Genomic DNA, 115,343 nt, shown 5'->3' with positions numbered 1-115,343 from the left:
CCACATGTCACCCTTACCTATCGTTTTCCACATCTCTCTAAAGAAAGATCGTGGATGGTAACCTGAATTCAGTAAACGGTGATCTTGCCCTAATAACTCTTCACGTGTATATTTAGAAATTTTGCAAAAATGATCATTAACAAACGTAATTTTCCCAGTTCGGTCTGTAATTGCTACGATGATTGAACTATTCATTGCTGAAAAAATATCTTGTAATTCTTTCAGACTATAGTTAACTTGATTAATACTACTAGGCGTGATATTCATCATTTACATTCTCCGTTCATTAGAAGGGTTTGGTACTTTTGCTTTATAAAAAGCGGGGTATAAAGTTATGGGATATCGCCCTTTATTATGTAATTACATTATAGTATTAGAAAAGCAGTTAATTCAACCCAAATATTAAAGCGGTTAAATCTATATTTAAGTGATTTTTTTAGAACGGACTCAAAAACAAGGTCTTTTAACTCGTTTAATACACTTGTTTTGGAATATATTAAGTACTTTAGTCTATTTGTATGTTATGTTTAGCCTATTTATCTTTCAACCGAATAATTGTTACTTTTAGATACTTGAATAATTACTTCATTTATGATGAATATCTAAAATACCTTACTGTCATAACGAGGCAGTAAGGTATTTTATAAGCTAAGAGACTTCATATTCTATTGGACCTCCCAATGTTTTGGCTCGTTCATTGTAGGCATCAAGTTGCTCCTGAGATAAGTTCAACATATAATAGTGAAAATTGATGGGCTCCAAACCGTGTTTTTCACATACTTGTCGATAAAAATCATAGCCTTCGCGATATTTTGTCATCCTAATAACTTCCTTCCATTTGTGCAACTTCATAATAATAGTCTAATTGTTCTTGTGATAATTGATTTACATAATAATAGAAATTGATGTGTTCTAAATCAAATTGTTCACACTTCTTTCAAGCAATTTCGCCTTAGTGTAATTGATTCTGGATTTTGAATTGTGATCGCACAATTCATTCCTTTGAAAATCCGCGACATCACATCTTCAAAGGTGAATGTCTTCTACTGAATGAAGTTAAAATTTCGTATCCAATTTTATAATGAGACATTCGCATTATCCTCCACTTGTTATATAACAGATTAATTATTTTTTAATAATATATAACAGTTTCTTTACTATGTCAATGAATTATCTGATATTTCTTTCAAATAGTTGAAAGCCCAGTCCATTATAGTTAGTATGGCTGGGCTTTTCATAAAATATTCACGTCGGCGTCCGTTATAATCACATCCTTTAATATTAAACCTTTTAAATACCTAGTTGTTTTGCTTGCATATTATAAGCTGAAAGTTGCTGCTGTGATAACTGTAGCACATAATAGCGGAAAGAAATTGGCTCTAAACCATAACGCTCACACATCTCACAATAAAACTCATAACCATCACGATACTTTGACATTTGAATTCCTCCTAAAATTAAACTGTCTTATAACAGTTGTTATTATTTTTTATTAATATATAACAGATACTTCATTTCGTCAAGCTTTACAATTTAAAAATATCCTTGAAGTATTACTTTAATGAAATAACAAAAGCCATTGTTTTGAAAAAGATTGATCAAAACAATGGCTCCCTTTATTTCAAATATAATACTTCAGGAAAGTACCTCTACCTTTACTTTTAGTTTTATATCTACAGGAGGCTCTTCCTCTGTTACACGGTAAGTTATGACATAAGCTCCTTTTGGAAATCCTTTAAATAACTTTTCAAAACTTTCGTTGCCGTTTAAAATACCATTTGCAATTATTGCTTCTTTATCTACATTTTGAATTTTGTAGTAAAACCTTTTTGTTCCAGTATTGGTTGCGGATATTTTAAATGGAAAATCCCACTCATAAGTAAAATATGATTTACTTTCACCAAGCGGAGACGCTACTTCTTCATTAATTACAATAGCGCGAGAACTTCCTGTTGATATATCGTCAGTTTCCTTATTAGTGATATCTACGACAACAGGTTCATCTTCTTTCTCCTTATGTGTTGTGCTATCCGAGACAACAGGTTCATTTTTTACAGCCTCTGAAGTTGCATTTTTAGAGGGTACTTCTGTTTTAGATGAAAATGTATTACACCCTGTTAAGAGTATAATAGAAGTACATAGAATAACTAACTTATAAATTCTCATAACTTCTCCTAACTAAAAATAGTAAATAATGATAATTATACCATAAAACGAAAAAAAGAAGGAAAGGCTCTTTGTCCTTTCCTTCTTTTCTATGTCGCTATATCTCGAGCGTCAGCAACAACACGATGCAGGTCAGTTAGCCTGCCTTATTAGTGATAAAGCGATTACACTATGAATATTGCATTGTTAGCTCAATATGAAATGCTTATGTAGTTAATAGTTGTAATAACAACTTTCTGGTTTGTTCAAAGGTTTTATATTCCTGAAAGAAATCTTTATAGGCTTCAATTGTGTCTTCAAAAAAACGATATTGTTTATAGTAATCAAAGAAAGATTTATGTAACATCTCAATTTGATTTTCTGGGATGTTAGTTATGTTGTCTGCTAAAACATAGCTTAAAGTTCCAGCTATATTCATACAATAATCATTAAAATCAAACTTTAGTTCATTTTCTTCATCTGATAAAGTTAATAATTCTGCACGAAAATCTTGTTTCATTTTTTCCATATCTCTAGATGGAAATGGCTTTTCTAATTCGCTTTTAATTTCAGTAAGTTGTTTTAAAATACTTCCCATTTATTTCTCCCTTTTTAAGTATGGTATTTATCATGTTTTTACCTTTAACCAACCAGCCTGCACAAATAGTTCATTAAAACATTTAGTCTCATTGTATTATACTAAATGCTCATCTAAAGTTTTTAAAATTTTTGTTTTTTAATTCCAAAAAGCATACGGTGAGTCTGATTTTTCAAAAAAACACATTAAAAAAGCCCGATTTCTCAATATTTATATCGAGAAATTGGACAATTCACCATAAATTTTTCAATAAACGGAAGATCATTTTAGGGATAAATATTAAAATGTTCCAGATTATTTCTAAAGCGATTGAATTTTTAATCGCTCTTATTAATTCTTTAATATAATATCGAGCTTCGCTTTTTTTCATTCTTTGTATTAATTCTTTAATATAATTTCGAGGTTTGCTTTTTTTCATTCTTTGTATTTAGTCTCCGGGAAGTACATTAGTGCTCAACTTTTATGAATGCTTTGATTTCTTTTATTTGTTCAATATGTCGTTGTTCATGAATAGAAATTAGTTCTATCCATTGATCGAGAGGTAGATCGCCAAGAAAAGGATGTTTATAGGATTTTTCTGTTAATAAAGATGGATCGTCAATTGTATCGAGGAATGTTGTGAATTTTCCTCTCGATTCGTCAAGTAACTCAATAATTTGCTGAACTGTAAATAAGTCTTCAGCTGGAACAACAAATTCCGGTGCTGGGACTTTCTTTGTTCTATCTGCGATAATAAGAATATTTTTACGTTCCGCTTGCTTACTATCTTCTTGTTTTAATGCCCACGCAATCAGTCTTATAAAAGATGCCTCTGTTAAAGTTAAGTGATGGCAAACTTGGGCTATACTCCAACTGTTTGCATCAGGCTTAGCGTTGAATTGAGTATCACTTAATAATTTGATCTCCTCTACTAAATTGTTTCTTGTTTCACATAGTTGGTCATTAATTAATTGACTCATAAGCTACTCCCCTTATCAAACGATTTTTGATTCCTATTCTGTATATGTTCCATACCATGTAAAATATTCTATAGATGAAGTGATTTCCCTTTAATATTTTGAAAATTATCTTGCTCGAACAATATTGAATGGATTGTTTTCGAGTACATGTTGCAGCTCTTCATTTTCAATATGTGTATAGATTTGTGTTGTTGCCACACTTGAGTGACCCAATATGTGCTGAAGACTTCGAATATCCGCTCCTGATTTATACATCATTGTTGCGGATGTATGTCGTAGCTTATGTGGCGTCAGTCGTTCTTTTTGGAGTCCAGATTGTTGATTAATCCGTTTAACGATTTTTGCCACGGTTTGACGAGTAAATCGTGTTCCTTTTTGTGAGATGAATAGGGGCTCCTCTCCCTCACCTTTATATGTTGTCTTGCCGCTATTTTCATAGTCTGTAAGTGCCTGTACACAGCTATCATTCAAATAAACAGTCCGCTCTTTATTCCCTTTCCCAACAACTGTTAAGTAGCGCCCTTGTATGGATGACTTATTTAGCTGGCAAAGCTCTGTTACACGAATCCCTAAATTTAAGAAAAACATCATCATACAGTAGTTTCTCGGTGAAGCACGATTTGGCTGGATCCCATCGATAAATTGCGTCGCTTCCTCGATATTCATATAGATAGGTCTTTTCCGTCCGATTTTTGGAGTTTCTAATTCATCTGCCGGATTTTCCTCTATAAGACGACGTTTTCCTTTTAAGTATTTAAAAAATGACTTCAACGTTGCTACTTTACGCGCTCTTGCTGATGCAGAATTTCCACGCTGTACCTCGCAATATTCCATAAACAAATATAAATCTTCTAATGTCATCTCACGAATTTCTTCTATTGAAATAGTAGAAATATCTATTCTCGTTAAATTTGATAGTTCATGATCATTTTGAATGGCTATGTAAAAACGGAAGAATAATGTCAAATCATATTCGTATTCTTTTCTAGTACGTTGAGACTTCCCTTTAATCGTCGTTAAATAAACTAGGAAATCTCTCATTATTTTTGGTAGCTTAGGCTTTTCCATAAAATCACCTCTATTTGCTCTATTTTACCACGAAAAAACGTTCCCAAATATAAATTTGGGAACTTTATGGTGAAAAAAATGATATTTTTTAATAAACGAAACATACGTTCTATATTTAAGTAGCAAAAAAGATGATTCCCTTTTAGAAAGAAAATCACCTTTTTTTAAAAGTTTTCATTTTTTAGGCATAAACCGAGAAAAAAATGAATATTTAAATCTAGTGGACTAAATGAACTATGCAATGTGAGACGATTCGAAAAATGAAAAGATGGGTAACTATACATGTCGATTCCTCTCACAACACGCTTGGTATTATTTGGAATTTGTCAATTTTGGGCGCATTTTTTACCTATAAGGCAACGAAGCGGCCATTAAGCCAGGACAAAATCTGTTTACGAAATAAAGATGCTATACGTCCCATCTACTTGTTTGGCTAAAGACCAATTAGTTGATAGCATACGTTGAAGTTTCTCGATTGTTTCCTCATTACAAGTTAAATGTTGGATGCCTGCTTCTAATAATTGATAATCCTTACCTTCTTCTAATTGGAAGTGAAGATATAGTAGACGTTGAATGCCTGGCAAAGTTACATATTTAATACGGTAGTTACCATGCAAAGCGTCCAAAAATAATTGTTCCCCTTCTTGAAAAAGTGCCATTGTTTCGGAAAATTCATAGTTTGGTACTTTTTCCTGCCAAACTGATAAATCCCCTGTTTGCAATGTACGCACAATCTCCTCATTAGTAAAATCTAATTTCGAAAGCTTGTCTAGCTCATAAGCTTGCATTAAATTAATGGTTGTCATTTTTATATCTCCTTTAATATGTATTCATTTTTAGTGTAACACGTTTTCTCTACTACTTAAATTCGGAGGGCGATCCATATGATGAAGTTTTACGAATCTGGTTTGTTTTTTGATGAAATGTTAGATGGCAATCAACCGAAGCCTCATTATCGGTCTTTCCACCATAAGCTCAATGCATTCACAAAGGACCAATTAGAGGAAAAATATCAGCAAGCACAATCTAGTTTCCTTAAACAAGGCATTACATTTACCGTATATGGAGCACAAGGTGGAACAGAACGGACAATGCCCTTTGATTTTATACCTATTATTATTCCAAATGAACAGTGGCAAGAAATAGAAGCTGGGATGAAGCAACGTGTAAAAGCGTTAAATTGCTTTCTACATGATGTTTACCATGAACAATCTATTTTTCAAGATGGGCTTATTCCGAAAGAACTCGTTGAAAACAATCCGTATTATTATAAAGAAATGCTTGGTGTAAAAGTACCTATCGATAATCATATTTTTTTAGCTGGTATCGATTTGATTCGTGATGAAAATGGTGTTTATTACGTGTTAGAAGATAATTTACGCAATCCTTCAGGTATTTCCTATGTTTTTCAAAATCGATCTGTGATGAAGGAAGTGTATCCTGAATTTTTCTCTAAACATACGATCCAGTCACTCGACAAACAAATGACCTTTATGAAAAAGGCACTTCTTGCTCATAGACCGCCTTGTATGGAGCCAAATAGAGAACCTAAAGCTGTCCTTTTAACAGCTGGCATGTATAATTCGGCCTATTACGATCATGTTTTTTTAGCACAGCAGCTCAATATTCAGCTTGTTGAAGGCCATGATCTAGTGGTCCGAGATGATAAGGTGTACATGAAGACTATCTACGGTCTTGAACAAATCAATATTATTTATCGTCGAATTGATGATGATTTCCTAGATCCTGTTGTTTTTCGTGAAGATTCTTTACTCGGAGTTCCTCATATTATGGAGGCTTATAAAGCTGGAAATATTGCTATTTTAAATGCAGTTGGTAACGGTGTTGCTGATGATAAGGCGATGTATGCCTATGTACCTGATATGATTCGTTACTATTTGAATGAGGAACCTATTTTACGTAATGTGAAAACTTATCATCTTGCTGATCATCGACAGCTAGATTGGGTTCTTGAGCATATAAGAGAGCTTGTTATAAAAAATGTTAGTGCCTCTGGTGGCTATGATATGCTTATTGGTCCACATGCGAGTGATGAGGAAATCGCTATTTATAAAGAAAAAATTATGGAGAACCCACATCAATACATTGCACAACCAACGATTAGTCTATCTAGAGCACCAGCTTTCCAGGATGGAAGATTTTATCCTTGCCATGTCGATTTGCGTGTTTATGTGATGAAGGGTGAGGATATTTATGTGCTTCCTGGAGGTTTATCACGTGTAGCATTAAAAGAAGGATCTTTAGTCGTGAATTCTTCACAAGGTGGAGGAGCAAAAGATACGTGGATATTAAAGGAGGAATTACAATATGCTAAGTCGAGTAGCCGATGCACTATACTGGATGGCACGATATAGTGAACGATCACAATCGAATGCACATATATTACAAGTACAGCTGTTGAATATGTTGGAGCAATCTGGCAAAGAAAATGAATACATCGATCATTGGGAAGCGGTGTTGAATATTTGCGCCTCGAAGGAAGAATACTTGACCTTATATGAGTCGATTCGAGTTAATCCACTTATCGAATATCTACTCTTTTCTACTAATAACTGTAACGCTCTTCATGCTACTTTATGTGCCGTTAGAGAAAATGCACGTGTAACTCGAGATAGCATTCCCATTGAGCTTTGGGAATTGCAAAATGACTTTTATTTATCCTTACAGCAAGAACTAATGGAACGTGAAAGACCTATTCCACTTATCGTTCTTAACTCTTTTTTACAAAATGTTCGTAAAACTTCATTAACGGTAACTGGGCTTATCGAAGGCTCGATGGATCGAGATGTACCTTTTTATTTCATGCAAGTTGGGAAATGGTTGGAGCGTGCAGAAAAAACGATTCGTATGGCTTTAATTATACTGGAGCAACATAAGGAAATAGCCATCTCATTAGTAGAAGCGGACGGTTCGTTTTTACTTGATTTATCAGAGGCGACGGAGTCTTATTTACAAAAGCATCGCCAAACTAACTTACTATGTGTACTTCAATATTTATTACAAGATAAGCATTTCCCACGTTCAGTGATGTTTTGCTTACAAAAATTAGAGGAAGCATTTATTTGTTTAGAAAACGATCCGCTTTCAGCTAGATTTTTAGAGCTTCATGCTCCATTAGAAAATTTATTGTTTGCTATCATGAATATAGATGTTTGGAATAGTACTTTAGAAGAAACTATTTTATTCATGGAGGAAAAATTGTGTCAATGTATTGATTTAGGCAATACATTTTCAACAATATATCATTTATATGAACCCAGCGTACAACATTGAAAGGAATCAACGACAGCTCCCTATCAACAAGCAAGTCAGTAATTCAAAGGAAGCGGACACTATGAAATTCGAAATTCAACATACTAATATTTTTCAATATGAGTCTGAAGTCGATCAAAGCTTAAATACAATCCGCTTAAAGCCAAGAGGCGATGAGCGTCAGCGCTTATTATCCTATCGCATCGCCATTACACCTTCATCTTTAACGCGTGAGCATACAGATATATGGGGCAATACGGTTGGTACTTTTTATATACCAGAGCAGCATCAAGAACTTGAAATTCAAACGACCTCTATTGTCAGTATTCAACGTGCGCCATTTATTCATCGTATTCAATATTCACCAGAGATGCAGACGATTTTTCACTCGCAATTGTTTTATGAGCATTATTTGCCCTATTTAAAGTTTACACAATTTACGTATATGACGGAAAATCAGTTAGAGGAAGTATATCATGCCATTGGTCATGCTGAAAATCCTGTACTATTTTCATTAAATTTAATGCAATACTTATATTCGACTTTTGAATACGATCCGGATGCAACCGATGTGACGACAACGGCAAGTGAAGCCTTCGCCCTGAAGCGAGGTGTTTGTCAGGATTTCACACATGTCATGCTGGCGGTACTCAGAGCTAAAGGAATTCCAGCGCGCTATGTGAGCGGTTATTTATATGTGGATGAAAACTCCGCCTTGATTGGAGATATTGCAACTCATGCTTGGGTAGAAGTCATGATACCGGGAATCGGCTGGATTGGTCTAGATCCAACTAATAATGTTGAAGTATTAGAACATCACATTATTTTATGCATTGGCCGTGATTATTCCGATATAAGCCCTGTTGAAGGTGTTTATTCAGGTGGAAAGCATAATTTAACAGTTAAAGTGAGTGTCAAAGCATTGAATCATTTGTAACAAAAATGGGTACCGGTTTAAATTAAAACCCCTGATTCTTCTATCCTAAGCGGAAGAATCAGGGGTTTTGTTAAGAACTATTGTTTTGAAAATGAAAAATCTCAGTAATCCAACTGTTATTTACATATTTTCAACATTATTAAGTGTTATCAGACTTTTTATACAATACCCATTTCTTTTCCTATTTTCTTCAATTTATTGATAACTGTATTGAGCTGCTCCATTGTATGTGTTGCCATCACTGTAATCCGCAATCGGCTTGACCCTTTTGGCACAGTTGGTGGTCGAATCGCTGGAATAAAGACACCTTCATCCATAAGTTTCTCAGAAAATTGCACTGCTTCACGGGAATCTCCAATAAGAAGCGTTATAATTGGTGTTTCTCCCTCATTAACTACAAAACCGGATTTCTCCAATTTTAAACGTAAATACTTAGCATTATTCAGCAATTGTTGCCTTCGTTCGGGCTCATTTTGAATAATAGATATCCCTTCTCGCGCTGCTTCAATCGCACTTGGAGATAAACCTGTTTGGAAAATAAACGACCTAGCGTTATTTAATAAATAGTTCTTTGCAATTGCCGACGTCGCCACAAAACCACCCTCTGCACCAATCGCTTTACTCAATGTGCCTACTGTAAAATCAATCTCATCTTTCAATCCAAAATAATCAGCAGTACCACGACCAGCATTTCCTAAGACACCTGTCACATGCGCATCATCAATCATTATGTAAGCATTGTATTCCTTTGCTAGCGCAACTATTTCGGGAAGCGGAGCAATATCACCATCCATACTAAAGACGCCATCCGTCACGATTAACTTCTTTCCATCTCCACGTGATTGCTTCAATTTATGCTCTAAATCCACCATATCCGCATGTTCATATACAATAGTTTTTGCTTGACTAAGGCGACAACCATCTATAATACTCGCATGATTCCAAGCATCAGAAAATATAATATCCCCTGCCTTCATCACACTTGAAATCACGCCAATGTTCGCTAAATAACCACTGCTGAAAACAATGGCAGCTTCAGTTTTTTTAAAATCGGCAATTTCTGATTCAAGCTGTTCATGAATATCGAAATTTCCAGTTGTTAATCTCGAACCACCAGCTCCTGTACCGTATTTACTAATACCTTCAGATGCTTTCTTTTTCAATCGAGAATCTGTTGCAAGACCTAAATAGTTATTAGATGAAAAAAGCAAAAATTTCTTACCATTTATGATTACCTCGCTCTCATTGCCATTTGAAAACGAACGTAACTTCCTTGTCAATCCTTTCTCTTCTATTAATTGTAGCTCCCGTTGAAACCAATGATCCATTTTTTAATCCCTCCTAATGAGAACCGGTACGCTTTCTAAATAGTCTATATAAGATTCTAGTTCTACTTCATCGGACACAAAATAAACACGTCCCCCGCTTTCACAGCCCTCCCTTTTTAACGGTGTAATTCTGACATAACCAATGCCACGATTACTTACATATCCAGTCACGTAATCTGGATCATCAGACCAACATAATTCTGCAATTGTAAACGGAGAATTTGCCACTTTCGACGCCAGAGCCAACGCTTCACGTACACGCTCATTAAGGTCCCAAGTAGCATCTTGCCAATCGATTCGTGATACACGAACACCCTTTTGTCCTCGGTCGTCAAGCCGTAAGCCAGTTTTACTATTTAGGATGATTGCCCCACGGAGATTTTGATACCTACTAAGCTGATCAAAAGCAACATTCACTGCATGCTCCGAAACACCTAATGAGGTTAGTATTTTTCTTGCTTCACTATGGGCCTTGTCGATTGAAGCCGCCTCAACTGCCGTAATTTCTAAGGGAGGTATATACTGAATTTGATCAGGCGCTATTTTTTCAATGGTAATTTGAATAAAGTCAGCATCTCCACGTGAATGATTACTTGCTTTGTTCAATAACTGTTTTACAATTGGCTCTATCTGAGATTTACGACCTATCCGTTCACCACCGGATATATGCTTTTCGCCTAGTTCAGGATTTTTTTCAGCCGCACGCATTCGAATGCTATAACACGCTTTTAACATGATGATTACCTGCTACTTTCTTATTAATTGTATGTAACATTTTCGTTATGGGATAAACACTAACAGCTGTGATTATCATGCCTGGAATAGCCAAAACTAATAACGGTAAAAATGGAGTCCCTAACGTAAAAGCCAAACCAAATCGAGCAACCGTTGTTCCAATTGGGCCAGTCAAAACAAGTACCGGAATTGAAGTCCCAAATAAAACAATGAGTAGGCCTACAGTCAATCGGAAAATCAATGCGATCTCCACATTTAAGATTGAGTGTATACCTAGTAAAAATAAGATTAAACTTGCAATAATCCCCGCTAGAAAATATCGCTTAAACCCAAATACCGCTGCAATCGCAACTGCTATGGGTGCTGATAATTGAAATTCAGACCCAGGAATACCTGTTGGAATTTTAAACATACCTGTAACGATAATAAGACAAGCTAGCAATGAAATCTGAGCAAGATCATATGTAGAAAACTTTCGGACCATTTTATTCCTCCATGTTACTTTTTAAATTAACCTGAAATAACTTTATGTTATTTCCTCCTATTCTTAATTTGTGTTAACTTATATTTATATTAAGTTAACACAAATTAAGGTTGAAAAGTAGATAAAATGGTAGGATTTTTTATTAATTATGAAAATAGGTTTTGTTACTTATCAAATGTGTAAATAAAAACCCCTGATTTTTCTACGCTAAGCAGAAAAATCAGGGGTTTTATTAAAATCTATTGCTTTTTAATCTTCATATGAGAATGTATACAAGAAACATCTTCGTTCTTGTCACCTTATAAACTTACTTTGCGTTTATAAAGTAAACTAGATGATCAGTCCATTTGTCGTCCTCGAATATGAATCCTTTCCTCGTACATTCATACATCATTCCAACACTTTCTGCTAACTTTATAGATGCAATATTATCAAGGTTTATATGAGCTTCTATTCGATGATAATTTAATTTTTCAAACGCTAGATCTAAGGCAGCTTTTACTGCCTCTTTCCCATAACCTTTTCTCCAAAACTGGTTATGAATTGTATATCCGAACCTGGCCCATTGAAATTCTTCCCTCATAATTGTCGAAAAGTCTATAAAACCAATATGAGTATTATCTTCTTTTTTAAACACTCCAAATACATAGACTTTGTCATCTTCAGCCATTTGATGATGTTTAGTAACTAAATCACGAAACCATTCTTTCGTACAGATGCTCATATTTAGTTTACCTTGATCGTATTTATGTTGAGAAGGTAAACGATTTTCATATTGGGTTAGCCAAGAAGAATAATCACCTTCTTCAAGAAATCGAATCACTAATCTTTCTGTTTCAGTTCTTATTTTATTCAATCAAACACCTCATCTAGAATACTTTCTATTCTTCTATAGATTATTCGACATAAGGGAATTATTTCCTTCCTATTAAAATAGTATTTCCTAATTCAAATAGCATATGTCCTTTTATTTAGATTGATTAATTGTCCCTTTTATATATTCAGGTAGAATTAATGTCCCCTCCTTAAATTCTTTTAGTGAAAACATCATTGGTTCACAATTCCCACCAACTCCAAATATGATGCTCAAATCTTTTGGGGAATAGACAACTGTATGTAACGTCCCAAAGTACTCTTTATAATCTTTATAAAATATCGGAGAACTTTCATCATTAAAGTGACGATATGTACATATGGGTGATAAACTTTCCGATAATAAGGAACTCACATAGTCCTTCCTTTTTATCGATCCATGTACTTTTTTTCTGTTTTTCTCTCTCAATAGTTCTGACTCAAAGTGATTGGTACAAATAAGAGGATTTGTGAAATTTATGACCTGTTGTTGTGGAGAAGCTTCTACTATTACACTTTTTCCACTTTGATCTGTAATGGAGTAGTTGTAACAATATCCATGAGATATATTTGTGATGAATTTTAGCGCCTCTTCAATATTTGCACATTGTTCTAATAGCATTCTAACAATAGTCGTTGCAATAAAACCCTCTTCCTTATATTCATTATTCACAAAATGTAACCCTACAATGAGCCCCTTTTCATTCATCCCATCAAGTCTTCCAATTATTTGCTGACTAAAGCCTACGCTAGCATAGCCATCTGTAGGATTCGTCCATACAAGCCTCGCATCGTACATTTCCGGACTAAAATCATAGTTGCGTACATAATAGCCATCATTTACTAATGTAGTGCAACCCATTTGTGGAAATGCTACATCATAACCACTAAAAAGTTTAATAGTATTATTTATGTCCATAAGTAATCCTTCTGCCAAGCCGATCAGTTCTTGAAAAAGATTCGGTGAAACGTTCTTTATTATTTCCTTCGCCTTTTGTACATTTGAGTTAATATTCAGTTCCCCTAGCTCTTCCAATTGTTCTAAGGTCGGTAATGCCTTTAATTCTCCACCTTGTTCCAAGCCAAATTGATAATAATCTCCTCTCAATTCTACAATTCTAACGACTAACTCTTCATCGTTTTTATACATTTTTCGTTGCCCCCTCTTCCCAAATTGTGTGACCGGCAATAATAAATCGAGATAGTAAAGTCATTCCCTCGATGCCATTAGATTATGGAACCTGTAGTTCTTTCTTTCGATGAAATCCTGAATTTTCATCAACTTATTCAAAACATTATAGCGCCTTCATTCAATGCTACATCTTAAAGTTACTTTAAGGTCAAGAGGTAAATTTAAAAATAATTAGCTTGCTATGCATGCTCTCATCGCCACGAACAGATTACATCCATGCTGCTGGACGCACAAAAAAAGTATAGGCCATATTAGCCTATACTTTCATACCGTCGCAAGTTATCATAATCCTCTTCTAGAATTTGTCTTAATGCCATTTTTGTAATGGCACTATACCCCTCTTTTATTCCCCCAAACAAGTGCATGCAACTGTGGCAGTACTTTGACATTTCTTAATTCCTCATCCTTCATCACTCTATCAATCAGCGCATGATATTTATCTAATAAATGTGTAATTAATTGTGAATTGTCCGTCGTCGTGAGATCATCGTTACCGACTTGCAGATAAAAAGGAATCATTGGATAACGATGGTGAATTTGTTTAGCATACTCGTAATCCTCTTGATTAAAAACGACTATTTTAAGGGATACATGATGATTACTGTTTCGATTTTTAAGTTTTTCGAAGATTTCAGAGAGCACCGAATAATTTGTCGTCATACCAGAGCTAGGTGGCTTTGGGGAAATTGTCAACTCATCAATCTCATACATCCATTTTTGCCACCTACTTCCCTGTGTTTCCACCCCGACCTTTATGTCATTTTCTTTTAAAGTGGCAATGAGCCCCTCCAAATTTCGGATGAGTGCAGGGTTGCCTCCTGAAATCGTGACAAATGAAAAGCCGCTGCCTCCGAGACGTTTCAACTCAGACCAAATCTCTTCAGCTGTCATTTGGACAATAAGATGCTTTCCACTGCCATCCCACGTAAACGATGAATCACACCAAGAACAAGAATAATCACAGCCGGCAGTTCTCACAAACATTGTCTTTTGGCCAACTACCATTCCCTCACCTTGAATCGTCGGTCCAAAAATCTCGATAACAGGTATCTTACTCAACTTCCATCCACTCCCGTCTCGCTTCTGCATAACTAGTCGGAGTTTCGTATAGCCGAATAAACTCAACACGCGCACCGTCATATCTTTGTTCATCAAGCAAGGTCGCAGCCAGCTTTTCGTAAATCCAAACAACAATATTCTCTGCCGTCGTATTCATTGGTGGAAGCGTCTCATTTAAATAACGGTGATCCAAATGAATCTCTATTTTTTCTTTCCATATTCTTTTTATATCGCCAAAATCAATCATCAAACCTCGTTCATCTGTGTATCCACTCAGTCCTAATATTACGCGATACGTATGACCGTGCAGGTTTTTACATTTCCCTTCATAATTATGTAAATGATGAGCAGCATCGAAGGTAAATTCTTTACTTACGAGAACACGCTTTGCATGATAGTTCAATTGATTTCTTTGAATATCTACATCAAGTTTTTGGAGCTTATCGACGATTCTAAAATCTGACATGCCTTAAGACTCCTTCCTGTAGCTCAAATACTCATCAAGCCCTTTTTTTCGCAGTTTACATGCTGGGCATTCACCACAGCCATCTGCTATTACACCGTTATAGCAAGTCAACGTTTTTTCCCGAACAAATTCAAGTGCTCCAAACTGATCAGCAAGCTCCCATGTCTTTGCCTTATTCAGCCACATCAACGGTGTATCAATAACAAAGGAATCATCCATCGATAAATTTAACGTTACATTCAAGGATTTAATAAAAACATCTCGGCAATCCGGATATCCGCTAAAATCCGTTTCACAAACGCCAGTTACAATATGCTTAGCTCCTACTTGGCTCGCTAAAACGCCCGCAAATGAAAGGAAGAGAAGATTTCGACCAGGTACAAAAGTCGATGGAAGCTCACCATTTTCTCCGTCTTCTACCTTTATGTCTTGTCGTGTCAATGCATTTGGAGCAAGCTGGTTCAGGAGTGACATATCAAGAATGTGATGCTTGACACCGAGCTCTTCTGCTATCGCCTTCGCACATTCAATTTCAAGATGATGCCTTTGACCATAATTAAAAGTTACAGCTTCAACCTCTTGAAAACGTTCTTTTGCCCAAAACAAACAGGTTGTGCTGTCCTGACCTCCACTAAATACAACAATTGCTTTTTCCTGCTTCATGTGTAAAAACTCCCTTGTTCCAAGAAAACAGCACTAGAAAAAGTACTGCTTCTTCATAGTTTTTTTTAGAGGGTAGCTAAATACCTCTTTCTTGATTGAACTATTCAATACCGTAGTTATCGGTAATCAATTTTTACTGAATTAAAATATTGTGTACTGTGGTTACCCAATAATGTTAAATCCGACAGTCATTCTTCATGGCTTCGGCCAGACATAAAAAAACCTCCTTGTAAAATGTTTCCCAACACTTTTCAAGAGAGGCTTCACCAATCGTTCTAATAAAACATAAGCAAACACATAAAAAAAAGCCACGTCCGATATGGACATGGCATAATTATCATGTTTCCATAGTTTTTTATAGAGGGTATCAGCTATGAACCTCTCCCGTTCTAGTCCGGGCATTCTTTTCTCCAATATAATACAAAAAATAGTGCAAAACGTCAAATGGATTTTTTTTAAGGCTGTTTTCTAAAAGATTGTTGCTATTAAAACTTAAAGACAGATTAATTCTACAAAATGAGTAGAGAATGAAACTCTGTCTTTTGATTTTAATATATCGCTAACCGAATTTTAACTAAGTTAGTTTAAATAGGATTTCTCATAAATTCTTAAATATTCGTAATAAGTAGTGGATTAACTTATTTATTATTCTCTTTATTTTGTTCTTTAGTTTGCTGTAGCGTGCAAAGACACCATGTCTTTTGTATGATAAAATTTACACAAATTACATAACGATGTGATTTAATGGAAAATAATAAATTAGTTTGTAAGGCTTGTGGTAATGATTCCTTCGCACAAGTTGAATTAGGCGGATCTTATGCTTATGCAAATGTAAAACCAATTAGGATGGATAAGCTAAATATTACGGGTTCACCAATGATTTTGACTATTTGTAAGAATTGTGGAGAAATAGCTTCAATGAAAGTTAAGAAACTAGATAAGTTCAAATAGTATCTTATCGTTATACTTTAGGTCACTCCTGCAGAGTGACCCTTTATTAATTTCTTACCTCCGAATGACCTCGCCCTAATGAACAATTTCTTTCAGCTATTCATTCAACACGTTCTGAATTTAAATAGTCACTTTCATGTGCTAGAAAAAAAGTGTGTCAACAAACAAAAAACCGAACTATCCAATGAAACACTCATGAAGTGTTTTGGAATCGTTCGGTTTTTCTATTTATTTTTAGGTTGTAAATCTAGAGATTATTCGGCTTTATAAAGGAACCATTTAGTTCCGTCCCAGCCTCTTATTCATCACGATTAAGTGACTCCTTCACAAATGTAGGAAGTGCGAATGCGCCAACGTGTAAATCTGTATTGTAATATTTCGTTTTTAGACCAAATTTGTCCCAAGCATCTACTTGAATATCTTTAGTTGGATGTAATGCTTTTGAAGCAAATCCGAATAGCCAGTGTCCCGATGGGTATGTTGGCATATGGAATTGATATACGCTCGCGATTGGGAAAATACCTTTAATTTTTTTATGTGCTTTGCGCATGTTTTCTGCATACTCGGCAAAGTATGGAGATTCGTGTTGGTTAATTAAAATTCCTTTTTCATTTAATACACGGAAACATTCTTTATAGAAAGCTGTTGTAAATAAGCCTTCACCGACTGAAATTGGATCAGTAGAATCTACTAATATTAAATCGAATGATTGATCAGCTGCGTTTTGAACATAAGCTAAGCCATCATCAAAAATCATTTCCATACGAGGATCTTCTTCGACGCCAGCAGCTGTAATTGGAAGGTATTTTTGGCTCAAACGGAATACTAACTCATCGATTTCTACCATTACTACTTTTTCTACTGATTTGTAACGTAGTACTTCACGAGCAGTACCACCATCACCACCACCGATAATTAATACCTTTTTTATATCTGGGTTAGTAGCGAATGCTGGGTGTGTAATCATATCGTGATAAACGAACTCATCTTTTTCATTAACCATCATCAATCCGTCTAACGTGAAGAAAGTACCAAACTCTTCACTTTTATAAAAATCGATTTTTTGGAACGGAGATTGTTCACTATGAATCTCTTCGTTGTATCCGATTGAAAATTTACAGTTATCGCTCCATTGTTCTGTATACCATTTCATTAAATCACGTCCTCTAATACTTCTTGTTTCACTATAATTGTATCAATTTCTTGTTCTGCAAATTGGCGAATTTTATCTGCCATTCCACGTGGTACTTCAAATGATTCTGTTTTTTTCGCTTGCAGTTTTTGTTCTAAATATTCTGCTGCCTTCCATGGACTTACAGAGTCACCACATGTGTAAACATCTACAGAAGCAAATCCGTATTCTGGCCAAGTATGAATCGTTAAATGTGATTCAGCAATAATTACTGCACCCGAAACACCATATGGGTTGAAATGATGGAAGCAAGATTCTACAATTGTTGCCCCAGAATAGTCAGCAGCTTCATTCATAAACTGCTCGATTAATGCGTTTTGCTCGATAATTTCACTTGGGCAACCATAAAATTCAATTAATACGTGTCTTCCTAATGTTGATAATTCAATGCTCATTTATTTGTCTCCCTTACGACTGTAATATAATTTTCTTCTTTCGTTTCGAACAGAACATTCCCAAAATTAAGAAAATAGAAGTTATATAATTCTACTACTTCCTCTGAAATAACTTCACCAGGGATAATTAGTGGTATTCCCGGTGGATAAATCATTAATGAATCTGCACTAATTCGACCTACCGCATCATAAATTAAAATTGTTTCTGTTTCAGCATTACACGCCTGTTGCGGTGTCATTGCTAATTTATTTATTTGATTCGCTGTCACATAAGCTGACTGAATCGCTTCTTTTTTTCCGTAATTAAGTTCAATATCTTTTAACGCATGTACTAATTTACCGATTGTTTCATTCGTATCAACATGACTAATGACTGCCATTATGACATATCCTTCAGCAAGTTCTAATTGAATGCCATACTGCTGTTTCAATATTGTGTAAACTTCGAAACCAGTTAAACCGAGATCGTTCACACGAATAACAAGTTTCGTCCAATCATAGGCTTGATTGAAATTTTGTTGTACATAATCAGCTTTTAGCACTTCATAGCGTGAATTATTTTCAATTTCTTCAATTGCTGCATCAACAATTGACTTTAATTGGCTATAACGTTGTTGTCCATACACCGCTAATTCTCTTCGTGCTACATCTAAAGAACTCATTAATAAATAATTTGCACTCGTCGTTTGAAGCATATTTAATACTTTTTGCAAATGCTTCGAATCGATTCGTTTTTCTTGTAGTAATAGAAGCGAGCTTTGTGTTAATGAACCCCCAGTTTTATGCATACTGACCGTTACTGCATCTGCACCAGCACTAATCGCATCGTTTGCATCAGGTAAAAATGTTAAATGCGCTCCGTGTGCACTATCAACAATAACTGTTACATTTTGTTCATGTGCGAGCTTACAAATTTCTTGCAGTTGATTCATCGACCCAAAATATGTTGGATACGTTACAAGTAAAGCTTTCGCTTGTGGATTTTCTGCAAGTGCCGATTTTACATTTTCAACTGAAATTCCGTGTGCAATACCAAAATGTTGATCAACTTCAGGTTGAATAAATACTGGTTTTGCTCCGCTTAATATAATGCCGTTCATAACTGATTTATGGCAGTTACGAGGTACGATCAATGTATCACCTTGTTTACATGTCGCTAAAATCATCGCCAAAATTCCTACAGTAGTTCCATTTACTAAAAAGTAAGCGTAGTCGACATTAAATGCTTGTGCAGCTAATTGTTGAGCTTCTTTAATAACCGATTCCGGGTGACTTAATAAATCAAGCTCCTTCATCGAATTTACGTCCATTCTTAATGTCATTTCTCCAAGCGTCCATTTTAATGGGTTTTCATGTAGCCCCATTTTATGACCAGGTACATCAAACGGCGTAACATCTTGTTTAGTATAATTGACTAAAGCTTCAAATAATGGCATGCGGTCTTGAGTGGCAAAAAATTCCTCAGTAGCCACTCGATTTTGCACGCATTGCATTATTGTCCCATAGCAACTGTTAAAAGTTGCTCTAATTCTGAAACTTTGTCTGTTTTTTCCCAAGTTACGTTTACATCACTACGTCCAAAGTGACCATAAGCTGCAACTTGTTGATATTGTGGTTTACGTAGATTTAGCATGTTAATAATGCCATTTGGCGTTAAGTCGAATAATTGACGAATCGCTTTTAAAATTTCTTCTTTCGCTACTTTTTCTGTACCAAATGTTTCTAAAGCGATACTAATTGGTTCACTTACACCAATTGCATATGATAATTGGATTTCACATTTATCTGTCAAGCCTGCTGCAACAATATTTTTTGCAACGTATCGCGCTGCGTAAGCCGCAGAACGGTCAACTTTTGTACAGTCTTTACCAGAGAATGCGCCACCACCATGACGAGCTGCGCCGCCATAAGTATCAACAATAATCTTACGTCCTGTTAAACCTGCATCTCCGTGTGGTCCGCCTACTACGAAACGACCAGTAGGATTAATTAAAATTCGGAAGTCTTCATTCATACCAAATTGCTTCGCAACAGCTTTAATTACATTTTCTGTAACGTAATCAATGAATTCTACCTGGTCAAAATCATCATCATGTTGTATTGACATTAAAACAGTATCAATTTTAGGTTGCATACTATCCGTATAATCAATTGTTACTTGTGATTTCATATCAGGTCGAGCCCATTTGAATTGACCATTTTTACGTAACTCAGTTGCACGTTTTACAAGCATATGTGCCATTTCAATTGCTAAAGGCATATAGTTTTCAGTTTCATTAGTCGCAAAACCGAACATAATACCTTGGTCACCTGCACCAACTTCTTTTGTATCGCTAGAAGAATCAACACCCATTGCGATATCAGGAGACTGCGTGTGTACTAAAACTTGTACATTACAGTTATGACCATCAATACCGAACTTATCATCTGTGTATCCAATGCCGATTAGGGTATTACGGGCAATTTTTTCGATATCTAGTTCTGCTTTTGTAGTAATCTCTCCGCCAACAATTACTGTGTTTGTAGTTGTGAATACTTCACATGCCACACGTGATAGCGGATCTTGTGATAATGCTGCGTCTAATACTGCATCTGAGATTTGGTCTGCAATTTTATCTGGATGTCCTTCCGATACAGACTCCGATGTGAATAATACTTTTTCTGACAATTTTAACTACCCCTAACAAATTATAGATTTTTAGGGCATAAAAAAAAGCTCACCCAATTTTAAGGAAAGCTTCGAATACTATCAGCTGCTGTTCCTCTTATTGTTCACAAAAGTTAATTTTGTGCTCAGGTTCGGCCCACTGGATTCAGTTCATTATGAACTAAATTGTTTGGCCACCGTATCTTCGACCCCTCGTCTCAACGGTTATTAATAAGAGCTATATTATTATGCTGAGACTCATATTAAGTCATAAACTTTTGAGTGTCAATTTATTTTTTAATATTTTTTTATAATTAATCGCTATGAAAATTAATTCATTTACCCTTTTGAACCAAAAAATACTAAGTATAACATATTGCAAACAATTAATATTTATTATAAAAAATGAATAAAAATGCATATAGAGGTTTTTTATATTAACAATAGAAGGAACCCCTATTAAATTTGTAAATAGATGTGTCAAATTAACATATTGTAAGCAATAAAATTTTTAAATTACCAAAGAAAATATAGGTATTTTTAGTGTCATTTATTTCATAGAAATTATTTAAATTTCTATAATTCAGACTATTATTTTTGATCAATTGTTAACAGATCATGACGATTTTTTATTTCAAACAAGGTGTGTTGATTAGCTAAATTTCACCAATATTTATAAAACGACTAGGTGCTTTCCAATAAGGAAACTTCTTATCTTTAAAACCATCATGGCCATCCAAGTGATGGCATGAAAAATTCATTTGTCTAAGTGAAGGCATATTTAATGCTACTTCCCTCTTTTTGTTAATTATTTGATTTAAATAATTTGAATTTATATTGCGTTCTACTAGGTATTTTACTAGCTTGTTTGATAATCCTATTTATAAAAATTTGCACTTTTAGTTGACAGAAAATTCAGACTCATTATATAATTTTTGGTATTACCACTGTATTTAATTTGTATTACCACAAAGCAAAGGGGACGAGGATTTGAAGGAAAAGGAACGCTCCTCAGATAAAATTGAGAATGAATTAATTAGATCCATATTGACTGGTGTTTATTCTGTAGGAAGTACTTTGCCTCCTGAAAGAGAGCTTGCAAAAGAATTTGGTGTTGGTCGTCCAACTATTCGGGAGGTACTTCAACGTTTAGGAAGGGGTGGATGGATAACAGGGAGAAAAGGAATGCCTGCGGTTGTTAATGATTATTGGCGCAATGGAAATTTAACGACACTTGTTAATATTGTTGAGAATCAACATACCATAACAGATGAATTTATCATGTACTTATTAGAATTAAGAAGTTCTTTGGCTCCGACTTATATTCGTGATGCTGTCACGTTTAATCAACCAAAAGTGGTTGCTCTCCTTGCCAATCTAGAGCAGCTTGAAGATAGTGCAGAAAGCTATGCAGCATTTGATTGGGATTTGCAAAAAAGGTGTGCTGGCCTTGCAGTTAATCCAATCTTTCTACTCATTTTAAATAGCTTCGATTCTATTTATATAGATATGGCAAAAAGATATTTTTCTGTAAAAGAACATCGTGTGTTGTCCTTCGACTTTTACCACGGTTTATTAAAAGCTGCATTAAGAGGAGATGCAATGGAAGCGGAAAGGCTGTCTACCACAACAATGGCGAAAAGCTTAGCACTTTGGAACGATAGAAAAAAATAAAGAATACTGGAGGCGTGATAAATGAAATTGAAATATTTTAAAGAATATTTTTCTTATCCTGATATTTTAATCATGACCTGTCTATTCCTTATTAGTTTTGGATTTATGATTCTACATTTAACCTCTATCGGAATTTTTGGTGCTTTTATTCTTGGAATGATTATGTATTCCTTAGCTGAGTATGTTACGCACAGATTTCTTTTTCATCTGAAACCACCAAAGAATGCATTTTTGTTAAAAATGCTTAAACGCTTACATTATGACCACCATGCAAATCCAAATGAATTGCATTTACTATTTTTACCGTTATGGTATAGTGTGCCAAACATTGCCATTGCAGCAGCCATTTTTTATTTTCTTACATCTAGCTTAGTAATGACAAACGCATTTATTGCAGGTATCATGCTTTTTTTATTATTTTATGAGTGGAAGCATTATATCGCCCATCGTCCCCTTCAGCCAATATCTCCATGGGGTCGTTGGATGAAAAAGGTTCATTTATGGCATCATTTCAAAAATGAAAATTACTGGTATGGCGTTACGAACCCAGCCTATGATTTTCTTATGGGTACCTTTAAAAACCAAAAGGATGTTGACCAAAGTAAAACTGTTAAAAATCTAGAGAAACGTGGCGACTAGAAAATAGAATAATAAAAAATATGCCTTGTAGGTAAAATAATCGGTCCTATGCTGTCTTTATGATAAATCTTGCTCATTAGAAGAAATCTGTTACGTGAAGTATAAAATACCCTAGAGTATAGAGACAAATATTTATAGACTTCAAATAAACATAAAAAGCCACAACCCATTCATAAGGAGGTTTTGTAACCTAAAAAATCCAATCATTGTTTTTCAATGATTGGATTTAAACAACACTTATTTATGATACGGTCCTCCGTGAAATGTCTAAATGAGGTTAGTAAATTTCCATTTTATTTCTGTCTCCTTCAAATTTAAGAGTCCGTTCTAAGCTGTACTTCAATAAACATTTTTATTTATTGTTCAAGATGTTGAATATCTATTAAAACTACATTATAGAGCTCTATGAAGTTAAATCCATTCTTATGGAAAACTAAGAGCTGTCACAAAAGTCACTTTTATGACAGCCCTTTTCATTTTTACATGCATTATAAATGTAAATGTTTGTTATCTAGAAGAAACGATTATGTCCGTTGCTTCAATTTTGTTTCCAGCCTTATCTTTTGCCACAACAGTTAGACTAGTGCCAGATTTTTAGGCTTTAATCTTGACAGTGAATTTCCATATTGAATTTGCTTTTGCTTCCCCTAATAATGTTTCCTCGCTTTACTTTAAGTACAGGTATTCATTATCTATTTTAGTAATAAATGAAGATGCATTTTATTAATTATGCCTCGGCATTATTTCTTTCCCAAAATAAAATACCGCCGTCATCTGCAATTACAAAATAATTGCCACTAAATGAAAACCCATAGCAATACAAAAAACCTCTAAAATGCGAACACAATTTTTATTTGGGCCTTCGACCAAATAGTCCTCAAACGCAGGGTGATAAATTATATCTTCACATGGATTCTTTGTAAACAATCCTCGAATTTATTACTGACTGGCAGTATGCTCCCACCATATTTGCTTGCCAATTTAATCGATTTATCTTTTAAAACGTCGAAGCCTTCACAAATTAACAATGTTTCATCTAAAACAAAGTCACCTGTATAATCTCGGGATATTTTTTCTGCTCTTGCTAAATCTATAATTCCCCTACCATTACTTGATACGACAAGTAATAAATCGGATGATTCATCAAACCCGAAATATTCAAAACCACCAATACTAAAATGACCCTTAAAAGTCCATCCAACTGGACTTTTAGCAGAAGGTATTTGCTCTAATATGCTATATGTATTTTTTCTATGTTCCTCAAATGCCTTACTATTAAAGTAATCCATGATAACCTCCATATTGAAGTGTTAAAAAAAATACTAAAAAATTAATTTATAAAAACGTGCACAAATTTACTATTGTTATTTATATACGCTTAATCACAATCCAATACAGACGAAAAAACGATCTTTCTTTATTCAAAACGGTCCTGTCTTTCAGTCAGTACCCATTTTCGTACATAGCCCATTTTTTCCTGAATATTTTCTATTGTTTTTTCAGTTTGAAATGCCTTTTGCATGACGGTATACCGCAAATCCGTGGCTCTCACATTTGTGCCGATATCCTTTGATATCGTTTGGAAAATTCGCTCAATTGTTTTTGTAGAAATGGATTTAGATTGACTAGCCTCACTTACCCATACCCATTCTCCTAGTTTTTCTTCATGTAATTCTTCGGTTGCTTCTTTATAGTGCGTCAGCATATTCATTAAAATTGAAGTCAGCTTTATTTCTCTACGCCCATTTTGATTAGCAATGTAAATAATTGATGACTCAAACTGAATATGAGACCATTTCATACGTACAAGTTCTGCTGGTTTGCATCCTGTTTCCATAAGTAGTTGGACAATGCAGCCATTACGTCTTGCTAGCCAAGCATGCTCCATTGTTTTAGCGTATTGAAAATAAGTTGGCCAGACATTCGCAATTTGGATTAATTGCTTCTTTGTTAACAATGTCAAAGCCTCTTTTTGTCTCTTTTTAGGCTGTAAAATACCCTCATAATCAAAGGGATCTACCCATTCTCTTAAAAAGACAAAGTCTATAAAGCCCCGCAATGTTGCAATTTTATGATTAAACGTGTTGACATTTGCGTAACTCTCTTTTAAATAATTACTATATATAAATAACAATTCTTTTAAATGATGATCTACATTCAAGTAGTTGTTCTCATGAGCAAACGCTAAAAATTGCTGCCCATCTAGATTGTATTGTTTTTTCGTTGCGGCACTTTTCTTTAATGAGTTTAAAAGTAAAAAATAGCTGTTCCATGCTTCCACTAGAGTGACCATCTTACGACCTCCTTATTAAATGTGCGTGGTTTAATTAAGTTTACTATATTTTTGGGGCGTTAGTTACTAATTCATATATATATATTATAATGTCGGATAATCTGTAGTGTTTATACACGATCCCGCTTCCAGTGTTCAAATACTCCTTTAGCAGTGTCCCACATCTTTTGTTTTCTTACAATAGTAATTTTCCGTACTTTGTTGTAATACAATTTCTTTACTATGCCTCTATTCTTGTATAACTAGGCTGATTTACATGAAAATTCGTATAATTTAGTGTTTATGTCTGTTTGTGTTATATAATAAGAGGAACAACTATAACATGTAGGGGGCTTTTCAAGTATGCAAGTAAAAACAACTCGACTTGAAGCAGAAGACGCAAAAATTATTTATCAAGAAACAGCTGGGCTAGCAATTATTACGATCCATCGCCCACAGGCTAAAAACGCACTTACAGCAAATATGTGGGATCAATTAGCTAAAATTGCCTTACAAGTATTAGATAATCCGAAAAATAAAGTATTAATTTTACGCGGCTCTGGTGAAAATTTCACAGCCGGCTCAGATATTAAAGAATTCAACGCCATTTCTCTTGAAAAAGCCGAAGAAGCGTTTGTACATATGGAGAAAACGATTTCCACAATTGAGAGTTTACCAATTCCAACGATTGGCGTCATTAATGGTCCCGCAATGGGTGCTGGTTTAGAGCTTGCATTAGCCTGTGATATCCGCATCGGCTCTGAAAAAGCAAAGCTCGGCATCCCTGTCGGTAAATTAGGAATCACGTTAAATAACAAATTTGCTCAACGTTTAGTTCAATTAGTTGGCCCTTCTACAACAAAAGATTTAGTATTTACGGGTCGCATGTTTAAAGCTGAAGAAGCCTTTAAGCTTGGCATGCTGAATTATTTAGTAGCTGAAAAAGACTTAAATAAATACATGATTCGTATGGGTAAGCTTGTTGCAGGCATGTCACCTGAATCTTTACTAGCTGTGAAGCAATCTGTTCAAGAATGTGTGGACAGTGTACCTTCATTATGGCAAGGTTCAACACCGTTTGTCGGAAAGGATTTTGAAGAAGGTTGCCGTGCCTTTGTAGAAAAACGTCAGCCACAATTTATACGTCAGTCGAAATAGAAAACAGGTACTCCGCTCGCCCTCTTGCGAATGGAGTACCTGTTTTTTACGATTTTCGCTTTTGTACTACCGACTTAATTTGAAGATGAATCGCATCTAATTCATACCCAAAATGCTGGTGGAATTCCGCCTGTATCGATTTTTGTAATGCATACAATCGATCTGGTATGGAATAAGTAATAGGTATCTTTAACTGTAAAGTAATCGTTGCTTGCACTAAATCGCCTAACACGAATTGTACATGCTCAACTTTGTGAACGATATCTTGCTCTACACAGCAATACGTGAGTAGCTGCACATAAACATGCTTACCAATTTCAATATACTCTTGTTGAAAATCAGGACGAACAATCGTCGTCTCCCCTATTTTTTCACGCCTTGTAGAGAAAATCTCCTTCCCTTTTTGAACGAGTCGTTTAAAAAAGTTTTGCTCGACTTGTCGGTACGGGATTGGCATCACATGCTTCCCCTGCGTCTGTCGAATAAAGCGAGCTTTTGCTATTTCTTTTTGAGAACGTACATCCTCGACATAGTAATATGTATTGATTGGAGAAAGCTCAAGCTGACGAGCGATCGTTTTAGTCATTTTATCGGACGTACCAATTAGCAAAATCGACTGTACTTTATGTGTATTAAGTGCTTTTTTTACTTCATTACGATGTGTATCATCTGTAAAAATCGCTCGACGAACGGCTGTAATCGTATTTTTCTCAAACTTCGCGGAAATTCCAGCTACTTTCACACCATTTACAATAAGAAGACCATCATCAATAAGAGCCTCTACCCCGATTTTATGGGCGAAAACTAGTGCGCTTGTACTTTTCCCTGTTCCACTTGGACCACTCAAAGAATAAACATCCATGACTGACAGCTCCTTTCCATTTTATGATAGCAGAAACGTTCCACTTTTTCCGTCAAAATCATTGTTTCCAGTATTAGATCATATATGCCTCGGCATAATTGTTGCTGTCGCTTCGCTTTCGCACAGATAAACAATGCGTCCGGAATCGGCTTTGTGTTTAGGCCTGTACAATGCAGGTCAGTTAGCCATAATCGCATGGATGCGATGATTTTAGGCTAATATCCCCTATGCGCACCTATCCGATTCTGTGACATCCGCCGGAGGCTTTAGGCCGACACGATATCGGTCATTCAGGCGTTTTCACAGGAGGTGAAGTTCTTAACCTAAGTTCCTCTATTTCACAGGTGATTGCACACTCACTGAAAATGACTGAAAATTGTTTTCATTACATCATCTATCAAGATGGGAGACTACAGCTGAAAAAAGTTAATTTATTCCCGCTAGTCTATGCATGCATCTTCTCCATTATAGAAATATATTCTTTTTTCAGAATAACTTTCCCTTTATATGCTTTAGTATGATAAAATGTGAACTACTATTCTGTTATACAACTATAAGGAGTGTACTAGTTTGAAAATCGTACCATCTAAAAAAATGTCTTTATTCACACCAGCAATTTTCGGAGATTTAAAAAATCATGCTAAGCAACTGGAAGCAAAAGGCATGAAAATGATTGATTTAAGCTTAGGTAGTCCTGACCTTCCTCCTCATGCTAAAATTCGCGAGCATTTATCGTATAGAGCGGGCTTAGCAGAATCCTACGGCTATACATTAACAGGCACGCAACGTTTTTATGAAGCTGTTAGTCGCTACTATAAACGTCGTAGTAATGTAGATTTAGATCCCGCTTCTGAAATCATTCAAACGATCGGCTCTCAAGAAGGATTAGTGCATTTACCAATCGCCTTTTGTGATCCAGGAGATATCGTACTTTCTACAAACCCAGCTTACGTAGCCTATGATGCAGGAATTCATCTAGCAGGCGCAACACCTTACTATATGCCTCAAACAGCTGACAACGATTATTTACCAGACTTAGATGCTGTTCCTGAAGAGATTGCGCAAAAAGCAAAACTACTAATTTTAAACTTACCAGGTAATCCTGTGCCTGCAATGCCTTCAATCGCCTATTTTGAAAAAGTCATTGCCTTTGCGAAAAAATACAACATCATCGTTCTACATGATGCAGCATACTCTGAGTTCTACTTTACTGGTGATGGTCCAATCAGCTTCCTAGCCACTCCTGGCGCAAAAGAAGTTGGGATGGAAATTAACTCATTATCGAAAAGCTTTAGCCTTGCTGGTACACGTATCGCTTATATCGCGGGTAACGCTGAGATGATTTCGATTATAAAACAATTAAAATCAAATTTAGATTTCGGTATTTTCGAACCAATTCAAGATGCTGCAGTCGTAGCACTTGATAATGCCGAGGAAATTACAGCAGACCTACGCGCAACATTCTCAGAACGCCATAAAACATTAATGAATGGCTTACATACATTAGGATGGGATGCAGCGCCTTCTGAAGGTGGCATGTTCGTCTGGGCAAAATATCCGTACGATATTGACTGTACAGAACTAGCCTTTAAACTAATTGAACAAGCAGGAATCGTAACAGTTCCTGGTACAGTATTTGGCTCGGCTGGACAAGGCTATTTACGTTTAGCCTTAGTACAACCGAAAGAAATGTTGCAAGAAGCTGTTGATCGCTTAGCACAAGTACAACTAGCACCACAAAAATAATCATCTAATATAAAAACCCTTCTAACTTTAATGGTTGGAAGGGTTTTTATTGTTTATTATATAATCCTCAAGTATCGGTCTATCAGGAGGACTAATATTTTTAGGTAAATCATCTAAAGAGAAAAACTGTAGCATCGTTGCCTCAGCTTGATCATGAATAAGTTGGCCATTATTTACTTTACATTCAAATGCTGAAACAACGTTATAAACTTCATCACCATGCGGATATTGATAATAAAAATCTTGTCCAGAATACGTATTGATTAATATTAGATTTTTAGCTTTTAGTCCTGTTTCCTCCAATAATTCTCGATGCGCTACTTGCTCGAATGTTTCACCTAGCTCCATTGAACCCCCAATTAACCCCCAACACTCATTATCTATACGAAGCTGTAATAAAACCTGTTGATGATTATTATTAACCAATACACAAGTACCGCACTCCAACTACTTTGCGCAAATCTTTTATATATCCCATAAAGCACTCCTTTATTTTAAAACGCTCTTATTCGTTAAAATCGGCAGGAAAATCCACTAACACATAGTCTCCAGTCCACATTTGTGTCGTTACAATCAAATTTTCGCCATGTCTTTCAAAGAAGAGTCCACGGCCATCCTTTTCTTTGAAAACCCAACCGTTTTGATCAAGCATTTCTTTGATCATTTCATCAGCTGTGGATATATTTTCTCCCTTTAATACATACCATTCTTTGCCGTTTTCTTTCCGCAATTTAACCATTCGTGTTTCGGAATCATTTATTTTTTCTATAACTGTTTTTTTACTTATACTTTCTATTGGGAGTGGAGGAAGATAAAATTTATTGTAAAATACGAACGTTCCAACGAGTAAAATAATGAGCCCGATTGATACTATCACCTTTTGCATAAAACACTCTCTCCTTTTAATATAATATATTACCACTAATTTTCATTTTTTATTTCCATATATTACATTCTATTACACTAAGGCCTAAAGGGAGGTAATTTACTTAGTTAATCAGACGTCTAAGTTAGCAAACGAAATAATGAAGGGATGAGATTTTTTGAAGTATACTATTTTTGGGTGTCTAGTGGCTGCAATAATAGTCTTGAGTGGCTGTTCAACAATTCTAGAAAATGATATTTCAAATACAGAACAAGAACAATCGTATGTACCTATGGTAAATTTAAATGGAACAATTTATGCCTCTTATGACTTAACAAAATATGAAAAATATTCAACGGGAGAAGTATTTGGTGAAATAAAGAGAAGGGTACCATCCTCTGATATCGAAAAGGAGAATTTAACTTCCAATTATTACGATGAAGGAACAGTCATTTACAATGTCAAAGAGGATAACAAAATATTTCTAATCGAAGAGTCACCAGATATTTATTCCATTCTAGAAAAATTAGAGTAATGTTTAAATCATAGAAGTCCTTATAATTAAAATCATACCTTACGAAATAAGTACCCAATTGGACAGACACTTAAAAAAGTCGCTAATTTAGGGTACTTTTATTCATAATGAGCCTAACAATTAGATGGAGCTTATATTACTATTTCCGAAGCATTGGAAAATGCTTTCGAGTCGGAATCATTTATTTTTTCTATAACTGTTTTTTACTTATATTTTCTATCGGGAGTGGAGATAGAGTTTGTTGTAAAATACGAACGCTCCAACGAGTAAAATGATGAACCCGAACGATACAATCACCTTTTTCATAAAACACTCTCCCTTCAATATAATACATTACCAATTTTTCATTTAATTTTACATGCATTGTATTTTCGGAAAGCATACGCTACTTACTAAATGGCGTTTATTCAACAAGGATTTATGCTCTTTTTGTTGAATTTTATTTACTAAAGGGACAGGTTGTTAAGGAGGAGTAGTATGCGTTTTCTTTTTTTGCTAAGTGTTGTTATCTCAGGAATTGTAAGCATTGTCGGTTTTACACTCACTGCTATGGCTACTCCTTCATTCGACCCCACAGGTGAGAATTTTGTTGGAGGAAACGGAAACCCAGGCTTAATGTTTGTGATGTTTCCGATGTTAATTATTCTTTATTTTTTCTTTGCAATGATGTTTGTTTTTGAAAAGTTACATGAACGTTTTCCAGTGAAACGAAAACTATTTAAAGCCTGCTATTCGGGTGTGTTTGTGCTGGTATTTGGCATGTCGATTTATCGAATCGTGTCTTTTCGAAATGAAATCAACCCATATTTTGAATACGAAATATCCTATTTAAATCCTTTTTCTAATCATTTATTTTTTAACTTCTGGACGTTTATAGCTTGCCTTTGTATTTCAGGTTTTTGCTCATTTTATTTAAAGAAAAGAATGTGAAGAAATGTACTTAAACTCCCTTGAAAGAACGTAATAATCTTTCACTCTCTTTGGTGTACCGTTGGTTTTACACTACATGGATGGCTAACAGGTGCTTTCTCATTAATTATCTAATTAGACTACTCAAAATGATTAGTAATCCACCTTTTTTGATTCTCTGCAACCTATTGTTCTACCACAATTTTAATTATTGGCTAACTTTTCTTTAGAAACCCCCAGGTAAAACGTATATTTACTCGATTAAAATAAGATGTTACAAATTATCCACCACAAAAATAATCATATCAACAACAAAAACCCTTCTAACTTTACTGGTTGGAAGGGTTTTTGCTATCGTTCAATATGTTGTTTTTACTCATAACATATTGAAGTAAAACTACTTCAAATAAAAATGTGTTAACGTCTATTCATTATAATCCAAGCATTGGAAGATGCTTTCGAGTATGATAAGTTAGTGCTAATGCAATGCACTGTTTTACTTCATTTACTGGTATTTCATCATTTACAGCAAATACAATCGCTCGATTCCCTTCATAGTTGAATACATCTCTATAAACCTCTTTAAATGTATCAATTAGCTTCGTATTACAGTTAAAATACATGGCGTATTGATCTGGATTTGACTGTTTCCAACCTAGTCTAATTGTACTCCCTTTTTTTGTGATATAACTTGGTTCTCCCCATTTTAACGTTTCTTCCACATGATCTACGCTTTCTGTCTCTATTGCCGTATCCAAAATTAACTGACGAAGAATCAATAGTTTCGACTGAATGTGTTTAGGATACTGTTTGAATACTTCCTCCACCTTGGTATTTTCAATTGTACGCATATTCATCATTCCTTTTTTAAAAATAACAAACTAATCAATACTCAACCGTACGATTAATAATTTTCTAAAGGCAATTCAAATTGTCTACTACAACACGAAAGCTATTTTATCGAAATATAAATTTCTGCTTGTCCGTCCTCTGGATTAATATCCTTGCTATAATATTCAAAATCACCTGTGAATGCTCGGTTATTCCCTGGCTGCTGTGACCATTGCCAAATATCAGCCCAAGTACGCTGAATCATTTCTATAATTGGTCCACGTTTTGTAACGAATACAGCATATTTTGCAGCAGGAACAGTAAATGCTTTTATCATATCTAGATTCTGAAGTTGTAATTCTTCATTAATATGTACGCTTACCATTACTTCATAAAGTCCCGCATCTCCATCTTCATAGTTGAAGTAACAGCTATAATGACCATCCTCTTGAATATGAACTCCTAGCTTCTTACCAATATTTTGAGAGTGGAACTCTTCGAACAACTTACCAATTTTGCCATCTTGGCTTCGTTCTGCTTCATTTGTTGTAACGGCACTAATTCCAGCTAAGGTGAAGGAAGATAATACCTCAATTCGGCTAGGTTCAATTCGTTTCGTAGGTATGTTTTCTTTAGACGATACGTGATTCCATTCAGTCATATTTTTTTGTTCGTTTTGTTTCATCCTAAATCATTCTCCTTATTATAGAATAAAACCAGTATAAAACAATAAACCTGACAACTGATTGTCATGTTGCTATGTCATTTTTGTAAATGATCGCTATTTTTTCAGCACGACTAGCAATGATTTCCCGTAAATGTTGAGGTTCAAGCACCTCTACATGATGGCCCAAGCTAAGAATGAAACTATAGAGCCATTCATTTTTTGGATACGCCTTTTTTACTAGCCAACTGCCATCCTCATCTGGCAAAAGTTCTTCAATACCAAACCATTCTTCTGCTAAATGCCGAGCTTCATCTTGGAATCGAAAGACAACTTCTGGTACATCGGATGGCTTGAATTTACGCTGGCCTTCACCCTGTTTCTGAGTAGCGTGATCTCGACGAATGAAGTTTTTTTCACGATCTACTTCGAGCCCTTTCATTCTTTTTAGTTTAAAGAGGCGGAACTCTTTTTTCTCTAGACAATAAGCTTGTAGATACCATTGCCTTCCTTTGAGCATGAGCATATGTGGCTCTACTATTCGCTGGGAAACTTCACCATCTGCATTCGAATAGGTGAAGTACACTAATACACAGCTATCTATTGCTTCGTCTAATAGTTGTAGTTTCGGACGGAGTTTTTCAATACCATCCCAAGGAGAGTAATCGATTAGTACGCGATTTGTCTTATGTTGAAATTCTTCTTCATGTGCTGGTAGTACGACACTATTTATTTTTTCCACAAGGCGTTGGTGTTGCTCTTTGCCGTATGAAGTGGAAATACTGCGAAGAGCGGTAACGATAGTAGCAAGCTCGTCATTTGTTAGCAAATTTCGATCCAAACGGTGACCTTCTGCCAAACCAATGCCACCATTTGTTCCTTGATAGGTGACGATCGGGATGCCGGCTGCATTAATTGAATCAATATCTCGATATATAGTCCGAATGGATACCTCAAACTGCTCCGCCAGGTCCTTAGCCTGCACCTTTCGACGGTTCAGTAGAAGAATAATAATAGATAAGAGTCTTTCCAGTTTCAAAATATGTAACCTCCATTTGGATGTTAAGTAATTCTTAGAGAATACTTGATTAGATGATATTGATCGTTTAGTACAAGTGCAAGTTACACCACAAAAATTATCATATAACAACATAAACCCTTCTAACTTTAATGGTTTGAAGGGTTCTGTTGCGTATATTAATTTTTCATAATGAAAAGTTAAAGCCAAACATCATTTTCTGCTGTTTGCTCTGTTTGTTCTTGTCCAGTATTCACAACACCTTTAGGCTCTACAAGCATAATTTCACACTCGGATGCAGCGTAAGGCTTATGATCGACATTTCGTGGAACAACAAACATTTCCCCTTCCTTCAAAGTAACTTTTCCATCACGAAATTCAATGATTAAATTTCCTTCAATGACGATAAAAACTTCATCTGTATCTTCATGTTTCTGCCAAACAAAATCCCCTTGTACTTTGACTAGCTTAAATTGATAATCATTCATTCAGCAATAAGCTTTGGAGACCAGAGTTCTTGGAATATATCTAATTTCTCTTGTAAATTAATCGGTACGTAATTCATTCTCTGTTCCCTCCATCCTCTTTGCGACCCTAATATAAGGTTAACATATTGACACCACATAAGTGGAAGATTCTTATCGTTAATGCAAAGAAACAGCTACTGCACTTCCGCAGTAACTGTCTCTTCATTACACATCATATTTTTGATGCATCTCATCCGTATAACGATTATAACGCTGTTTATATAGTTTAAATAAATGGGTTACTAGCACTTTTAAAATGGCATAGCCCGGAATCCCTAAAATGACACCTGGTACGCCAAATAAAGAACCCGCCGTTAATAACACGAAAATAATTGTAATTGGATGGATACTCAGTGATTTACCCATAATTTGTGGAGAAATAAATTTCCCTTCAATGAGCTGTACGACCGTCCAGACAATGGCTAGCTTAATAAGCATGAATGGCGATGTAACAAGAGCGATAATGACCGCTGGCGTAATGGCGATAACAGGCCCTAAGTACGGAACCACGCTCGTAACCATAGCAAGGAAGCCAAGCAATAAGGCATATTTCATACCGATAATTAAAAAGCCAATAGTCACCATTGCACCTATGCACATGGACACTAAAATTTGTCCTTGAATATAGGAACTAATTTGCTTGTCCATGTCATGTAAGATTTCTGTTACTTCTTTACGCGTACGTGGCGGACAAACTTTTATAATAAAGCTCGGTAGTTTTTTACCATCTTTAAGTAAGTAAAATAAAATAAATGGCACTGTCACTAATGATAGAACAATCCCAGTTAACGCTGAAACGAATCCAGTAATTCCAGATGCTACGCCTTGCGCCAAATTCGCAGCCGTATCTTTTACCGTTTCCACCATATCTGTAGTAAAATTCTCTACCATTGAGTCATAATTTAAATTAACTTTATCTAAGTATTCGTTGAGACGTGCATTATTGAGAAACTCAGCAATATTTTGTGTAAATGCCATAAAATATCCTGGGAATTCCTGTGCTAAATTAGTAAACTGGTCTCGTAAAAACGGATAGACAAGTACTACTAATAACGTAATGATGCCAATCAGAATAATATATAGAAGAAAGATACCCCAAACCCTTGGGATCCGCCATCTTTCGAAAAGCCCCAATATTGGACGAAGTAAATAATACCCAATAATGGCTAATACCCCTGGCAGAATAACTACCTCAAATAAAACTTTTAGCGGGGTAAATATAAAGGAAACTTTTTGAAACATAAAAATTACGCACGCTAATAATAATAAAACAATCAGTGTAAAAAATAAGTTTTTACCACCGATAAAGCGAATAAACTTCGTTGAAAAGAAATTTGAACGCTCATCTGATCTGTCTTTTTCCATCTAATCACCCCAATACCAATCCTATATCCTTATTTTACAAGATGATGTTGGATTTTGCTAAAAATCACTCTAAAGGAATTCCTAAAAATTTACGTAAAAATTCTTTGTTTTTCTCTACATCCATAACAATTGAATCACCGACACCTCTAAAGCTTTGGAAATTATAACTACCTTCAATAGGAACTGTTGCTTTTTCTATATTGACTTTACCTTTCGACACCATTTTCAGCACTTGTTGAACTTCTTCTGCTGATGAATAGTCCGTCGTTATATATCCTTGCGCTGCTCCAACGAATTTTGGTAAGTTCAACATATTTTGAGGTGATAAAACTTCATTTTTTAAGGCTTCGATCACCTTTTGCTGACGTGCTACTCGACCGAAATCCCCTTCAGCATCGTGACGGAATCGAGCAAAGCCAAGTAATTCTTGACCGTTTAAGTTATGAACACCTTGTTTTAATGAAACCCCAATATTTTCGGACATATCTTTATCTACATCGATTTCAACACCATTTGGCGCTAAAATATCTACTAGTGATTCGAAATTTTTAAAATCTATAATGGCATAATGATGAATCGGTAGGCCAAACATATTGGTAATCGTATCTTTTAATAATTGAACACCGTCTAAATAGTACGCCGTGTTAAGCTTATAGGATTTATAACCAGGAATATCTGCATAAATATCTCGCATGAGCGACACGAGCTTCATATCATTTGTTTTCTTATTCCACGATAATACCATCATTGTATCTGTACGTGATTTTTCTTCACCACGAGTATCAATCCCTAATAATAAATAGTTTTCCACATCGCCATTTACTGTATCGCCCTTGAAATTCTCTTGGGCTACCTTTGTATCATTTGCCAATTTCAGTCCACTTCGATATTGCATAACGGAATAACCTGCAATCACGATGACAAACAGTAATAACAATGTGAAGAATGCTCGCCCTTTACGCAAACGCTTTTTTTGTGGGCGCTGCGAGCGTCTTGAATAATCTTGCTCTTCCATAACTGTTAACTCCTCTATTTTTTATAGTAATGTAACGATTCCATCGAAAGAAAGGTTCATTTTATAGTATGTTGCGAATCCTTTCAATAACTATTTAAAGGTTATTTTACACCCTTTTTGCCAGGAATGTACCAAATAATGCTATAATATTTTCACGACAGAAAGGATGATGATCATGATTGAGAAAGCTACGTTTGCTGGCGGTTGTTTTTGGTGTATGGTAAAGCCATTTGTTGAATGGGATGGTATACATAAGGTCACTTCTGGCTACATGGGTGGCCATATAGACAATCCTACTTATGAGGATGTCAAAAAAGGTACTTCTGGCCATTTAGAAGTAGTCGAAATTGAATTTGACCCTAGCGTTTTTAGTTATGAGCAGCTCCTTGAGATTTACTGGATGCAAATCGACCCTACAGATGCTTTTGGTCAATTCCATGACCGTGGTGAATCATATACGACAGCTATCTTTACTTATTCAGACGAACAAAAGCGCATTGCAGAAGCTTCCAAGGAAAAGCTAGCAAACAATGGTCGCTTCGATAAACCTATTGTAACCACAATTCGCGATGCTAAGCACTTCTACCCTGCAGAAGATTATCATCAGGATTTTTATAAAAAAGAGTCGGAGCATTATCAGAAAGACCGAGCGCTTTCTGGCCGTGATCAGTTCATCACTGAGCATTGGGAGAAATAATTTTTATGATATTTCATTTTGATTGACGTCCCTTTTTTACTCATGGCTTAGCCGTTTTCAAAATGGATTTTTCTTTTTTTGTTTACGTGTATAAAAAATAATGAACGGTCTATACTATTTAAGATTTCACTTTCAAATCCAATGACAAGGAGGGTTAACCCGATGAGTGGGGCTGACCGGTAACTCAGAAGGACCATCAAAGCTGAATGAAGCTAAAGCACAGTTTCTTAAAAATTTTAAGATCAATGCGGAAGCGAGGCAGTGTGTCATGGAGCACTATAAGTAAGTGAATCAAGCCCGGAATATTACTATTCCGGGTTATTTTTTGTTTTATCCCCTCTTTAATTATTCTTCACACGATAACGGCTAACTGACACCATGGTGTTGCTGGCGCTTCCGCTTTCGCGCAGACAAAAACATGTGTTGCTGGCGCTTCGCTTTATCACAGACAAAACATGGTGTTGCTGGCGCTTCGCTTTCGCGCAGACAAAAACATGGTGTTGCTGGCGCTTCGCTTTCACGCAGACAAAACATGGTGTTGCTGGCGCTTCGCTTTCGCACAGACAAAACATGGTGTTGCTGGCGCTTGCTTTCGCACAGACAAAAACATGGTGTTGCTGGCGCTTCGCTTAACATCTGAGGGCCTAAGGCGATTCAGGACGCATTTATGCCGGAAAAGTATAGCCGTTGGATTTTTTTCTTTTTAAAAACGTGTATAGAAAATAATGAACGGTCTATACTATTTAAGATTTCACTTTCAAATCCAATGACAAGGAGGGTTAACCCGATGAGTGGGATTGACCGGTAACTCAGAAGGACCATCAAAACTGAATGAAGCTAAAGCACAGTTGTCTTAAAAATTTAAGATCAATGCGGAAGCGAGGCAGTGTGTCATGGAGCACTATAAGTAAGTGAATCAAGCCCGGAATATTACTATTCCGGGTTTTTTTATTTTGGTACTGTAGCTTTGAAAATCTCCTCTTTAGTTATTCTTTGTGGTGATTTATTTAATGGATATTTATGACAAAATCGATGATGTGAAAAATTGTACTTCAACTATTCAAGCGGTATAGTTGAAGAAGGTACTAAACATAAATTCAAAAAATTTACAGTCAGACAGGAGCTAAATACGATGATTAAAGGTATCGGGGGAATATTTTGGAGAACTAACAATCTTGATGTTATCAAAAAATGGTACAGTGACGTGTTGAAGTTGGACATAGACAATTGGAATGGAACTGTGATTAAACCCGAATTAGGAAATGAGACGATCTTTTCATTCTTTAACGAAAATGACAGTTATTTTCCAATAGAACAACAAGTAATGTTAAATTTCCAAGTACATGATATAGACGAAACTATTAAGCATCTTGAACAAATTGGTGTACCTCTTGAAAAGGAAAAAGAGATTAGTGAATTTGGAAAGTTTATTTGGATTAAAGATCCTGAAGGTCGACTGATCGAGCTTTGGGAGAGATAGCGGTTTGTAATACTTTTTATATAAAAAGGAAGTGCCTAATTCTGTTGAATTAAGCACTTCCCTTTTTCCTTCTTAAACTGTTTTCAAAAAAGACTGCAGAGCCTCGTAGAAACGTTCGCCATATTTTTCGAATTTTACTTCACCAATACCGCTAACATGTCGTAAATCTTCTAGCGCATTCGGTTTTTTGTCACATAAATCACGTAATGTTTTATCAGAGAAAACAACAAATGGTGGCACCTTTTCCTCATCTGCAATCTCTTTACGTAATAATCGTAAATGCTCAAATAACGGATCATTGTCTACAAGCTTACGTACAGTAACAGCTTCTTTTCTCATGACTTGTTGATTCCCGAGTAAGACCTCTTTTCCTTCCTCTGATACATAAATGGTTGGAAACGTGCCATGTTTAACGGCAAGAACGCCCTCAGCAATTAAAAACTCAATAAAGGTTGAGACATCCTTTGAGGAATATTGCCCTTTTAATATGCCATAGGTAGATAGCCTTGCAAAGCCAAATTCAGTGACCTTTTGATTTTTGGAGCCTATTAACACTTGGGCCACCATTGTCTTACCGAATTTCTGCCCCATCCTTACGACACAGGCTAATACCTTTTGTGCATCTACCGTCACATCTTTCACTTCTCGTCCATCATTACAGTTACTACAACGACTACAAGGCATCCCTGGTACTTCGCCGAAATACGTTAAGATGGCATTTTGTAAACAGCCTTCTGTATGGCAATAATCCACCATCGTTTGCAGCTTTCCTAATTCCTGTGCAATCCGTGTTTCATCCTGCGTCTGTTCAATTAAAAAGCGCTGTGTTTGAACATCACCTGAAGCATACAGTAAAATACAAGCACTTGGTAAGCCGTCACGACCTGCACGTCCGGCTTCCTGATAATAGCTCTCCATATTGCGTGGCATTTGATAATGAATAACAAAGCGTACATTACTCTTATCAATACCCATGCCAAATGCATTGGTAGCTACCATAATGCGCGCTTCATCTTTTAAAAAGCGCTCTTGCTCTGACATACGCATGTCCTCTGATAATCCCGCATGGTATTTTGCAACAGCTTCGCCCGAACGACTTAACAGCTCATAGATCGCGTCTACAGCCTTTCGTGTAGCCGCATAAATTATGCCCGCTTCATTTTTATTTTTCATTAAATAATTTTTAATGTAGCGCTCTTTGTTTTCACCGATTAATACAGAGAATGCTAAATTGTCGCGTGAAAATCCTGTAATGACAGTTGATTGCTCGTCAATGTCTAATAATTGTCTAATATCATCACAAACAGCTGGTGTAGCTGTGGCAGTAAGTGCTAAGACAGTTGGTTTTTGCGGCCACAACGTAAATAATTTTTGGATTGCTCGGTAGCTTGGTCTAAAATCATGCCCCCACTGAGATATACAGTGTGCTTCATCCACGGCAATCAAAGGTACAGATAAATTCGATAATACTTGTAAAAAACTTGCACTTTCTAATCGCTCTGGTGCTATATAAAGAAGCTTTAAATAACCCGCACTAGCAAGCTGGATTGTTTCATTCACTTCTTGCACGGTTAAGGTACTATTAATATACGCCGCTGGAATATTCGCAGCACGTAATGCTTCTACCTGATCTTGCATCAAAGAAATCAAAGGGGAAATGACGACTGTAAGGCCATCTAGCATGAGCGCCGGAATTTGATAGCAAATTGATTTACCTCCGCCAGTTGGCATCACACAAAGACTTGATTGACCTCGTAATGTTTGTTCAATAATTGGTTCTTGTCCATTGCGAAATGAATCATAGCCAAAATGATGTTGTAGCATTTGTTTTGCTTGCTCCATCCAACTTTTCACTCCTCAGTTTTTAGACGAATAAGCTTATACTCGCCCTGTTCATTTTTATTTATTTCATATACCATCATAGAGTTTGCAAGTGCCTCTTGACCAGCAGAATTTGTTAGGACATATTCTGTTTTGGCACGAACAATAATATTTTGTCCTTCCATGGTGATATTTTTAATTGTCGTATCAGAAAAATATATTTGTGCTTTTTTGGAAGCGTAATAGGCAACCATATTATCCAGGGTGCTTTGTAAATCGTTTGACCCTACGAAAGATTTCATGACACTAGCATCTTGAACCTCAACAGCTGCTCTTAATTGCTTATGAAATGCATCTAAAAATAACTTTATTTCATCGGTATGAAAAGCAAAAATGTTCTTTCCATATTGATCAATTGCTTGCAGGACGGCTTCCTTATCACCCTGTTCTATATACGGATACAAGTTTTTGGCTTGAGTTAGTCTATTACTTGGCTTCATGCCACTTTCACACCATTCATCCAATAACATTACAATATCTTTAAATGGCAATATATACGGCTGTGATACACCGTTTTCCTTGCGTTTAAAATAGATGCCCACAAGTTTGCCATTCTCCGCTTCTAGAACCGGACTCCCTATACGTGTATTTTGATTTGCATCTATGTAATAAGCTGCTACACTGCCACTATATTTTTGAATAGTATGTGGTAAGCTATCGACATAAACAGCTAACTGATCTAATTCCCCATTATAAACGGTCGGTACCTTTACCGATACGTTATAGGAAACTTCTAAAATGGCTATATTATAAGCTGTCGATAAATAATGAACTTCGGCTTCCTTCAGTTTATCATTATTAAATTGTACAAGCGCAGTTGGCTTTGAAGCCACGAGCGCCCCATTTGTCACAATATAAAGTTTCCCATCCTCTTTTTTAACAATAATCCCTGCACCGATTCCGTTCTCCCCAACTACCTTTACTTCCGGAACAATTTTTTCTTGCTGCTTCGTCACAGCCTTTTCCGATTTCACATCGGTCTTTTTACTTTGAACTACCTCTGCCAATGTATCATTGCCACAGCCGGTTAAAAGTAAAGTTGTCGCTCCAAGAATGAGCATCTTTTTCCACATACGTTCACCAAAACTTTCTATCATTCGATTATGCCTTGACATAATTGCGTCCGGAGACTTTAACTTCTTTCAGTGGCCGTGCTGAACAATAACTTCAACCCTTATTCATCTCATCACCTATAGAAGTGACCTGAAAGTAAGTTAAACATCTTTCTATTCTATCATAAACAACGTTACGCTTCGTTTCAAGTTTACATAATAATATTATTATTTTATTTGTATTGTTAAAATAAAGCTCTCGTCTTATGTTCAATTCGTTCTACCTATAAAAAACGGCTCTTTATTATCTTTGCTATGGAAAATGACTTATCATTTGCGGTTAAAATGATATAAAAAAGAAAGCTTCCCTCTTCAATTATTGAGCTTGCTAAACATGTTGAGTTCGAGGCAACTGAAAAAGAAATTTATTTTTAATAGATCTTTTTAAAGGTATCTCGACGAGTGAACTGGAGACGATGTAGAGTGTCTTAAAGAAGTTATATCGTTTGGATGGTGATGTAAAGGTGGTTTTGAAGAAGACATTTAATTAGATATGGATGAAAACCAAAATGACGTTCAGTTGAAGATCTTATAAAAGATTGAAAGACGAAGAAATCATAATTAGGGAGAATGATCGATAAAATAAATGTTACTATTGAGGAATCTGTCTCATTAAATGGTGCAGATCATTATTTATTTCATTCTCGTACTAACTATGATAACCCGATATTACTTTATTTACATGGTAGTCCAGGTCCCCATCTAGAAAATGGCTGGCAAGCTCCCCTTAAAAGATTATGTATCATTTCTCGATTTGTTTACTGATGCATTATTACACCTCAATAATAATGAACATCGTAAACTAATTATTGGACGTATATTTATTGTTTCCAGGTAGTTTCTTGATTGTATTCCATGCTTCAATCGCTTCTTCACGACTTTTCCCTTGATTTTTTGGGTCAGAAAAAAAGTCACGGATGAATTGATTATATTCAAATTGGGGTGCAATGTTATTCTTATATGAAGGGTCTTTCTTCCGTTCTTCCTCCTTATTCCAAGCATCTACGACATCACGATATGTTTTTCCAACATTGTTTTTAAAATAGCTTTGGATATAGGTTGAAAAATGAAATTTAGGGAGTACTGTCTTAAAAAACGCCCTTACATTTTGACTACAACGATGATTTTCGGTAATGAGTGTATCAAGACTTAAGTCTACTTGCTGTTCTATTTTCTTCGCTTTTAATTTTCTGACAGGTTTCTTAATCTCTCCTGTCTGTAGAAATGTTTCAATCCTATTGGAAATCTCTATTTTAGAACCAGAAGCACTTATTCCGTTTTTTCTACAAAAAGTTTGCAATTCTTCCTTTAACCAATAAAAATCCTTAAAACTTTCTACACTTATATCTTTCGTAAGTTTAGGTCTCATTAATTATACCTCCATAATACTTATTCCACATTATAGAACGATAGTTCACATTTGGCAAAACCAAGCACGAAAACAGCATAAAAAACATGCGCGTACATTCGCGCATGTTTCCACATTATTTTTTCTTAAGAAAAATGATAGTAGCTATAATGCCTAGCATTAATGTGATAAAAATTGCATAGGTAAATGTATGGTTACCCGTCACATCATAGCAATAGCCAATCAGTATTGGGATAATGGCGCTTATCATGAAGCCGCCTGAAAGCACCATAGATGACCAGCTATTCGCTTCTTCGTCATTTCTTGCCTCATCCAATGGTAGCAATAAACCGATTGGAAATAAGCCGCTTAATACAATACCTATAATGAATACCGCAATCCATAACAAAGTCCCTGATCCTACCCATAGCAACACAAAGCCAATAATGCCAAAGACCCCTAAAGAGAAGAGCCAGCCGATTCGACTCGACCATTTTTCCATTAATATAGGGACCAAAATATTCCCAATCATTTGTACAATCGACATAAATGTTAGCATAGAGCTTGCGGCGCCAAGAGAGAAGCCTTTATCCTGTAACATCGGCGCTAACCAGGACATCATGGAGAAGAACAAAGATGTTTGTAAACCAAAGTAAATTAAAATGGTCCAAGCACGGACATTTTTCCACGGATTTCGTGCTACTTTTTCAGTAAATACAGCTGTCTCTGGTAGCTCTTGATTTTGTATAGTCAAGATCCATATACAAAGAGCAATAATAGCAAGTATTGCCCAAGAGCCAAGCGCGATCGTCCAGCTCTCATGAAAATGATTATAAAATGGTAATGTTAGTGCCGCACTCAATGTTGCCCCTGTTCCTATTCCAAATGAATAAATACCAACCACCGTAGTAAAACGGCTCGGGAATTTTTTCTTGCTATAGGCATTTAATATAGGTCCTATCAGTGCAATGGCAAATCCTGCCGCAAAGCTTGTTACTACAAGTAGTACATAACTTTCTTTTAAAAAGCGTAGGCCATTTGCTATTGTTAGGATGATTAGTAAGAGCGTAATAGCTGTTTTTGTTCCAAGTTTTCTTTGTAATGGGACTGCAAATGGTGCAAAGAGTCCCATACAAAACACCGGAATAGATGTTAAAAAGCTCATTTTCGTATTTGATATATGGAGTGATTCTAAAAGTACATTAAATAGTGGTCCTATTCCTGTGACTGCTGGGCGCATATTGAGCGCAACCAAGAAAATACAAACAACCACAAGTACCATGGAAACACGCCTTTGCTTTTTCTCCATACTTTCTAAAAACCTTCTCTCTAAATATACGGTTAAAAATTCAACGAAATTTGATAAGACCTTTGAATTCTCACTATACCCTTTTACCATTTTTTCTAGTAATGGTCAATTTCCATAGCTATTACTAGTTGCATGTTGTAGCGAGCACGATGTTGTAGACACACTAATCGTTCTTACATATTTTTAGGTGCGGCAATGCCTAATAGTGCTAACGACTCTTTTAACACAATGGATACACAAAGACAAAATGCTAATCTTGATTTTATTTGGCTGTCATTGACCAATACTTTATTTTGCGCATAATATTTATTAAATTGACGTGCTAATTGTAAAGCGTATTTAGCAATTTGTGATGGATCAGCTTGTTCAAAGGAGTTAGTAATTACTTTCGGAAACTGTTCGAGTAATAAAATAACAGGCCATGCTTGCTCACCTAATGCTTCGAGCGATACTGCATAACTTTGTGCATCTGCTTTTGCCAAAAGAGATACGATACGTGCATACGTATATTGAATATATGGCCCTGTTTCACCTTCAAAATTCATCATGTGCTCAATAGAAAACTCAATGTCATGAAGACGATCATTTTTTAAATCATTAAAAATGACCGCTCCTACACCAACCTGTCGTGCGATACTCTCTTTATGCATTAAATTTGGATTTTTTTCCTCGATATTTCGTTTCGCCGTAGCAATTGCCTCTGTTAGTACATCTGTTAATAGAACGATCTTTCCTTTACGTGTCGACATTTTTTTACCCTCTTTTAATATCATCCCAAAAGGCACATGCTGCAAGTCTTTTGCCCAATCATACCCCATCTTCTCAATGACCTTAAATAATTGGCTAAAATGAAGTGATTGTTCATGTCCTACAACATAAAATGATTTTTTAGGGTCATATTGCTGTTTACGATAAAAAGCAGCTGCTAAATCACGTGTAGCATAGAGCGTAGCACCATCAGTTTTGGTTATTAAGCATGGAGGCATATTGTCTATTTCAACGACATGAGCACCCTCGGATTTCACAAGCAGTTCTTTTTCTTCCAATTCCTTAACAACAGCAGCCATTTTGTCATTATAGAACGCTTCCCCAGCGAATGAATCAAAGTCAATTCCAAGCAATCCGTAAATGTTTTTGAATTCTTCGAGTGATGCATCTCTGAACCATTGCCAAAGAGCTAACGTCTTTTCATCCCCATCTTCTAATGCTTTAAATGCGGTACGTGCCTGTTCATTCAGTGAATCATCCTGCTCCGCTTCTTCATGGAATTTTATATAAATTTTTAGCAGTTCCTCTATTGGGGCAGCTTCAATCGTCTTTTGATCTCCCCATTTTTGATAAGCGACGATTAATTTACCAAATTGCGTTCCCCAGTCACCCAAATGATTAATGCGAATTGCTTTGTAGCCGTTTTTCTCGGCAATATTGGCCAAAGCATTACCGATCACTGTTGAACGTAAATGGCCCATAGAAAAAGGCTTCGCTATATTAGGTGAAGAAAAATCTAGCACTATATTCCCTTTTGACTCTTGTTGAGTCCCGTATAAATTTTTCTCTTTTACAATTTGACTAAGAACTTGTTGAGTAATCGTAGGCTGATGATAAAAAACATTGACATAACCACCTACTACTTGAACTTCTTGTATGCAATCGCAGCTTATATTATTTTTTATGTCTGACGCGATAGTGTGAGGGGACTTTCTTAATTTTTTGGCTAGCGTAAAGCACGGGAATGCCAAATCCCCTAAGTCCAATTTTTTTGGTTTCTCCAGTAAGTTTTGAACTTCAATAACGGACAGCTCATTATTTAATGCCTCAGCTATACTTTTTGCAATTTGTCTATTCATATTCATTCTCCTCTCTATACATAAATCCATTTTCTTGTAGACAAACAAAGCGTCCATATTTTGAATTGTGCACGGACGATTCATACTAAATGAAAATAAAAAAAGCCCTCGTCTCTAAAATAGAGACGAGAGCATAGTTATCCCGTGGTACCACTCTAGTTGCCATATAATATGACCACTTTCCATTGTTAACGAGGTGACTCCCCGATATTCTCTACTACAAATTTGAGAACCTTCTCCAAAGTGCGTTTCATTTATGGCTCCTGCATTAGGCTCACACCATCCCTAATTCGCTTTCCAGTTGCTCCATAAACTACTCTCTTCATCTCAGAATTTAACTGTAATTTCAAATTATATTACAGTAGTTCCTTTTTTTAGTCAACTGTCTTTTGATTTTTAAATAATTGAATCGATTCCAATGGTGTATTTTGGTAGTAGGCCAAATTACGCGTACATTAATACCGTATCTAAAAGGAAAAGGAACATTCCCCACTAATTAGTGGGAATGTTCCTTTTCTGCATAATGGATGACATCAGCCATTATGGCGTACAACTCTTTTAATTTTAATTCCTTGTTTTCAGTTAATCTTTTAGCTAATTTTTCACTGATAATCCCTTTTTCAATCAATACATTCCAGTTGTTATCACTTGACTTTCCTACTAATACTTCCGCCAAGTGTTCTGCGACTTCATCTCTTTTAATTGGGTTTTTTTCTTTTTTAGCTACTTTATAGATAACGACATCCAGCTTATCCCCAAGCTCGTTCATTTTCTCTGGACTAACACGTTGAACGCCCTCTTTTAGCATTTTCGCAAACTTAATCTTTGTTGCTGTATCTTCAACTTTTAAGTCATTCGAATAACCACCGACAACGAGACCGTAATTGATTAAAGTTTGAATAGATTTATCATACCATTCATTTTTATAAGGATAATCCATCTCAAAAGAATCTACAAAGGCTCCTTGTTTCTTCAAATTTTCTCGTAAAGTATTAATGAGTTTTTTGTCCTTGCTCATTGCTCTAAAGGTTACGTCTTCTTTAATGGCTATCGCTGCTGCTGCTCCCGCTGCTTCACCTGTCACCATACCCGTTGGAACGACACGTGCACTTCCAGCTGCAAGTGATGAATAACCTGCTGAACGACCTACAACAAGCAAGCCATCGATTTCTTTCGGCACTAAAGAACGGAAAGGAATTGCATATTGATTTGGAGCTGAAATAACATATCCATAATCATGAGGCGTTTGCGCTTGTACATCAACTGGATAAGCAGCTACGCCAATGCTATCCCAATGATCACTATTCTTCCAAACATCAGACATCGGTAATTGGTATTCTGCCCAAATATGTTTTGTTTCGCGGACGTATAGTTCCTCCGGATAACTCACAACTTCTGCATTTTCAAAGCCAGGAAACTTCTCATGTAAATATTTTAAAATATGTTCAGTCTCTTTCTTCCCTTTTTCAATTGCTTCCTGTTTAGAAAGTTCATTCAAACCATCGATTCCGAAAATTTGTAAAGCATTAATATAATATTCATCATCTACTTTTGCTAAATTCAAGCCTCGTAATCTCGTACCTTCTAGTACTGGCTTATAGTCATCATGAAGCTTTGTAAAGCCCCACATAACTGAATCATTTAGGTGAGCACCACCAAAAGTATTTGAATTTGCTTCTTTTTTCACCTTATCCCAATCAACATTTTTTAAATGTAGCATCAAGGTAACAGCCATTCTCTTATCCTTAATACCAATATCTTCTCCACCCATGAAAAATGGAACTTTTGACATTGTAGCAAAATCAGCATCTTGTGTAGCATCAATGAATGTCTTGCCTTTTACAGCATACGTACCATATTTATTTTTTAATTCCACTGATGTTAGCTGATTTGAATCAAGATTGGCATTAACGACTTCTGTTTGTACAGAAAGCGTTAAATTTGGTTCTTCATCGACAAGCTTTTTAAAGGCAGCCTTCGCATCTACAATTCCAAAGGCATCTTTCCCTCTAACTAGGTCGTGCCATTCTTTAAAAATACCCATACTGACTGGTCGTTTAGAGTCATTTCGAGGTATATCAAGGAAATTGAGCATTCCATACGTAAATAATCCGCCTAATTCTTCACGCTTTTCTACTAAAAGTGTTTTTGCACCATTACGAGCTGCTGATACTGCAGCAGCAACCCCTTCTGGCTCTCCACCAATGACAATTACATCATATTCTTCATTTATCGTTTTTTCCGGAATTGGCTTTTCATAGTTTTTCACAAGTTTTTTATGTGCCATTTCACTTCTAATATCTGTTATAAAATAATAACTTCCTATACCTAGTACAATTACTACTATTAATATGGCTGATCTTACCAAGCCCTTACCCATAACATACCTCCAATAGATAAAATTCCCATCTGTATCTCTTGTTTATAATCATGATCACCTTTTGAAAAAGTTGACATGACATATTTATATAGTTATTAACTGTTTTACATTTCAACGTGAGTTCGTAGCAAACCTAATAGGTCTTTACAGTCTAGGTACTTTTCAAAATAGTTTTTCACACAGTAGATAAAATCGAATCCACCTAAAATAACTTACCTTGGTGAGTTCAAGGGTTTTCATTTCCTATAACAAGTGGTGCCATTTTGGACGGCACGGCATGAAAGTATGATGAAATAATAGTCTTCTACTGACAGTTACCTATACTGATATTCGTAGTGGCAAATCATTGGGGTTGGAATAGCAGCAGAATATCAACTTTAAGAACTAACCAAATGCATTTAAAGCATAAGAAACAATAAATATGTATGTATAATCTAAAACAAAAAAAGATACATAATCATTCTAGCGATATTGTAACAATGAAGCAACTAGAACCTATTAAATTGTTGTAGGTCTTTATGATTGTTTTTTCATTTTCCGACAGAAATCTCCATTTCAAAGAATATAATGGGCGCAGCTAATGAGTAAAGTATACCTCCATCATGATGAAGCTTTTGATACAGAGTTAGTTATTATTGTCCGCTTTCCCACCAAATAAATCTAATTCCATTACTTCTGAATTCGCCAAATCTCCCACACTAATGTCAAGCCTGTATTTCTTGTGAAATAAATGCCTTCCTTAACATGGCGGAAGGCAAAAGACTTATTTTTTATTTTCTAAATAATTACAGAAAGGACAAAGATGATCTCTACTTATAAAAATAGCACTGTACATAAACGACCATGGAATATCATCGGTACATCTTTCACATTTATCATAATAAAAAGGTAATAAACCATTTTCTATAAAGACATGCCATTGTTCATCTGATAATCTTCCAGGTCCGTTTTTTATGGCAAGTATCGATATTTCCAGCACTTCACCATCGTAAAATCTATTTGTACTAATTAGTTTCTCCACATAAGAAATGAATTCAGATGGTTCACTTAATATTCTTTGTTTTAATTCTCTATGCATAAAAACCCCTCTAAATTAAAGAAATTGAAAAAGAACAAGTCTCATTTTTTCGAGTACCTGGAATAAATCTTTCATACTAAATACTTACGTTCAATAATTTTCATCAATGAGACACAACGATATGGATTTAATCATCAATTTATTAAAAAAGCATTTCTACATTATCGTCATTAGCCTAAAAGCTTAAATAAGCGTCATGTCCTCAATTACTAGATGTTCATGCATTATCAATCCTTTCTAACTCATCCGCCAATGTCTCATTATGCTTTGTGTTTGCTACCAATAGGAACAAATGTTAAAAGAATAAATACAAATTATAAACCCTTAAAAATGTATCTTTTATAATATATTTTTTTCATTCCATACCATTTCATTCAGATAAAAATTCACACCTAGTTAAGCTGTTAATGACCTGTTTAGTCTTACAATGTACTTCAAAGCTATTAATTGACGCTAAGACAGTCACTGAACTTCCTCAGGTAACACCTTGGATTGTTCAATAGTTTGTATTACTTCTTCTAAAATGTTTATAACTCTTTCAGCTTTTTCTTCAATGTATCGTAATACTTATTCCCTTGCGTAAATACTATATGGTATTTCAGGTATAATTTGTATAAAATGAAAAAATAGAGACACAAATTAACATATCCCTCAGTGTGTATGTAATTATCCGATTGTAATACTCATAACGTTTGTTTTATTTTTATTTGTCAAACCATCTATCGTCCATCCTCTGACTTTTAAATAAGCCCTTGTCTAACTTACCCAAAAAAGCTTACATATTTTTAAAAATTACATCCCTGATTCAAGATCATAATAAATTGGTAATTTTTCCGCGTATCTAATAAGTAGGAAGTGTTTAAAAAGCTATATAGAAATAGATTGCGAGGTATATATGAAAAAATCATTAAAAATTTCTTCTATTATTATTCTTGTTATTGTAGTCGTGTCTATAGTAGCTTTGCTATTATTTGGACGTAACAACCATAGTAATTTATCTGGAAGCTTTTCTGAAAAAATCTAGCAATATTTGATAAATGAAAAATTTCAGGGTACCGTCCTAATCGCAAAGGAAGATGAAGTGTTATTTACAAAAGGTTACGGATTGGCTGCCACTGATTTACCTAATAGCCCAAGCACGATCTATCAGATTGCTTCATTATCTAAAACATTCACGGCAGTAGCAGTCATGCAACTAGTAGAAAAAGAACTTCTCAACTTAGATCATCTAATTTCGCAATACTTTCCAGACTTTCCGAATGGAGAAACTATTACAATAAGTCATCTGCTAAGTCATAGCTCGGGAATTCCGGACTATCTAAAGGGAAATTTTGATTACAGTAAAGAATGGATTCCAATTGATATTGTAAATACCGTTAGTGATTCTGAATTAGAATTTACCCCAGGTACAAGCTTTAGTTATAGTAATACTGGTTATGTGATGTTAGGACTTATTATTGAAAAAGTCAGCGGACAGCCCTATGCAAATTATATAGAAGAACATATTTTTGAGCCGAGCAACATGATTAATTCTATGTTTACAGTTCCGGATGATTTACCCAAAGCGGAAGGACATATAGAGGGGAAAGTCGGACCATTAATGCATAATTCTGCTGCATATGCAGCTGGGGATATCATTTCTTCAGCTGAAGATTTAGAACTGTTTGATCGAGCCTTGCGTAATAATGAATTGATCAGCAAAAAATCTTTAGAGCTGATGGGTATGACCCATGCTAAAAAGTTTCCGAATCAATACGGATTTGGTTGGTATACACAAGATGTCATGGGGAAAAATGCTGTTGGGCATCCAGGAGGATATCCAAGTGGGTTCCGTCATTATGTAACACGGCTAAATGACGAAGAATTAACAGTGATCGTTCTTAGAATGAGATGACGGTGAATTCAAAAAAAATCAACCGTCACCTTATATCCATCGTTCTTCAGCAGCCAATTTGGATATGGGAAGAGAAACTTTAATGATAAAAGCCTTTTCTCAAGTTTGAATGAAATAAAGCCCCTTCTCACTAGAGAGCGCTTTATTTCATTAAACCTGTTCTTTACAATTGAGACGATTAAATACATAAAAAAGTATATGTATTCACTTTTTATTAACATTATCCCCACTCTTACCCCGCTCAAATATTTGACAACACATAACCAAACGTTGATTTAATAATGTTTATAGACTATGGTACATATTTCATGATATACTAGTGCCATTGTGAAAAAAGGAGGAACTTGCATGATTCAAGTAAGTAATGTAGGTCTTCGCTATGGCGATCGTAAACTATTTGAAGACGTAAATATAAAATTCACACCAGGGAACTGCTACGGTTTAATCGGTGCAAACGGTGCTGGTAAATCAACATTTTTAAAAATTCTTTCTGGTGAAATTGAAGCGCAAGAAGGACACGTATCAATGGGTAAGGACGAACGTTTATCAGTTCTTAAACAAAACCACTTTGAATACGATGAATTCAATGTATTAGATACAGTTGTTATGGGGAACAAACGTCTTTGGGAAGTAAAATCTGAAAAAGACGCTATCTACGCAAAAGAAGACTTTTCTGATGAGGATGGCATGCGTGCTGCTGAATTAGAAGGTGAATTCGCTGACCTAAATGGTTGGGAAGCTGACTCAGAAGCAGCAACATTATTAAACGGGTTAGGAATTGGCGACGAGCTTCACTATATGCTAATGGCTGACCTTGAAGGTTCTGACAAAGTCAAAGTATTATTAGCACAAGCTCTATTTGGTAAACCAGACGTTCTATTACTAGATGAGCCTACCAACCACCTTGACTTAAAAGCAATTCAATGGTTAGAAGAATTCTTAATTAACTTTGAAAATACGGTTATTGTTGTATCCCATGACCGTCACTTCTTAAATAAAGTGTGTACGCATATCGCGGATTTAGACTTCTCTAAAATCCAATTATATGTTGGTAACTATGACTTCTGGTATGAGTCTAGCCAATTAGCACAAAAAATGATGGCAGACCAAAACAAGAAGAAAGAAGAAAAGATTAAAGAGCTACAAGCATTCGTTGCTCGTTTCTCTGCGAATGCTTCGAAATCAAGCCAAGCGACTTCTCGTAAGAAAATGTTGGATAAAATCGAGCTTGACGACATTAAACCTTCTAGCCGTAAATATCCATTCATCAACTTCCAAACTGGACGTGAAATCGGTAACGATGTTTTAACAGTGGAAGGTCTTACAGCAAGTAATGAAGGCGAAACACTATTTAAAGATATTCGCTTTTCAATGAACAAAGAAGATAAAATCATTTTACTTGGTAATCCAATGGCAAAAACAGCTCTTCTTGATATTTTAACGGATGAAAGAAAAGCAGATGCTGGTACGTTCAAATGGGGCGTAACAACTTCTCAAAGTTACTTTGAAAATGATCACGATAAATACTTCGAAGGTTCAGAGAAATCATTAGTGGAATGGTTACGCCAATATTCTCCTGATGATGAAACAGAAAGCTTCTTACGTGGCTTCTTAGGTCGTATGTTATTCTCTGGTGAGGAAGTAAAAAAATCACCTTCTGTACTTTCAGGGGGAGAAAAAGTACGTTGTATGCTATCTAAAATGATGCTTGCTACAGCAAACGTTGTTTTACTAGATGAACCAACGAACCATCTTGATCTTGAATCTATTCAAGCACTAAATGAAGGACTTATGCGCTTCAAAGGTGCGATGCTGTTCACATCTCATGACCATCAGTTCATCCAAACAATTGCGAACCGTGTCATCGAAATCCGTGAAGACGGTACAATTTTAGATAAACTATTAACTTATGATGAATTCCTTGAGTGGAAAGATAGCCAAGGCTTAAGCTAATATTAAAAGGGTTCTCCTATTCAAAAAGGAGAACCCTGTTTTTTTATTGCTATAAAGCTTTCCTTGTAAAAATAATGTCCACGATTACTTTGTCGATGTTGTCATTGCCACTTCCACTTGAGTATCTGAAAGCTGTTCATTTTCTTGTACTTTCTCGATAGTTTCTTCATATTGAGTGATGATCCGTGTATCAGGCGAAAATACTGCAAGTAGCAATGATATTAGAAGCCCAGCTATCATCAAACCACCAAATAAATACGGTGAAGCCCCATACTCTGTTGCTAAAGAAGTCCATAGCATTGGTCCAAAACCGACGATTGCTGCTGCGATTTGATAGCCAAAGGATAGCCCCGTATAGCGAACATTCGCTGGGAATAATTCAGAGAAGAACGTACCTTGCGTCGCGAAAATGGCTGCCCATACGACACCAAGTAAAACGACTTGTAACATAAAGAAATAAGTTGAACTGACCGGAATCATAACGAAATAAGGAATAGCTAGCAATAACATTGTGATAAGGCCACCGATATAAATTTTCTTACGTCCTATAAAGTCTGAAAAATAACCAACTAGTGGAATTGTGACTATCATTGTTGCACAGCTTATTGTTAAAGCAAATAATGCGACATCCCTTGTGTAGCCAATATACGTCGTCGCATACACTAATATAAATGACATTAAAAATACATTAAAGAATCCGTCCCCTATTTTTAATCCAATAATGCGGAAAATGTCTTTTTTGTTATATTTAAATACTTGGACAATTGGTAGCTTAGCTAGTTCACCATTGTCTTTTTTGCGTTTAAATTCAGGTGTTTCTTCAATCCCGCTTCGAATCCATATCGCTAATACGATTAAAACTGCACTAAATAGAAATGGTAAACGCCATCCCCAGGCCATAAATTGTGCTTCAGTCGTTAATGAAGAAATAAGCGTAAAACTAAATGTCCCTAAAACTAAACCGATTGGAACACCAAGCTGCGGAATAGAGCCAAAAAAGCCACGCACACCTTTTGTAGCCGATTCGGTAGCTAGTAACACAGCACCTCCCCACTCACCCCCAAGTGCAATCCCTTGAATAAGTCGCAAAATGACTAAAAGCATTGGCGCGAGTAACCCCACTTGCGCATAAGTAGGTAATAAACCGATCAAAAAAGAACTACCGCCCATTCCAATTAACGTAAGCATAAGCGAGGCTTTCCTTCCGACACGATCACCCATATGTCCAAAAATTAAACTTCCAATTGGTCGTGCCGCATAGCCAGCTCCAAACGTAGCAAATGCAATTAAAATCGAAATTGCTGGATTAGTCGAAGGGAAAAATAGCGTTGTAAAAACTAATCCTGTTGCCGTTCCATACAAATAAAAATCGTACCATTCAATAATTGAGCCTGCTAAACTTGCTAATAATATTTTCACATTTTTCATATAGCCCCTGCTCTCTACAGTCAAATTTTTATATCATTCGCTTTAACTAAAAATAGCGTTACGTAAAACATGCTTTTGAATTTTGCCAACTGGTGTACGAGGGAAATCTGTCACAAATTCAATACGATCCGGCACTTTAAATTTTGCGAGACGTTCCCGACAATGTGCAATCAACGCCTCTTCACTAATAGCAACGCCAGTCTGTAAAATAACATAAGCTTTAATAGCTTCATCACGCATATCATCTGGTACACCGATGACTGCCGCTTCAAATACGAATGGATGCTCTGTTAATACACGCTCCACTTCATTGGCTGCCACATTTTCCCCTGAACGTTTAATCATATCCTTTATGCGATCAACAAAATAAAAATAGCCATCTTCATCTATTCTGGCGTTATCCCCAGTCAGTAGCCAGCTATCTTTAAACGTATCGTTTGTCGCTTGCTCGTTCTTAAAATAGCCTTTCATTAACGTTCTACCTGGTATCCCTTTAACGGCAATTTGACCAATCTCCCCTTGATTTACGGGAATCCCATGTTCATCGACAAGCTGAACCTCATAACCAATGCTTGGTCTACCAATACTCATATTTTTTCGTATTCCAAATAGAGGATTTATTAGTGGAATCCCGACAGTCTCGGTCAATCCATACAGTTGCAATAACCTCACATCAAATTGTTCTTCAAACTGTATTAATTGGTGTTCTGCTACTGACTGTGCAAAAAGAATAAGTCGTAGCGGGTTATCCAGCGCCTCTTTTTCATAATCTTTCGCTAGAATCATACGAATAGGTGCGGCAAATAATGAGCCGACCGTTCCACCTAATGCCTTTGCTTGTTTAAAATAACGCGAAGCACTAAATTTCTCCGTAACTGCAATGCCTGCTCCTACCATGATGGCAGACATCGTGGAGTAATATTGCGCATTCCCATGGAAAAGCGGTAGGACAATAAATGTTCGATCTTCAGGTGTTAAAGCGATTGAACGTGCCATTAACTCCCCTGTGTAAATATAATTAGCATGTGTCACTTGTACACCTTTTGGTTTGGATGTAGTCCCAGATGTATAAAGCAATGCCACAATATCTTCTGCGAAAACTGTTGGGAAATACACATTGTTATCGCTCTCATCTTTAATGAGCTCAGAGAAATATAAGACACCATCAGCGTTATCTAGTTGTCTCGTAACAATAATATTTTGTATAGTTGGTGTTTGAGACTGTATACTAACAAACTTTTCGATATAGTCCTCTTCCGTAATAATAAGAACAGCTTCGGAATGAGCAATAATATAAGACATCTCATCCGCCGGAGATAAAATATTAGTTGGCACCATGATGCCACCAATTTCAGCAAGAGCGAACCACGCTGTAAAAAACTCCATATTGTTCGGTAAATGCAACACAACATGATCCCCTTTTTTAATGCCCAGCTTAAGAAGTGCATTACTGAAGCACATAACTTCCTGATAAAAATCCCCATAACTTTTTTCGAAATAAATTCCGTTACGGTCCTCAAACCGAATAAAACTTTTTTCAGGCTGTTGCGCAACTCTCTCCCTTAAAACAGAACGTAATGTTCTATTTCCAATTAGATCCATGATCTACACCCCTTTTGAAATAGTTTCATAGACTATAGTCTGTATATTAATCGTCAAGGCAAATATTTGTCAATATTATTTCAAATAATTCTGAAAATAAGTTAATAACATAAACGAGTATTATGCTAAAGTTAAATAGCAAATCTAGTGGAAATGTGGTGATGTTGCAATGAAGATGACAAGAAAACAGCAGGCTCAAGAAACGAAGAAACATATATATTTAACAGCGCTTACATTATTCCAAACGAAAGGCTTTGATCAAGTAACGGTCGATGAAATTGTTCAGAAAAGCAACAGCTCAAAAGGAGCATTTTATGGTCATTTCTCTTCAAAGTACGATATTTTCCTAGAGAAGTTTAAAGAAATTGATCATTTTTATGAAGAATTTACGACTACACTGCCCGTAAGTCTTTCCTTCAAGGAAAAGGTAATCTCATTAATTGATGCACAAATGAAATATTTAAAAGATGATTTAGGAATGGATTTAATGCGGTCTGTTTACAAAAGTGGCTTAATTGAAAACGAAAGAAATTTCTTTTCTAATTCTGAACGCAAATTGTATAAAATCTTGCATTCATTTATACAAAAAGCAATTAAGGATGGCGAATTATCTGTACAAATAAATGTGCAGGAAACTGTGATTTACATTACTCGTTGTATGCGAGGTTCTTTATATGACTGGTTAGTTTTTGGAAAAGATTTTGATTTGTTACAAGAAAGTAAAGGCTTTATTGCAATATTTTTAGATGGTTTGCTATTAAATAAGGATCGTTAATAATTTGAAGCCAATAACCAATTCTACTTTAAACGAAAATAGGCACTTCCTATTTACAAATAAATTAGGATTGCCTATTTTCTCGTTATATGTAATTGTTTTTCATATTTACGAAAAATAAAAAAAAGACAGATACATTGAGTATCTGCCTAAAACGTCTACTTTTGCATTTCTTTCGTTGGTCCCATTATGCCTGGTACTGGTAAGCCTGCTTGACGTAGTAGCACCGTCATTTGTCCACGGTGATGTGTTTGATGATCGATTAGTACACGTAATAATGCACCTCTAGCAATTGGACCAGTGAAGCCTTTTACTTCTTCCAGCAAGTCCTCATTTGATAGCTTTGCCGCTTCCTCTTTCACACCATTTGCTAGTTTTTCGTAAGCAGCTACAATTTCAGCTGCTGTAGATGGAATTGGATCTTCTTGACGAATCATAGGCACCTGTAAACCTGCTAAATAACTGAAATAACCAGCAGCACCAACTAAATGCCACCCTAACCAGCCTAATGAACTGTGACCTGCTACAATGCTTTGCTCTAGCTTTTCATCTGTTACGGCTTTTAATACTTGAATAGTACCTTGTGCTGATGCTGACCACTCATTTAAAAAATCATCTACTTGTCGATACATTTAAATGCCCCCCATTTTCGTAAATTCATCTCTATCATATTAAATTAGAAACTCTCTTACAAGTTTCTAGTATCCAATTGACATAATATTATTATTTAAAATCAAATGCTCTTGTTGCTAACACATCCTTTTGTACAGTATACCGAGCATTATTTTTTGTGATCGGCTTAATGCGTCTAGCAAATAGATTACTCTTGTAAACTGGTTTTCATAATATTCGTATAACCTCTAGACTTCACGTATAATGAAAGAAAAGAACGGAAGACGTTCTATGTAAAATGGGAAATAACTTAAACTATTCAATCGCCCTAGACTTCTTTTAGATTAACACGCTCTAGAGGGTACAATGACCACAACGACATATTCTGTATAGAAGCCATGATGTTGACACGAATATGGAACGTTTTGCATTACACCTACCCTACAAAAATTGAATAAAAATTATTTCACAGGCGTCCTGCTTGGGCGCTTTTCATTTTGAGTAAGGAGGCCTTTTATGAGTGAAATACATAGATCAACAACAGATGAAGATTTGTCCGAAGAAGAATTGATTGAGCTTGTCCTCGCGGAACAGGAAAAAGCGTTAGCACAAGAACAAGAAGAACGCCTCAAAGGGAAAAAGCCCAAAAAACAAAGACCGATTGTCAAATGGATTGTCTGGAGTATGGCATTTGTGTTAATTTTGAATACATTTGCACTTATCTTTCATATTTACTCCATTCCAGCGATTGAATTTTTGAAAGTGTCTACTCGGTTATCAACACAAGAAGATATAAAAACATATAAAAAGGCTGTTGTAGAGATCTCTACAGGTTCTAGTAAAGGTACTGGTTTTGTGATTTCTTCAGATGGACTTATCGTAACCAATGCACACGTTGTAGATGATGCACAATCATTAATCGTTGTTTTCCCTGAGGAAGGATTAATGGGTGCCAAGATAGTGGAAAGTTACCCCGACGTAGATTTAGCATTATTGCAAGTAACTGGTGATGATCTACCTTCCCTTTCACTTGCTAAAAATCCGAGCTATAGCAAAAATGAGCATGTGTATTTCATTGGTAATCCACTAGCCTTTACGGGCATTGCAAATGAAGGTACATTACTGGAATCAACATACCTAGAGGATTGGCAGGAACCTGTTATGATGATGGATGCCCCTGTTTATCGAGGAAATAGTGGGAGTCCAGTCATAAATGCTGATGGCGAGGTTATCGGGATTGTCTTTGCAACGGCGAAAAAAGATCCATATGGCCGTGTCGGTTTGTTTATTCCGGTTGAGGTGTTACAGCGTATTTTAAGTAAATAATACCTATAGCTACAATTCGGTTGAAAACATAATTGTTTAATTCTTCAGAAGTAAAGCCGTCTAGTCCTTTTGTATAAAAATGACCTTCTAAATATAATGAAGGTCATTTTTTTGATTAATTTTAATTTCCTGTTTGAGAAATTTCACTAATAATATGACTAAGAGCTTCGTTTATCGGTGTAGCATGGCGACCAAGTAATCTTTCTAAATCGTTACTTTCAATCTCTAAACCACCTTCTCGAATACCTTTTTGCGTGTTTACGAGCATAGGAAGGTATGCTTCTGGTACACCTGCACCTTTCATAATATCGGCATAAGTAGCATCATCGACTTGTTGTACATGAACTTCTTTCCCTAATACATTTCCAAGAGCAGAAACTAATTCCTCTTGCGTCATTAGCTTCCCAGAAAGCTCATAAATTGTATTCCCGTGTCCTATCCCTATCAATACATTTGCTGCTGCCTCCGCTAAATCTTGTCGAAGTACCCAGCCTACTTTTCCTTTTCCTGCTGATGTAACCCAAGGTGCTCCTACCATCGCACCCTGTATGCTCCCAATTTCATTTTCAAAATACCAATTGTTTCGTAAAAATGAGTAAGGAATCCCTGTTTTAAAAATTGCTTCTTCTCTGGCTCTATGGGATAAAGCGAGGAAAAAATCACTTTCATTTGCATTTGTTACGCTAGTATAAGCAATAAATTTCACTTGAGCACGTTGAGCAGCAGTTACGGCATTCGTATGTTGTCTCATTATTGTTTCATAATCACCAAACGTAGATATTATTAAAACTCGATCAATTCCTGAAAAGGCAGAATCTAATGTTTCTGGTTGATCAAAATTTCCGTGTCGAACTTCTACTCCGAGAGCTCGCAATCCTTCTGCTTTCTCCGGATTTCGAACACTAACGGCCAACTCACTCGCCGGTATAGCTTTTAATAATGCTTCTACAACCTTTGATCCTAGTTTTCCCGTTGCTCCTGTAACTAATATTTTCATATTTTTCCCTCCAATTAGATTTTCATATTGAAAAATAAAATCTAGGTATATACTATATCTACAGTCACAATAATAAAAGTAGGCATTTTTTTATGACATAGTCACAAAAAAAGTACCTTAGGAGAGAGGGATACGACAACCAATGGCTCGATTTAATTTTGAAGGAGAACCTCCTACCGAAGAACAAGAGGAAGTATGTTCGTTGACACTTACTCAAAACGTAATCGCTGGAAGATGGAAAATTATAATTTTATGGTATCTAAGTAGGCGTACAAGAAGATTTAACGAACTTCAAAGGTTGTTACCAGGCATTTCAAAAGGGATATTGACAAGACAACTGAGAGAGTTGGAAGAAGACGGAATGGTTCACAGAGAAGTGTATAAACAAGTTCCTCCAAAAGTTGAATACTCACTAACAACACAAGGGAAAAGTTTTATTCCAGTATTGAACACTATGGAAGAATGGGGTAAAAAATATATGGAGAAAAAACAACAGGAAAAAAATTAGTCCTTACTAAATCCTTGATTTCACTGCATAAAAAGCCAACGTTTTGAATAAAGTTTATTCAAAACATTGGCTTTCCTTTAATTTCAAAAATTATTTTATAATAAAGATTGATTATTTTGATTCTTCTTATCCCGCAAAAGCCCCTGTTAGTTGGACAAGGAAAAGCAAAAAAATAATCAATTAATCTCACCTACATTGTAGGTTTTCCACTGTTCCCTGACTATTTCAGGGATTGAAGATATTTTTCTAATAAAGATAAAAAGAGGGCGATATCATCTTTACTAAGATCACCAATATTGGCCACCCTAAAAGAATTTAATTGATAAACTTTCCCAGGATATATCGTTATTCCGTTAGCATAAAAATAATCATGCATTTCTTTAAAATTATACTTTTCATTTTCGGGTTCTACTATTGCTGTAATAATTTTTGAATGGTGCTCGACAGGGACGAGATAACTTAAACCAAGTCTAGAGAGGCCTTCTACTAAAGTTTCCCAACATTTAGAATAACGTTCATATCTTTCTTTTATTCCTTCTGCTTTTAATTCTACAATTGCCTGTTTTAGCGCATAGATAGTTTGTACAGGCGGAGTAAAACGCATCTGACCTGTCTCGATGAAATGGTGATATTGAGAATAAAGATTTAAGTAATAATTTGTCGGCTTTTTTGTTTTTCCTTTTTCTAGTTCGCTTTTTTTAGCTATAACAAAAGAGACTCCTGCCATTCCTTGAAGGTTTTTATTGGAGCTAGCCGCCAAATAACTTATTTTCATTTTACTCATATTAATAGGAATTGCCGCAAACGAACTCATTGCATCTACCATCATATTAATCTCATTTTCTGCACAAATGGAGCCAATCGATTCTATATCGTTTAATAATCCCGTTGTAGTTTCATTATGCACAACAGCTAGATAAGATACTTTTCGAGGATTTTTTTGAATGAATGACTGTAACTGATCTAATTTAATAGGTTGATCGGGTGGACTTAAAAACTCAATCCAATCCAGCTGATAAGCTTCTGCAATTTCACACATTCTTTTTCCATAGGCTCCGTTATTAATGATTACTAAAACCCCATCAGTCATTACTGAACTCAAGATTGATTCTACAGCAGCAGTACCTGAACCACCGAATAACACGGTTGTATATTGATTCTCTTCTGAAACTAAACTAGTAAGTTCAGAAGTAACAAATTGCAATAATTGGCTGAAGTCATCTTCACGAGGGCAAATATCAGGTACCACTTGTGCGTATTTAACCGTATCTGTTGTAGTAGCAGGTCCGGGATTCAGTAATATATTTCTTTTAATTTTTTTCACGGTACTCCTCCCTTTAATTTTATTACACTTTTATACGCGGTTCGAATTATCCCTGTAGAGAAGTTCTTATAGGTAAGATCGGCCTGCTAATATTTATTTTCAGAACGATTATTTAAGAAATCTCTGTAAACGAGTTTTAACTTCACTTGGAGTAACTTTTGGACGTCCTAGATTTTGTTTAGATCCCTTTGAGATTTTTAAATAAATAAAAGTCAGCCCTTTTGCCATTTTCCATTCTTGAATACACTTTTCAAGTTCATGTAAACTATGGATATAGCATGACTTTTCATAACCGCAAGCTGCAGCAATATTGACAAAATCAACATTGTGAGAAACCGTATTTTGCCCTCCAGTTGAATCATGAACTTGATTATCTAGAAGAATGTGGAGCATATTTTCAGGTTGATAGTAGCCATTTGTAGATAAGCTTCCCATTCGCATAAGGAGGGAACCATCTCCATCAATAACAATTACATCTATATCTTTTCGTGTATAGGCTAAGCCTAAACCTAAAGAACCGACACAACCCATGGAACCAACCATATATAGATTATTATCAGAATCCTCGACCTCATATAGTTCCCTTCCTGTTTTACCAGTTGTGGCTATTAGTACTGTTTTCATATCTTTGAGTCCATTTATCACTTTTAAAGTGTCAAAACGGCTTGGCAGTGCATCTAAGTCAGTTTGTTCACTTTTTTCCTTATTTTTATGATTAAGACGTTGCTCTATCTTCAATTTCTCACTTTTAAAAGTTTCTTTTCTCACTACAAAAAAGAATGGTCGATTCGCTTCAATCCACTTGTTAGCCTCTTCAAGTTGTCTCTTTGCCTCACTATCATCAAAAGATAAGAATTGCCATTTTATTTGCATGAGATCTAATAGTTGTGTAGTAATTTGCCCCATTAATTCATGCTGGGGCTCATCATTCAACCCGGGCTCTCCACGGAGACTAACAAACCCAAGTATAGGTATTTGAAAGGGGTAGTTTAAGGAAGTCAATGGAGAAGTACAATTGGTTAGACCAGAGTTTTGCATTAAAACAACTGATTTCCTTCCCCCAAGGTATGCTCCTGAAGCAATAGCTACTGCATCACCTTCGTTGGCTGCAGCAATATATTCACACTCATTTATGGAATAGTTAATAAGATTCTTTAAAAATGAACATGGGACCCCACTGTAAAAGTTAAAACCAAGTTTTTTAAGCTCATTTCCAAATTCACTTGTATTTAACATACCATCACTCCGTTTCCGGTTTTGATTGATTATTAGTTGATGGCAAATATTTCTTCTCCGCTTTTTGAAGCTCCTCAGCATTTTGGAGTCTAAAAATCTCTTGTACACTTACAATCGATTTCTCTACTTGAATGAGACTCTCATCTTTTAGGATTTGTTTGGAGATGTTCTGCATAGCAGTGATCGATGCTCTTAAGTTATGGTTAGCCCAGATCGCAGTGCTTATTCCTACTTTTCTGAAATCATTTGTTGGAGTTGTATAATATTTTGTAGGCACAATAACCACTGGATGCCTTCTACCCCATTCCTTCATAAATGCTTCGATTTCTTTAAAATCTGACCTTTTACTATGCATAAGAATTGCATCAGCGCCTGCCTTTCTGTAGGCTTCCGCACGTTTAAGGGCTTCATCCAATCCCAAGCCTGCAATAAAAGCCTCGACTCTAGCTACAACCATAAAGTCTTCATCCTCTTGCGTATCTTTCATTGCTTTTATTTTCCCGCAAAATTCTTCAATCGATGCGAGAAGCTGTAATTCGCCATTAATAAATGAGTTCGTTTTCGGAAAAATTTTATCCTCGATACATACTCCAGCAATATTCAATTGTTCTAGTTTTCTAACTAACCGCCGAGCATTGTTAAAATTCCCATATCCTGTATCTCCATCCAATAGGATAGGAATTGTTGTCGTATCACTCATAAATTCAAGTATATCTAATATCTGCGTCCAAGAAGCTTCATTATTATCTCTTACACCCAATGATCCTGAAATTGATAGACCACTCGCCCAAACCCCTTTAAAACCGGCCTCCTCTACAACTTTTGCGGAAAGACCGTTATGGGCTTCCATTAAAAATTCGAGTTTATCTGAATATATTAATTCTTTTAATTTCTTCGTCTTTTTCAATATCTTCCATCTCCTTACTCGACATATCGTATTATCATATGACTAAAAGTAAAGATTAGCAGGGCAGATACATTAGAAACTAACGATTTTGAAATCAAAAAAGGAAGTTTGCGTTACTAAGTCACACCCACCCATGGAAGACAAATCTATTTACATACAATACAGTACCTTCATAAGAGGAGAGGACTACACTCTTAATACTAAAAAAATATCTTACTAAATGAGGTGCGTTTATTGAAAAATGGACTTGGGAAATGGGAACAATTCCTACTATTAAATAAAAATCCTTTAACAACTAACTGCATTCCAAAATCAACACTTTACAGTCTAGAAAACCTCATCTATTTTTTAGATAGGTATGAGTATGTTTATGTGAAACATACTAGCACCGGGCAAGGAAGAGCAATTTATAAAGTCTACAAAAGAAAAGATGGACACTATTGTTTTAATGGATTTAACATGCAAGGTAAAGAAATAAATAAGTGTGTGGCAGCAATTGAGGATTTCCATAAAATTCTACACCCATATGAGAAACACGATAAATTAAGCGGAATTTATATAATTCAGGAGGGGATCAAGAGTCTAACCCCTAATGAGGATGCTATTTCTATTCGTGTTCATGTTCAAAATCTAAAAGGAAAATGGATAATCGGTGGTATTTACGGAAGGATTGCATATGAAGATCATGGGATTGTGAATTCAAATCGTGGTTCTCAAGTAATACCGATTGATGAATTATTATCAGATTATATGATGATGGATAATACAAAGAAAAATAAAACAATAGCTTCTCTAAAAAAAATTTCAATTTTAGCATCTGAAGTAATAGCATCCCACTTTCCTTGTAGAGAATATGGCATTGATTTTGGAATAAATCCAAAAGGTAAACCAATATTATTTGAAGTAAATACAACGCCAAGCATAAGTAGTTTTGCCAAAATTGATAAGGAGATCTGGAAGAAAATTGTTGAGATTAGGAAGAAGCAAAATGAAGGCTAAGTTTGAAATGTAGTTATCATATTAGTCCCCAGCATATTTCTATTCTACATCGATAAATTACTTTCCCTATTATAATTATTGGAAAGAAGAAACTTAATTGCATTCATTACTTGTGAACGTTTGGAATTTACCTTTAAGAAGACGTCGTATCAGTCGCATGATGAAGCAACTCAGAATTCTATCAAATTACTCGATTTCCTATTACAAACCTCAAAAAAGCGTAGTAATGAAGCCATTGTCACCAATGTTTTATATCAATAATTCCAACAAGAAAAAGAATTATCTGTTTAAGTCAGTGATTTAACATATGTCCATGTCGGAAAAAATGGCACTATTTATGTTTATTCGACGATCTTTTCAACCGAGAACTGGTTGGTGCAAGTTCGGGCCCAAACAAAGACACAGTGCTTATGTAGATAGCATTGAGCAGTATTAAAGATAATTTTACCAACGTCCAATTAATTTACACAGACCTTGGTTCCGAACTTGATAATCAATTATTGTGGGATTTAAATAAAATTTTATAATAAATAGTCTACGAAGCTCGTTTACAATACGCCCTTTGTAATTGACGAACCTGAAGATAAGCTTGATTAAAGACTTTGATAACTAGCATAAAAAAGTTAAAAAATCAAAGACAAGTCATTGATGTGACCCATAATTCAACATTTGTTTCCAATGCAGATGCAGCGTAAATTATTTTATTAGAGTCAAATGGAGAAAATGGAACGATAAAAAATACGATATAGAGCTATTTGGCTTCCGATCACGTAAAATCTTTATAGCAATAATTTAAATGTGAATGTAGCATATCAGCATAAAATTGATTCTAATAACTCTTGATTTTTAGGATTATTCTTAGTTAACACTTTTACGGCATTCATCCATAAAATAACCTCTTCGGGATAATTTATACGAAGAGGTTATTTTTCGTCAAACTTAATTAATTTATTAAAAAACGACAATTATGTAACTTTAGAATATAGATTGATTAAAAATTTCTTTCAACCCTATTTATCAGTACTGTAAAAACTCCATGTTGAAAAAAGATTGATCAAAATGGAGTTAATCTTTCTAACTAAGTTTGAGATTTTTATTAAAAAGTTAGAGCAATTAAATGAGCCTAGTTTAATAATGGGTTATTTTATAACAGAGTGTTCCTAAAATTTCTTTTGCTATTTCATCTAGCTCTTCTGCGAGTTCATTTTGTGTGGGGGGATTTGGCCACCGCATCGCTTCGCTCCTGATGCTACGTCGCAAAACACGCTAATGCTCCATGTTGTATCTCCTGCTTTTGCTTCCTGCAAGTTCTATACTTGTTACCATTAATATTACAACATTTCTTTGACAATCATATATGTAGACAGCCCCTCCTCTTCTCTCTCAATTATAAAATGTTTTTTAGTTTACATAATAAAATTATAATATTTTTTAAAAAACGACGACCTAGCTCTATGTGTATTTTTACTCATTGGCTAAATCTATTTGAATACAAAAAAAGACATCCTATATCAATAGGATGCCTTAAGTTTAACGGAAGTAATTTTAATTTCTGAGAATTAAAGTTTAGTTACGTTAGCAGCTTGTGGTCCGCGGTTGCCATCTACAACTTCGAATTCCACTTTTTGACCTTCGTCAAGAGTTTTGAAACCTTCGCCACCGATAGCTGAGAAGTGTACGAATACGTCGTTTTCGCCTTCTACTTCGATGAATCCAAAACCTTTTTCTGAGTTAAACCATTTTACTGTACCTTGTTTCATTTAAGAAAACCTCCAAAAAAATAAAAGTGAACAATATGTAATTTCTTCAGCGAATGAAAAAATTCACATATTACAAAGAGTACCGTACTAACGCGATCACTTTTTGTAATATGTGAATTCATGTTTCCGGTGAAGCAATTAAATTGTTAACCTAAGTATAACCATCATTCATAATTTTGTCAAATAAAGAAAAATGTTTTTTTAAAAATGTCAAAATTTTATTTCTATGACTTAGATTTCAAAGCGATAATACCGTGATAAATTTGTACATCATCATCACAAGCTTCGCAAAAAGCACTTTCATCCTCTGACCAAAAAGCCCAATATCCCCCTTCTTTCGTTACTTCATTGTCATATACTGATCGGAAGTGTTGCAGTTTTCTTTGTAAAGCTGATTCAAATTGCTCTTCTGTTTCGAAGGTTTCATTTGTTTGTATAAAAGCCTCCCAGCCTTCAAACTTCCACCAAGGCTCATAATCAGCTTTCATGTAAATGATTGTATACATATTTGCCACATTCCCTGCTGTAATAAGATATTTTCATTTTAGCAAAGACATTTGAAATGTCTATTAAAACACACTTTAATATGCTATTATTACCTTATTATTCATAAATTTTGGAGGTATTTTTTTTATGTTTTCAAGTATTCGACCTAAGGCCGAACTCGATGAATTACTAAAGCGTGGTACAAATCTAAATGCAACGGGCCGTTTTAATAAAACACTAGCGTTTAACCATTTCAACTCTCAAGATGAAGAGAATTTAAAAACTCTTTATAAAAAATTAAATGATATCACGCCTTCAATGAACGCTATTTTTAATAACTATTTAAGTGAAATCTCTCTCTCCTCTGAGCTAACGATTAGTGAAGATTATATTAATCGATACTTAACTCAATTTTTCTTAGCTACTCGTGATGATGAATATGTAGATGAAACCGTTAAATTTTTCAATTTATTCAGAAAAAATCAATATGAACCTGGAAAGTTAATCGTCGTCTTCAATCAATTTGCATTTTATATTACTACATACATACTACATAATTTTGGTTTGAAACCTAATAAGGCATTTGAATACATGAAATCCTTCCAATCTGCAGTCAATGTTGATCAGGAATTGCTCGTTGAAGTTTTAACAGAACGTACAATTGAAAATGTAGTTGCTGAAATTTCTTCTTTAATGGATGTTAACGCAAAAATCATGTATATGAAAGATTTAGTATTTAGCTTAGATAAGCAAAATGAAGAAATTCAATCCTCTACCGCAGCAACTGAAGAGATTGCCGCTTCTATTAATGAGGTTGCACGAATGTCCTCACGCATTTCAGAAAAGACAACTGAATCTGTTGATCACGCTGTACAAGGAAAAAATGCCATTGAGCATGCCCTTTCTGAAATCTTTAAAACAGAAGAGACATTTACAACGATTGTAGAGTCCTTTTCAGAATTGCAAAAACGGGTAAATGATATTGAAAATGTTGTAACATTAATCAACCAAATTGCCGATCAGACAAATTTACTTGCTTTGAACGCTTCTATTGAGGCAGCACGAGCAGGTGAACATGGTAAAGGCTTCGCCGTAGTTGCACAGGAAGTTCGTAAGCTCGCTGAGGGCACAGTATCCGCGCTTAGTGAAGTATCTACAAATGTACATCATTTAAAGAGCTATTCAAATGATGTGTCAGTCTCAATTACGGAAACGACAGAGATTATAAAAGAAGCAACCGTTGAAGCTAAAGAATCGTTACCATTATTAAATGCGATTGTTAGTGCCATTGAAGGTATTAATCTGGATGTTACAAATACAGCGGCGATATCAGAGGAGCAAGCAGCAGCTATTGATGAAGTATCCGCAAGAATGATTGAAATTTCTAGTCTTCAAGATGATATTCGCGATTATAGCCATAACACATCTAGAGATATTCACGCATTAGGGAAAGAAATTAATCGATTCCGAAATCACATTATTGCGAATAATAATGTTCAGTTATCGTCTATAGCACTATTACAATTATCAAAAGCCGACCATATTTTATGGAAATGGCGAATTTATAATATGTTCCTCGGTCTTGAAAACGTCCAACCAAGTGATGTTTCATCGCATACAGATTGTCGTCTCGGTAAATGGTATACATCTGCTCGCTCAGTAGAACGTTTTGGGCACTTGCAGGATTATCGTGATTTAGACGCATATCATTTACATGTTCATGAATCAGCGAAGTTAGCAGCGGAAGCTTATAAGGTTGGAAATATCGAACAAGCTGAAGTTCATTTAAAAGAAGTAGATCAAGCTTCTAAACAGGTTCTCTATTATATTAATAACTTAATTGCCTATTTAGAACAAGAACGTGTTATGCACTAAGCACATAGGGGGTACCCTCCCCCTTCAATAGGAGGTGTAAGCTTGAATAAGCGAGCGCTAATTAAATTTTTCGGAGACGTTTATGGGACAGGCTACCGCTTTTTCATTAAACAAAAAGCGATTGAGCTAGGATTAAAAGGTTACTGTAAACTTAATGATCAAGAACAAATTGAGGTTGAAGTAGAAGGATCCAAAAAAGCGATAGATGAATTTTTAGTATTTGTTCAAAAGGGTGTTAGCCCTCAAGCAGATTCCAATTCATTTGCATTAGAGCTTTTTGATGATTTAAAAGGCTTTGCACGCATGGACTCAGACATTGTTTAATCTGCGCCAATGAATCAATCAGTGCCGTTGCTGGCGCCAAATTTAATATTTTAAAATTAGGATTGGGGATAATATCCCAGTCCTTTTTATTTTCCCCTTCCATAAAAACTATTGAAAATTTCTTATCTCCTTACTTTCTTAATAAATAAATTTCTAAAGTGGGTGCATACGCCACTTCCCTCTACTGATGCCCTAATGTATTGAAGCCCATTTTTAGCAGTTCTTTATGACTTTTCATAAATTTTCTTGATTCATCATAAAATAGAAAATATTTGAACGAAAAAGAGAGATAATGCAAAAACGGATTTCATGGATTATAACAGAAAGAACGGGGTGATTTACATGAAATTTATTCAAAAATTAAGTGTGATTGGACTGTCAGTATGTATATTGAGTATCGTTTTTTCATCTGCCAGCATGGCAACAAAAATCGTTACAGATGAGCACCTGAATTCAGTAAACGAAAAAAACAAAAATGAAATTCATAATTACAAAAACGACTCCGCTAAAATATTAGCACAAGAAACAAAAACGGTGCTCATCAAAACAACAAAAGAAGATAAATCATTATTAGAGAAAAAAACAAAAGAATTTGAAGAAAAAATGAAAATGGAACAAATAGCATTAATAGAAGAGGGATTGAAAAAAGCAACAACACTACAAGATGTAGAAAAGGTAAAAAGTGAAGCAGCTAACTTATTAAAAAAAGAAAAAGAAATGTTTAAAGAAGAAAGCAAAAACTATGTAAAAAAAGTGACTGATACGGAAAAAGTGAACTTAGCAATGATTTCAAGTTCATATAAAACGATTAATGATGACTTTTTCACCTTTAACAAACACAGATTTTATTACTATGATGTAGATAAAAATGAACTGCTTCCAAATAATAAAGTAAATACTACAGAAGAAGTAAGAGCATTTGAAAAAAAACATAAAGAAGATACTATTGTAAAAGATAATCCAATCAACACGTTAATACTGTTCATTCTCCTTGGATTGTTATGTATCATTCCTCTCATCATAAGCAATAGACAAAAAAACAAAGCTTAAGCTTTGTTTTTTTATTTGACCTTATTCGTTTTATTGGGATATTAACACGTCATTTAAATGATTGAGTCTCAAATTTTCGCAGCTATATGAAGGGATATCACCTTTAGGAGTGATTTCATTAAATTTATCCATTAAATGAGATGTTGCCTATTGGACAACTCTTAATTGATTATTTGTGCAGATATACTATAAACATTGTTATTACTTTCTAGACCAAATTGCTATTTCTATTACTTGTTGCATTTGCTGCTGCATGCTCTCATTCTTCTTTTTATTTATGTTTTATTTAGTCGCTACCGCATTTAAAAGTAATTGTTTGTTGTGATCAGACATTACACGCCATTCTTTAACCGTTACTTTCATTTGCTTCCACATCCTTTCAAATGTTTGCTTCCAAACACTGTATGCAATCGTAGGCGCATATAGGACACTTCCGCATTGATTTACTGTGGTAAATGGCGCTATTTCAACTATTACAAAAAAATTAGGTCTACTACTTCTTGATTGCGAAAGACTATCATGTTCTTTCTGTAAGTTATAGAATAGCACGGAACGCTCTCAATACTTTTAGTCCTTTACAATTTTTAGCTCAATAAGCAAAGTTAATTCGATCCATTTATCTGACTTTGCAGGCAAAATTAAAAGCCACACCTTGATAGATGTGACTTAGGATGTTATTCGTTTGGATTGATGCAAAGCTAATATTAACACCTTACATACTTGCGTTTGAAACCGATTCTTCCTCTATCCATTTCTTTTTGAATATTTTCGTAAGCATTTAAAAAACTTGTTTTTTTGTTGTCCCTTTTGAGTTCAACTACCCCTGTTTCCTTTGCGGTCTCGATCGCCTTTTCATGTAGTGGCAAATACGAAATCCCCACTGTGGATAGGAAATTATTCATAGCAGATTTTGTTCTTCCTGGTGCATCATGAATAGAATTTTTTACCATATCGAGCATATTGGAAATCTTGCTTTCGGAAAATTCATTGTCTTTGCGATTCCCTAAAAGCCAGCAATAGCAACTCCAACCCGCTGACATTTTTAGCTCGTCACCGCTTGCAATCCATTTATCAGCAACATCTTGGGCAATATCTGACTCTGATAATGTTACTGCCACTACATAATCAGATAGCATATAAAAATACGCTCCATCTATCCAACGATCAAAATCCGATTCAGTCATTGCTTTTGGGTCTGCAATAATGCCTGCAAAATACATTGCATCATAGTTACCTGTAGCATAAAGCTCTTCAGCTAATTGTTGATTTTTTTTTATTTTCTTTGCAATGGGTTTCATAGCACCTGTAGCAACACCAAAAAGAGGCTCATGCGCACCATTGGATATATACATTTTTTTAGTTCGTTCCTTACCGAGGGCTTCAAGCTCCTGCATAACAGTTTCGAAATCCATAGTTTTGTACTTCCCTTCTTATCACACTATACTCCTCAAGTATATATAGTGGCCTTTTTACGAATTAATTTACTAAGGTTCTGAAATTACTTTTTGAATCTGCTCATTAATATTATCCATACTCAGTCCTCCATGGTAACAAATCACAGATTCAATGTCGAGTTCTAGGTATTTCTTCAAAGAGTTTCGGGCTTCATTTATTTCAAGTGCAGTCGGTATATGAATTCCCCCAATTATTCCGTTTACACAGTACATCGAATCTCCAGCAATTAGTGTTTTACTTTCTTCCAAATACAAGCTGATATGGCCAGGAGTATGCCCTGGCGTATGAATAATGCGAATCCCACCGCAATACGGTAATTTTTGACCATCTTTCAAAATATCATCAACCTTGCCCTTTGGTAGATTCTTTAGGTGCCCATCCTTCAACAAAGTTAAATCCCCTTGAATATAAGGCTTATCCAATTCATGAGCATATACTTTAATAGTATTTCCATACTGCTGTAATATATCAGGAAGACTACCTATATGATCAATATCTTGATGCGTCAAAATGACAACTTTTAGCTTATCCAACGGCACTCCGACCTTTTCCATAGCCACGCGTAAATCTTCCATTTGTCCGGGGAATCCAGTATCTATTAAAACAGCCATTTCTTGATCCCATAAAAGAGTTGGATGAATAATATGTTCTTGAAATTCAATATGGAGCATTTCTACTCCCTTCGATATTTTCATAACTTTGGTCTCCTTCAAATTAGACTTTTTGATATTACAGTTGGATTTAGTTACAAAAAAAGTGAAGAAATGAACCTCTTTTGTATGTATACTGCTTATACTATTCGCGATCACAAAACTTACTAATACATACAATAATATTATCTTCAGCTACATGCCCAAAAGTTCCTGCCAATATGGACTAATACTGAACAAAATAATTTAACTTCCTTCAGTAAGTGATTTACTTAGCGAAAGTGAAGCGTTAGTCGGGCGTCAGCGATGTTAACAACACACGACTGAGTGACCAACATACGTTTGTCCAAAACCTCTAGCGGATGTCACTCATAAGGAGAATAGTATGAGAATCTTGTACAATTTGTTGACTCGTGCAAATAATAAATGCTTAGTCATTGTTAATTATTTATCTACTTACAATGAATTGGGAAAGTAAACTTCCACGCACATTGTCTTGCCAGTTTTCGCGGGTATCTGCTTTGCTTCCGCGGGTATTTGCCTTGCTTTCGCGGGTATTGCTTTGCTCCGCGGGTATTCGCTTCGCTTCCGCGCGTATTTAGATATCCGCGGAAAGAAGTTAAATCTTTTTCTAAGACAACCTATGATAGATATCTCACCCCCTATAAAAAAACTATACATATTATAAATTACAGAAAGGAGGGAATTATTATGTCTCAATCTTATGGTAATGGTGGATCTGGTTCTGGCTACGGTTCAGCATTTGCGCTACTTGTTGTTCTATTTATTCTCCTAATTATTATCGGTGCAGCGTTTTTGTATAATTCGTATTAACGTACCTGACATATATCATAGATATTTAATCCATAACATGACAATTATGAACTTCAAAGCCTCTAATGAATTTTATCTAAGGGTCACTACCCTTCGGTGGCCCTTTTAATGATGCAATAACATGCAAAATAAAAAGCCACTACTCGTTGTGAGTGTGGCGCCTTGCTGTCGGTCCAAAATTTGAGGAAATCTCCCTTCATGAGATTAGATATATCCAATGCTCTTTCCAGTTAGAAACTGTTGTTACTAGTCTAAGTCATTATGTAGTCTAGCTTCTTTATTATTGCACGCTAGTAATAACGTACTTCTTGAATCTATCTCCCTTTAGAATATGTAACAATCTATGAAGCATTATATAAACCTATTTCAAATTGGATGTGAACTTGATATCACTATTTTATTCAGTTATTGATGTCACAATGGTTTTATTGTTATTACAGTTTAGACTATTAGCTTTAAATTTTATACTCGTTGAAAGCAGCTGTAGCATATTTAATTCGTTCGCTAGCTTTTCTAATTCAACTAAACCTTCACTTTGCAAATTACTAACTTCCAACTCTAGTTGGCTTAATGATTTTTGTATTGACTCTATATTTTCCTTATATTTCTCTAAAATAATTTTAGTTTCCAATATCTCAACATTCTTGTTTGTGTTCTTTAGCATATGGCAGACTCCCTTTCTTCTACATGAAAGTATCTCAAGAATTGGATATAATTAACACTATTATAATGTTGTTTATCATATTAAACAATATTTATCTCTTTCAAATGGAATTAAAAAACTACATATAGTTAGAACTGACTATATGAAATATAAAGGACTATCTATAATCGACAAGACAATATAATAATTAATAGAAACGAAATTAGGCAGAACTGTTTAGGGAGATGGCGAATGAAAAAATTAATGATTGTTGGGATCATCATTATGTTGCTTGCACCATTTTGTACAGTACATATCAAAAAGCGTCTATATGAAAAAAGAATCGAAAACTATTTGATCGAAGATATGTCGTATCGGGAGAAAGCGATTCAATCTATTGAATGTAATTGGCACTTTGCAGGTCTTCCAAGTTATTGGGTGAATGTAATTTTTTCTGATGAAACAAATGTCGTCTATATTTATTTTGCTCATGATAAAGACCGTTTAGGGCAATTTGAGTACTATACAATAAATGGAACAACTCTTTCGCCAGAACAATTAAAGCATTTTAAGCCTTACGATTAAACTTAGCAAAGGCGCTTTTTCAAAAAGAAAAAAATAAAAAGATTGAAAACGACTGCTTCAATCTTTTTATTTCAAATGAAACTATTTAATTTAAATAACACCTATTGGAATGCAAATGGGGGCTTGATTAACAGGGCTTTCGATAATTTTTGAATTGAGCCCAAATACATGTTGAATCATTTCTTCTGTAAAAATATCATTAGGCGTTCCCTCTTGATATATTTCCCCATCCGCTATACTGATTAAATAATCTGCATAGCTCGCTGCTTGATTTAAGTCATGAAGAACCATTATTATAGTGTTTTTGTGCTTCTGATTTAATGCACGAAGTAATTCAAGTACTTCAATTTGATGTGCTAAATCTAAATATGTTGTTGGCTCATCAAGTAGTAATATATCTGTTTCTTGCGCTAATGCCATAGCAATCCAAGCACGCTGTCTCTGACCACCAGATAATGCATCTAATGTGCGATCTTTTAATAAATCCATTTTTGTAGCTTTTAATGCTTCTTCCACGACTGCCTTATCTTTATCTGAATGGCGTGCAAACAAGCTTTTGTGTGGGTGACGTCCGTATAGACATAATTCCTCTACTGTTAAATCTTCCAGTATTTCTGGTGACTGCGCTAAAAAGGCAAGTTGCTTTGCTACTTCTTTCGGAGAATATTGATGAATGTTTTTCCCATTTAGATAGACACTACCTTGTTTAGGCTTCATCAAACGACCTAAGGCATGAAGAATTGTCGATTTTCCACAACCGTTCGCCCCAATGATGATCGTTATTTTCCCTTTCGGAATGTTTAAATTGATTCCATCTATAATCGTATTTGTTTCATAAGTCAGTGTTAATTCTTTTGCTGATAGTTGTGTCATAAAAGTCGATTATCCTTTCACTTATTTTTTTCACGTCTAAGTAAATAAAGAAAATACGGCGCACCAATGAGAGCTGTAACGATTCCAGCTGGAATTTCTACTGGTGGCATGAGTCCTTTTCCTATCGTATCAGCCATTAATAAAAATAAGGCACCTAAAATAGCTGACATTGTTAAAAATCTACGTGCGTTTGTATCAACAAGCCTTTTAGAAAGATGTGGAACTACTAATCCTATGAAGCCTATTGATCCGACTACTGCTACAGAAGCACCTGTTAAAATTACGCTAACAGAAAGGAAACTATAACGTAATAATTGCACATTTTCACCTAGGCTTGCCGCCACCTTATCACCCAATCCTAAAATCTCTAATTTCCGAGCAAATAATAGCATGATCGGTAACAAAATAATGCAAGGGATTAAGAACAGTATTTCGTTCCAGCTACGTCCCCATAAACTCCCAGTAAGCCAAAGCAATGTAGTATTAACATTATCAGGGAATTTAACGATAAAAAATTGAATACCCGCTTGGCATATCGCGCTTAATGCTATTCCTATTAAAGCAAAGGAGTGCGTTTTTGCGCCTTGCTTATAAGCAAAAACTAATAGAATTGTTGCTACAGTGACCGCTCCTAAAAGTGCTGATATAGGCAACATGATTGTCAAAGCATTAGGTAGTAAAATCATAGAAGCAACTGCAAATAAGCTAGCTCCCTTTGTGACACCAACAACATCCGGAGAAGCTAGTGGATTCTTCAATATAATTTGTAAAATTGCTCCTGCAACTGCCAATGATGCTCCCACAATAATCGCAATAATCATACGAGGTAAACGATAGTTAAACAAAATAAAAGAATTATCACTAAAAATATCGATAGGTGATATTGATATAGATCCAATTCCTAAACTAATAAAAGAAAACGCGAGCAAAATAATTCCACAGATGCTAATCAGTAAATTAGGCTTTTTCTTTCTAATCATTGCTTTATAAGTCGCTCCTTCCTTACTAAATACAAGAAAAATGAAGCGCCTATCAGAGCAGTAACAATTCCCACCGGTGACTCATAAGGATATACGATAAAGTGAGATAAAATATCTGCATATAATAATAAAGTTGCTCCTAAAAGTGCCGAAAATGGGATGACCCGGCTATAATCCGGACCGACAAGTTTCCGTGTAATATGAGGCACAATTAGACCAATAAAACTAATTGGACCTGCCACTGCAACCGAAGAGCCGGCCAACATAATAACTAGTAACCCTCCAATTAGGCGAATCAATTGAACTCTTTCACCTAAACTGGACGCCATACTTTCTCCCAATGATAATATGGAAAATGAACGCGAGAGTAAAAAGGCAATTGCCAGTCCAATAATGATCCACGGCGATGCAACTTGTACATGTGTCCAATCTTTCCCATTCAGAGATCCAACAAGCCAATAGAGCACATCGGTTGCGCGTTCATTTAAAATAACGATAGCTTGTGTAATAGAAGAAAAGAAAAGATGAATCGCTGTTCCAGCAAGTGCTAGTTTGACATGTGTCATTTTCCTTCCAGAGGCGAATACATATACTGTTATTCCTCCAAGCAATGCACCAATAAACGCTGCATACACGGTCATTGATGGACTCAGTGTTGCAAATAGCAGTGTAGCAGATGCTACAGCTAATGAGGCACCCGCGTTGACACCAAAGATTTCTGGAGAAGCAAGTGCATTTCGTGTAATAGCTTGCATCAATGCGCCTGCTACTGCTAATGCAGCCCCTACCATCACCGTAAGTATTGTTCGAGGTAAGCGTAGCGTCTGAATAATCGTTGTTTCTCTTGACTGATCTATTTGAAAGATTGCATTAAAAATTGTATGGATGTTCATAATAGTCGAACCAACACTGAGGTGTAAAAATAAACCAATTAAAAGTAAAGATAGACTTATAAATGCAACGACCCATATATTCAATGTTCGTTTAGAACCCATTGTTTGTATCACACCTTTAACTGAAAACATATCTAAAAATAAGTAATGCGAGAATGTTGTATTATCAACATTCTCGCTTTTAGTAAAGAAATTAATCTTTTAATTGTTTAACAAGGTCATCACCAATTGCTTCAGATGAAATAACCCCACGATAACGAGTCCATAAATCGCGATCTACTACAAAAACTTTGTTTTCTTTCACAGCTTTCAAATTTTTCCAAAGAGGATTTGACTTCCAATCATCAATAACTAATTTACCTTCATTCTGCGCTAACACTAAAATATCAGGGTCGATTGTTGAAAGTTGCTCTAAGTTGATTTCCACATAAGCTTCATTACTTTTTGCAGCAATTTCAAAGCCTAAATTCTCTAAAAGTTCACCATCATAAGAAGAAGCCGTATGTCCTTGGAAAGAGGTATCACGGACAACTGCTGTTAAAATACTTTTTCCTTTTTCATCAGCTAATTCAGCTTTTAAAGCAGCCAATTTATTATCGTGCTCTTTGAGACGTTTCTCAGCTTCAGCCTCTTTATTTACAGCTTTCGCAATTGTTTTGAATGAATCAATATTTTCTGTATATGTTGACTCACGACTATTCAATTCAATCGTTGGCGCTATTTTTTGTAAGTCCTCATAAATGTTTTTATGACGTTGTACATCCGCAATGATTAAATCTGGTTGAAGTGAGCTAATAACTTCCAAGTTTGGCTGTTCACGAGTACCAACAGAAGTATAGTTTATTTTTTCGCCTACAAGCTTCTCAATCATGTCCGTTTTATTATCATCTGCAATACCAATCGGTGTAATATCAACACCTTGTAAAGCATCCACAAAAGAAAGTTCTAAAACAACTATCTTTTTAGCATTTGTCGGAACTTTTGTCGTCCCCATTTCATGTTTGATACTGATTGATTCTGTTACATCTTTTGCATCTTTATTTGACGCATCTTTTGAATTGCAACCTACTAATAAGAAAAGCATTGAAACAACCATTAGTAAGCCAATCGTTTTTTTGTTACATCTAAAAAACACTTGAAAGCCTCCATCAATTCATTTGATAACAATTATCATTCTCTTTTTATAACACCATATTCACTATGTGTAAATAGTTTTATATAAAAAATATTTTTTTACTTAATAAATCCCTTATTATCATTTTTTAACAAAATTTTATTATTTCTACTTTATTTTATAAGTTCGATCCTCATCTCTCACAAAAGATCAGCTATGAAACATTTCATTTAACACAAAATGACATTCAAACTACTGAGAATTCATTATGTTAAAATATGTACGTAAGTGGAGCAAGACAAACAATTTGCGAATTATATGAATAGCTACGATTTGATTATGCAATAATAAAAAATCTTTGATAGTTAAAGTTTTCAACCTCTCAATGAGTATCTGGAACTAGCGATGTCGATTATTGTTTGGCCCGACTTCGTTCCACTGTGCCTATTAAAAAGATAAGGAAATTCCCTTTTCCAAAGTAATATCATTGAGAAACTTTACAAATAGCTGTAAAATTTATGTAAGGTTTATTTTTTCATTGAAACTTTATGTCGATTATTTCGTATAAGAAGATAGACATATTTAAATGCTAGGAGGAAGAAACATGCTCAGTGTCGGACAGTTTTTCTCTAGACATACCGCTAGCCTCTTAATTTCTCTCACAACTGTTTCTATCGCAGCATTTGCGGCAACACCAGGATACTTACTTGGTAGTTTATTGTTCGCTGGAACATACGCGTCAAGTACGACGTTGTTGAAACATAGACAGAAAAAGAAATTCATACAATTAGCCGGTATAACAAAAGAAGAATACAAACATATTGAAACTCAACTTAAAGCAGCCAATAAAAACATTCAAACATTAAGTCAAAACTACTTACGTGTACGTTCTGTTTCTGCATTTAAGCAATTACTCGAAATGACACGTATTTCAAAAAATATCGTAAAAATTGTTAAAACAGATCCACGAAAATTTTATAATGTTGAACAGTTTTTTTATGCACATCTCCCATCCGCTGTTGAATTAACGGATAAATATACGATGTTATCAAGGCAGCCTGTGAAAGATAAGGAAATACAAATTACCTTATCTAAAACAAGAGAAACACTTACAGATTTAAATGATACGATTCAAATTGATTTAAAGGATGCGCTTTCTAACGACATCGACCATCTTCAAATGGAAATCGAATTTGCGAATCGTTCCAATATACGACGAAAAGAACAATTGGAGTGGCGAGGCGATGATAAGTGACGGCAAATGATCACGCATTTCAACTAAATACAATACAAGGTATTTCCCCTCTTGTGCAATCTTATTTAGAAACTACAAATAATGAGGCGATGGCGACGTATGAAACGCTATCGCCACTTGCACAAAGTCGTGCACTTTTATATGCTAGTCAGCTTGACCTAACTAACTTCGAATCAGTCCTGGCCTTAGGGCAAGATTCACAGCGATCACTTTCTCAATTTGCTGATCGAATGCTTGCACAAGTAAAACAGAAAGACGTCACAAAAATTGGCCAAATGTTAGACTCGTTAATGCATACATTAGACCGAGTGGACCCTAACGCATTAGAACCAAAAAAACAGTCCTTTTTTAAAAAAATGTTTGGTAAAATTGAGCCTACTGTTAAGCAAACATTAACGGAGTTTGAACGGACTAGTATCCAAGTAGAGCGAATTGGTGTTCAGCTTGAACGTGCACAGCTTCAAATGTTTAAAGATGTAGAAATGCTAGAAGAACTGTATGCACATAATAGAGGATACTTTGAAGAGTTAGCGACTGCCATTGCAGCTGGACAAATGAAGAAGCAGCAAGCCATTGAAGTTGAACTTCCAGAAAAAGTGACAAGTGTACAGGCATCAAAACAGCCACTAGCTGTCCAGCAGCTCAATGATTTTGCCGCTCAAATCGAACGTCTAGATCAACGTATTTATGACCTACAAGTTTCTCAGCAAGTTGCCTTACAAACTGCGCCACAAATACGCATGATCCAACAATCCAATCAAACACTAGCGGAAAAAATAGAATTTTCAATCGTTACCCTTATTCCACTTTGGAAAAATCAGTTAGCTATGATGTTGTCTATGCATATGGATCATCGCTACGCGCAGCTAGAGGAAAAATTATCTCGTGCAAATGATCGTTTTACGAGCCCTTCCTTTGCACAGCAAGTATCAAAATTCAAAGAAACACAGCATGAGCTGAAGTCAGCTATCCAAGATGTCTTCGCCCTTCATACAGCTACTGAGCAGGAAAAAGAGCATCTACAAGAAGTTGCTGAATTAAAAACCTTTAAGCATGGATGATTCCGTTTTATCAACAAAAAAGGGTGGCTCAGAAATCATCTGAACCACCCTTTGGTTTTCATTCAAACCTATTGAATGAAAATCCGGAATCAATTACGCCAAGGCGAAATTGATTTGCTTATTCAAAATAATCTTTATAGTAGCCACCAATATTACCAGTGTTATCGATAATAAAAACGAACTCTTCTGTTTCGTTTTTCACATCATATTGTTGCCCTACTGTTAATACGTTTGACACTAAATATTTTGATGCATTTGTATGCTTACAAGTAACTGTGCGTACTGTTGGAGCATCTTTCCATTTTAAATGTAACATAATCTCTCTACCTCTCTTTACTAGCACGAAGCTAATGTATACAGCTTATTTTATAATATTTTTGTACGCTTGTGGAGAAAAAAACCATAGATGACCATATTTTCTCCCTAACTATCCATTTTTTTAACCATATCAATTTCGTATTGATGTAATAGGTGCTGTCGCACAGATAAACAATGCGTCTGAGGACATGTCTTCATTCAGTAGATATTTCACTGTAGCTCTCATCCCAATACATGCAGAGTTGGGAGTCTAAATGAATGGAGAAAATTAATAAAAAATTTTACTTCGAGGTGTTAACATGAGCTTTGGTGGTGTACCGCAATGGTTTTTTATCCTGGCCGTTGCATTTGCAATTTGTTTTATTTTATACGCAGAATGGAATTCTAGAAAATAACTCAGTAAAAAATTAAAAATGTACATTACTAAATTCAATTTTAGTAGTGTACGTTTTTATTTTTATTATACGGACTGCAGTGAACAGGCTCATCAGTCGCCCTTGCCACTTTACTTCGATATTCTGTTTGGAGACTTGAAAGTTTAAGTTACAATGTTAGCATCACTGAACTTTTGCTTCCTAAAACCATTTCGTGATTTTCGTTTCAATAAAGTGCATAATAATTATAAAAAAGGCATTATCCTTTTCGAAAAAGAGTCCCCTTCAGCTTAAGAACAGCATATTACAGCCTTATCCATCTCTTTTTCATTTACTAAGACACTACCATTTTCATCAATAATGAAATCAACCCCGGCTTTAGAAAGCCTTTTTATCGCTGAATCAATAGTTTCTTGACTTTGTGTTGATGAATCAACCCATACGTTATAGCTTTTTTCTTGCGAACATCCAAGTAATAGAACACTAATTACGGTAAATAGAATACATAATTTTTTCAAAGTCCTACCCCCTTAACTGCCTAAAATTGACGCTATCAGTAGAAGAAAGTTCCTAGAGTTGACTGTACCGTTAAATTGGAGTGGCCCAGATTATATCTTAATCACAAATAAAAGCTGAACTAATTTAGTTCAGCTTAATTGTTACACATTATATATTGACTATTAATAAAATTCGTTTTGACTCACTTTTTTAGTTATTCATTACCAAACGCGTAAACTTTTTTATCTTAATGTCCGTTTTAAAAACGCTTTTGTCCGTTCATGCTGAGGGTTTACTAAAACCTGAGTTGGAGGGCCATCCTCTACAATAACACCTTTATCCATAAAGACTACACGATCGGCTACTTCTTTAGCAAATTCCATTTCATGTGTAACGATTAACATCGTATTTCCGGAATCCGCTAACTGACGCATTACCTTTAATACTTCTCCAACCATTTCTGGATCGAGAGCTGACGTCGGTTCATCAAACAGCATTACATCTGGGCTCATTGACAATGCTCGTGCAATCGCTACACGCTGTTTTTGACCGCCAGATAGTTGCCGAGGCTTCGCATTGACGTATTGATCCATACCAACAATTTGTAAATATTTTAGTGCCACTTCATCCGCTTCTGCCTTCGAACGCTTTAATACTTTCATTTGACCAACTGTGCAATTTTTTAGCACATTATGATTATTGAATAAGTTAAATTGCTGGAATACCATGCCTAAATGTGTTCGGTACTCTTGGATATTATGTTTATCGTCTAAAATGTTTTCATCTTTATAAAAAATTTGACCGCCACTTGGTGTTTCCAGTAAATTAATGCAGCGTAATAGTGTTGATTTACCAGATCCAGAAGAACCGATTAAGCAGACAACCTCACCCTTTTCTACTTGAAAATTTACATCCTTCAACACTTGGTTACGACCAAATGATTTACTTAAATGCTCTATTTTAATAACTGTCATTTGCTCATCCCCCCTATACTGCTTCTTTCTGTTGTTTTTTGTAGGCATCTGGTCCATCCAGTCGCTTTTCAATATACAGTAAAATTCTTGATGCTGTGAATGTCATGACGAAATATAGGATACATGCTATAAAGAAGGATTCGAAATAGCGGAAGTTATTACCCGCAATCGACTTTGTTTGGAAAAATAATTCTGTAACCCCAATAACGTTTAAAACTGCTGTATCTTTAATGTTCATAATTAATTGGTTACCTGTTGCCGGCAATATATTTCGGGCAACTTGTGGTAATACAACATGTAGCATGATTTGAACATGATTCATGCCAATAGCCGATGCAGCCTCGTACTGCCCTTGATCAATGGAAACAATTCCACCTCGTACGATTTCTGCCATATAAGCACCTGTATTTAGTGAAACAACTAAAATACCTGCCGTAATAAAGTGCATATCAATGCCAAATGCTATATCTAATCCGTAAAATACAACCATTGCTTGTACAATCATTGGTGTACCACGGAAGAATTCGACATAGCATGTTAGTAAAAAATTAATGAGCTTTAAGCTATAGAAATTTACACCTTTTTTACGAACCTTTATGGTATGCATAATTCCGATGAAAAATCCGATAAGTGCACCAATAATTGTACTACTAATTGAAATAAGTAATGTATAATAAGCACCTCGTAAAAACATTTGCCAGTTGTTCTCAACAATAGAAATAATCCAATCAAGACTCATGATGTACCTCCTAACAACGTCGTGTTGCTTTTTCGTTACTGTTGTCTCTTAGCTATCAACCACTTTCATTGGGCTTCTGTTTCTTTAATTTTATGAAACTATTAGCTAAGACATTATTATTTTTTTTGTGATTGTTATTAAATGAGATGTTATGGAATGCACGGGCTAATAGTTAGCCCGTGCATTCTTGTTATTGTGCTGCTGGTTGTTGGTGGATTGCTTCTTCCATAATTTTTTGACGATCATCTTCTGAAATACCTTTTAAGATTTCATTGATTTTTTCAAGCTCAGCATCACCTTTACGTAAACCAACTGCAATAGATGTATTAGAAACATCTGTATCAAAGCCTTTTTCAAACTTTACATATGTGAATTTATCATTTGCAGCAGCAGCGGAAATACCTTCTGGACGTTCTGCTACATAGCCGTCAATTTTTCCAGCTTCTACTGCTACACGCATTGCTGGGAAGCTATCCATTGCTGTTTGTTTTTTTACACCTTTGATTTGATCAATAACAGTGTAGTTAGATGTATTTAATTGTGAAGTGATTTTTGCACCTGAGAAATCTTGAATAGATGTTGCATTTTCATATTTACTACCTTTTTTAACAACCATTACAAAATCAGATGTATAGTAATTGTCAGTGAAGTCGATTGTCTGCTTGCGCTCTGCAGTAGGTGACATTCCTGCTATGATTGCATCTATTTTATTTGATTGTAGAGCTGGTACTAAGCCATCCCATTCCAATTTTACGATGACTAATTCTTTTCCTAAGCCTTCAGCTATTTTTTTCGCCATTTGTACATCATAACCGCCTGCATATTCTGCATTATCGGCAATTTTTACCGCGCCATTTGCATCACTTTGCTGCGTCCAGTTAAACGGAGCATAGCCCGCCTCCATCCCGATTCGGAATTGGCCGCTTTCTTCTTTCTTATCAGTACTTGCACTGCCATTACTAGACGATGTCGTCTCCTTCTTGTCACTAGCACCACAAGCTGCTAGCAAGATTGCTGTCATTACGGTCAACATTAATACTAACCATTTTCTTTTCATGTAACATTCCCCTTTTCTGTAAAAAATAAGACAACTGTACCAAAAAAGACCTAAGTACTGAACTTAGGTCTTACTTTTTTAACAGTTGCCCAAATCCTCACTAAAATTCCATCATTCCGAGATAGCACAACCTAGTAAACCTGGAAAATAATTCACTAGGACAGTCCTGCACTTATTCACTGCAGACCCAGCATAAAAGTACGAGCTCCTTTTATACTTCGGCGATAGTTCCTTCTCCATTGCGTCTTCGCTTGCTTATACTCAACAATGAACTAATAAATACCGCGCCTCTACCTCACAATAGGATAAATGTGAGGTTTGTATATTTAATTGATATTAAGATACTACTATAAAAACAACATTTTCGTCAAGACAATTTTATTACTTTTCTGATTAATTACAATATTAGGGTTTTTTAGCCTTTTAAAGACATATATACACTTTTGCAAAGTCGAAAATGATTTATTCGAATGTTTTGTCGAGAAAGTCCGTAAAATCGCCCATGCTCCATTGTACGTACTCCAACCAACTTATATACGTGGATACGCTTGTAACACACGCGACAAAGAACTGATTTTTCAGAAATCAAGCAAATAATTAATATTTAAATTATTTTATAGTACTTCAAAAGAAATTGTTGAACTGTAAAGATAACACCATTTGCACTATACGCATTTTTACTGTGAAGCTTTCACAAACGATCGGACAACTTTTCCGTTGATTCAGCTCTTCTTTCGGTCGCTTCGCTTGCTTTATCCGTCACTCCGACTCATTTATCCGTCGTTCTGACTCTTCTATCCGTCACTTTGGCTCTTTTATCCTTCCCTCCCACAAATGCTTCATAAAAAGCTAAAAAACCTTGCGAAACGATGTTCGCAAGGTTTTAAGAAACTCAGGAATTAAGAATTTAATAATAAATCTTCTGGGTTTTCAAGTAGTTCTTTAACAGTTTTAAGGAAGCCTACAGAATCTTTACCATCGATAATACGGTGGTCATAAGAAAGTGCCAAGTACATCATTGGGCGAATTTCTACTTCACCATTCACTTCAACTGGACGTTTTTTGATTGAGTGCATACCAAGGATACCAGCTTGTGTACCATTCATGATAGGTGTAGACATTAATGAACCGAATACACCACCATTTGTAATTGTGAATGAGCCACCTGAAAGATCTGCTAAACCTAATTTTTTGTCGCGTGCTTTTTTAGCTAGGTCTGCAATTGAATCTTCAATTTCAGCAAAGTTTTTGCGGTCAGCGTCACGTACTACTGGTACTACTAAACCTTCTTCTGTTGATACAGCTACACCGATATCAAAGAAGTTGTTTAAGTGAATTTCATCGCCTGAGATTTGTGCATTCACATATGGGTATTTTTTAAGTGCTGCAACTACAGCTTTTGTGAAGAATGACATGAAACCAAGTTTAGAGCCAGTTGACTCGAAGAATTGGTCTTTTTTACGAGAACGTAAAGCCATAACGTTTGTCATATCTACTTCGTTAAATGTTGTTAACATTGCTGTAGATTGTTTTACTTCAAGTAAGCGTTTTGCAATTGTTTGGCGACGACGGCTCATTTTTTCAATTGTCACACGTGATTCATCAACAGCTGCTACTGCTTTAGGTGCTGCTGGAGCTGCTTGTGGTGCTGCTACTGGAGCTGTACCATGAGCTGCAACGTCTTGTACACGTACACGGCCTTGTGGATCTACTGGAGATACAGCAGCAAGGTCAATACCTTTTTCACGAGCAAGTTTACGTGCTGCTGGAGACGCGATTACACGCTCACCAGAAGTTTCTACTACAACTGGAGCTGCTGCAACTGGAGCAGGTGCTGCTTGTGGTGCTGCCTCAACTGGAGCTGCTGCAACTGGAGCAGGTGCTGCACCTTCGCCAGCTTCTACAACTGCGATTACTTGACCTACAAGTACAGTATCGCCTTCTTCAGCTAAAATTTGAGTTAAAACTCCTGCTTCTTCAGAGATGATTTCAGCGTTTACTTTATCTGTTTCAAGTTCAACGATGAATTCACCCTTTTCAACGCGATCGCCCACTTTTTTTACCCACTGTGCGATACTACCTTCTGTAATCGATTCTGCTAATTCAGGGACTTTAATTTCAGCCACTTTCATTTCCTCCTTTAATTAACGTGCATTGGTGCACATCAATGGGCTACTGCCTAAGCAAGTAGCCCGGCTCTCAAAAATATTTAATATATGATTATTTAACCTTTACAGGCTCAGCAACTGCTTCTTCTACAAGTGCGGCTTGAGCTGCTTTATGAGAATCTGCATCACCTTCAGAAGTTGAGCTCATTGCAGGACGGCCTACATAACGTAGCTTTTTACCTTCTGAAAGGTCGTGTAATGTTTCTAATGCATAATTCCAAGAACCTTGGTTTTTAGGCTCTTCTTGTACCCAAACAATTTCTTTTACATTAGGATACTTAGCAATAATACCAGCAACTTGCTCTTTTGGGAATGGGTAAAGTTGTTCTACACGAGTAATGTGTAGGTGATCGAAGCCTTCACCGTCTTTAATACGGTCTGCGATGTCGATCATGACTTTACCTGAACCTAAAACAATGCGCTCTACAGCTTCTGGTTTTGAACCTAGGCCTGGTTGTTCAATTACTTCTTGGAATGAACCATTTGCTAATTGATCAGCATTTGCTGCAGCTAATGGGTGACGAAGTAAGTACTTAGGTGATACAACCACAAGTGGACGAACGCCTTCAGTACCTAATAATGCTGCTTGACGACGTAATAAGTGGTAGTAGTTACCTGCGTTTGAACAGTTTGCTACGAACCAGTTATTTTCAGCTGACATTTGTAAGTAACGTTCCATACGGCTTGAAGAGTGTTCTGGACCTTGACCTTCATAACCATGTGGTAAAAGAATTACTAAACCAGATTTTTGACCCCATTTAGCACGTGCACCTGAAATATAGTTATCGAACATAACTTGTGCCATGTTAGCAAAGTCACCAAATTGAGCTTCCCATACTGATAATACATGGTCGTTTTCTATATTGTAACCATATTCAAAGCCTACTACCCCAGCTTCTGTAAGTGGAGAGTTGTGTACTGAAAATGATGCATTTGCACCTGAAATATGGTGAAGTGGCGTGAATAAATTACCATTGTTTTTGTCATGTAACACTAGGTGACGTTGAGAGAACGTACCACGTTGTGCATCTTGACCTGTAAATCGTACTGGTGTGCCATCTTGAATAATTGTTGCATAAGCTAAAGTTTCTGCATGACCCCAGTCGATTTTTGCAGAAGCAAATGCATCACGGCGTTTTTCTAAAATTTTGCCAAGCTTTTTCTGTGGTTCAAAGTTTTCTTCAAACACTAAAAGCTCTTCATTTATTTTTTCTAAACGTTCCGCACCAACTGCTGTATCAATTTGTGGGAATTCTACTTTTAATTCTTCTGGCATTTCTAAATGTTTATGTTCATCTTTATCTGCCATTTCTCTTACATGATCATAAGCTGCTTGCATTTCTGCATAAATAGCTTTATCTAAAGCTGCTACTTCATCAGCAGAAACTACACCTTCAGCTGCTAATTGAGCACCGTATAAAGAACGGACAGGTTCATGTTTAGAAACTAATTTATACGTTTCAGGGTTTGTTACAGTTGGGTCATCCGTTTCATTATGACCATGACGACGGTAACCAAGAAGGTCAACGATAATATCTTTACCGAATTTTTGACGGTAGCTAGCTGCGAAACGACCAACTAAAACTACAGATTCAGGGCTATCTGCATTTACATGCACAACTGGTACTTCATAACCTTTTGCAGGGTCAGAAGAATATACAGATGAGCGAGAGTCTTGTAGTTCAGTTGTAAATCCAATCATGTTGTTAGCAATGATGTGGATTGTACCACCAGTAGTGAACCCTTCAGTTTTTGCAAAGTTTAATACTTCTGTTACGATCCCTTGACCTGGGAACGCAGCATCACCATGCACAAGAATTCCTAATCCTTTTGTGCGGTTATGAATAGCTTGCCCTGGTTTAGAAGTGTCATCTTGTGCAGCACGTGCAGTACCTAAAACAACAGGATTTCCTACTTCTAAGTGAGAAGGGTTGTAAGCAAGTTTAACATTCATACCAGATTCGCGGTTGTAAGAAGCACCCATGTGGTATTTTACATCACCAGTCCAGCCTTTAGTAATTTCAAGGCGACCATCTTCTGGCATAAATAATTCATTAGAAACATGTGCGAAATCAGAGAACATCATGTCATATGGTTTATTTAAAATGTGTGTTAACACATTTAAACGACCACGGTGGGCCATACCAATACGTACATTTTTAACGCTATTTGTTTCAGCTGTTTTCAAAATTTCATCGAATAGGACGATTTGAGTATCTAAACCTTCACCAGAGAAACGCTTTTGACCTACAAAAGTTTTATGAATAAACTTCTCGAAGTTTTCAACACGAGTTAAACGGTCTAATAAAGCTTTTTTCTCATCAGAAGCTAATGCTTGTTTAAATGAAGCTGTTTCAATTTGTGCTTGAATCCAATCACGTTCTTCAGTTGCTACTACGTGATTATATTCAAATGCTACTTTATCTGTATAAACAGATTTTAAGTAATCGATTGCATCCTTACCATTTTTCACGTTTGCTGGCACATCTTTGAAGAAGACAGCTGCAGGAATTTCAGCTAAATCTGCAGCGCTTAAGTTGAACGCGCTTTCTTCAATTTGAGCTGTTTGTAGTTCACGGTTTTTCAAAGGATAAATATCTGCCGCTAAATGACCGTTTGTACGGATTGCATCTGCTAATTTCACAGCTGCTAACACTTTCTTGTAATCGCCAGCAGGAGCTGCTGCATTACTAGCTACAGCTACTTCACCTTCTACTACTACTGGTGCACCAAATTGTTGGAATAATAATACTAACTCCGGTTCTACTTCTTCAGGAGACTGTAAGAATAAGTCGTATTGCTCCATCACATATCCTAGGTTAGGACCAGAAAAAGCTGACCATGGAGAACTTACAGTTGTAACGTTGTTCGACATGAAAAATGACCTCCAAATTTTGCCTTTCGGCAGTTCCATTAATTAAATTACAATTAATTATATAATAATTTTCCGTTCTTTTAAAGGATGTTTGACTTCTCATCCATTATTTAAAGAACGTTTTTTCCATCTCAATCTTACTACTCTTCACAAAAAATACAACTCTTTTTAGCAAATTAAGCAATTTTTTTCCCAAAGGATAGAATAATGAAATAAAGCGTGTATTTTTCTCAATTTTTCAAAGGGAATTTCATGAAGAAAACGGTTCCAACATTTTTCTCACTCTTGACTTCTACAGAGCCATTGTATTTTTCAAGTAACATTTTTGTAATACTAAGCCCTAAGCCTGTTCCTCCGATTTGACGATTCCTTGCCTCGTCGACCCGATAAAAGCGATCAAAAATGAATGGAATATTTTCTTTCGCTATTCCAATCCCATTATCTTCCACTTTTAACAATACTTCCTTCTCGGAAACAGCAAGTGAAATTTGAATTTCAGGAACTATTTCACAATAACGAATAGCATTTTCTATTATATTACGAACAATTTGGCTAAGTGCATTTTCTGTTATAAATATCCGCCCTATTTCCTCATTTTTCGACAGTGTTATTCGAGCTTTTGGGTGAAGGAGTCTCGTCTCTTCGATTACCGCTTCTATAACAGCTACTGCATCAGCCTCACTATCGATATCTTTTTCCTCACGACGAGCAAGTTCTAGTAATTCTTCGATCATTTTTCGCATTCGTGCAATTTCCGTTAGCGAAGTATTAATAGATTCCTCTAAAATTTCAGGATCGTCCTTCCCCCATCTTTTCAAAAGGGATAGATGCCCTTCAATTGCCTGAATAGGCGTTCGTAATTCGTGAGAGGCATCTGCAACAAATTGTTGCTGCTGTGCAAATGATATTTGCAATTCATTCATCATCGTATTGTACATTTTCAATAAATCACCTATCTCATCATGAGACGTGTAAGTTAGTTGAATCGGTTCATTAAATCCTTTATCCATAACGGTTTTCATCGATGAACGTAACGCCCGTAATGGTTTCATCAAATAATTTGCAAGATAAAAACCAATAGATGCTGATAACAATAATGCTCCTAAGCCCGCTATTAGCATTGTCGTCAATAAATAATGCATCAAAGACTGGAACTTCGATAAAGGATGAATCACCTGAATATATCCATGAAAGAAACCAAGTTGAATCGGTTCATTAATGACAATGACATCTTTTTTATCAATTGTCATATCAATAATTTCCCCCATTGAGGAAAGAGGTGCAGCCTGGGAAGTATTATTAATACGAAGAATCTGATCGCCATCTAAATTAAACATTCTAATCGTTTGATCACGATCGGCAATAGAATCTATAAGACCTTTATTTTGTTGAATTTCCTGAATGGTAAGATTAGGTCCTTGTGACTCTAAAAAATACACCAAATCATCGCTTGTCCGTTTGATTTTACTTGCCTCGTCATTTGATAGCCATGTATGAAGTGAAATATATACGACAATACATATAATAGTATAGCTAAAAAATATAACAGCACTAGAAGTTAGCATCCATTTTCTTTGTAATGACTGATTGACTAAATAATCTCTCCATTTTTTCATTCACGCATCACATACCCAACCCCACGAACGGTTTCAATATAGGCATTCGTATCACCCGGTAGTTTCGTTCGCAAATGCCGAATATATACATCTACGACATTTGTCTCTATATCCGTATCATACCCCCAAACGGAGGTTAAAATTAGCTCCCGTGTACAAACTTTGTTTTTATGTTCTATTAATAGTTTTAGTAGATCATATTCTGTTTTCGTTAAATCAAGCTTATTCCCTTGTACAAAAACTTCATATGCCGCGATATCCATTTCGATATCTCGAAAATGTAATGATTTCTCCATTTTTTCATCCGGTGTCACCCGACGTAAAATAGTACGAATTCTAGCTAATAGTTCTTCAATAGCGAATGGTTTTACTATGTAGTCATCTGCACCAGCATCTAAGCCAGCTACACGATCCATCACAGCATCTCGTGCCGTTAACAATATAATAGGTACTTTCGATTGCGTGCGTATTCGACGACAAATTTCAATTCCATTTATACCCGGAAGCATTACATCTAATAACAACACATCAAAATTATCAGATGAAGCTAGTTCAAGTCCTTCACGTCCATCAAAAGCGACTAATACATCATAGCCTTCATGTTTTAATTCTAGTTCTACAAAACGAGCGATATGCTTCTCATCTTCCACCAAAAGTATTTTTTTCGGCATTACATCACCTTCTATTCCAAATTAACGATAAGGTTTTTTCCTTAATCCGGTTATAGCATACCATCAAACAAAAAGTCTGTACCACAAGCAACTACTTGTAATACAGACTTTTTTTAAAATTCTAAGGAGAAATCATTGTATCCATGCGATAACGGCTAATTGACCAGCATCGCTAAAAACGCCAGTCATTACCGAAATGATCGACATTGAGTCGGCCCTTGTGTTGTTGCCGAGGCATAGTTGATTAAATGTCAGTAATATAGTGATTATTTTTCCCGATTTCCTTCGCTTTATATAAAGCTTGATCTGCTAATTCTAGCAATCCATTTAATGTTTGACCGTGATCCGGATAATAAGCGATACCAATGGACGCTGTTGGTGCAAAGTGATGTTTTTCAATCGTCCAACCTTTTTTCAGTTCATTACGAATGCGATTTATAATATCCATCATTTGAGTATGCCTCGTCTTACCATCCCTAGTTAAATCTGTTAAGACGACAACGAATTCATCACCACCCATTCGAATCACTAAATCGTGGTTACGTACCGCGGTGATTAATACTTGACCAAACTTTCGGATAAAATCATCCCCCGTGTCATGGCCATGCTGATCATTTACAGTCTTAAAGTCATCCCCATCGATATAGAGTATAGCTAAACACTCATTATGTTCTTTTGCCTCTGCCAATATTTTGGGGAACTCCTTGTTTAAAAAACGGCGATTTGGTAATTGTGTTAATGTATCGTGATAGGCTAAATATAATAGATCATTCTCTCGTTCCTTACGATGAGTAATCTCTCGAGATACCATCATAATTTGTGATACTTTTTCACGCTTTGGATCATGAACAACTGTTACGTTTCCTTCAGTCCAAACAGGCGTACCGTCCTTCGCCTTTAGTAGAAGCTCAAATTGTGTTTCTGTTAGACCCGAAAAATTATTTAGAAACGTTTGCCAAGCCTTCTTACTTTGTTCATCGACAATATTATTGTAAAACTGACCTTGTAATTCTACATTTTCGTAGCCTAAATACATCTCATAAGAAGGCGAGGCATAAATAATGATGCCATCTTCGTTAGTTATGACAATTAAATCATTTGTATTTTCTGTAATGAGACGGAATGTTCGTTCAATATTTTTCAATTCCGTTAACATTCTTTTCTTGTCCGTAATATTATAGTTAATGGATAAATATTGTTCTGTTTCGCCAAATTCATTTTTCAATGGAACTATAGTTGTCTCTACCCAGCAATCAGCATGGAATTTTGTACGATAGCATAACTCCCCTCTCCAAACACTCCCCGTCCTAAGTATTTGTACTAACTCTTCTGTATCGTTACGAGGCTCGATTAATTCTAAGGAAGATTGACCTATTAGCTCTTCTGCAATGAAGCCTGTTGCATTTAAAAATAAATCATTTACTTCTAAAATTTTTGCATTTCTATCTAGAACAGCAATGGAAGCTGCGGAATTGAGTGCAGCCTTAAACACCTCTAAACCATGAGATTTTGAGCGTAACTCTGCCTTTTGTTCGGTGAATTGTGTGAAATCCTGCATGATAAGAAAAATAGCAAAAGAGTTATCCCCCTGCATAACTGGGGATAGTGAAACTAAATACTTGCGCTCTTTTTTATCCAGTGTATGAAGCTTAATGAGTTTTTCGCCAATATTTTCGCCCATAGCTGCTTTTTGTAAATAGTTCTGTATATTTTCTACTTCATCTTTAGGAACAATCGGTAGATCAATGAATAGATGCTGTTTAACTGTTTCAGTATCTAATTCAAAGTCTTTTGTAAAGCTGGCATTCACTTCATAAATAGTCCCTTCAGCTGATAAGATGACTGTCGAAAAGAAGGCATGATCAAACATTGAACGCAGAAACAAAAACTTATCTTCGATGCTACGATCATAGAGAATCTCTTTAGTTATAGCTAAAATATAGTCTTCTTTATTATGTTTAAGCGGACGAACAGATGTCTCGTATTTACGAACCTCTGATTTATAATAGGCATAATCCACATAATCAACTTGACTACGCATTATAATCGCTTGATTGTAATTTTCTTGAATTGTAGTGAAACTACGACTTTGGGTAAGGGAAGAAAGCATTTTCCCATTCGCCTCTTGTGGAAACAAAGCTCTAGCTGCTTGATTTAAGCGAATATATTGATAATCGTCTCCCACTTTTTTCATTAAAAAGACAAAATCTTTTCCAAAAAATAATTCATTAAATAAGACTTCGCTTAAAAGATATTTCATGCTGCCACCCCATAAGTCGTTAATAGTAATATAGTTTTTGTTCATACAAAAAAATCAATACTACTATTATAACATAATTTAAAAGAACTACCCTTCTCGAATTGGAAAATTTATATCCTTTTTAGGGTAATTTTTGATATTTTACCTCTTTTAAAGAAATAAAATAATCCTAAAGAAACACTATTTTATTCAAAAATTGATATTATAGACTTAATACTCTACAAAATTATACATTAACAGTTTTTAACTATCTACCCGATTACCTATTTTTCAGAATTTTCAGTCACAAAAACTTATTTTTTGTTTTAGCGAGGAAAATGATTGCATAAAGCAGTGTGATTGTTATATTATATTAAAAAAACTAGCCTTTTTTCGGTATGGTCGAAAAATCAGTAAGACAGCGGGAGATTATGGTTATCATAGTTTGAACGTCTAGTTCTTTGGGTTTTAATTCCAGTACGAATTTTAGTTTTCTTCTTTATGTTTTAAAGGAATTGTTTTAACTACCCTAGTAAAGGAGGCGTTTCGTATGCTTAAACATCGAGACCTACATGAATGTACAGAGCTCTATGAGCTATTATCACACCCTTCTGTATTCCCTTTTGTCCGTCAAAAAGCCACATCCGCTGATGAATATTGGTTTATGACAAAACAACTGATTGAAGAAGAAGCGAAGGGACTCGCTATTTCAAGGACAATTACTGATGATTGGGGTCAACCGATCGGCACCATTAGCATTCATGATGTGGAGGATGGTGCAGGCTTTATAGGAACGTGGATTGGACTCCCTTATCAAGGTTTAGGTTATAACCAAAAAGCAAAAATGCTTTTTTTGAATGAACTATTTTTTGATTATAATTTCCATACGGTATTTCTCCGTATTCGAGTTGAAAATATAAAATCACAGCGTGCAGCCTTAAAGCTACCTTATGTTGTGAGCGCAAATGAAAGTCATCCAACATTATTAGCACAAGTTAACAGAGGCGAGGCGCAATTTAATTTATATAAAATCCCAAAAGACTTATTCTACCTTACAACTGCCAATCAAGTGGCGGAAGGCGAAGAACAAGCGATGTAATTTCATAAAGCGAAACTATAATCAGCGATGGTTTTCTGCAGCCTTCGCTGATCATTTGTCTTTACCAGTCTTTACTTTCGATAAAGATTAATTACTGCCCGTTCATCCCGGATAAAAATAAGCTATGTGCTCCGTCTTCATGACAGACACATAGCTTATTTTTAGCTTTGTTTCATTTTATTACTGTAATTGTGTTTTAATTAAAGGCTGTGATAACGAAAAACTACTTTTTATATTGTAAAATCAATTTCGCCATTTCTTCAGGGGTTTTCGGTCTTTGCGTTTTTTCCATCGTTGAAACCATTTCTGCTTTACGCTCTGTTAACACATGAACTGATTTTTTAAACGATTCCTTTGTTAACTCTTCCTCTTGCAACACTTCTGCATAGCCTTGTCTTTTAAATAAGTTGGCATTTAATATTTGGTCACCACGACTTTTTTGTGCAGATAACGGCACTAGCAACATCGGCTTGTGCAGTGCTAAAAATTCAAAAATCGAATTAGAACCCGCACGTGAGACGATAAAGTCTGCTGCGTGTAATAGCTCCGGCAATTCCGTTGTCACATATTCAAATTGTTTGTATCCAGACATCGATTCAAATGATTCGTCGTAGTTCCCTTTACCACACAAATGGATGATCTGAAACTGCTTCACAAGCTCTGGTAAATTTTGACGAAGTGCATCATTCAAGACAACTGAACCTAGACTGCCTCCCATCACAAGAAGAACAGGTTTTAATGTGGTAAAACCACAAAGAGCTAACCCTTTCGCTCGATCTCCCATAAATAACTCTTCGCGAATAATAGAGCCTGTGCATGTTGCCTTTTCTTTCGGCAGATGCTGTAATGTTTCCTCAAAAATCGTAAAGATGTGTGATGCAAATGGTAGCGCAATTTTATTGGCTAAGCCAGGTGTAACATCTGATTCATGAATGACTACGGGAACACCAGCAAATTTCGCAGCCATGACAACAGGGACAGAAACAAATCCGCCCTTTGAAAAAATGACTTGTGGTTTCACTTTTTTAATAATACGAAAAGCCTGCATCATTCCAGCAAGCACTTTAAATGGATCTGTAAAATTTTTCATCGAGAAATAACGGCGCAATTTCCCACTAGAAATACCGTAAAACGGAACATTAGGAAACGCCTCGCCTATTAATTCTTTCTCCATGCCTTGGTCTGAGCCAATATAATGGACATCATAACCTAGTTCTTGTAAAGACGGGAGTATCGCTTGATTAAGCGATACGTGACCAGCTGTCCCTCCACCGGTTAAAATGATTGTTTGTTGATTCACATTAATTCTCCTATTCCATCAATTATGCACCGGCATAATTGTTGCTGTCGCTTCGCTTTCGCACAGATACACTTTGCGTCAGAAATCGGCTTTGTGTTAACAAAGAACTCCTTTCCGATTTCGTGACATCCGCCGGAGGCTTTGGGCCAACACGATGTTGGTCACTCAGTCGTTGCCACAGGACGTGGCGTTCTTAGACTGAATTCCTTCTTTCAGTGGATGCTTGCACACACACTAATAAGTAACTTATCACCTATATAGGTGGTGACTGTCGCTGAAAGAAGTTAAAAGCCATTGTAGCCATACTACTTTTGTATACAGTCTTTTATTTTACTATATGCGAACGAAAAGATACAGATGAAGCTTTTAAATTCTTTCAGCCGGTGTCTAATCACTCGCTGAAAGAACGGAACTCAGTCTGATGGAATTATGCCGAGGCATAATTGATTTTTTCATCTTTACTCTATTTTAGTATGCTATACTATTTTAATTATGATAATAAAGGAAGATTATTCACTATGAATCAAACAACTACGTTAAAAGAAAAATATGCATTAATCTTAAAAATTATCGTACCTATTTTTGTATCGCAAGTAGCTATTTATCTTATTTCTTTCTTCGATATTTTAATGTCAAGTCGGTACGGTACCACCGATCTCGCTGGCGTGTCAATCGGCTCCTCTATTTGGATGCCTATTTACATAGGGCTATCTGGAATTCTCCTCGCGATCACACCTATTGTCTCACAGCTTGTTGGAGCTAAAAATGAGTTTGCAGCAAAAAGAGCTGTTCAGCAAGGAATCTATGTAGCCATCGTTCTTGCAGCACTTATTTTTATTTTATTAATAGTCGGTATAGATTGGATTCTTGGCAAGATGGATTTAGAAGCCTCTGTACATTCAATTGCTAAATCTTATATTCAATCGATGTGCGCTGGACTTATACCACTGTTTTTATTTTTTGTCATGCGCTGTTTTATCGATGCGCTTGGACAAACTCGCGTTACAATGATTATTACATTACTTACAACACCTATTAATATTGCGTTGAATTATATTTTTATTTTCGGCAAATTTGGAGCACCTGAGCTTGGCGGAATTGGCGCCGGCGTTGCAACAGCGATTACATACTGGCTTGTTTTCTTGATTACAGTTTGGATTATCGCTAAACGTAAGCCTTTTGAACGTTTCCAGCTATTTAATGACTGGCCAAAATTAGAATGGCTTCGTTGGAAGGAAATTTTAATCATTGGCGTGCCAATCGGAATATCCTTATTTGCAGAAACGAGTATTTTTTCTGCTGTCACAATGATGATGAGTAGCTTCAGTACAGAAATCATTGCAGCTCATCAAATTGCATTAAATTTCACTAGTTTGTTGTATATGGTACCGCTCAGCATTTCGATGGGTGTAACGATATTAGTTGGGTTTGAAATTGGTGCTGGACGTATGCGCGATGCTAGACTCTATAGCTATTTGTGTGTCGGGACCGCGATTTTATTTAGCTTTGTTTCAGCTTGTATCCTTTTTATCCTTCGCGAACCCGTTGCAAATATGTATACAACCGATGGAAAAGTGTTAGAGTACGCCGTTCATTTTTTAATTTTCGCAGCCATTTTCCAACTATCTGATGCTATCCAGGCGCCTGTACAAGGAGCTTTAAGAGGGTACAAAGATGTTACAGTAACCTTTATTATGGCCATCATTTCGTATTGGGTAATCGGCTTGCCTGTCGGCTATGTACTTGCCACTCATACAGACTTCGGGCCGTTTGGTTACTGGATTGGACTAGTAGCAGGTCTGACAGCAGGCGCGATTACTTTATTAATACGTTTATTACTTGTTCAAAAAAGATTTACAAATACGACCAAAATAACAATAGCAAACTAGACTTCGCTCTAGTTTGCTTTTTTTATTATTGAAGTAACAAACCTATGAGAGCCACCCATATCCCCTATTCTATGTATAATTAAAAATCCTCTATCTCCTAATACAATTCCTCGCGCTTCGCTTTCGCGCAAAAATCATCTGCTTGCCCCGAAGCCTCCAGAAAAACACCCGGCCAGAACAGTAATCACCCACTCTTTTGACCAAAGAGACACCCTTTAACTATTATGGCATCTTAATATCATTGACATAATGTTTTTTGACACCATGAAAAAGAAATTAAACACATTTCTAATTATATTGTGTTGAAAAACTAAATAATCTAGTAATCTTTGTGAATGCGGAATTTTAAAACGATACACACTATATGAAGAGGTTGATTGGAGTGGAGGCTGGGCGACTCCCCGGGGTTCAGCGTCACAGATGTGACCCTGCAGCGAGCAACGCGAGTGAAGCGGCTCATCGGACGCCCCCAGGAAAGCGCCCAGCCGGAACGGAAATCAACCCTCGTTTTGCCAAAGAACCATGCATTTTTGTCAAAAAAAAAGATGTCCACTAAGCCTATTACAACTTAGTGGACATCCTATTATTCAATGTAGCTATTCAATTTATACGATTACTTTTGGATAAATTGTTGAGTCCAGTAGTTACCTGTTTTCACATAGCCAACACCAATATGCGTAAATTTCTCATTTAAAATATTCGCACGGTGACCAGGTGAATTCATCCAACCTTGTACTACTTCTTGAGGTGAACGTTGACCTTGTGCAATATTTTCTCCTGCACTCTTATACGTAATACCTAAAGCTTTCATACGATCAAATGGTGAACCAAATGTAGGGCTTGTATGTGAAAAATAGTTTTTAGATTGCATATCTTGTGATTTTTCACGAGCAGCTGCCATCAATTTATCATCAGTTTTAAATGGTGCTAAACCAGCTTTTGTACGTTCAGCATTCGTTAATTTTACAACCTCTTGTTCAAAAGCATTCACATCTGAAGTAGATGTTGATGGTTTTGTTTGAGATGGTGCTGGTGTTGTATTATCTTTTTGAGTCGTTTGTGTATTGTTATTTGTTGTTTGATTATTTTCTGGTACTTGTACTTCTTTTGATGGTGCTTGTGTTTGTGGTTGTTTAACTACCCACTTATGATTTGACCACTGATTTGACCATTTATAAGAATAAACAACTTTATTACAGTCTGTAGTTGTGTTCCCCTCTGTAGTATTTTCTGCAGCGGAAGCCATTTGAATTGGAGCTGCTAATAAAAATGTTGCACAAATTGCAGTTAGTGTTTTTTTCATTTTTGCAATTCCTCCTTCTATGCAAACAATCGTAAAGTACGATTTTAATAAATTTCTTACCAGGATCTTCTAGCAACACCATCCAAGAAATAGATTCGCGTTAAATAGAGGGTTATTGGAATTAATTTTTAGCAGGTTTCACCAGCCTATGAAATACTTACGTTTTAAATAGGGTTGACACCTCTTAAAAACTATTAAGCATTTTCAATATTCAAATATATTTTCGTGCGCATTCACACAAAAAAACTGCCAAAATTTCTACTTTGAGAAAGACGAAACGAACAAAACTTTCGTCTGACAAGCAGGAATGGCAGATTTTGGATTTTGCTTTAACTAGTTTTAGCGTTTACTCAATACCAATGACGTTTAATCTACTTACATCTTCACCAATGATCACGAGTTTTGCGGGCATTTTTACGTACTCTGGAAGCCATTGGACCATGCCATATGCATATTGAAACAGCATAGGATTTTTTACACCTTCAATTGGCACGTATCCTTTCATTCGATACACAGTTTCAGGCAATGTACGTACCCAATCCTCAAATTGTTCTTGTGTAAAGTTAACGTCTTTAAATTCAACTAATCGTGAGCCTAGATGCATCGATGCTATAGGAGCTTTCACAATATCTTGTTTGTCCACCTGTACCGTTGCCTTTAAATCTTCTAATAAACGTAATGGCACGCGTCCATTTGTAGTTTGCAAAATAAAGGCATGTGGATTAAAGCCTTGCAGCTCATAAACAACTTGTGCCTGCTCAGCTTCTGTTAGTAAATCCGTTTTATTGGCCAGTAATAAATGTGCGTGACGGATTTGTTCCATAAATAAAGAGCGCACTTGCGGAGTTAATGTTTCTCGGTTCAACCACAGCTTTGAATCAGCAACTGTGACAATCCCTTTGACATTTAGCTTTTCTGCAAATAATGGTGAATAAACAGCGTCTAATGCTTCCACAGGATGTGCTGCACCTGTTGTTTCAATAATCAGGACATCAAAGTCACTATCTAATAGAAGAGATTGAATTTGCGCCTCTGTTTTTTCAGCGCCAGAGCAGCAAATACAGCCCTCTAGCATTTCCTTTAACGGAATATCCTTTTCCACAGCCTGTGAGTCAAATGGTAGCTTTCCAAGCTCATTCATAATGACAGCGGGTTTTAATTTTTTTTCCTTAAGTTGTCGAATAACATCAGTTAACATGGATGTTTTTCCACTACCTAAAAAACCACTAAATAAATATACGTCCTTCACCATTTTTCCTCCTATTAAAAAAGCTGTCGCTAGAGGCCTTAGAGACGCCTACTGCGACAGCTACTTTGTTAGTTTGTAGTTTACTCAGTTTTTGCTGGTGTACCAGTTAGCAGTTCTTTCGCTTTTAACAATTGAGGATCCTCTGCTTTTATTTTAGCGCGTAACGCATCCATTAAAGCATACGTTGTATCGCCAGTTAAAACACCAGTCTCTTCAAAACCATTTGCAGCTTGCAGTTTTTTCACTGCACTTTCTGTATTTTGCTCAAAAATACCGTCTGCATTTCCAGGCTCATATCCTAGAACTTCTAACATCTCTTGTGCCGCTTTTACAGAGTTAGATTGCACGCCCATTTTCATTTCCATAGCTGGATCTAAGTATGGTAATGAAGCATAAGGTGGGTATGACACTTTCACATCTGGAGCTATGCCTTTTTCGTTAATCCAGTTACCATTTGGTGTTAACCATTTTCCTGTTGTGAATTTAAGGTTAGAGCCATCTTTTAATGGTGCGACATTTTGCACTGTACCTTTACCAAATGATGTTTCTCCAACAATTTTAGCACCAACAGATTCTTTTAATGCACCAGCTAAAATTTCAGAAGCAGAAGCACTGCCGCTATCGACAAGTACTGTCACTGGAATATTGTATTTTTTACCAGAAACAGCTTTTGTAATTTTCGGCTCCTCATCTTTTTGTTGCACTTGTACAATCGCTTTACCTTCTGGAACGAATAAATTCGAAATCTCTACCGCTGCATCTAGGTAGCCGCCAGGATTTTGACGTAAATCTAATACGATGCCTTTTGCTTTACCTTCGTAATCTGCAAGAATCTTCTCAAATTCTTTTGCAGTATTTTCACTAAATGACGTGATTTGAATATGGGCAATGTCCCCTTCAAGCATTTCACCGTAAACCGTTTCAACCGGAATTTCGTCACGGACAATCGTCATATTAATAGGCTCAGCATTTGTTCCACGTTTCACGGTTAATTTTACAGGCGTTCCCTTTTCGCCGCGAATACGCGCAACTGCTTCAGAAGCACTAAATCCTTGCATGCTTTTTCCATCCACAGTTAAGATAATATCTTGTGGTAATAAGCCCGCTTTTTCAGCAGGTGAGTTTTTAATAGGTGACACAACAGTAATAAAACCGTTACGTTCTTGAATTTCCGCTCCAATTCCTTGGAAACTAGAAGACAGTCCAGACTGAAATTGTTCTGCTTCGTCCTTCACCATAAAATCAGAATACGGATCATCTAGTGCGTCGAACATGCCGTTAATAGCGCCGTCGACCACTTTTACATCATCGATATCTTTGTAATACTTGTTTTTAAGTAAATCATAGGCTTCATATAATTTTGTAAATTCTGCACGCCCACTCGGTACTTTCACTTCAACTACTTTCTTTTCACCGAATGTTAACGCAAAGATCGTTAAGCCTGCAGTAATAAGGATTGTAAAGAACATCAACATGATAAATTTAAACGGTTTCATTTGTACAAATCGTACTGCTGGTTTTATTTCAGCAGCGGATGTTTGTTCTGTCTGCTGTTCTACACTATCTTTTTTCTCTTCATCCATCTTGATTGTCACCACTCTCATATACACTAACTTGTTTCACACTATTACCATCTTAACAGGTTATAGAGAAGACGAAAAGAAAAAGACTGTCAAAACTTCATGACAAATCTTGTCCACATCAATCTTCCTAAAATCCATCACTTCTAATCACTTTATTATAAGCTATTTATTCTATGTAGCCTTTGTAAAAAGTAAAGATGCCTCAGAAGTACTTTCTAAAGACACTCCAGTTATCTGCTAAGTTGTAGGTATATAATGGTACTGATTTTCTATTTTACTCATTTCCTCGTGGCAGTCAACTAATATCCTCATAGAATATTAGAAATTACATGTCCACTTATGCATGTTCCTATCATTTGCGCTGTTATTATTACGTAAGTTCTCTTAATTTTTTTATCACCGAATGTATTGTTAACCTATGAAATGTAAGAAGCTGGCCCTTAAAAATGACAGAAAAAATACCATACGGGGTTGGCGCCAGTTCCATCAACGCTTCTCTACCCCTGAGATCAATAAGTTCCACTGGTATATTCAATGTATTTGCACCAGCTATAATATTTTCTGTTGCAATTTCGACATACGGACATTGGAATGAACGTAATATCGTCAAATTGTTAAATTTTTTTAATCTCTCCTCCCAATCAGTCGGAAAATATGGTTGTTCGGATTCACTGCTCAAAGGGTAGACAAGTAATTCAAAATCATATGGTGCCGCATCAATAAGTTGAAAATCGTTTTTCAAAAAAATATCTTTGCTTGGCGACCAAGACGTTGTTGAATTCGTAATAACAACAACTCCTTTTTTTTCAAGTTTTTTTGCATCTTCTATACATTTATTAATTAATCGAGCACCGTATCCTTTTCCAACTTCACTTACCCATAAACAATGGATGACTAAATAACCATCAGCATGAACCACTCTAGATGAATTTTCTGCTTCTGTATATTCAATAAACCCTACTTGTTTTTTATTGGCGATTACTTGCACATATTTCAAGCCTTCTTCAAATCGATTATTCAGCCATTTATTCTTATTTATATAGCCATTTGATTTCTTCTTGCTTCTAAGACAATAGCTCCCAATTCCCTCTAAAAGCTCAGCATTCATTTCCACCAATTCAACCTTGCCCAATGCCAATCACCCCCTAATCATCATGGTAATTATACCCTTTTTATTCAGGTGTTTAAAGTACGCATTAGAACATAAAAATCAGGCTAATTTGCATTTTAGCCTGATTTCGACAAAGGGAAGAAAATTAATATGTTTATGTGTCTTACATAGGACTACTCATTGTCGATATTTCATACAAATGATAAATGAGGAATGATTTGAACTATTTAAGGAGGGTTTAATAATGGATAGGAATAAGAATACATTTAAAAATCAATCAACTGATTCACTGGATATTTTTGCTGCTAAACTTACCTATATCGGATCATCTATTTCTACATTAGGTGATGGCATTCAGGCAGTTGCAGCAGGTCTTGCCTTAGAAGCATTACAAAATTCCAAAAATGACAATTCAAATGATCAGGCAAAACAAAATGCAAACATGAAAGAACAAATTGATTATTTAATTTCTGAGTTACAGCAAATAAAAAAAATTTTAAAATAACATATTGCTTCAAACATTCCGGATACTTATTTGTTTGTGCTTTTTTTACCCTGCTCGTCGAGTAATTCAGAAACTGTGACAAATCGATATCCCTGACTGTCAAGTTCTGCTAATATTTTTTCCATCGCTTTCACAGTTTGATGACGATTGCCGCCTCCATCATGAAAAAGAACGATATTACCTTCTTTAACACCATTTAACACAGTATTCACAATTCTATTCGTTCCTGGACTTTTCCAATCTAATGTATCTAAATGCCATGACCACATAACCACTTTATATCCTTCTTTAGCAATCGCTTCAATCATTGCATCTGAATACTGACCTTCAACAGGTCGGAACAAAGTTGGTTTAGTTCCAGTGATGTTCTGAATAGTGTCATCTGTTTGTTTTATCTCCTTAAGTAAATTCGGGACATTTGTCCTTAAGGGATGCGTAAATGTATGGTTAGCTAGTTCATGGCCTTCCTTATACATTCTTGATATCACTTCAGGATTTTTTTGTGCATTTTGGCCAACAATAAAAAAAGTTGCTTTCGCATTGTATTTTGATAATACATCTAAAATCTCAGATGTGTACTTTCGATGTGGCCCATCATCAAAGGTTAGAGCAACAATTTTTTCGTCCGTTTTGATTTCCCAAACAATTTGTCCCGCTTCTTCATAATACTTTCTTCCTTTATTTTCATATGTTGCTGCGCCAACTTTTAGATAAAAAAAGGAGACCGTTAAAAGACAAACAGGTATTAAAAACCACAATTTTTTCAATTCTTCACTTCCTCAACTAAAAATATTTAGACTTATTATTTGAGGAATGATAAAAAAAATGCTCTTTTTAATTTTTTTGTTGGTGTATATCTTAAGCTAAAACAGATTGAAGTTAGAGGTTGTCTTTTGGGTTTGTCAAATACATTTTTAGACAACTAATTTGCGCCAAATTGTTAAAAAGCTAACGCTGTCATCAATTATGCCCCGATATTATTGCACCCGTTAATCGGCTTTGTGTTTAGTCCTGTAGATATTTTTCACGCGAAAGTGTAGCGCTAACGGCAGCAACGTGTTTTTGTCTCTGTGCGAAACCGAGTTGTTGTTGTTGCTGTCGCACAGATAAAACCATATTGTTGCTGTCGCTTCGCTTTCGCACAGATAAATTGCCACAGTGCGTGGCGTTCTTACACAGAGTTCCTTTATTTCAGTCCGCTAATAAAATCTGTTTTTTTATATGATGTTCCATATGTTCTAGGTAGTCTTGGATAAGCCACTGTAGGGTCATGAGTTCATTACTTCCAATATCACATTGGAGGGCTAGCTTTTCATTGGGGATTTTTTTAATAACATTTATTATTTTTTTATTTAAGCTCACCCATAAATCTAATATTTCATCAATCTGTAGCTCTTGATATCCTTGGATTTTTACCCATTCAACTTGATTATATGGAGTTAGTACAAAGGGTTCCTTTTCGTATTGTATTTTAATGAACCTTTGTAGATTATTGATGGCAGAGTCACATAAATGGCCTAATACCTCTTTTTTCGACCACTTTTGAGGCGCTGGTCGTTGCGAAATCTCTAATTCAGACATTTGCCGGAACTCTATCGGCACTTTATTTATCCAACCATTCAATTGATCAATAATATTTTGCATAATTCCCACCCCTACTTATAAAAGCTTAAATAATAATCGATTAATTTAATGACTTCGTATATCTTTTTATATTCTTTTTCTATTTTATAAGAAATAAACAATACAGCTACATTAAAACTTAATACTGCGAGAGCAACTATTTGGACAAATGAGATACCAATCATGAGTTTTGTATTAATGGCAGAGGCAATAATAGTAATTAACGATAATAGCACACCACATAATGTAATAAAAATCGGCTTTGATCTAATAATTTCATTTGCTTGTAATTTCAAAACATCTAGAAGATATTGAATTTCTTTCAATGTATACTTTTGATCAAAAATCACGAAATAAGACATATAAACATCGTTTGCTATATTTTCATTTAGAATATTTTTATGGATTTTTTTCACTAATCGATCACAAAAATCTTTATCTAAAGCTTTTTTAGGTATGAATAGTTCCTCTTTATTTTCAAAAACATTTGTGCCGGGATGCTTCAAACCCCTCATCCTCTCATACTGGTTTACCAGATTTAATGACCTTATTTAAAATAGAAAACATGTTTATAGTCACCCAAATCTTTCAGATAATTAAAGTATATGAAGGGACAGAAAGGTTGTATGTTATTTTCGACAAAACTTTATTGAAGTTTATTATCTACGAAGTACATTCTAGAAAATGTAAAGAAATACATATAAAAAACCACTTCTTTTACAACGAAGTGGTCGAGACGAGCTAATTGAACTTTATCTTGCTTGATCATCATAATAGGCTTCATTTGCAGCCTTTTTATTCGTACCTCTGAGATAAGCAAAAACTATATCTGGACGTTTCAGTAACATCCAGTCGCCATAATGGTCAAATCGTCTACAAGAAGTTATCATCCCATTTTTAATTGTTCCGTATTTTTTTCCGTTCTTCTTGCCCCATACTTTTAAACGCTTAGCAAAATCAGCATCCTCTGCCATTAGCATATTCTCATTAAAACCGTTTACTTCCTGAAAGTCTTTTTTATAGCACCAAAAGATTCCCACAGAGATAACTCCGTACTTGAAAAGTAAAGGAACAATTAGCACCATGCTAGAAACAACGATACCTAAGGACATTCTTTCAAAATTACCATTCACGCCTCCTCCAATGTATTGATTAGATGCTAAATGCTTTTCAACTTCAGATAATAAATGTTCTGTCATTCGAGTATCAGCATCAATTGTAATCAGAATTTCGCCTTTTGCTAAAGTAGCCCCAGCATTTCTAATTTTGGCTAGGTTTTTATCGCTATTTTCCAATGTCACGCAATTGTAGGACTGTGCAATTTCTTTCGTTTTATCTGTACAACGATTTAGCACTACGATAACTTCAACTTGATCTTTATAAGGTTGTGCAGACTTTGCAATTGACTCTAAACACTCACCGATATATTTTTCTTCATTATGAGCAGGTATGATAACAGAAAATTTCACATTTTCATCAGGAACATCTTTTATAAATGGTGTACTTAACGACATATAAAATCTCCCCTTCATAATTAGTTCTCATTATTTTAATTTAAGTATACATTCATCCCTTTCCCTTAACTATTATATTTTTGGATTTTTATGTCTATTTTGTAGCTAAATGAATTTAATTCTTCTTTAGATACGACATGTGATGATTAATTCTTTTGTTTTATTTTATTCTTCCAACAAAAGAACAGGCTTCTCTTTTGCAAACCTTGTTTCTCTGAAATTGTTAAATCGCGCCACTTAGCCATATTTCTATAGAAAGGCCGACTACCTCGATCAGTGATTTTGGCTTGTTGTAATTAACAAACTAATTGTTAGATAGTTGGATGTTGTGCTAGTCATTAGAGCTTCTCTTTTTGATCTGCTTGAGATGAAAATTGCAGGTATATTTGTGAGGATGATCAATTGCATGATTAAAATGACTATATAAAGAGCTAATGGATAGTTCATGTAACCATCTGCATTTAGAAGTCATTCATTTACTATATTATTCAACATAATTTTAAATACCCTTTTGACACAGCACACAAAAAAAGTACTGCAATGATTTTTGCAGTACTCTTTAATCGAATTAACTTAGCTTCCGAATGCGAAAATAAGCTCTGTTTCACAAGCTATTTCTCCGTCAACCGTTGCAACCCCACGTCCTTTACCAATGGCACCCTTTAAGCGTGTAATTTCCACTTCAAGACGCAGTTGATCACCAGGTTTCACTTGTTTTTTAAAGCGACAGTTATCAATACCTGCCAGTAATCCAAGTCTGCCTTGGTTCCCTTCTTTTGTAAGCATAATAATAGCGCTTACTTGCGCTAATGCTTCAACAATTAATACACCTGGCATTACCGGGTAATTAGGAAAATGTCCATTAAAGAACTCTTCATTTATCGTGACGTTTTTAATGGCTACTGCTCTCTTCCCCTCTTCTAATTCTAATACTCTATCCACTAACAAAAAAGGATAACGATGTAGTAAAACCTCTTGTATTTGTTGAATATCTAGCATCAAAAAACCTCCAATAATTTTATCACCTAATTCTAGCATTAATTATTAGTAGTTGGTACTATTTTTTGTTTGAATTTCTAAATAAAAGCCACATCCTAATTAGATGTGACTGTACTATTTTGTATTAGTAGTCTTCTTTATTGAGTGGCCAAATAGAGGCAGGGACATTTTCATATGGGAAGTTCCTCAAATAATTTGAGGCTGCTCCTCGTGCATCCGCATAAATAATATCTCCCACTATTGGTTCGAATGCAGCTCTCACGTTAATAAAATTGTGTATTTGTTATAACATACACTTACTTCACTATAATTCAATAATATATAACACTATACAAATATCACTGAATTATTTTCCGATTTTTACGAATAATTAGTTCGCTTCTATTTTAGTATTTCTTTATCGACAGTTATATAGAAGATAGCATATAATATTTTTTGCATTCATTAAGTTAATCTTATTATTGTGTTACTTGAATGTTTAGTTTATTAGAATAGGATGGGTTAACATGTTATCTTTTATCGCAATAGTTCTTCTCTTATTTTTAATTCCTGGCCCTGCTGTTATCATTACCATTACGCAAACGCTGAAAGGTGGTAAAAAGAACGGTATTTTCACTGCATTAGGCATTGGATTAGGTGACTTAGTCCATACGTTAGCAGCTGTCTTAGGGTTATCTGCCATTTTAATGAAATCTGCCACTGCGTTCGAAGTAGTGAAATATATTGGTGTAGCCTATCTTGTTTATTTAGGTATTCAAATGCTACTAACAAAACCACAAAAAATAGAAAAACCAACTGTTGAACAAAGCCCGGCAAGTACTTCGTTCCGACAAGGTTTTTTAGCGGAAATTTTAAATCCAAAAACCGCTTTATTTTTCTTAGCGTTTTTACCACAGTTTGTTCAACATAATGGCCAATCCATCACTGTACAATTATTGATTTTAGGCATTACTTTTGTTGTGATGAGCGCTTTGTATACTATTTTGTTAGCTATTATTACAAGCTTTATTGGTGAAAAAATCTTTACGAAAACAACAAACAATGGTTCACGTTGGCTTGAAAAGGCTGTTGGTTTCGTTTATATAGGACTAGGCGTTAAATTAGCACTTCAAACTCAAAGTAGATAATAGTTTCTTAGGGAGAATACGATTAAAAACGTGTTCTCTCTTTTTTATTTCTTTAAAGAGGAATTTGGGTAATTTTATCTAATATTATAATTAAAAAAGAGATAAGGAGAATTTAAATGAATCTCATCGGACGCCCCCTGGAAGCTTTGCTCTGTGCGAAAGCGAAGCGCGACAGCAACAAATGTTTTATCTGTGCGAAAGTGAAGCGGCAGCAACAAATGTTTTATCTGTGCGAAAGCGAAGCGACAGCAACAACTAAGCGCCCAGCCGAAACGGAAATCATCCCCTCATTTTGCTGAAGAAGTATGACTTTATTTAATTTGTCACCTTCATTCTCTTTTTTCGATAATTACGATTCAAGTACAAATCCCATTTCAATCCTTACTTCCCTTTTTTCAATATCTTTATTGGAGTAACTTATTAGGTCACATCCAATTAAGTGAAATCCATGTTTTCTGTAAAACTGTATAGCAGGATAATTAGACGTTTGTGTTTCTAAAACGATCGCCCTCACCTCAATTTCTGCTGCTCGCTTTTTGACTAAAGCCATGAGCTTACTTCCAATGCCTTGCTGTTGATAGGTTGGATCTATATGAATATCATTAATTCTTAACACATGATGCCACTTCTCTTGATTAATACTAACAATTCCCGCTTCTTCTCCATTAAACTCAACAATATAACATTCCATATCCTCTATATGATCCTCAAAAATTTCTCCTTCCAAATACTTGTGAAATGGCGTGTCGAAATGTTTTAACGTAAAATCAACTGACCAGCCATTTTCTTGTTCTTTAAAGGAAACATCATAAAAATTATTGGAGCTGTATTGATAGATAATTTTTTTGCCTTGTGGGAAATTTTCTTTATATATCCTTTTTATTTGTATCAAGTTGAATCACCCTTTTCACTTATTCTTATAATAGAAAAAACTCTTTAATATAATTGTATTCAAACATTTAACCAGCCTTACGAATGCGATGTTAATGGAAATAACGGTCGTTCTGTCCCGAAATTTATCATCGGCCGAATAAACAATACATCGTCCTCGGTTTCAATTACTTCAGACTCTAGATTAGGACAATCAGGAATAAAGTGAAAAATAATTCTTTTTATATCCGATGTAGTAATGTAGCTTAAAACTTCTATTACATCAATCTTACTGCGACTAACAACATCAAAAAGATGTAATTCCTCACCCTCTTTTTCGAATATTACTATAACGTCTTCGTCTTGGATAAAATAAATTGAATTAGGAAATGCAATAAGAAAATAGAACATAAGTAAACTTTCATTATCTTTCACATCTAAAACCGACGACAATGGAATTCTTTCCTTCGCATACAATTTCAATAAAGATACATCGTTGCTATTTTCAGCATTTAATTTTCGGATCGTGGTGTTTGATTTTTTCTGTAAACGATCAGCATTTAAGAAATATCTACTTTCTTGTACTCGTGAAAACCCAAATTTCGGATAGAAATCTAAGACTGTTTCATTCGCAAATAAATAGATGAAATCGTATTGTTTCTCATATTTATCAATAATGTCATTCATTAATTTCCTTGCTAAACCTTTATGACGATAATCCGGATGCGTCATTACTGTACCAACTTGTATGACTTTATAATCCTTACCGTTTACAACTACAGTCATTTTACTTATTGATGCATTTGCAATTACCTTTTCTCCATCGATATATGAATAACAACTATACTGATCGTTCCAGCAACCTTTTTCATACCATTGGCTAAAATCTAATCCAAAAACTAGCTTTGCTAATTCATTAAAACTTTCTCTATATTTTTGATTGTCCTTGTAATCATATACTAATTGATAATTTGTCATATTTACGCCTCATTTCTCTATTTTATTAGCTCAAAGTAAGTAATTGAGACATTACCATTTTGCACACCCCCCATAAAGACAAAAAAAAACTATAAGAAGAAATCCTTCTCATAGTCAAATTTAAATTCAATATAAATTAATACTCCTCAGTGTAATTGTGGCTGTCACTTCGCTGGGCTTTAGCTTCTGTACAAAAAATACTCGTTCGGATTTTGCCTTGACCCTGCTAGAGGCTTATAGGAGATATTAAAAATATATGATTTGAATAGATATGATGACTTCTAATCGCTATTGTGCAAATGGGCGAACTGAAAAGAATTAAGGTATACACCTTAATATGCGTTATTGCACTATAAAATTATTTAAAATTTTATTAGCCATTAATAAGTTTCATCATAAATAATCAAAACCCCGTTTCACCATATATTTAACATAACTATACATTTTTCTGGATACTTTTGTAAAGAATAATATTAGCTTTCATTTTTTATGTAAAAGCTTATAGACCTTTACAGTGTCTATAAGCCAGATAGTGCATTATTTATTGTTTTGGTGTATTTGCGGTAAGTGGATTACTGTTTGCAACTAATTGTACCGGTGTCGTGCCTTCCTGAGAAGACGATGTCATTTGTTGTACATTGTCTGACATCCCATAGCGTTTCACTACGCCAAAAATAGCTGCGGCACCTAAAAGTCCCCATGCAAAAAATCTCACTGTTGATAGCCTCCTTTATCATTCTGATTATTTTTAAACAGCTTTAGTATTGGAAATCCTCTGCGGTTTATACGGTGTTAACTATTTGAGTTTTTTATTCATTTTACTGATTATTTTCAAAAATCACAAAATATGGTAAAGTAAAATAATGTAAATTCGTATAGAGGTAGAACATGAATATTAAAGTTGCAACATTAGATAATATTCCGCAAATAGAAATATTATATGAAGAACTGTTTTTAGAGATGTCAAAACTACAACCAAAGTACATAGCTCCAGCAAAACAGGATGTGGAGTTTCTTACAAACACAATTTCAGAAGAAAAATCGGATATTTTTGTTGCTGAAATAGATAACAATATTGCCGGCTTTTTACTAATTCAAGAATTAACTACTCCTCCTTATTCTTGTATCGTCCAGCATAATTATGCATATATTATGGATGTAATTGTTGGAGGTCAATATCAAAGTAAAGGCATTGGTTCAGAATTGCTACGAGAGGCAAAAAAATGGGTAGAAGAACGTAAATTAGATCATTTAGAGCTAAGTGTCTTAGCAGAAAATAGTGGTGCTCTTGCCTTGTATGAAAGACATGGATTTAAAGAAGCGAGCCTTATTATGTGCTTAGAACTTTAAAAATAAATCGATATTAGAGCCTGCATTAAAAGTAGCAGGCTCTTTAGAAATGTTAACATTCGACCTATGTTATTTTACAACCATTTATTAGTACAAATCTCCATTGTTTTTTATAGAAGCAAGTGTCTTTTCAAATAACTTGGGTTGAATCTCAGGATATGTTAGGTATATTGGTAGACTGCTAAAAAGAATTCTCTTTCACAATCTCCGGATTCACATTATATGTGTACCCATCATCTGCTACTTTCCCTTTTGTATTCACAGGGTTTACTGTAACGGAAGATGTAGTTCCATATTTTGCTTCATACTTACCAGATCCTATTAAATTAATTGTTTCCCCATCTGAATTAGGAGAAATATTTTTTAAATTCTCTTGTGAAACCACCCTTGCAATTTCATTCAATTTCATATTTTCCATATATGCGTTAAAATCTATATTAGGGTATTGAGGATTAGTATAAAATGGACTAGCCGTCACCGTACCTGACGCATTTGCCAAAAGTTTTACATCCCCGTTCATTTTAGCCGTATTTAATATTACAATGACTTCAACAGATGAATGTGCAGGAACTCGAATATTTTGCGGACTAACTATATACGTATACGATTCACTATTTTCATAACTTGATGTATTAGAAAAATTGTATTCCGTTGACATTTCAACTCCAGTTTCTCCAACAAAAGGTATATTGAATTTAGCAGAGGCTTTTACTCCAAATAAAAATCCATGTGTAGTCGAGCTAGTAACCGTATTCGAAAGGGTTTTAGTAAAGCTTTGCGTCGTTAAAACTTGTTCCACATTCGTGTTATTTGTTAAAGTTTCTCTTCCTACATATACATTTTCTGAACTTGTAATGACAGGTGGGCCATCAGCTTGAACTGAAAATTGATTGAAATTTAGATTATTGTAAATTATTTTCGGATCTTTATCCTCTCGATACGTACCTTGTATCTTGTCAGGATAATATTTATTCAAGTTTTTCACAAAATGATTTACTAAGTTTTCAATTGGTACCTTTGCATCTTCTATTTCATTTTTTGTTTGCATTGCATAAATTTTTTCGCCATTGTTTTGTGTAGCGCTTACAGAAATTGGTGATGTCATCGCAAACGAAGTACCTATAGAAGTAATGGCTATCAATGCTAAAGTCTTATTTTTCAGTTTTTTCATAATATTCCTCCTTTTCCATCAATTTATCATATGACACATCTTGACACAAATCTACAAAAAATCTACCTATAATAATACATTTCAGGTGAATTTACTATATATAATCACTTCTTTTTCTCTTTTAACACATCAAAATCACAATTATTTATTATATTAATAACCAACTTTAATAAAACTATTTAAATTAAATTTCATATTTTAACAGTTGTACATCGCCTAATCGGTTCGGGACTTACACCCTATAGTTCATACGCATGTCGGGCGCACATTAAAACCAGGTACTCATATGAAAATTATGAGTCCTGTTTATTTTGTTGAGAAATTCCTCTATTCACGTTTTACATCTTTACACAGAAAGCTGTTTCTATTGTCAGTTGACGCTTTCTTAGCATTTTTAAATTGAATTAGAAAAACACATTACGTATTACAATACAAAACAATTTAAGGCAAAGTTAAAAGCTTTCCGGAACCCCCTGCATAATAGGGAATTTTCAAAATGCACAAAAAATCGCTATGTACCTATTGGAACATAGCGATTTTCGTACGTGGGGAATATTTCATCAGCTATTAGTAGTGTAGTTTTTTCTC

The 115,343-nt window shown here is 35.5% G+C and carries 107 protein-coding genes, 2 pseudogenes, 2 riboswitches and 1 other annotated feature (1 of these 112 running past the window's edge); of the genes and pseudogenes, 31 read left to right on the top strand and 78 right to left on the bottom strand.

Annotated features, from left to right (window positions below; translation table 11 throughout):
• The 8 genes from B1B04_RS15445 to B1B04_RS15405 form a co-directional block, all read right to left on the bottom strand.
• A protein-coding gene (locus tag B1B04_RS15445; protein WP_079562332.1) for a putative bifunctional diguanylate cyclase/phosphodiesterase crosses the window boundary here: on the bottom strand, window positions 1-270 show its start. It extends 1,431 nt beyond the left edge of the window; only the first 270 of its 1,701 coding nucleotides appear in the window; the start codon lies at window positions 268-270; its stop codon lies off the left edge, out of view.
• 378 nt (window positions 271-648) lie between these two features.
• The gene (locus B1B04_RS15440; protein WP_079562331.1) at window positions 649-819 is read right to left on the bottom strand and encodes a transcriptional regulator; all 171 of its coding nucleotides are present in this window, start codon (window positions 817-819) and stop codon (window positions 649-651) included.
• Window positions 820-1,290: 471 nt separating this feature from the next.
• Complete coding sequence (locus B1B04_RS15435; protein ID WP_004230023.1) at window positions 1,291-1,440, bottom strand: hypothetical protein; 150 nt, start codon at window positions 1,438-1,440, stop codon at window positions 1,291-1,293.
• A 195-nt stretch (window positions 1,441-1,635) separates the two neighbouring features.
• A complete protein-coding gene (locus B1B04_RS15430) occupies window positions 1,636-2,166 on the bottom strand; it encodes a hypothetical protein (protein ID WP_079562330.1) in 531 nt (176 codons plus the stop codon).
• 205 nt (window positions 2,167-2,371) lie between these two features.
• A complete protein-coding gene (locus B1B04_RS15425) occupies window positions 2,372-2,743 on the bottom strand; it encodes a YxiJ family protein (protein WP_079562329.1) in 372 nt (123 codons plus the stop codon).
• Window positions 2,744-3,189: 446 nt separating this feature from the next.
• On the bottom strand, window positions 3,190-3,702 hold the full coding sequence (locus B1B04_RS15415; protein WP_079562327.1) for a DinB family protein: 513 nt from the start codon (window positions 3,700-3,702) through the stop codon (window positions 3,190-3,192).
• A 105-nt stretch (window positions 3,703-3,807) separates the two neighbouring features.
• Window positions 3,808-4,770: a tyrosine recombinase XerC gene (locus B1B04_RS15410; RefSeq protein WP_079562326.1), complete on the bottom strand. Its 963-nt coding sequence runs from the start codon at window positions 4,768-4,770 to the stop codon at window positions 3,808-3,810.
• Between the two features lie 392 nt (window positions 4,771-5,162).
• The gene (locus B1B04_RS15405) at window positions 5,163-5,576 is read right to left on the bottom strand and encodes a hypothetical protein (RefSeq protein WP_079562325.1); all 414 of its coding nucleotides are present in this window, start codon (window positions 5,574-5,576) and stop codon (window positions 5,163-5,165) included.
• A gap of 78 nt (window positions 5,577-5,654) precedes the next feature.
• Here B1B04_RS15405 and B1B04_RS15400 point away from each other — a divergent pair, with 78 nt between their 5' ends.
• The 3 genes from B1B04_RS15400 to B1B04_RS15390 all read left to right on the top strand — a co-directional run bounded on the left by B1B04_RS15400 (window position 5,655) and on the right by B1B04_RS15390 (window position 8,980).
• Window positions 5,655-7,145, top strand: a complete 1,491-nt coding sequence (locus tag B1B04_RS15400) for a circularly permuted type 2 ATP-grasp protein (protein ID WP_079562324.1) — start codon at window positions 5,655-5,657, stop codon at window positions 7,143-7,145.
• On the top strand, window positions 7,099-8,064 hold the full coding sequence (locus tag B1B04_RS15395; RefSeq protein WP_079562323.1) for an alpha-E domain-containing protein: 966 nt from the start codon (window positions 7,099-7,101) through the stop codon (window positions 8,062-8,064). Before B1B04_RS15400 ends, B1B04_RS15395 begins: the two co-directional genes overlap by 47 nt.
• Window positions 8,065-8,125: 61 nt before the next feature.
• Window positions 8,126-8,980 (top strand): transglutaminase family protein, encoded by an 855-nt coding sequence (locus B1B04_RS15390; RefSeq protein ID WP_079562322.1) that lies wholly within the window; start codon window positions 8,126-8,128, stop codon window positions 8,978-8,980.
• A gap of 158 nt (window positions 8,981-9,138) precedes the next feature.
• Here B1B04_RS15390 and bioF read toward each other — a convergent pair whose 3' ends face one another.
• The 8 genes from bioF to queC all read right to left on the bottom strand — a co-directional run bounded on the left by bioF (window position 9,139) and on the right by queC (window position 15,759).
• Window positions 9,139-10,308, bottom strand: a complete 1,170-nt coding sequence (bioF, locus tag B1B04_RS15385) for an 8-amino-7-oxononanoate synthase (RefSeq protein ID WP_079562321.1) — start codon at window positions 10,306-10,308, stop codon at window positions 9,139-9,141.
• Between the two features lie 3 nt (window positions 10,309-10,311).
• Complete coding sequence (bioW, locus tag B1B04_RS15380) at window positions 10,312-11,043, bottom strand: 6-carboxyhexanoate--CoA ligase (protein ID WP_079562320.1); 732 nt, start codon at window positions 11,041-11,043, stop codon at window positions 10,312-10,314.
• Window positions 11,024-11,527: a hypothetical protein gene (locus tag B1B04_RS15375; protein ID WP_079562319.1), complete on the bottom strand. Its 504-nt coding sequence runs from the start codon at window positions 11,525-11,527 to the stop codon at window positions 11,024-11,026. The genes bioW and B1B04_RS15375 overlap by 20 nt, the downstream gene beginning before the upstream one ends.
• A gap of 307 nt (window positions 11,528-11,834) precedes the next feature.
• Window positions 11,835-12,383, bottom strand: a complete 549-nt coding sequence (locus tag B1B04_RS15370) for a GNAT family N-acetyltransferase (RefSeq protein ID WP_079562318.1) — start codon at window positions 12,381-12,383, stop codon at window positions 11,835-11,837.
• 111 nt (window positions 12,384-12,494) lie between these two features.
• Entirely contained in the window at window positions 12,495-13,529 is a 1,035-nt protein-coding gene (locus B1B04_RS15365) for a C45 family autoproteolytic acyltransferase/hydrolase (RefSeq protein WP_079562317.1), read from the bottom strand.
• A gap of 372 nt (window positions 13,530-13,901) precedes the next feature.
• Window positions 13,902-14,630, bottom strand: a complete 729-nt coding sequence (queE, locus tag B1B04_RS15360; RefSeq protein ID WP_079562316.1) for a 7-carboxy-7-deazaguanine synthase QueE — start codon at window positions 14,628-14,630, stop codon at window positions 13,902-13,904.
• On the bottom strand, window positions 14,623-15,096 hold the full coding sequence (gene queD / locus B1B04_RS15355; RefSeq protein ID WP_079562315.1) for a 6-carboxytetrahydropterin synthase QueD: 474 nt from the start codon (window positions 15,094-15,096) through the stop codon (window positions 14,623-14,625). The genes queE and queD overlap by 8 nt, the downstream gene beginning before the upstream one ends.
• 3 nt (window positions 15,097-15,099) lie before the next feature.
• Entirely contained in the window at window positions 15,100-15,759 is a 660-nt protein-coding gene (gene queC / locus B1B04_RS15350; RefSeq protein ID WP_079562314.1) for a 7-cyano-7-deazaguanine synthase QueC, read from the bottom strand.
• 341 nt (window positions 15,760-16,100) lie between these two features.
• Window positions 16,101-16,147: riboswitch (PreQ1 riboswitch) on the bottom strand.
• 356 nt (window positions 16,148-16,503) lie between these two features.
• Here queC and B1B04_RS15345 point away from each other — a divergent pair.
• Window positions 16,504-16,710, top strand: a complete 207-nt coding sequence (locus tag B1B04_RS15345) for a hypothetical protein (RefSeq protein ID WP_079562313.1) — start codon at window positions 16,504-16,506, stop codon at window positions 16,708-16,710.
• A 298-nt stretch (window positions 16,711-17,008) separates the two neighbouring features.
• Here B1B04_RS15345 and speE read toward each other — a convergent pair whose 3' ends face one another.
• Genes speE through metK form a run of 4 tightly spaced genes read right to left on the bottom strand, consistent with a single transcriptional unit; the run spans window position 17,009 to window position 20,965 of the window.
• Window positions 17,009-17,863, bottom strand: a complete 855-nt coding sequence (speE, locus tag B1B04_RS15340; RefSeq protein WP_079562312.1) for a polyamine aminopropyltransferase — start codon at window positions 17,861-17,863, stop codon at window positions 17,009-17,011.
• Complete coding sequence (gene speD / locus B1B04_RS15335) at window positions 17,863-18,297, bottom strand: adenosylmethionine decarboxylase (protein ID WP_079562311.1); 435 nt, start codon at window positions 18,295-18,297, stop codon at window positions 17,863-17,865. Before speD ends, speE begins: the two co-directional genes overlap by 1 nt.
• Window positions 18,294-19,790 carry an aminotransferase class I/II-fold pyridoxal phosphate-dependent enzyme gene (locus B1B04_RS15330; RefSeq protein WP_079562310.1) on the bottom strand — a complete coding sequence of 499 codons (1,497 nt, stop codon included), beginning with the start codon at window positions 19,788-19,790 and terminating at the stop codon, window positions 18,294-18,296. Before B1B04_RS15330 ends, speD begins: the two co-directional genes overlap by 4 nt.
• Window positions 19,790-20,965 (bottom strand): methionine adenosyltransferase, encoded by a 1,176-nt coding sequence (gene metK / locus B1B04_RS15325; RefSeq protein ID WP_079562309.1) that lies wholly within the window; start codon window positions 20,963-20,965, stop codon window positions 19,790-19,792. The genes B1B04_RS15330 and metK overlap by 1 nt, the downstream gene beginning before the upstream one ends.
• Window positions 20,966-21,934: 969 nt before the next feature.
• Between metK and B1B04_RS15320 the strand changes: the two genes are divergently transcribed.
• A complete protein-coding gene (locus B1B04_RS15320; RefSeq protein ID WP_079562308.1) occupies window positions 21,935-22,618 on the top strand; it encodes a GntR family transcriptional regulator in 684 nt (227 codons plus the stop codon).
• A gap of 21 nt (window positions 22,619-22,639) precedes the next feature.
• Entirely contained in the window at window positions 22,640-23,257 is a 618-nt protein-coding gene (locus tag B1B04_RS15315; protein ID WP_079562307.1) for a sterol desaturase family protein, read from the top strand.
• An 896-nt stretch (window positions 23,258-24,153) separates the two neighbouring features.
• Here B1B04_RS15315 and B1B04_RS15310 read toward each other — a convergent pair.
• Window positions 24,154-24,546, bottom strand: a complete 393-nt coding sequence (locus B1B04_RS15310) for a hypothetical protein (RefSeq protein ID WP_079562306.1) — start codon at window positions 24,544-24,546, stop codon at window positions 24,154-24,156.
• 128 nt (window positions 24,547-24,674) lie between these two features.
• Window positions 24,675-25,550, bottom strand: a complete 876-nt coding sequence (locus B1B04_RS15305; protein ID WP_079562305.1) for a tyrosine-type recombinase/integrase — start codon at window positions 25,548-25,550, stop codon at window positions 24,675-24,677.
• A gap of 342 nt (window positions 25,551-25,892) precedes the next feature.
• On the opposite strand from B1B04_RS15305, the gene B1B04_RS15300 reads away from it, so the two are divergent.
• Complete coding sequence (locus B1B04_RS15300; protein ID WP_079562304.1) at window positions 25,893-26,687, top strand: enoyl-CoA hydratase/isomerase family protein; 795 nt, start codon at window positions 25,893-25,895, stop codon at window positions 26,685-26,687.
• Window positions 26,688-26,733: 46 nt separating this feature from the next.
• Here the strand turns inward: B1B04_RS15300 and B1B04_RS15295 are convergent, their stop codons facing one another.
• Complete coding sequence (locus B1B04_RS15295) at window positions 26,734-27,549, bottom strand: hypothetical protein (RefSeq protein WP_079562303.1); 816 nt, start codon at window positions 27,547-27,549, stop codon at window positions 26,734-26,736.
• A gap of 570 nt (window positions 27,550-28,119) precedes the next feature.
• On the opposite strand from B1B04_RS15295, the gene B1B04_RS15290 reads away from it, so the two are divergent.
• The gene (locus B1B04_RS15290; protein WP_079562302.1) at window positions 28,120-29,295 is read left to right on the top strand and encodes an aminotransferase class I/II-fold pyridoxal phosphate-dependent enzyme; all 1,176 of its coding nucleotides are present in this window, start codon (window positions 28,120-28,122) and stop codon (window positions 29,293-29,295) included.
• Between the two features lie 27 nt (window positions 29,296-29,322).
• On the opposite strand, the pseudogene B1B04_RS15285 reads toward B1B04_RS15290, so the two are convergent.
• Window positions 29,323-29,773, bottom strand: a pseudogene (locus B1B04_RS15285) (NUDIX hydrolase).
• 27 nt (window positions 29,774-29,800) lie between these two features.
• Window positions 29,801-30,181: a hypothetical protein gene (locus B1B04_RS15280; RefSeq protein WP_079562301.1), complete on the bottom strand. Its 381-nt coding sequence runs from the start codon at window positions 30,179-30,181 to the stop codon at window positions 29,801-29,803.
• Between the two features lie 157 nt (window positions 30,182-30,338).
• Between B1B04_RS15280 and B1B04_RS15275 the strand changes: the two genes are divergently transcribed.
• Together B1B04_RS15275 and B1B04_RS15270 are read left to right on the top strand one after the other, a co-directional pair.
• Complete coding sequence (locus B1B04_RS15275; RefSeq protein ID WP_079562300.1) at window positions 30,339-30,695, top strand: hypothetical protein; 357 nt, start codon at window positions 30,339-30,341, stop codon at window positions 30,693-30,695.
• 477 nt (window positions 30,696-31,172) lie between these two features.
• Window positions 31,173-31,625 carry a hypothetical protein gene (locus B1B04_RS15270; RefSeq protein ID WP_079562299.1) on the top strand — a complete coding sequence of 151 codons (453 nt, stop codon included), beginning with the start codon at window positions 31,173-31,175 and terminating at the stop codon, window positions 31,623-31,625.
• A 410-nt stretch (window positions 31,626-32,035) separates the two neighbouring features.
• Here B1B04_RS15270 and B1B04_RS15265 read toward each other — a convergent pair whose 3' ends face one another.
• From B1B04_RS15265 to B1B04_RS15240, 6 genes and pseudogenes are all read right to left on the bottom strand, one after another.
• Window positions 32,036-32,455, bottom strand: a complete 420-nt coding sequence (locus tag B1B04_RS15265; RefSeq protein WP_205756645.1) for a DUF1801 domain-containing protein — start codon at window positions 32,453-32,455, stop codon at window positions 32,036-32,038.
• Between the two features lie 101 nt (window positions 32,456-32,556).
• Complete coding sequence (locus B1B04_RS15260; RefSeq protein ID WP_079562297.1) at window positions 32,557-33,120, bottom strand: GyrI-like domain-containing protein; 564 nt, start codon at window positions 33,118-33,120, stop codon at window positions 32,557-32,559.
• Window positions 33,121-33,184: 64 nt separating this feature from the next.
• Window positions 33,185-34,138 (bottom strand): helix-turn-helix transcriptional regulator, encoded by a 954-nt coding sequence (locus B1B04_RS15255; protein WP_079562296.1) that lies wholly within the window; start codon window positions 34,136-34,138, stop codon window positions 33,185-33,187.
• Window positions 34,139-34,317: 179 nt separating this feature from the next.
• A pseudogene (locus tag B1B04_RS15250) lies at window positions 34,318-34,682 on the bottom strand (cupin domain-containing protein).
• A gap of 127 nt (window positions 34,683-34,809) precedes the next feature.
• Window positions 34,810-36,009 (bottom strand): AI-2E family transporter, encoded by a 1,200-nt coding sequence (locus B1B04_RS15245; protein WP_079562295.1) that lies wholly within the window; start codon window positions 36,007-36,009, stop codon window positions 34,810-34,812.
• A gap of 64 nt (window positions 36,010-36,073) precedes the next feature.
• Entirely contained in the window at window positions 36,074-37,024 is a 951-nt protein-coding gene (locus B1B04_RS15240; RefSeq protein ID WP_079562294.1) for an LCP family protein, read from the bottom strand.
• Between the two features lie 175 nt (window positions 37,025-37,199).
• Here B1B04_RS15240 and msrA point away from each other — a divergent pair, with 175 nt between their 5' ends.
• The gene (gene msrA, locus B1B04_RS15235) at window positions 37,200-37,721 is read left to right on the top strand and encodes a peptide-methionine (S)-S-oxide reductase MsrA (RefSeq protein ID WP_079562293.1); all 522 of its coding nucleotides are present in this window, start codon (window positions 37,200-37,202) and stop codon (window positions 37,719-37,721) included.
• Window positions 37,722-38,853: 1,132 nt separating this feature from the next.
• Window positions 38,854-39,201: a VOC family protein gene (locus B1B04_RS15230; RefSeq protein WP_079562292.1), complete on the top strand. Its 348-nt coding sequence runs from the start codon at window positions 38,854-38,856 to the stop codon at window positions 39,199-39,201.
• A gap of 72 nt (window positions 39,202-39,273) precedes the next feature.
• Here the strand turns inward: B1B04_RS15230 and recQ are convergent, their stop codons facing one another.
• The 7 genes from recQ to B1B04_RS15195 all read right to left on the bottom strand — a co-directional run bounded on the left by recQ (window position 39,274) and on the right by B1B04_RS15195 (window position 50,156).
• Window positions 39,274-41,043, bottom strand: coding sequence for a DNA helicase RecQ (recQ, locus tag B1B04_RS15225; protein WP_079562291.1), 1,770 nt, complete (start codon window positions 41,041-41,043; stop codon window positions 39,274-39,276).
• A gap of 8 nt (window positions 41,044-41,051) precedes the next feature.
• The gene (locus B1B04_RS15220; RefSeq protein ID WP_240518310.1) at window positions 41,052-42,197 is read right to left on the bottom strand and encodes a TcaA NTF2-like domain-containing protein; all 1,146 of its coding nucleotides are present in this window, start codon (window positions 42,195-42,197) and stop codon (window positions 41,052-41,054) included.
• Window positions 42,198-42,996: 799 nt separating this feature from the next.
• Window positions 42,997-43,563, bottom strand: a complete 567-nt coding sequence (locus tag B1B04_RS15215) for a DUF6434 domain-containing protein (protein ID WP_079562289.1) — start codon at window positions 43,561-43,563, stop codon at window positions 42,997-42,999.
• A 115-nt stretch (window positions 43,564-43,678) separates the two neighbouring features.
• Window positions 43,679-44,851, bottom strand: a complete 1,173-nt coding sequence (locus B1B04_RS15210; protein ID WP_079562288.1) for an MFS transporter — start codon at window positions 44,849-44,851, stop codon at window positions 43,679-43,681.
• A 173-nt stretch (window positions 44,852-45,024) separates the two neighbouring features.
• Complete coding sequence (gene argS / locus B1B04_RS15205; protein WP_079562287.1) at window positions 45,025-46,698, bottom strand: arginine--tRNA ligase; 1,674 nt, start codon at window positions 46,696-46,698, stop codon at window positions 45,025-45,027.
• A 118-nt stretch (window positions 46,699-46,816) separates the two neighbouring features.
• Window positions 46,817-47,036 (bottom strand) — a binding site (T-box leader).
• Window positions 47,037-47,194: 158 nt separating this feature from the next.
• On the bottom strand, window positions 47,195-49,078 hold the full coding sequence (locus tag B1B04_RS15200) for an FAD-dependent oxidoreductase (protein ID WP_079562286.1): 1,884 nt from the start codon (window positions 49,076-49,078) through the stop codon (window positions 47,195-47,197).
• 763 nt (window positions 49,079-49,841) lie between these two features.
• Complete coding sequence (locus B1B04_RS15195; protein ID WP_079562285.1) at window positions 49,842-50,156, bottom strand: hypothetical protein; 315 nt, start codon at window positions 50,154-50,156, stop codon at window positions 49,842-49,844.
• A 1,081-nt stretch (window positions 50,157-51,237) separates the two neighbouring features.
• Here B1B04_RS15195 and B1B04_RS15190 point away from each other — a divergent pair.
• Window positions 51,238-52,050, top strand: coding sequence for a serine hydrolase domain-containing protein (locus B1B04_RS15190; protein WP_240518309.1), 813 nt, complete (start codon window positions 51,238-51,240; stop codon window positions 52,048-52,050).
• Between the two features lie 348 nt (window positions 52,051-52,398).
• Window positions 52,399-54,003 carry an ABC-F family ATP-binding cassette domain-containing protein gene (locus B1B04_RS15185; protein WP_079562284.1) on the top strand — a complete coding sequence of 535 codons (1,605 nt, stop codon included), beginning with the start codon at window positions 52,399-52,401 and terminating at the stop codon, window positions 54,001-54,003.
• 84 nt (window positions 54,004-54,087) lie between these two features.
• On the opposite strand, the gene B1B04_RS15180 is transcribed toward B1B04_RS15185, so the two are convergent.
• Together B1B04_RS15180 and B1B04_RS15175 are read right to left on the bottom strand one after the other, a co-directional pair.
• Window positions 54,088-55,431 carry an MFS transporter gene (locus B1B04_RS15180; RefSeq protein ID WP_079562283.1) on the bottom strand — a complete coding sequence of 448 codons (1,344 nt, stop codon included), beginning with the start codon at window positions 55,429-55,431 and terminating at the stop codon, window positions 54,088-54,090.
• A 42-nt stretch (window positions 55,432-55,473) separates the two neighbouring features.
• Window positions 55,474-57,033: an AMP-binding protein gene (locus B1B04_RS15175; RefSeq protein WP_079562282.1), complete on the bottom strand. Its 1,560-nt coding sequence runs from the start codon at window positions 57,031-57,033 to the stop codon at window positions 55,474-55,476.
• Window positions 57,034-57,202: 169 nt separating this feature from the next.
• Here B1B04_RS15175 and B1B04_RS15170 point away from each other — a divergent pair, with 169 nt between their 5' ends.
• Window positions 57,203-57,808, top strand: coding sequence for a TetR/AcrR family transcriptional regulator (locus tag B1B04_RS15170; protein WP_079562281.1), 606 nt, complete (start codon window positions 57,203-57,205; stop codon window positions 57,806-57,808).
• Between the two features lie 158 nt (window positions 57,809-57,966).
• Here the strand turns inward: B1B04_RS15170 and B1B04_RS15165 are convergent, their stop codons facing one another.
• Window positions 57,967-58,440 carry a DinB family protein gene (locus B1B04_RS15165; protein ID WP_079562280.1) on the bottom strand — a complete coding sequence of 158 codons (474 nt, stop codon included), beginning with the start codon at window positions 58,438-58,440 and terminating at the stop codon, window positions 57,967-57,969.
• Between the two features lie 496 nt (window positions 58,441-58,936).
• Between B1B04_RS15165 and B1B04_RS15160 the strand changes: the two genes are divergently transcribed.
• A complete protein-coding gene (locus B1B04_RS15160; protein ID WP_079562279.1) occupies window positions 58,937-59,746 on the top strand; it encodes a S1C family serine protease in 810 nt (269 codons plus the stop codon).
• 121 nt (window positions 59,747-59,867) lie between these two features.
• Here B1B04_RS15160 and B1B04_RS15155 read toward each other — a convergent pair whose 3' ends face one another.
• A complete protein-coding gene (locus B1B04_RS15155) occupies window positions 59,868-60,743 on the bottom strand; it encodes an SDR family oxidoreductase (RefSeq protein WP_079562278.1) in 876 nt (291 codons plus the stop codon).
• A gap of 142 nt (window positions 60,744-60,885) precedes the next feature.
• Between B1B04_RS15155 and B1B04_RS15150 the strand changes: the two genes are divergently transcribed.
• Window positions 60,886-61,251 (top strand): winged helix-turn-helix transcriptional regulator, encoded by a 366-nt coding sequence (locus B1B04_RS15150; RefSeq protein WP_079562277.1) that lies wholly within the window; start codon window positions 60,886-60,888, stop codon window positions 61,249-61,251.
• Window positions 61,252-61,471: 220 nt separating this feature from the next.
• On the opposite strand, the gene B1B04_RS15145 is transcribed toward B1B04_RS15150, so the two are convergent.
• The 3 genes from B1B04_RS15145 to aepX all read right to left on the bottom strand — a co-directional run bounded on the left by B1B04_RS15145 (window position 61,472) and on the right by aepX (window position 64,718).
• The gene (locus B1B04_RS15145; RefSeq protein ID WP_139376978.1) at window positions 61,472-62,575 is read right to left on the bottom strand and encodes a 2-aminoethylphosphonate aminotransferase; all 1,104 of its coding nucleotides are present in this window, start codon (window positions 62,573-62,575) and stop codon (window positions 61,472-61,474) included.
• A gap of 108 nt (window positions 62,576-62,683) precedes the next feature.
• Window positions 62,684-63,811: a phosphonopyruvate decarboxylase gene (gene aepY / locus B1B04_RS15140; RefSeq protein WP_079562276.1), complete on the bottom strand. Its 1,128-nt coding sequence runs from the start codon at window positions 63,809-63,811 to the stop codon at window positions 62,684-62,686.
• Between the two features lie 4 nt (window positions 63,812-63,815).
• Window positions 63,816-64,718, bottom strand: coding sequence for a phosphoenolpyruvate mutase (gene aepX / locus B1B04_RS15135; protein WP_079562275.1), 903 nt, complete (start codon window positions 64,716-64,718; stop codon window positions 63,816-63,818).
• Window positions 64,719-64,952: 234 nt separating this feature from the next.
• On the opposite strand from aepX, the gene B1B04_RS15130 reads away from it, so the two are divergent.
• Window positions 64,953-65,717, top strand: coding sequence for a YheC/YheD family protein (locus B1B04_RS15130; protein ID WP_170938993.1), 765 nt, complete (start codon window positions 64,953-64,955; stop codon window positions 65,715-65,717).
• Window positions 65,718-67,276: 1,559 nt separating this feature from the next.
• Here the strand turns inward: B1B04_RS15130 and B1B04_RS15125 are convergent.
• Complete coding sequence (locus B1B04_RS15125) at window positions 67,277-67,477, bottom strand: cold-shock protein (protein ID WP_049665398.1); 201 nt, start codon at window positions 67,475-67,477, stop codon at window positions 67,277-67,279.
• A 224-nt stretch (window positions 67,478-67,701) separates the two neighbouring features.
• Complete coding sequence (locus B1B04_RS15120; RefSeq protein ID WP_079562273.1) at window positions 67,702-67,983, bottom strand: DUF1033 family protein; 282 nt, start codon at window positions 67,981-67,983, stop codon at window positions 67,702-67,704.
• 127 nt (window positions 67,984-68,110) lie between these two features.
• Here B1B04_RS15120 and B1B04_RS15115 point away from each other — a divergent pair, with 127 nt between their 5' ends.
• From B1B04_RS15115 to B1B04_RS15105, 3 genes are all read left to right on the top strand, one after another.
• Window positions 68,111-69,838, top strand: a complete 1,728-nt coding sequence (locus tag B1B04_RS15115; RefSeq protein ID WP_079562272.1) for a globin-coupled sensor protein — start codon at window positions 68,111-68,113, stop codon at window positions 69,836-69,838.
• Between the two features lie 42 nt (window positions 69,839-69,880).
• The gene (locus tag B1B04_RS15110; RefSeq protein WP_079562271.1) at window positions 69,881-70,162 is read left to right on the top strand and encodes an acylphosphatase; all 282 of its coding nucleotides are present in this window, start codon (window positions 69,881-69,883) and stop codon (window positions 70,160-70,162) included.
• A gap of 342 nt (window positions 70,163-70,504) precedes the next feature.
• Window positions 70,505-71,212, top strand: coding sequence for a hypothetical protein (locus B1B04_RS15105; RefSeq protein WP_079562270.1), 708 nt, complete (start codon window positions 70,505-70,507; stop codon window positions 71,210-71,212).
• Between the two features lie 704 nt (window positions 71,213-71,916).
• Here B1B04_RS15105 and B1B04_RS15095 read toward each other — a convergent pair.
• Together B1B04_RS15095 and B1B04_RS15090 are read right to left on the bottom strand one after the other, a co-directional pair.
• A complete protein-coding gene (locus B1B04_RS15095; protein WP_079562268.1) occupies window positions 71,917-72,624 on the bottom strand; it encodes a DNA alkylation repair protein in 708 nt (235 codons plus the stop codon).
• A 72-nt stretch (window positions 72,625-72,696) separates the two neighbouring features.
• Entirely contained in the window at window positions 72,697-73,362 is a 666-nt protein-coding gene (locus tag B1B04_RS15090; RefSeq protein WP_079562267.1) for an MBL fold metallo-hydrolase, read from the bottom strand.
• 666 nt (window positions 73,363-74,028) lie between these two features.
• Here B1B04_RS15090 and B1B04_RS15085 point away from each other — a divergent pair.
• Window positions 74,029-74,151 carry a YjcZ family sporulation protein gene (locus tag B1B04_RS15085; RefSeq protein ID WP_079562266.1) on the top strand — a complete coding sequence of 41 codons (123 nt, stop codon included), beginning with the start codon at window positions 74,029-74,031 and terminating at the stop codon, window positions 74,149-74,151.
• Window positions 74,152-74,548: 397 nt separating this feature from the next.
• Here the strand turns inward: B1B04_RS15085 and B1B04_RS15080 are convergent, their stop codons facing one another.
• Window positions 74,549-74,815, bottom strand: coding sequence for a hypothetical protein (locus B1B04_RS15080; RefSeq protein WP_079562265.1), 267 nt, complete (start codon window positions 74,813-74,815; stop codon window positions 74,549-74,551).
• A 231-nt stretch (window positions 74,816-75,046) separates the two neighbouring features.
• On the opposite strand from B1B04_RS15080, the gene B1B04_RS15075 reads away from it, so the two are divergent.
• Window positions 75,047-75,379, top strand: a complete 333-nt coding sequence (locus B1B04_RS15075; RefSeq protein WP_079562264.1) for a DUF3139 domain-containing protein — start codon at window positions 75,047-75,049, stop codon at window positions 75,377-75,379.
• A gap of 90 nt (window positions 75,380-75,469) precedes the next feature.
• Here the strand turns inward: B1B04_RS15075 and B1B04_RS15070 are convergent, their stop codons facing one another.
• From B1B04_RS15070 to B1B04_RS15055, 4 genes are all read right to left on the bottom strand, one after another.
• Window positions 75,470-76,252, bottom strand: coding sequence for an ABC transporter ATP-binding protein (locus tag B1B04_RS15070; protein WP_079562263.1), 783 nt, complete (start codon window positions 76,250-76,252; stop codon window positions 75,470-75,472).
• 17 nt (window positions 76,253-76,269) lie between these two features.
• The gene (locus B1B04_RS15065; protein WP_079562262.1) at window positions 76,270-77,232 is read right to left on the bottom strand and encodes a FecCD family ABC transporter permease; all 963 of its coding nucleotides are present in this window, start codon (window positions 77,230-77,232) and stop codon (window positions 76,270-76,272) included.
• Complete coding sequence (locus tag B1B04_RS15060) at window positions 77,229-78,236, bottom strand: FecCD family ABC transporter permease (RefSeq protein WP_427484087.1); 1,008 nt, start codon at window positions 78,234-78,236, stop codon at window positions 77,229-77,231. The genes B1B04_RS15065 and B1B04_RS15060 overlap by 4 nt, the downstream gene beginning before the upstream one ends.
• Before the next feature lie 82 nt (window positions 78,237-78,318).
• Window positions 78,319-79,221 carry an ABC transporter substrate-binding protein gene (locus tag B1B04_RS15055; RefSeq protein WP_079562345.1) on the bottom strand — a complete coding sequence of 301 codons (903 nt, stop codon included), beginning with the start codon at window positions 79,219-79,221 and terminating at the stop codon, window positions 78,319-78,321.
• A 622-nt stretch (window positions 79,222-79,843) separates the two neighbouring features.
• Here B1B04_RS15055 and B1B04_RS15050 point away from each other — a divergent pair.
• Window positions 79,844-80,494, top strand: coding sequence for a 5-bromo-4-chloroindolyl phosphate hydrolysis family protein (locus B1B04_RS15050; protein ID WP_079562260.1), 651 nt, complete (start codon window positions 79,844-79,846; stop codon window positions 80,492-80,494).
• A complete protein-coding gene (locus B1B04_RS15045) occupies window positions 80,491-81,555 on the top strand; it encodes a toxic anion resistance protein (protein ID WP_079562259.1) in 1,065 nt (354 codons plus the stop codon). The genes B1B04_RS15050 and B1B04_RS15045 overlap by 4 nt, the downstream gene beginning before the upstream one ends.
• 118 nt (window positions 81,556-81,673) lie before the next feature.
• On the opposite strand, the gene B1B04_RS15040 is transcribed toward B1B04_RS15045, so the two are convergent.
• From B1B04_RS15040 to B1B04_RS14995, 10 genes are all read right to left on the bottom strand, one after another.
• Entirely contained in the window at window positions 81,674-81,871 is a 198-nt protein-coding gene (locus B1B04_RS15040; RefSeq protein WP_079562258.1) for a DUF6501 family protein, read from the bottom strand.
• 666 nt (window positions 81,872-82,537) lie between these two features.
• Window positions 82,538-82,765, bottom strand: a complete 228-nt coding sequence (locus B1B04_RS15035) for a hypothetical protein (RefSeq protein ID WP_079562257.1) — start codon at window positions 82,763-82,765, stop codon at window positions 82,538-82,540.
• 222 nt (window positions 82,766-82,987) lie between these two features.
• Entirely contained in the window at window positions 82,988-83,719 is a 732-nt protein-coding gene (locus B1B04_RS15030; RefSeq protein WP_079562256.1) for an amino acid ABC transporter ATP-binding protein, read from the bottom strand.
• Window positions 83,720-83,732: 13 nt separating this feature from the next.
• Window positions 83,733-84,458, bottom strand: coding sequence for an amino acid ABC transporter permease (locus tag B1B04_RS15025; RefSeq protein WP_079562255.1), 726 nt, complete (start codon window positions 84,456-84,458; stop codon window positions 83,733-83,735).
• A gap of 190 nt (window positions 84,459-84,648) precedes the next feature.
• Window positions 84,649-85,515, bottom strand: coding sequence for a transporter substrate-binding domain-containing protein (locus B1B04_RS15020; RefSeq protein ID WP_079562254.1), 867 nt, complete (start codon window positions 85,513-85,515; stop codon window positions 84,649-84,651).
• 114 nt (window positions 85,516-85,629) lie between these two features.
• Window positions 85,630-85,816, bottom strand: a riboswitch (Lysine riboswitch).
• A 598-nt stretch (window positions 85,817-86,414) separates the two neighbouring features.
• Window positions 86,415-87,641 (bottom strand): 2-oxoglutarate dehydrogenase complex dihydrolipoyllysine-residue succinyltransferase, encoded by a 1,227-nt coding sequence (odhB, locus tag B1B04_RS15015; protein ID WP_079562253.1) that lies wholly within the window; start codon window positions 87,639-87,641, stop codon window positions 86,415-86,417.
• A gap of 94 nt (window positions 87,642-87,735) precedes the next feature.
• Window positions 87,736-90,558: a 2-oxoglutarate dehydrogenase E1 component gene (locus tag B1B04_RS15010; RefSeq protein WP_079562252.1), complete on the bottom strand. Its 2,823-nt coding sequence runs from the start codon at window positions 90,556-90,558 to the stop codon at window positions 87,736-87,738.
• Between the two features lie 230 nt (window positions 90,559-90,788).
• On the bottom strand, window positions 90,789-92,174 hold the full coding sequence (locus B1B04_RS15005) for a HAMP domain-containing histidine kinase (protein ID WP_079562251.1): 1,386 nt from the start codon (window positions 92,172-92,174) through the stop codon (window positions 90,789-90,791).
• A complete protein-coding gene (locus B1B04_RS15000) occupies window positions 92,171-92,845 on the bottom strand; it encodes a response regulator transcription factor (RefSeq protein ID WP_079562250.1) in 675 nt (224 codons plus the stop codon). Before B1B04_RS15000 ends, B1B04_RS15005 begins: the two co-directional genes overlap by 4 nt.
• Window positions 92,846-93,089: 244 nt before the next feature.
• Window positions 93,090-95,105, bottom strand: a complete 2,016-nt coding sequence (locus B1B04_RS14995) for a diguanylate cyclase domain-containing protein (RefSeq protein WP_079562249.1) — start codon at window positions 95,103-95,105, stop codon at window positions 93,090-93,092.
• 529 nt (window positions 95,106-95,634) lie between these two features.
• On the opposite strand from B1B04_RS14995, the gene B1B04_RS14990 reads away from it, so the two are divergent.
• Window positions 95,635-96,183 carry a GNAT family N-acetyltransferase gene (locus B1B04_RS14990; protein WP_079562248.1) on the top strand — a complete coding sequence of 183 codons (549 nt, stop codon included), beginning with the start codon at window positions 95,635-95,637 and terminating at the stop codon, window positions 96,181-96,183.
• A gap of 223 nt (window positions 96,184-96,406) precedes the next feature.
• On the opposite strand, the gene B1B04_RS14985 is transcribed toward B1B04_RS14990, so the two are convergent.
• Window positions 96,407-97,483: an undecaprenyldiphospho-muramoylpentapeptide beta-N-acetylglucosaminyltransferase gene (locus B1B04_RS14985; protein ID WP_079562247.1), complete on the bottom strand. Its 1,077-nt coding sequence runs from the start codon at window positions 97,481-97,483 to the stop codon at window positions 96,407-96,409.
• A gap of 518 nt (window positions 97,484-98,001) precedes the next feature.
• Between B1B04_RS14985 and B1B04_RS14980 the strand changes: the two genes are divergently transcribed.
• On the top strand, window positions 98,002-99,372 hold the full coding sequence (locus B1B04_RS14980; protein ID WP_079562246.1) for an MATE family efflux transporter: 1,371 nt from the start codon (window positions 98,002-98,004) through the stop codon (window positions 99,370-99,372).
• 613 nt (window positions 99,373-99,985) lie between these two features.
• Here the strand turns inward: B1B04_RS14980 and B1B04_RS14975 are convergent.
• The 4 genes from B1B04_RS14975 to B1B04_RS14960 form a co-directional block, all read right to left on the bottom strand.
• Complete coding sequence (locus B1B04_RS14975) at window positions 99,986-100,675, bottom strand: CAP domain-containing protein (RefSeq protein ID WP_079562245.1); 690 nt, start codon at window positions 100,673-100,675, stop codon at window positions 99,986-99,988.
• A 346-nt stretch (window positions 100,676-101,021) separates the two neighbouring features.
• Window positions 101,022-101,924, bottom strand: a complete 903-nt coding sequence (locus B1B04_RS14970; protein ID WP_079562344.1) for a CobW family GTP-binding protein — start codon at window positions 101,922-101,924, stop codon at window positions 101,022-101,024.
• An 80-nt stretch (window positions 101,925-102,004) separates the two neighbouring features.
• The gene (locus B1B04_RS14965) at window positions 102,005-103,507 is read right to left on the bottom strand and encodes a lmo1851 family serine protease (protein WP_079562244.1); all 1,503 of its coding nucleotides are present in this window, start codon (window positions 103,505-103,507) and stop codon (window positions 102,005-102,007) included.
• A 370-nt stretch (window positions 103,508-103,877) separates the two neighbouring features.
• Window positions 103,878-104,639, bottom strand: a complete 762-nt coding sequence (locus B1B04_RS14960) for a GNAT family N-acetyltransferase (protein WP_170938992.1) — start codon at window positions 104,637-104,639, stop codon at window positions 103,878-103,880.
• A gap of 223 nt (window positions 104,640-104,862) precedes the next feature.
• Here B1B04_RS14960 and B1B04_RS14955 point away from each other — a divergent pair, with 223 nt between their 5' ends.
• Complete coding sequence (locus B1B04_RS14955) at window positions 104,863-105,123, top strand: translation initiation factor 2 (RefSeq protein WP_079562243.1); 261 nt, start codon at window positions 104,863-104,865, stop codon at window positions 105,121-105,123.
• Window positions 105,124-105,149: 26 nt separating this feature from the next.
• Here the strand turns inward: B1B04_RS14955 and B1B04_RS14950 are convergent, their stop codons facing one another.
• The 5 genes from B1B04_RS14950 to fabZ form a co-directional block, all read right to left on the bottom strand.
• The gene (locus B1B04_RS14950) at window positions 105,150-105,890 is read right to left on the bottom strand and encodes a polysaccharide deacetylase family protein (RefSeq protein WP_079562242.1); all 741 of its coding nucleotides are present in this window, start codon (window positions 105,888-105,890) and stop codon (window positions 105,150-105,152) included.
• A 424-nt stretch (window positions 105,891-106,314) separates the two neighbouring features.
• On the bottom strand, window positions 106,315-106,767 hold the full coding sequence (locus B1B04_RS14945; protein ID WP_079562241.1) for a DinB family protein: 453 nt from the start codon (window positions 106,765-106,767) through the stop codon (window positions 106,315-106,317).
• A gap of 11 nt (window positions 106,768-106,778) precedes the next feature.
• Window positions 106,779-107,252, bottom strand: a complete 474-nt coding sequence (locus B1B04_RS14940; protein ID WP_240518308.1) for a hydroxymyristoyl-ACP dehydratase — start codon at window positions 107,250-107,252, stop codon at window positions 106,779-106,781.
• A 246-nt stretch (window positions 107,253-107,498) separates the two neighbouring features.
• Window positions 107,499-108,260, bottom strand: a complete 762-nt coding sequence (locus tag B1B04_RS14935) for a glycosyltransferase (protein ID WP_079562239.1) — start codon at window positions 108,258-108,260, stop codon at window positions 107,499-107,501.
• Between the two features lie 573 nt (window positions 108,261-108,833).
• A complete protein-coding gene (fabZ, locus tag B1B04_RS14930; protein WP_079562238.1) occupies window positions 108,834-109,259 on the bottom strand; it encodes a 3-hydroxyacyl-ACP dehydratase FabZ in 426 nt (141 codons plus the stop codon).
• Window positions 109,260-109,765: 506 nt separating this feature from the next.
• On the opposite strand from fabZ, the gene B1B04_RS14925 reads away from it, so the two are divergent.
• Together B1B04_RS14925 and B1B04_RS14920 are read left to right on the top strand one after the other, a co-directional pair.
• Window positions 109,766-110,386: a LysE family translocator gene (locus B1B04_RS14925; protein ID WP_079562237.1), complete on the top strand. Its 621-nt coding sequence runs from the start codon at window positions 109,766-109,768 to the stop codon at window positions 110,384-110,386.
• A 116-nt stretch (window positions 110,387-110,502) separates the two neighbouring features.
• The gene (locus B1B04_RS14920) at window positions 110,503-110,685 is read left to right on the top strand and encodes a hypothetical protein (protein ID WP_079562236.1); all 183 of its coding nucleotides are present in this window, start codon (window positions 110,503-110,505) and stop codon (window positions 110,683-110,685) included.
• Window positions 110,686-110,735: 50 nt separating this feature from the next.
• Here B1B04_RS14920 and B1B04_RS14915 read toward each other — a convergent pair whose 3' ends face one another.
• From B1B04_RS14915 to B1B04_RS25710, 3 genes are all read right to left on the bottom strand, one after another.
• Window positions 110,736-111,278: a GNAT family N-acetyltransferase gene (locus B1B04_RS14915; protein WP_079562235.1), complete on the bottom strand. Its 543-nt coding sequence runs from the start codon at window positions 111,276-111,278 to the stop codon at window positions 110,736-110,738.
• A gap of 77 nt (window positions 111,279-111,355) precedes the next feature.
• On the bottom strand, window positions 111,356-112,234 hold the full coding sequence (locus B1B04_RS14910; protein WP_079562234.1) for a GNAT family N-acetyltransferase: 879 nt from the start codon (window positions 112,232-112,234) through the stop codon (window positions 111,356-111,358).
• A gap of 541 nt (window positions 112,235-112,775) precedes the next feature.
• Window positions 112,776-112,949, bottom strand: coding sequence for a hypothetical protein (locus B1B04_RS25710; RefSeq protein WP_170938991.1), 174 nt, complete (start codon window positions 112,947-112,949; stop codon window positions 112,776-112,778).
• A gap of 173 nt (window positions 112,950-113,122) precedes the next feature.
• Here B1B04_RS25710 and B1B04_RS14905 point away from each other — a divergent pair, with 173 nt between their 5' ends.
• Window positions 113,123-113,584, top strand: a complete 462-nt coding sequence (locus B1B04_RS14905; RefSeq protein WP_079562233.1) for a GNAT family N-acetyltransferase — start codon at window positions 113,123-113,125, stop codon at window positions 113,582-113,584.
• A 181-nt stretch (window positions 113,585-113,765) separates the two neighbouring features.
• Here B1B04_RS14905 and B1B04_RS14900 read toward each other — a convergent pair whose 3' ends face one another.
• Window positions 113,766-114,755, bottom strand: coding sequence for an ETX/MTX2 family pore-forming toxin (locus tag B1B04_RS14900; RefSeq protein WP_094075110.1), 990 nt, complete (start codon window positions 114,753-114,755; stop codon window positions 113,766-113,768).
• Window positions 114,756-115,343: the final 588 nt, after the last annotated feature.

Source organism: Lysinibacillus sp. KCTC 33748, assembly GCF_002237755.1.
GTDB lineage: Bacteria > Bacillota > Bacilli > Bacillales_A > Planococcaceae > Lysinibacillus.
Note: the sequence above shows the minus strand (reverse complement) of the source record. Positions and strands in the feature narration are given on the sequence as shown.

Coding starts and splice junctions, on each gene's coding strand:
- B1B04_RS15440 (WP_079562331.1), bottom strand. CDS start 819: ATGACAAAATATCGCGAAGGCTATGATTTTTATCGACAAGTATGTGAA.
- B1B04_RS15435 (WP_004230023.1), bottom strand. CDS start 1,440: ATGTCAAAGTATCGTGATGGTTATGAGTTTTATTGTGAGATGTGTGAG.
- B1B04_RS15430 (WP_079562330.1), bottom strand. CDS start 2,166: ATGAGAATTTATAAGTTAGTTATTCTATGTACTTCTATTATACTCTTA.
- B1B04_RS15425 (WP_079562329.1), bottom strand. CDS start 2,743: ATGGGAAGTATTTTAAAACAACTTACTGAAATTAAAAGCGAATTAGAA.
- B1B04_RS15415 (WP_079562327.1), bottom strand. CDS start 3,702: ATGAGTCAATTAATTAATGACCAACTATGTGAAACAAGAAACAATTTA.
- B1B04_RS15410 (WP_079562326.1), bottom strand. CDS start 4,770: ATGGAAAAGCCTAAGCTACCAAAAATAATGAGAGATTTCCTAGTTTAT.
- B1B04_RS15405 (WP_079562325.1), bottom strand. CDS start 5,576: ATGACAACCATTAATTTAATGCAAGCTTATGAGCTAGACAAGCTTTCG.
- B1B04_RS15400 (WP_079562324.1), top strand. CDS start 5,655: ATGATGAAGTTTTACGAATCTGGTTTGTTTTTTGATGAAATGTTAGAT.
- B1B04_RS15395 (WP_079562323.1), top strand. CDS start 7,099: ATGCTAAGTCGAGTAGCCGATGCACTATACTGGATGGCACGATATAGT.
- B1B04_RS15390 (WP_079562322.1), top strand. CDS start 8,126: ATGAAATTCGAAATTCAACATACTAATATTTTTCAATATGAGTCTGAA.
- bioF (WP_079562321.1), bottom strand. CDS start 10,308: ATGGATCATTGGTTTCAACGGGAGCTACAATTAATAGAAGAGAAAGGA.
- bioW (WP_079562320.1), bottom strand. CDS start 11,043: ATGTTAAAAGCGTGTTATAGCATTCGAATGCGTGCGGCTGAAAAAAAT.
- B1B04_RS15375 (WP_079562319.1), bottom strand. CDS start 11,527: ATGGTCCGAAAGTTTTCTACATATGATCTTGCTCAGATTTCATTGCTA.
- B1B04_RS15365 (WP_079562317.1), bottom strand. CDS start 13,529: ATGTATAAAAACGATGAAGAGTTAGTCGTTAGAATTGTAGAATTGAGA.
- queD (WP_079562315.1), bottom strand. CDS start 15,096: ATGTCAGATTTTAGAATCGTCGATAAGCTCCAAAAACTTGATGTAGAT.
- queC (WP_079562314.1), bottom strand. CDS start 15,759: ATGAAGCAGGAAAAAGCAATTGTTGTATTTAGTGGAGGTCAGGACAGC.
- B1B04_RS15345 (WP_079562313.1), top strand. CDS start 16,504: ATGGAAAATAATAAATTAGTTTGTAAGGCTTGTGGTAATGATTCCTTC.
- speE (WP_079562312.1), bottom strand. CDS start 17,863: ATGAAATGGTATACAGAACAATGGAGCGATAACTGTAAATTTTCAATC.
- speD (WP_079562311.1), bottom strand. CDS start 18,297: ATGAGCATTGAATTATCAACATTAGGAAGACACGTATTAATTGAATTT.
- B1B04_RS15330 (WP_079562310.1), bottom strand. CDS start 19,790: ATGCAATGCGTGCAAAATCGAGTGGCTACTGAGGAATTTTTTGCCACT.
- B1B04_RS15315 (WP_079562307.1), top strand. CDS start 22,640: ATGAAATTGAAATATTTTAAAGAATATTTTTCTTATCCTGATATTTTA.
- B1B04_RS15310 (WP_079562306.1), bottom strand. CDS start 24,546: ATGGATTACTTTAATAGTAAGGCATTTGAGGAACATAGAAAAAATACA.
- B1B04_RS15305 (WP_079562305.1), bottom strand. CDS start 25,550: ATGGTCACTCTAGTGGAAGCATGGAACAGCTATTTTTTACTTTTAAAC.
- B1B04_RS15300 (WP_079562304.1), top strand. CDS start 25,893: ATGCAAGTAAAAACAACTCGACTTGAAGCAGAAGACGCAAAAATTATT.
- B1B04_RS15295 (WP_079562303.1), bottom strand. CDS start 27,549: ATGGATGTTTATTCTTTGAGTGGTCCAAGTGGAACAGGGAAAAGTACA.
- B1B04_RS15280 (WP_079562301.1), bottom strand. CDS start 30,181: ATGCAAAAGGTGATAGTATCAATCGGGCTCATTATTTTACTCGTTGGA.
- B1B04_RS15270 (WP_079562299.1), top strand. CDS start 31,173: ATGCGTTTTCTTTTTTTGCTAAGTGTTGTTATCTCAGGAATTGTAAGC.
- B1B04_RS15265 (WP_205756645.1), bottom strand. CDS start 32,455: ATGCGTACAATTGAAAATACCAAGGTGGAGGAAGTATTCAAACAGTAT.
- B1B04_RS15260 (WP_079562297.1), bottom strand. CDS start 33,120: ATGAAACAAAACGAACAAAAAAATATGACTGAATGGAATCACGTATCG.
- B1B04_RS15245 (WP_079562295.1), bottom strand. CDS start 36,009: ATGGAAAAAGACAGATCAGATGAGCGTTCAAATTTCTTTTCAACGAAG.
- B1B04_RS15240 (WP_079562294.1), bottom strand. CDS start 37,024: ATGGAAGAGCAAGATTATTCAAGACGCTCGCAGCGCCCACAAAAAAAG.
- msrA (WP_079562293.1), top strand. CDS start 37,200: ATGATTGAGAAAGCTACGTTTGCTGGCGGTTGTTTTTGGTGTATGGTA.
- B1B04_RS15230 (WP_079562292.1), top strand. CDS start 38,854: ATGATTAAAGGTATCGGGGGAATATTTTGGAGAACTAACAATCTTGAT.
- recQ (WP_079562291.1), bottom strand. CDS start 41,043: ATGGAGCAAGCAAAACAAATGCTACAACATCATTTTGGCTATGATTCA.
- B1B04_RS15220 (WP_240518310.1), bottom strand. CDS start 42,197: ATGTCAAGGCATAATCGAATGATAGAAAGTTTTGGTGAACGTATGTGG.
- B1B04_RS15215 (WP_079562289.1), bottom strand. CDS start 43,563: ATGAGACCTAAACTTACGAAAGATATAAGTGTAGAAAGTTTTAAGGAT.
- B1B04_RS15210 (WP_079562288.1), bottom strand. CDS start 44,851: ATGGAGAAAAAGCAAAGGCGTGTTTCCATGGTACTTGTGGTTGTTTGT.
- argS (WP_079562287.1), bottom strand. CDS start 46,698: ATGAATAGACAAATTGCAAAAAGTATAGCTGAGGCATTAAATAATGAG.
- B1B04_RS15200 (WP_079562286.1), bottom strand. CDS start 49,078: ATGGGTAAGGGCTTGGTAAGATCAGCCATATTAATAGTAGTAATTGTA.
- B1B04_RS15195 (WP_079562285.1), bottom strand. CDS start 50,156: ATGCATAGAGAATTAAAACAAAGAATATTAAGTGAACCATCTGAATTC.
- B1B04_RS15185 (WP_079562284.1), top strand. CDS start 52,399: ATGATTCAAGTAAGTAATGTAGGTCTTCGCTATGGCGATCGTAAACTA.
- B1B04_RS15180 (WP_079562283.1), bottom strand. CDS start 55,431: ATGAAAAATGTGAAAATATTATTAGCAAGTTTAGCAGGCTCAATTATT.
- B1B04_RS15175 (WP_079562282.1), bottom strand. CDS start 57,033: ATGGATCTAATTGGAAATAGAACATTACGTTCTGTTTTAAGGGAGAGA.
- B1B04_RS15170 (WP_079562281.1), top strand. CDS start 57,203: ATGAAGATGACAAGAAAACAGCAGGCTCAAGAAACGAAGAAACATATA.
- B1B04_RS15165 (WP_079562280.1), bottom strand. CDS start 58,440: ATGTATCGACAAGTAGATGATTTTTTAAATGAGTGGTCAGCATCAGCA.
- B1B04_RS15160 (WP_079562279.1), top strand. CDS start 58,937: ATGAGTGAAATACATAGATCAACAACAGATGAAGATTTGTCCGAAGAA.
- B1B04_RS15155 (WP_079562278.1), bottom strand. CDS start 60,743: ATGAAAATATTAGTTACAGGAGCAACGGGAAAACTAGGATCAAAGGTT.
- B1B04_RS15150 (WP_079562277.1), top strand. CDS start 60,886: ATGGCTCGATTTAATTTTGAAGGAGAACCTCCTACCGAAGAACAAGAG.
- aepY (WP_079562276.1), bottom strand. CDS start 63,811: ATGTTAAATACAAGTGAATTTGGAAATGAGCTTAAAAAACTTGGTTTT.
- B1B04_RS15125 (WP_049665398.1), bottom strand. CDS start 67,477: ATGAAACAAGGTACAGTAAAATGGTTTAACTCAGAAAAAGGTTTTGGA.
- B1B04_RS15120 (WP_079562273.1), bottom strand. CDS start 67,983: ATGTATACAATCATTTACATGAAAGCTGATTATGAGCCTTGGTGGAAG.
- B1B04_RS15115 (WP_079562272.1), top strand. CDS start 68,111: ATGTTTTCAAGTATTCGACCTAAGGCCGAACTCGATGAATTACTAAAG.
- B1B04_RS15105 (WP_079562270.1), top strand. CDS start 70,505: ATGAAATTTATTCAAAAATTAAGTGTGATTGGACTGTCAGTATGTATA.
- B1B04_RS15095 (WP_079562268.1), bottom strand. CDS start 72,624: ATGGATTTCGAAACTGTTATGCAGGAGCTTGAAGCCCTCGGTAAGGAA.
- B1B04_RS15090 (WP_079562267.1), bottom strand. CDS start 73,362: ATGAAAATATCGAAGGGAGTAGAAATGCTCCATATTGAATTTCAAGAA.
- B1B04_RS15085 (WP_079562266.1), top strand. CDS start 74,029: ATGTCTCAATCTTATGGTAATGGTGGATCTGGTTCTGGCTACGGTTCA.
- B1B04_RS15080 (WP_079562265.1), bottom strand. CDS start 74,815: ATGCTAAAGAACACAAACAAGAATGTTGAGATATTGGAAACTAAAATT.
- B1B04_RS15075 (WP_079562264.1), top strand. CDS start 75,047: ATGAAAAAATTAATGATTGTTGGGATCATCATTATGTTGCTTGCACCA.
- B1B04_RS15070 (WP_079562263.1), bottom strand. CDS start 76,252: ATGACACAACTATCAGCAAAAGAATTAACACTGACTTATGAAACAAAT.
- B1B04_RS15065 (WP_079562262.1), bottom strand. CDS start 77,232: ATGATTAGAAAGAAAAAGCCTAATTTACTGATTAGCATCTGTGGAATT.
- B1B04_RS15055 (WP_079562345.1), bottom strand. CDS start 79,221: ATGGTTGTTTCAATGCTTTTCTTATTAGTAGGTTGCAATTCAAAAGAT.
- B1B04_RS15050 (WP_079562260.1), top strand. CDS start 79,844: ATGCTCAGTGTCGGACAGTTTTTCTCTAGACATACCGCTAGCCTCTTA.
- B1B04_RS15040 (WP_079562258.1), bottom strand. CDS start 81,871: ATGTTACATTTAAAATGGAAAGATGCTCCAACAGTACGCACAGTTACT.
- B1B04_RS15030 (WP_079562256.1), bottom strand. CDS start 83,719: ATGACAGTTATTAAAATAGAGCATTTAAGTAAATCATTTGGTCGTAAC.
- B1B04_RS15025 (WP_079562255.1), bottom strand. CDS start 84,458: ATGAGTCTTGATTGGATTATTTCTATTGTTGAGAACAACTGGCAAATG.
- B1B04_RS15020 (WP_079562254.1), bottom strand. CDS start 85,515: ATGAAAAGAAAATGGTTAGTATTAATGTTGACCGTAATGACAGCAATC.
- B1B04_RS15010 (WP_079562252.1), bottom strand. CDS start 90,558: ATGTCGAACAACGTTACAACTGTAAGTTCTCCATGGTCAGCTTTTTCT.
- B1B04_RS15005 (WP_079562251.1), bottom strand. CDS start 92,174: ATGAAAAAATGGAGAGATTATTTAGTCAATCAGTCATTACAAAGAAAA.
- B1B04_RS15000 (WP_079562250.1), bottom strand. CDS start 92,845: ATGCCGAAAAAAATACTTTTGGTGGAAGATGAGAAGCATATCGCTCGT.
- B1B04_RS14995 (WP_079562249.1), bottom strand. CDS start 95,105: ATGAAATATCTTTTAAGCGAAGTCTTATTTAATGAATTATTTTTTGGA.
- B1B04_RS14990 (WP_079562248.1), top strand. CDS start 95,635: ATGCTTAAACATCGAGACCTACATGAATGTACAGAGCTCTATGAGCTA.
- B1B04_RS14980 (WP_079562246.1), top strand. CDS start 98,002: ATGAATCAAACAACTACGTTAAAAGAAAAATATGCATTAATCTTAAAA.
- B1B04_RS14975 (WP_079562245.1), bottom strand. CDS start 100,675: ATGAAAAAAACACTAACTGCAATTTGTGCAACATTTTTATTAGCAGCT.
- B1B04_RS14965 (WP_079562244.1), bottom strand. CDS start 103,507: ATGGATGAAGAGAAAAAAGATAGTGTAGAACAGCAGACAGAACAAACA.
- B1B04_RS14955 (WP_079562243.1), top strand. CDS start 104,863: ATGGATAGGAATAAGAATACATTTAAAAATCAATCAACTGATTCACTG.
- B1B04_RS14945 (WP_079562241.1), bottom strand. CDS start 106,767: ATGCAAAATATTATTGATCAATTGAATGGTTGGATAAATAAAGTGCCG.
- B1B04_RS14935 (WP_079562239.1), bottom strand. CDS start 108,260: ATGTCGTTAAGTACACCATTTATAAAAGATGTTCCTGATGAAAATGTG.
- fabZ (WP_079562238.1), bottom strand. CDS start 109,259: ATGCTAGATATTCAACAAATACAAGAGGTTTTACTACATCGTTATCCT.
- B1B04_RS14925 (WP_079562237.1), top strand. CDS start 109,766: ATGTTATCTTTTATCGCAATAGTTCTTCTCTTATTTTTAATTCCTGGC.
- B1B04_RS14920 (WP_079562236.1), top strand. CDS start 110,503: ATGAATCTCATCGGACGCCCCCTGGAAGCTTTGCTCTGTGCGAAAGCG.
- B1B04_RS14910 (WP_079562234.1), bottom strand. CDS start 112,234: ATGACAAATTATCAATTAGTATATGATTACAAGGACAATCAAAAATAT.
- B1B04_RS14905 (WP_079562233.1), top strand. CDS start 113,123: ATGAATATTAAAGTTGCAACATTAGATAATATTCCGCAAATAGAAATA.
- B1B04_RS14900 (WP_094075110.1), bottom strand. CDS start 114,755: ATGAAAAAACTGAAAAATAAGACTTTAGCATTGATAGCCATTACTTCT.